At 72.3% G+C, this 100,455-nt stretch carries 80 protein-coding genes, 1 tRNA gene and 1 other RNA gene (1 of these 82 cut by a window edge); 30 read left to right on the forward strand and 52 right to left on the reverse strand.

The genetic code is table 11. From position 1 onward, the window contains the following. On the forward strand, window positions 1–144 hold the end of the coding sequence (locus tag ACZ68P_RS23160) for a GlxA family transcriptional regulator (protein WP_471009092.1). It extends 852 nt beyond the left edge of the window; 144 of the gene's 996 nt are visible here — the last part of the coding sequence; its start codon lies off the left edge, out of view; the stop codon is at window positions 142–144. Here the strand turns inward: ACZ68P_RS23160 and ACZ68P_RS23165 are convergent. From ACZ68P_RS23165 to clpS, 4 genes are all read right to left on the reverse strand, one after another. Next, a complete protein-coding gene (locus tag ACZ68P_RS23165; RefSeq protein ID WP_471009095.1) occupies window positions 129–560 on the reverse strand; it encodes a M67 family metallopeptidase in 432 nt (143 codons plus the stop codon). The genes ACZ68P_RS23160 and ACZ68P_RS23165 overlap by 16 nt on opposite strands. A 76-nt stretch (window positions 561–636) precedes the next feature. After that, entirely contained in the window at window positions 637–2,064 is a 1,428-nt protein-coding gene (locus ACZ68P_RS23170) for an amino acid permease (RefSeq protein WP_471009097.1), read from the reverse strand. A 368-nt stretch (window positions 2,065–2,432) separates the two neighbouring features. After that, window positions 2,433–3,011 carry a DUF2017 domain-containing protein gene (locus ACZ68P_RS23175; protein WP_471009099.1) on the reverse strand — a complete coding sequence of 193 codons (579 nt, stop codon included), beginning with the start codon at window positions 3,009–3,011 and terminating at the stop codon, window positions 2,433–2,435. Further along, entirely contained in the window at window positions 3,011–3,316 is a 306-nt protein-coding gene (clpS, locus tag ACZ68P_RS23180) for an ATP-dependent Clp protease adapter ClpS (RefSeq protein WP_365715354.1), read from the reverse strand. Before clpS ends, ACZ68P_RS23175 begins: the two co-directional genes overlap by 1 nt. A 103-nt stretch (window positions 3,317–3,419) precedes the next feature. On the opposite strand from clpS, the gene ACZ68P_RS23185 reads away from it, so the two are divergent. Together ACZ68P_RS23185 and ACZ68P_RS23190 are read left to right on the forward strand one after the other, a co-directional pair. Beyond that, the gene (locus ACZ68P_RS23185; protein ID WP_471009101.1) at window positions 3,420–4,748 is read left to right on the forward strand and encodes a nicotinate phosphoribosyltransferase; all 1,329 of its coding nucleotides are present in this window, start codon (window positions 3,420–3,422) and stop codon (window positions 4,746–4,748) included. A 98-nt stretch (window positions 4,749–4,846) separates the two neighbouring features. Beyond that, entirely contained in the window at window positions 4,847–5,446 is a 600-nt protein-coding gene (locus ACZ68P_RS23190; protein ID WP_471009104.1) for an isochorismatase family protein, read from the forward strand. A 58-nt stretch (window positions 5,447–5,504) separates the two neighbouring features. Here ACZ68P_RS23190 and ACZ68P_RS23195 read toward each other — a convergent pair whose 3' ends face one another. Together ACZ68P_RS23195 and ACZ68P_RS23200 are read right to left on the reverse strand one after the other, a co-directional pair. Further along, window positions 5,505–5,798 carry a hypothetical protein gene (locus ACZ68P_RS23195; RefSeq protein ID WP_365715357.1) on the reverse strand — a complete coding sequence of 98 codons (294 nt, stop codon included), beginning with the start codon at window positions 5,796–5,798 and terminating at the stop codon, window positions 5,505–5,507. A gap of 123 nt (window positions 5,799–5,921) precedes the next feature. Further along, window positions 5,922–8,366 (reverse strand): immune inhibitor A domain-containing protein, encoded by a 2,445-nt coding sequence (locus tag ACZ68P_RS23200; protein WP_471009106.1) that lies wholly within the window; start codon window positions 8,364–8,366, stop codon window positions 5,922–5,924. A 371-nt stretch (window positions 8,367–8,737) separates the two neighbouring features. On the opposite strand from ACZ68P_RS23200, the gene ACZ68P_RS23205 reads away from it, so the two are divergent. After that, a complete protein-coding gene (locus tag ACZ68P_RS23205; protein WP_471009108.1) occupies window positions 8,738–9,007 on the forward strand; it encodes a hypothetical protein in 270 nt (89 codons plus the stop codon). A gap of 17 nt (window positions 9,008–9,024) precedes the next feature. Here the strand turns inward: ACZ68P_RS23205 and ACZ68P_RS23210 are convergent, their stop codons facing one another. After that, on the reverse strand, window positions 9,025–9,756 hold the full coding sequence (locus ACZ68P_RS23210; protein WP_471009109.1) for an RDD family protein: 732 nt from the start codon (window positions 9,754–9,756) through the stop codon (window positions 9,025–9,027). A gap of 185 nt (window positions 9,757–9,941) precedes the next feature. After that, the gene (locus ACZ68P_RS23215; protein WP_471009112.1) at window positions 9,942–11,525 is read right to left on the reverse strand and encodes an RDD family protein; all 1,584 of its coding nucleotides are present in this window, start codon (window positions 11,523–11,525) and stop codon (window positions 9,942–9,944) included. 334 nt (window positions 11,526–11,859) lie between these two features. Here ACZ68P_RS23215 and ACZ68P_RS23220 point away from each other — a divergent pair, with 334 nt between their 5' ends. Next, complete coding sequence (locus tag ACZ68P_RS23220) at window positions 11,860–12,378, forward strand: SsgA family sporulation/cell division regulator (protein WP_471009115.1); 519 nt, start codon at window positions 11,860–11,862, stop codon at window positions 12,376–12,378. 23 nt (window positions 12,379–12,401) lie between these two features. On the opposite strand, the gene ACZ68P_RS23225 is transcribed toward ACZ68P_RS23220, so the two are convergent. Continuing rightward, window positions 12,402–13,781 carry an FAD-binding oxidoreductase gene (locus tag ACZ68P_RS23225; RefSeq protein WP_471009116.1) on the reverse strand — a complete coding sequence of 460 codons (1,380 nt, stop codon included), beginning with the start codon at window positions 13,779–13,781 and terminating at the stop codon, window positions 12,402–12,404. Window positions 13,782–13,890: 109 nt separating this feature from the next. Here ACZ68P_RS23225 and ACZ68P_RS23230 point away from each other — a divergent pair, with 109 nt between their 5' ends. Then, window positions 13,891–15,414, forward strand: a complete 1,524-nt coding sequence (locus tag ACZ68P_RS23230; protein WP_471009118.1) for a tetratricopeptide repeat protein — start codon at window positions 13,891–13,893, stop codon at window positions 15,412–15,414. Between the two features lie 104 nt (window positions 15,415–15,518). Here ACZ68P_RS23230 and hppD read toward each other — a convergent pair whose 3' ends face one another. Next, entirely contained in the window at window positions 15,519–16,664 is a 1,146-nt protein-coding gene (hppD, locus tag ACZ68P_RS23235) for a 4-hydroxyphenylpyruvate dioxygenase (protein ID WP_471009120.1), read from the reverse strand. A 121-nt stretch (window positions 16,665–16,785) separates the two neighbouring features. Here hppD and ACZ68P_RS23240 point away from each other — a divergent pair, with 121 nt between their 5' ends. The 4 genes from ACZ68P_RS23240 to ACZ68P_RS23255 all read left to right on the forward strand — a co-directional run bounded on the left by ACZ68P_RS23240 (window position 16,786) and on the right by ACZ68P_RS23255 (window position 19,433). After that, complete coding sequence (locus ACZ68P_RS23240; protein ID WP_471009123.1) at window positions 16,786–17,259, forward strand: Lrp/AsnC family transcriptional regulator; 474 nt, start codon at window positions 16,786–16,788, stop codon at window positions 17,257–17,259. An 89-nt stretch (window positions 17,260–17,348) separates the two neighbouring features. Then, window positions 17,349–17,930 carry an ArsR/SmtB family transcription factor gene (locus ACZ68P_RS23245; protein WP_471009125.1) on the forward strand — a complete coding sequence of 194 codons (582 nt, stop codon included), beginning with the start codon at window positions 17,349–17,351 and terminating at the stop codon, window positions 17,928–17,930. 22 nt (window positions 17,931–17,952) lie between these two features. After that, window positions 17,953–18,129, forward strand: coding sequence for a hypothetical protein (locus ACZ68P_RS23250; protein WP_471009126.1), 177 nt, complete (start codon window positions 17,953–17,955; stop codon window positions 18,127–18,129). Continuing rightward, a complete protein-coding gene (locus ACZ68P_RS23255; RefSeq protein WP_471009128.1) occupies window positions 18,126–19,433 on the forward strand; it encodes an MFS transporter in 1,308 nt (435 codons plus the stop codon). Before ACZ68P_RS23250 ends, ACZ68P_RS23255 begins: the two co-directional genes overlap by 4 nt. Here the strand turns inward: ACZ68P_RS23255 and ACZ68P_RS23260 are convergent. The 4 genes from ACZ68P_RS23260 to ACZ68P_RS23275 all read right to left on the reverse strand — a co-directional run bounded on the left by ACZ68P_RS23260 (window position 19,366) and on the right by ACZ68P_RS23275 (window position 25,089). Then, window positions 19,366–20,160: a S16 family serine protease gene (locus ACZ68P_RS23260; RefSeq protein ID WP_471009129.1), complete on the reverse strand. Its 795-nt coding sequence runs from the start codon at window positions 20,158–20,160 to the stop codon at window positions 19,366–19,368. The two genes, ACZ68P_RS23255 and ACZ68P_RS23260, sit on opposite strands and share 68 nt — an antisense overlap. 241 nt (window positions 20,161–20,401) lie before the next feature. Next, window positions 20,402–21,043, reverse strand: coding sequence for an IclR family transcriptional regulator (locus ACZ68P_RS23265; protein ID WP_189975433.1), 642 nt, complete (start codon window positions 21,041–21,043; stop codon window positions 20,402–20,404). 501 nt (window positions 21,044–21,544) lie between these two features. Next, window positions 21,545–23,335, reverse strand: coding sequence for a DEAD/DEAH box helicase (locus ACZ68P_RS23270; RefSeq protein WP_365715371.1), 1,791 nt, complete (start codon window positions 23,333–23,335; stop codon window positions 21,545–21,547). A gap of 269 nt (window positions 23,336–23,604) precedes the next feature. Next, entirely contained in the window at window positions 23,605–25,089 is a 1,485-nt protein-coding gene (locus ACZ68P_RS23275) for an MFS transporter (RefSeq protein WP_471009131.1), read from the reverse strand. Between the two features lie 170 nt (window positions 25,090–25,259). Here ACZ68P_RS23275 and ACZ68P_RS23280 point away from each other — a divergent pair. Beyond that, window positions 25,260–25,334: transfer RNA gene (locus ACZ68P_RS23280), tRNA-Cys, on the forward strand. A 129-nt stretch (window positions 25,335–25,463) separates the two neighbouring features. Here ACZ68P_RS23280 and ACZ68P_RS23285 read toward each other — a convergent pair. The 9 genes from ACZ68P_RS23285 to ACZ68P_RS23325 form a co-directional block, all read right to left on the reverse strand. Continuing rightward, window positions 25,464–27,776 (reverse strand): xanthine dehydrogenase family protein molybdopterin-binding subunit, encoded by a 2,313-nt coding sequence (locus ACZ68P_RS23285; protein ID WP_471009133.1) that lies wholly within the window; start codon window positions 27,774–27,776, stop codon window positions 25,464–25,466. Then, window positions 27,773–29,122: a (2Fe-2S)-binding protein gene (locus ACZ68P_RS23290; protein WP_471009134.1), complete on the reverse strand. Its 1,350-nt coding sequence runs from the start codon at window positions 29,120–29,122 to the stop codon at window positions 27,773–27,775. The genes ACZ68P_RS23285 and ACZ68P_RS23290 overlap by 4 nt, the downstream gene beginning before the upstream one ends. Beyond that, window positions 29,119–29,994: an FAD binding domain-containing protein gene (locus ACZ68P_RS23295; protein ID WP_365715375.1), complete on the reverse strand. Its 876-nt coding sequence runs from the start codon at window positions 29,992–29,994 to the stop codon at window positions 29,119–29,121. The genes ACZ68P_RS23290 and ACZ68P_RS23295 overlap by 4 nt, the downstream gene beginning before the upstream one ends. Window positions 29,995–30,219: 225 nt before the next feature. Beyond that, on the reverse strand, window positions 30,220–31,944 hold the full coding sequence (locus ACZ68P_RS23300; RefSeq protein WP_471009138.1) for a beta-N-acetylhexosaminidase: 1,725 nt from the start codon (window positions 31,942–31,944) through the stop codon (window positions 30,220–30,222). A 79-nt stretch (window positions 31,945–32,023) separates the two neighbouring features. Next, window positions 32,024–32,863, reverse strand: a complete 840-nt coding sequence (locus ACZ68P_RS23305) for a carbohydrate ABC transporter permease (protein ID WP_471009139.1) — start codon at window positions 32,861–32,863, stop codon at window positions 32,024–32,026. Further along, window positions 32,860–33,885 (reverse strand): carbohydrate ABC transporter permease, encoded by a 1,026-nt coding sequence (locus tag ACZ68P_RS23310; protein WP_471009140.1) that lies wholly within the window; start codon window positions 33,883–33,885, stop codon window positions 32,860–32,862. The genes ACZ68P_RS23305 and ACZ68P_RS23310 overlap by 4 nt, the downstream gene beginning before the upstream one ends. A 2-nt stretch (window positions 33,886–33,887) precedes the next feature. Next, the gene (locus tag ACZ68P_RS23315) at window positions 33,888–35,195 is read right to left on the reverse strand and encodes an extracellular solute-binding protein (RefSeq protein ID WP_471009141.1); all 1,308 of its coding nucleotides are present in this window, start codon (window positions 35,193–35,195) and stop codon (window positions 33,888–33,890) included. Between the two features lie 208 nt (window positions 35,196–35,403). Then, window positions 35,404–35,700 (reverse strand): DUF3039 domain-containing protein, encoded by a 297-nt coding sequence (locus ACZ68P_RS23320; protein ID WP_365715380.1) that lies wholly within the window; start codon window positions 35,698–35,700, stop codon window positions 35,404–35,406. A gap of 29 nt (window positions 35,701–35,729) precedes the next feature. Continuing rightward, window positions 35,730–36,290 (reverse strand): YqgE/AlgH family protein, encoded by a 561-nt coding sequence (locus tag ACZ68P_RS23325; protein WP_471009143.1) that lies wholly within the window; start codon window positions 36,288–36,290, stop codon window positions 35,730–35,732. A gap of 253 nt (window positions 36,291–36,543) precedes the next feature. Between ACZ68P_RS23325 and murA the strand changes: the two genes are divergently transcribed. Further along, window positions 36,544–37,884 (forward strand): UDP-N-acetylglucosamine 1-carboxyvinyltransferase, encoded by a 1,341-nt coding sequence (gene murA / locus ACZ68P_RS23330; protein WP_356889831.1) that lies wholly within the window; start codon window positions 36,544–36,546, stop codon window positions 37,882–37,884. 125 nt (window positions 37,885–38,009) lie between these two features. Here the strand turns inward: murA and ACZ68P_RS23335 are convergent, their stop codons facing one another. The 9 genes from ACZ68P_RS23335 to ACZ68P_RS23375 form a co-directional block, all read right to left on the reverse strand. Next, window positions 38,010–38,291, reverse strand: a complete 282-nt coding sequence (locus ACZ68P_RS23335; RefSeq protein WP_017237029.1) for an HU family DNA-binding protein — start codon at window positions 38,289–38,291, stop codon at window positions 38,010–38,012. A 448-nt stretch (window positions 38,292–38,739) separates the two neighbouring features. Continuing rightward, entirely contained in the window at window positions 38,740–40,167 is a 1,428-nt protein-coding gene (locus tag ACZ68P_RS23340) for an NAD-dependent malic enzyme (RefSeq protein ID WP_471009145.1), read from the reverse strand. A 412-nt stretch (window positions 40,168–40,579) separates the two neighbouring features. Then, the gene (locus ACZ68P_RS23345) at window positions 40,580–42,961 is read right to left on the reverse strand and encodes a HelD family protein (protein ID WP_471009149.1); all 2,382 of its coding nucleotides are present in this window, start codon (window positions 42,959–42,961) and stop codon (window positions 40,580–40,582) included. 74 nt (window positions 42,962–43,035) lie between these two features. Continuing rightward, window positions 43,036–43,929, reverse strand: coding sequence for an RNA polymerase subunit sigma (locus ACZ68P_RS23350; RefSeq protein ID WP_471009152.1), 894 nt, complete (start codon window positions 43,927–43,929; stop codon window positions 43,036–43,038). Next, on the reverse strand, window positions 43,926–44,513 hold the full coding sequence (locus tag ACZ68P_RS23355) for a sigma-70 family RNA polymerase sigma factor (RefSeq protein WP_365715385.1): 588 nt from the start codon (window positions 44,511–44,513) through the stop codon (window positions 43,926–43,928). Before ACZ68P_RS23355 ends, ACZ68P_RS23350 begins: the two co-directional genes overlap by 4 nt. A 120-nt stretch (window positions 44,514–44,633) precedes the next feature. Then, a complete protein-coding gene (locus ACZ68P_RS23360; protein ID WP_471009153.1) occupies window positions 44,634–45,194 on the reverse strand; it encodes a CGNR zinc finger domain-containing protein in 561 nt (186 codons plus the stop codon). Between the two features lie 286 nt (window positions 45,195–45,480). Beyond that, on the reverse strand, window positions 45,481–46,620 hold the full coding sequence (locus tag ACZ68P_RS23365; RefSeq protein ID WP_471009154.1) for a uroporphyrinogen-III synthase: 1,140 nt from the start codon (window positions 46,618–46,620) through the stop codon (window positions 45,481–45,483). Between the two features lie 75 nt (window positions 46,621–46,695). Next, a complete protein-coding gene (locus tag ACZ68P_RS23370) occupies window positions 46,696–48,051 on the reverse strand; it encodes a nitrate/nitrite transporter (protein WP_471009155.1) in 1,356 nt (451 codons plus the stop codon). 209 nt (window positions 48,052–48,260) lie between these two features. Further along, window positions 48,261–49,208 (reverse strand): LysR family transcriptional regulator, encoded by a 948-nt coding sequence (locus ACZ68P_RS23375; protein WP_471009236.1) that lies wholly within the window; start codon window positions 49,206–49,208, stop codon window positions 48,261–48,263. A 181-nt stretch (window positions 49,209–49,389) separates the two neighbouring features. Here ACZ68P_RS23375 and ACZ68P_RS23380 point away from each other — a divergent pair, with 181 nt between their 5' ends. Next, on the forward strand, window positions 49,390–50,646 hold the full coding sequence (locus tag ACZ68P_RS23380) for an MFS transporter (RefSeq protein ID WP_471009158.1): 1,257 nt from the start codon (window positions 49,390–49,392) through the stop codon (window positions 50,644–50,646). Window positions 50,647–50,708: 62 nt separating this feature from the next. Here the strand turns inward: ACZ68P_RS23380 and ssrA are convergent. The 5 genes from ssrA to ftsE all read right to left on the reverse strand — a co-directional run bounded on the left by ssrA (window position 50,709) and on the right by ftsE (window position 54,639). Then, window positions 50,709–51,101, reverse strand: a transfer-messenger RNA (tmRNA) gene (gene ssrA, locus ACZ68P_RS23385). A 100-nt stretch (window positions 51,102–51,201) separates the two neighbouring features. Further along, window positions 51,202–51,741 carry an SsrA-binding protein SmpB gene (gene smpB, locus ACZ68P_RS23390; protein ID WP_471009160.1) on the reverse strand — a complete coding sequence of 180 codons (540 nt, stop codon included), beginning with the start codon at window positions 51,739–51,741 and terminating at the stop codon, window positions 51,202–51,204. An 18-nt stretch (window positions 51,742–51,759) separates the two neighbouring features. Next, window positions 51,760–52,929: a S41 family peptidase gene (locus ACZ68P_RS23395; protein WP_471009163.1), complete on the reverse strand. Its 1,170-nt coding sequence runs from the start codon at window positions 52,927–52,929 to the stop codon at window positions 51,760–51,762. A gap of 78 nt (window positions 52,930–53,007) precedes the next feature. Beyond that, window positions 53,008–53,928, reverse strand: a complete 921-nt coding sequence (gene ftsX / locus ACZ68P_RS23400; RefSeq protein WP_471009164.1) for a permease-like cell division protein FtsX — start codon at window positions 53,926–53,928, stop codon at window positions 53,008–53,010. A 21-nt stretch (window positions 53,929–53,949) separates the two neighbouring features. Then, the gene (ftsE, locus tag ACZ68P_RS23405; RefSeq protein ID WP_215071052.1) at window positions 53,950–54,639 is read right to left on the reverse strand and encodes a cell division ATP-binding protein FtsE; all 690 of its coding nucleotides are present in this window, start codon (window positions 54,637–54,639) and stop codon (window positions 53,950–53,952) included. Between the two features lie 246 nt (window positions 54,640–54,885). Between ftsE and ACZ68P_RS23410 the strand changes: the two genes are divergently transcribed. Next, on the forward strand, window positions 54,886–55,071 hold the full coding sequence (locus ACZ68P_RS23410) for a hypothetical protein (protein ID WP_365715394.1): 186 nt from the start codon (window positions 54,886–54,888) through the stop codon (window positions 55,069–55,071). Window positions 55,072–55,173: 102 nt separating this feature from the next. Here ACZ68P_RS23410 and ACZ68P_RS23415 read toward each other — a convergent pair whose 3' ends face one another. The 4 genes from ACZ68P_RS23415 to ACZ68P_RS23430 form a co-directional block, all read right to left on the reverse strand. Continuing rightward, window positions 55,174–56,031, reverse strand: a complete 858-nt coding sequence (locus ACZ68P_RS23415; protein WP_471009167.1) for a hypothetical protein — start codon at window positions 56,029–56,031, stop codon at window positions 55,174–55,176. Between the two features lie 427 nt (window positions 56,032–56,458). Then, window positions 56,459–57,565: a peptide chain release factor 2 gene (gene prfB, locus ACZ68P_RS23420; protein WP_365715396.1), complete on the reverse strand. Its 1,107-nt coding sequence runs from the start codon at window positions 57,563–57,565 to the stop codon at window positions 56,459–56,461. Window positions 57,566–57,763: 198 nt separating this feature from the next. Beyond that, window positions 57,764–59,008, reverse strand: a complete 1,245-nt coding sequence (locus ACZ68P_RS23425; RefSeq protein WP_471009169.1) for a serine/threonine-protein kinase — start codon at window positions 59,006–59,008, stop codon at window positions 57,764–57,766. Window positions 59,009–59,147: 139 nt separating this feature from the next. After that, on the reverse strand, window positions 59,148–60,827 hold the full coding sequence (locus tag ACZ68P_RS23430) for a serine/threonine-protein kinase (RefSeq protein ID WP_471009172.1): 1,680 nt from the start codon (window positions 60,825–60,827) through the stop codon (window positions 59,148–59,150). A 430-nt stretch (window positions 60,828–61,257) separates the two neighbouring features. Here ACZ68P_RS23430 and ACZ68P_RS23435 point away from each other — a divergent pair, with 430 nt between their 5' ends. From ACZ68P_RS23435 to ACZ68P_RS23450, 4 genes are all read left to right on the forward strand, one after another. Then, entirely contained in the window at window positions 61,258–64,998 is a 3,741-nt protein-coding gene (locus tag ACZ68P_RS23435; RefSeq protein ID WP_471009174.1) for an FHA domain-containing protein, read from the forward strand. A gap of 323 nt (window positions 64,999–65,321) precedes the next feature. After that, the gene (locus ACZ68P_RS23440) at window positions 65,322–66,695 is read left to right on the forward strand and encodes an ABC transporter substrate-binding protein (RefSeq protein WP_471009177.1); all 1,374 of its coding nucleotides are present in this window, start codon (window positions 65,322–65,324) and stop codon (window positions 66,693–66,695) included. A 9-nt stretch (window positions 66,696–66,704) separates the two neighbouring features. Then, window positions 66,705–68,051, forward strand: coding sequence for a carbohydrate ABC transporter permease (locus tag ACZ68P_RS23445; protein ID WP_471009179.1), 1,347 nt, complete (start codon window positions 66,705–66,707; stop codon window positions 68,049–68,051). A gap of 62 nt (window positions 68,052–68,113) precedes the next feature. Next, window positions 68,114–68,917 carry a carbohydrate ABC transporter permease gene (locus ACZ68P_RS23450; protein ID WP_471009238.1) on the forward strand — a complete coding sequence of 268 codons (804 nt, stop codon included), beginning with the start codon at window positions 68,114–68,116 and terminating at the stop codon, window positions 68,915–68,917. A 153-nt stretch (window positions 68,918–69,070) separates the two neighbouring features. Here the strand turns inward: ACZ68P_RS23450 and ACZ68P_RS23455 are convergent, their stop codons facing one another. Next, entirely contained in the window at window positions 69,071–69,676 is a 606-nt protein-coding gene (locus ACZ68P_RS23455; RefSeq protein ID WP_471009182.1) for a TetR/AcrR family transcriptional regulator, read from the reverse strand. Window positions 69,677–69,822: 146 nt separating this feature from the next. Here ACZ68P_RS23455 and ACZ68P_RS23460 point away from each other — a divergent pair, with 146 nt between their 5' ends. Genes ACZ68P_RS23460 through ACZ68P_RS23470 form a run of 3 tightly spaced genes read left to right on the forward strand, consistent with a single transcriptional unit; the run spans window position 69,823 to window position 73,144 of the window. After that, window positions 69,823–70,806, forward strand: coding sequence for an ABC transporter permease (locus ACZ68P_RS23460; RefSeq protein ID WP_471009184.1), 984 nt, complete (start codon window positions 69,823–69,825; stop codon window positions 70,804–70,806). Next, window positions 70,799–71,596 (forward strand): ABC transporter ATP-binding protein, encoded by a 798-nt coding sequence (locus ACZ68P_RS23465; RefSeq protein ID WP_471009186.1) that lies wholly within the window; start codon window positions 70,799–70,801, stop codon window positions 71,594–71,596. The genes ACZ68P_RS23460 and ACZ68P_RS23465 overlap by 8 nt, the downstream gene beginning before the upstream one ends. A 30-nt stretch (window positions 71,597–71,626) precedes the next feature. Beyond that, window positions 71,627–73,144, forward strand: coding sequence for a glycosyltransferase family 87 protein (locus tag ACZ68P_RS23470; RefSeq protein ID WP_471009187.1), 1,518 nt, complete (start codon window positions 71,627–71,629; stop codon window positions 73,142–73,144). A gap of 106 nt (window positions 73,145–73,250) precedes the next feature. Here ACZ68P_RS23470 and ACZ68P_RS23475 read toward each other — a convergent pair whose 3' ends face one another. Continuing rightward, entirely contained in the window at window positions 73,251–78,215 is a 4,965-nt protein-coding gene (locus ACZ68P_RS23475) for an NAD-glutamate dehydrogenase (protein WP_471009189.1), read from the reverse strand. A 431-nt stretch (window positions 78,216–78,646) separates the two neighbouring features. Here ACZ68P_RS23475 and ACZ68P_RS23480 point away from each other — a divergent pair, with 431 nt between their 5' ends. After that, a complete protein-coding gene (locus tag ACZ68P_RS23480; protein ID WP_471009190.1) occupies window positions 78,647–79,201 on the forward strand; it encodes a DJ-1/PfpI family protein in 555 nt (184 codons plus the stop codon). Between the two features lie 282 nt (window positions 79,202–79,483). Here ACZ68P_RS23480 and ACZ68P_RS23485 read toward each other — a convergent pair whose 3' ends face one another. Next, window positions 79,484–80,158 carry an HAD family hydrolase gene (locus ACZ68P_RS23485; RefSeq protein ID WP_471009191.1) on the reverse strand — a complete coding sequence of 225 codons (675 nt, stop codon included), beginning with the start codon at window positions 80,156–80,158 and terminating at the stop codon, window positions 79,484–79,486. Window positions 80,159–80,323: 165 nt separating this feature from the next. Then, complete coding sequence (locus ACZ68P_RS23490; RefSeq protein ID WP_471009193.1) at window positions 80,324–80,830, reverse strand: DUF6912 family protein; 507 nt, start codon at window positions 80,828–80,830, stop codon at window positions 80,324–80,326. Between the two features lie 276 nt (window positions 80,831–81,106). Between ACZ68P_RS23490 and ACZ68P_RS23495 the strand changes: the two genes are divergently transcribed. Beyond that, on the forward strand, window positions 81,107–81,826 hold the full coding sequence (locus ACZ68P_RS23495; protein WP_471009194.1) for an Rv3235 family protein: 720 nt from the start codon (window positions 81,107–81,109) through the stop codon (window positions 81,824–81,826). 80 nt (window positions 81,827–81,906) lie between these two features. Here the strand turns inward: ACZ68P_RS23495 and secA are convergent, their stop codons facing one another. Continuing rightward, window positions 81,907–84,720: a preprotein translocase subunit SecA gene (gene secA / locus ACZ68P_RS23500; protein ID WP_471009197.1), complete on the reverse strand. Its 2,814-nt coding sequence runs from the start codon at window positions 84,718–84,720 to the stop codon at window positions 81,907–81,909. A gap of 239 nt (window positions 84,721–84,959) precedes the next feature. On the opposite strand from secA, the gene ACZ68P_RS23505 reads away from it, so the two are divergent. Further along, window positions 84,960–85,541, forward strand: coding sequence for a GNAT family N-acetyltransferase (locus ACZ68P_RS23505; protein ID WP_471009199.1), 582 nt, complete (start codon window positions 84,960–84,962; stop codon window positions 85,539–85,541). 174 nt (window positions 85,542–85,715) lie between these two features. After that, window positions 85,716–86,909 (forward strand): winged helix-turn-helix domain-containing protein, encoded by a 1,194-nt coding sequence (locus ACZ68P_RS23510; RefSeq protein WP_471009201.1) that lies wholly within the window; start codon window positions 85,716–85,718, stop codon window positions 86,907–86,909. A 36-nt stretch (window positions 86,910–86,945) separates the two neighbouring features. Here the strand turns inward: ACZ68P_RS23510 and ACZ68P_RS23515 are convergent, their stop codons facing one another. The 6 genes from ACZ68P_RS23515 to mtrA form a co-directional block, all read right to left on the reverse strand. Further along, the gene (locus ACZ68P_RS23515) at window positions 86,946–87,701 is read right to left on the reverse strand and encodes a response regulator (RefSeq protein WP_471009202.1); all 756 of its coding nucleotides are present in this window, start codon (window positions 87,699–87,701) and stop codon (window positions 86,946–86,948) included. Window positions 87,702–87,905: 204 nt separating this feature from the next. After that, a complete protein-coding gene (gene hpf, locus ACZ68P_RS23520; RefSeq protein WP_365715412.1) occupies window positions 87,906–88,586 on the reverse strand; it encodes a ribosome hibernation-promoting factor, HPF/YfiA family in 681 nt (226 codons plus the stop codon). A 330-nt stretch (window positions 88,587–88,916) separates the two neighbouring features. After that, window positions 88,917–89,672 carry a ComF family protein gene (locus ACZ68P_RS23525; RefSeq protein WP_471009204.1) on the reverse strand — a complete coding sequence of 252 codons (756 nt, stop codon included), beginning with the start codon at window positions 89,670–89,672 and terminating at the stop codon, window positions 88,917–88,919. A 79-nt stretch (window positions 89,673–89,751) separates the two neighbouring features. After that, window positions 89,752–91,623 carry an LpqB family beta-propeller domain-containing protein gene (locus tag ACZ68P_RS23530; protein WP_471009206.1) on the reverse strand — a complete coding sequence of 624 codons (1,872 nt, stop codon included), beginning with the start codon at window positions 91,621–91,623 and terminating at the stop codon, window positions 89,752–89,754. Then, entirely contained in the window at window positions 91,613–93,604 is a 1,992-nt protein-coding gene (gene mtrB, locus ACZ68P_RS23535) for an MtrAB system histidine kinase MtrB (RefSeq protein WP_471009207.1), read from the reverse strand. Before mtrB ends, ACZ68P_RS23530 begins: the two co-directional genes overlap by 11 nt. A 1-nt stretch (window position 93,605) precedes the next feature. Further along, window positions 93,606–94,283: a two-component system response regulator MtrA gene (gene mtrA, locus ACZ68P_RS23540; protein ID WP_009333493.1), complete on the reverse strand. Its 678-nt coding sequence runs from the start codon at window positions 94,281–94,283 to the stop codon at window positions 93,606–93,608. Window positions 94,284–94,890: 607 nt separating this feature from the next. Here mtrA and ACZ68P_RS23545 point away from each other — a divergent pair. From ACZ68P_RS23545 to ACZ68P_RS23565, 5 genes are read left to right on the forward strand one after another with little or no spacing between them, the layout of a single operon-like run. Continuing rightward, window positions 94,891–96,114, forward strand: a complete 1,224-nt coding sequence (locus ACZ68P_RS23545) for a DUF7847 domain-containing protein (RefSeq protein WP_471009210.1) — start codon at window positions 94,891–94,893, stop codon at window positions 96,112–96,114. Between the two features lie 4 nt (window positions 96,115–96,118). Beyond that, on the forward strand, window positions 96,119–96,802 hold the full coding sequence (locus tag ACZ68P_RS23550) for a DUF4129 domain-containing protein (protein ID WP_471009213.1): 684 nt from the start codon (window positions 96,119–96,121) through the stop codon (window positions 96,800–96,802). Further along, window positions 96,799–98,010 (forward strand): DUF4350 domain-containing protein, encoded by a 1,212-nt coding sequence (locus ACZ68P_RS23555; protein WP_471009216.1) that lies wholly within the window; start codon window positions 96,799–96,801, stop codon window positions 98,008–98,010. Before ACZ68P_RS23550 ends, ACZ68P_RS23555 begins: the two co-directional genes overlap by 4 nt. Continuing rightward, window positions 98,007–98,990, forward strand: a complete 984-nt coding sequence (locus ACZ68P_RS23560) for an AAA family ATPase (protein ID WP_471009220.1) — start codon at window positions 98,007–98,009, stop codon at window positions 98,988–98,990. The genes ACZ68P_RS23555 and ACZ68P_RS23560 overlap by 4 nt, the downstream gene beginning before the upstream one ends. Before the next feature lie 12 nt (window positions 98,991–99,002). Then, window positions 99,003–100,313 (forward strand): DUF58 domain-containing protein, encoded by a 1,311-nt coding sequence (locus tag ACZ68P_RS23565; protein WP_471009222.1) that lies wholly within the window; start codon window positions 99,003–99,005, stop codon window positions 100,311–100,313. Window positions 100,314–100,455 lie beyond the last annotated feature (142 nt).

A 100,455-nucleotide genomic window follows, 5' to 3' on the forward strand; every position in this document is an offset into this window, starting at 1 on the left:
GGCAGTGACGAGAGCCTGCGCAGGGCGTTCGCCCGGCACTTCGGGGTGACGCCCTCCGCCTACCTCGCCCGCTTCCGCACGGCCGGGACGGGCGCGGGGGCCGGCGCCGGTTCCGGGCCGGAGGGGGCTCAGGCCTCGACGTAGGCCTCGACGACCTGGACGTCCTCCTCGGTGACGACACCCTCGACGATGGTGAAGGAGCGGAACTGGAAGGGCCCCGCGCCGTCGGTGTCGGCCGTGGAGACCAGGACGTAGTGGGCGGCCGGCTCGTTCGCGTAGGAGATGTCCGTACGGGACGGGTAGGCCTCGGTCGCCGTGTGCGAGTGGTAGATGACCACGGGCTCCTCGTCCCGGTCGTCCATGTCGCGGTAGAGCTTGAGCAGGTCGGCCGAGTCGAACTCGTAGAACGTGGGCGAGCGCGCGGCGTTCAGCATCGGGATGAACCGCTCGGGGCGGCCGGTGCCGGCCGGGCCCGCGACCACGCCGCAGGCCTCGTCGGGGTGGTCCGCGCGGGAGTGTTCCACGATCTGGTCGTACAGGGCCCGGGTGATGGTCAGCATGTCGGACAGGATAGACAGACGGGCCGCCCCGTACCGAGGAGTGGTACGGGGCGGCCCGAATGCCGAGACGAGTGCGTCAGGAACGCTTGGCGAAGGCCGCGCCCTCGGGGTTGCGGGACTTCAGGACCAGGTAGGAGACGCCCAGGATCAGGCCCCAGACGGGCGCGCAGTAGAGGGAGACGCGGGCCCCCTCGTCGATGCCCATCATCACGATGACCATGAGGATGAAGGCGAGCGCGAACCAGCTGGTGTAGGGGGCTCCGGGGGCCTTGAAGGTGGACTCGGGGAGTTCACCGCGGTTCGCCTTGGCCCGGTAGCGGATCTGGCAGACCAGGATCATGATCCAGGCCCACATGCCGGAGATGGTGGCGAAGGAGACGACGTACTCGAAGGCCTTGCCCGGGGCGACGTAGTTGATCCAGACGCCGACCAGCATCAGCGAGGCCGAGAAGGTCAGGCCGAGCAGCGGGGTGCCGTTCTTGGTGAGCCGCGTGAAGACCTTCGGGCCCTGGCCGTTGAGCGCGAGGTCGCGCAGCATGCGGCCGGTGGAGTACATGCCCGAGTTGCAGGAGGACAGGGCCGCGGTCAGCACCACGAAGTTGACGATGGCGGCGCCGACGCCGAGGCCCATCTTCTCGAAGGCGGCGACGAACGGGGAGACGCCCGGCTGGAACTCGGTCCACGGCACGACCGACAGGATCATGATGAGCGCGCCGACGTAGAAGACGGCGATGCGCCACGGCACGGTGTTGATCGCCTTGGGCAGGACCGTCTTCGGGTCCTTGGACTCGCCGGCGGTGACGCCGACCAGCTCGACCGCGAGGAAGGCGAACATGACGATCTGCAGGGTCATCAGCGTGTTGCCGACGCCGGTGGGGAAGAAGCCGCCCTGGTCCCACAGGTGGGTCACGGAGGCGGTGTCGCCCGCGTCGGAGAAGCCGACGGTGAGGATGCCGGCGCAGATCAGGATCATGCCGATGATCGCGGTGACCTTGACCATCGAGAACCAGAACTCCAGCTCACCGAAGAGCTTCACCGAGATCAGGTTGGCGCCGTAGAGGATGACCGTGAAGACCAGTGCGGAGATCCACTGGGGGATGTCCCACCAGTACGTCATGTAGGTGGCCGCGGCGGTGACCTCGGTGATGCCGGTGACGACCCAGAAGAGCCAGTACGTCCATCCGGTCACGAAGCCCCAGAACGGGCCGACGAACTCACGGGCGTACTCCGCGAAGGAGCCCGACACCGGGCGGTACATGAGCAGCTCGCCCAGGGCCCGCATGATGAAGAAGATGACCAGGCCCGCGACGGCGTAGGCGAGGATCAGGCTGGGGCCGGCCTTGGCGATGGCCTTGCCCGCGCCGAGGAAGAGGCCGGTGCCGATGGCGCCGCCGATCGCGATCATCTGGATCTGCCGGGCGCCGAGGCCACGCTGGTAGCCCTCGCCGCCGCCCACGGCCCCGTCGGTGCCGTCGTTCTGCTTGTCGACCTGCACTGAGGTCATGGTGGTGCGCCTTTCTCCATGCTGATCCGCGCCGACTGCGTCTGGCCGCGGATCAGGTCCTGATCCCCCCGGATGTGGATGGAGTGCTACCGGCGATCAGCCGGCCGAAGCGCCCCCGGGAACAGGGGTGGCGTCCCCGGGCGGTCGTGAAGATTTATCACGGCGGAAACAGTGATCGGCCGGGGCGATTGTGGCGCACGCCACAGGAAGAAGAGGACAGAAAGGACTCAAGACGGCAAGCCAGAACACTTTGGTGACGGATTCGTTATGCGGATTTGAGCGTCCGCTGAGCGAACGGCGCGTGACGTTCGGGAGGTGCGGGGCCGCCGGTCCGTACGGGGACGGGCCAGGGAGGGGCCGGACACGACCTACGGCATCAGCGTCTCGACGAGGGTCTCCTGGAGCGCCCCGAGCCAGAGGTACGCCATCACCATCGGCTTGCGCGGATCGGAGTCCGGCAGCCGGTACAGGTCACCACTCTCGTCCTCGTCGGTGACCTCCAGCCGGGTCCCGATCGTCAGCCGCAGGTCGTTGAGCGCGCCGAGCCAGGCCCGCGACTCGTCGGCGGTGAGCTTGAGGACGGCCCCGGCCTCGCCGGTCGGGGCCAGCGCGTCGAGACTGCGGACGACGCAGAGGGCGTCGGCGCGCTTGCGGGACCGCAGGTCCTTCTCGGTGAACCGGCGGAAGTCGGCCGCGGCGGCCCGCAGCTCCTCGTCCTCGTCGCCGTACGCGTCGGGGAAGAGGCGCTTGAGCGCGGGGTCGCTGGGGGCCTCGCTCGGCCCCTCGGCGAAGAGCGCGGCGAGCGGGTCCTCGCCCTCGACGGGCTCGTCGCCCGGTCCGAGCAGCTCCATGAGCTGGACGGCGAGGGAGCGGAGGATGGAGATCTCGACCTCGTCGAGCGCGACGGCCGCGCCGCCGCCCGGCAGCGCCTCGAAGTGCCGGGCCATCAGCCGCGGTCCTGCGACAGCGTCGCCCACAGGCCGTAGCCGTGCATCGCCTGCACGTCCCGTTCCATCTCCTCACGCGTGCCGGCGGAGACCACCGCGCGGCCCTTGTGGTGCACGTCGAGCATCAGCTTGTGCGCCTTGTCCTTGGAGTAACCGAAGTACGCCTGGAAGACGTAGGTCACATAGCTCATCAGATTGACCGGGTCGTTGTGCACGATCGTCACCCACGGCACGTCCGGCTCGACGACCGCGAAGGTCTCCTCGGACGATTCCGTACGTTCGATCTCGATAGGCGCGACGCTCACTCACCCCATGCTGCCACCCGAAGTGGCGTGTCGCACAAACGGGTCACACGGCCGGACGTAGAAATCGTCACTCTGACGAGTATTCGGGGGTAGCATCGCTGACATGAACGCTGCGGACCTTGGGCTCCCGGTGGACGTGCCGTCGACCGCGCTCTTCACCGACCAGTACGAGCTGACCATGCTCCAGGCGGCCCTCCGGGGCGGCACCGCCGACCGGCGCTCCGTCTTCGAGGTCTTCACCCGGCGCCTGCCCGAGGGGCGGCGCTACGGCGTGGTGGCCGGCACGGGACGGGTCCTGGACGCCGTCGAGAACTTCCGTTTCGACCCGGCCGTGATCGGCTTCCTGCGCGAGCAGGGCATCGTTGACGAGCCGACCCTCCAGTGGCTCGCGGGCTACCGCTTCTCCGGGGACATCTGGGGCTACCCCGAGGGCGAGGTGTACTTCCCCGGCTCGCCCCTCCTGCGGGTCGAGGGCTCCTTCGCCGAGTGCGTGCTCCTGGAGACGGTGATCCTCTCGATCCTCAACCACGACTCGGCCATCGCGGCGGCCGCCTCCCGGATGTCGGCCGCGGCCGGCGGCCGGCGGCTGATCGAGATGGGCGCCCGGCGCACCCACGAGCTCGCCGCGGTCGCCTCGTCGCGGGCCGCGTACGTCGGCGGCTTCGACTCCACCTCGGACCTCGCGGCCGGCTTCCGCTACGGCATCCCGACCGTCGGCACCTCCGCCCACGCCTTCACCCTGCTGCACGACACCGAGCGGGACGCGTTCCGGGCGCAGGTCGACTCGCTGGGCAGGGGTACGACCCTGCTCGTCGACACCTATGACGTGGCCGAGGCCGTCCGCGCCGCCGTGGAGGTGGCCGGCCCGGAGCTCGGCGCCGTGCGGATCGACTCCGGCGACCTGCTCCTCGTGGCGCACCGGGTGCGCGCGCAGCTCGACGAGCTGGGCGCGACGAACACCAGGATCGTGGTCACCTCGGACCTCGACGAGTACGCCATCGCGTCCCTGGCGGCGGCCCCGGTGGACGCCTACGGGGTGGGGACGCAGCTGGTCACCGGCAGCGGGCACCCGACCTGCTCGATGGTCTACAAGCTGGTCGCCCGCGCCCGGTCGGCGGACCCGAAGGCGCCGCTGACGGCGGTGGCGAAGAAGTCGCTGGGCGGGAAGGCGTCGGTCGGCGGCCGCAAGTGGGCGGCGCGGCGGACCGACGCGGACGGCGTGGCCGAGGCGGAGGTGATCGGCACGGGCCAGGTCCCGCCGGAGCTGGCCGACCGCACGCTGCTCGTCGAGCTGGTCAAGGGCGGCGACGTGGTGGCCCGCGAACCGCTGGAGGCGGCCCGGGCGCGGCACATCGCGGCGCGGGCCGGGCTGCCGATGTCGGCGATGCAGCTGTCCCGGGGCGAGCCGGTGCTGCCGACCGAGTACGTGTAGGACGCAGTCGTAACGCCCTGAAATGCCCCCTCCCGAAGGGAGGGGGAAGTCTCTAGGCTCGAAGTCGTTCCCCCTCCGACCCGCTAAGGACTCCCCCCATGCACCGCGCATTGATCGTCGTGGACGTTCAGAACGACTTCTGCGAGGGCGGCAGCCTCGCGGTGGCGGGAGGAGCGGACGTCGCCGCCGCCATCACCGACCTGGTCGGCGATGCCGCGGGCGCCGCGTACCGGCACGTGGTGGCCACCCGCGACCACCACGTCGATCCGGGTGACCACTTCGCCGCGGAGGGCCAGGAGCCGAACTACGTCACCTCGTGGCCGGTGCACTGCGTCGCCGGCACGGAAGGCGTCGGCTTCCACCCCAACTTCGCTCCGGCGGTCGCCAGCGGGGCGATCGAGGCCGTCTTCGACAAGGGCGCCTACGAGGCGGCGTACAGCGGCTTCGAGGGGCGAGACGAGAACGGCATGACGCTCGCCGAGTGGCTGCGCGAGCGTCAGGTCGAGGAGGTCGACGTGGTGGGCATCGCGACGGACCACTGCGTGCGGGCGACCGCGCTGGACGCGGCACGGGAGGGCTTCCGCACGCATGTGCTGCTCGACCTCACGGCCGGTGTCGCGAAGGAGACGACGGACCGCGCTCTGGAGGAGCTGCGGAGCGCGGGGGTCGAGCTGACCGGGAAGCCGGTCGTGGCCTGAGTCCCGCCGTGACCGGCCCTTCGCGGGGCACCCGGGCGCCCCGCGAAGGCGGCGGCCGTCAGCCGGTCGGCAGGGAACGTATGGGGTGCCACAGCTCCTGGGCCGTGGACCGCCACAGGAGACCGTCCGGGTGGTGGAGCACCGCCGTGATCTCGTCGGGCGTCGGGGGCTCCGCGTTGCCCCGGAGGTAGACCGCCCGCAGCCCGTGGTTCCGCAGCCTGGTCAGGGCGCGGGCACGGTTCGCCGCGTGGACGAGGAAGCGGACGGTGGCACCGTCGCCGGCCGGGCTGGGCAGCCCGATCGCGACGACCACGCTCCCCCCGGGCAACTTGCAAAAACCTCCACCAGGCATGCCGAAACCACTCCCCCGTACGTTCGCTGTCAATAAGGAATCCGTCAGACGCACCTAAACACGATCGGCCGCCGCCCGCTAGAGGGCGACGGCCGATCATGCTTTGACCTGCGGTTTTACTCTTTACTTCTGGGACGGACCGACCTGGACCGTGATCGTCTGGCCATCCTTCGGCTCCTTGACGACCTGGATCTTGGTGTTGGTGTCAGTTATCTTGACGCCGGCCCGCTCGGTCTCCTGGTACCAGTACGTACCCCGCCGGTCGTCGAAGACCGGGTTGCCGAGCTGCGAGCCCACCCACGCCGGCACGCCGGCCTTGTGCAGCCGGATCGCGTCGGTGCGGTAGGTGCCGAAGGTCGAGTCGTACGCCTGGACGCGGTTGCGCATCAGGGTGCCGTCGGCGTTCTTCAGCGGCGTCGGGTGCGCGTCGACCGGCAGGATCAGGCCCTGGCCCGGGTGGACGGCCGTGTTGTTGTCCTTCTGCGAGGTGTCCCACAGCCAGACGAGCAGACCGTTCTGGTACGGGTAGTGCTCGACCCAGCTCGCCTTGTCGCCGGTGAACCCGAAGTTGTACGGGCCGACCTTCAGGGTCGCGTCGTACGAGACGTACTGGCGGTTCTCCGCGAGGTAGTACTGCTCGTACTCCTTGGTGAAGCCCTTGCCGATCCGCGAGAAGCCCTTGGCCGTCCAGCCGTTGTCGCCGTTCTCGACGTTGTCCGAGAAGACGGCGGCACCGTCGGCGGTCAGCGTGATGGCGTCGGCCGCGAAGCCCTTGCCGCCCGCGCCGCCGTCCGTCTGGTAACGGAAGCGGAGATCGAACTTCTTGCCGGCGTAGGCGTCCAGGCCGTACACCAGGTTCTTGTACGCGCCGGAGACGTCGGTCAGCGCCGGGGCGCCGCTCGCGTCACGCGGCAGCGGCTTGCCGTCGGCGGTGCCGTCCAGCGCCGTCCAGTTGGCGCCGCCGTCCGTCGACACCTCGGTGTAGAGGTAGTCGTAGTCCAGCTCGATGTCGTACCAGCCCTTGAGCTCCAGGGTGGCCTTCGACTTGCCGGTGAGGTCGACCGAGCGGGTCAGGGTGTTCTTGAGGTCGTCACCCATGTCGCTCCACCACTGCGTGGCACCCTCGGCGGGCGCGACGACCTCGGTGGTGACCTGCTTCTTCGGCAGCTCGACGACGAGCGCCTGCGGGTTCTTGGTGTTGTACGCGGCCACGCCCAGCTTGTGGGTGGACTTCGTGGCGCGCTGCTCGTTGCTCACCTTGGTGTAGTCGAGCCAGCCGAGCTGCAGCTTGTCCCACGAGTTCATGTCGCCGGGCAGGTCGCCGATCGAGTCCTTGCCCCGGCCGAGCCAGGAGCCGGAGGACATGAGGGACCAGAAGCCGGTCGAGTTCTCGGCGCCGGCCTTGCCGGAGGTGTCGTACAGGTCGGGAAGACCGAGGTCGTGACCGTACTCGTGGGCGAAGACTCCGAGGCCGCCGTTCTCGGGCTGCATCGTGTAGTCGCCGACCCAGATGCCCGAGGTGCCGATCTGGGTGCCGCCGGACTTGTTGTTCGCCGGTCCGGTCTTGCCCGCGTCCGTGCCGTACGCGTACCAGCGGTGGGCCCACAGGGCGTCGCCGCCCTGGGCGCCGCCGCCCGCCGACTCGTCCTCGCCCGCGTGGACGATCTGGAAGTGGTCGATGTAGCCGTCGGCCTCGTTGAAGTTGCCGTCGGCGTCGAAGTCGTAGCGGTCCCACTGGTCGTACTGCGCCAGGTCGGCCTTGATCTGGGCGTCGGTGCGGCCCTTGGCCTTCTGGTCGGCGGTCCACGCGGTGACACCGTCGCGGACGGCGTCCCAGACGTTGGCGCAGTTGCTGTTGCCGCAGTAGTTCGAGCCGTAGCGGGCCTCGTTGTACTCGACCTTGACCCAGTCGGAGACGCCGCCCTCGACCGAGTACCGGCCGGAGGAGGTCTTCTCGTAGTAGGTCTTCAGGCTCTCCTTGGGCTGGCCGGTCTTCTTGTCCTTGCCGGTGCCGAAGTAGAGGTCCTGGAAGTGCTGCTGGTTGTAGTCCTTCTGCCAGGCCGTCGAGTTGTCCTTCGTACGGTCCGGCTCGGCTATCTGGTTGTGCAGCGGGCCGGGCGTGCCGCCGAACTTCGGCTTCGGCTCGGCCGTGTCGTCGTCGGCGCGGTCGACCAGCGTCGTGCTGTCCACCTTGTCGCCGAACTCGACCAGGATCGTGAAGATCTTGTCGGTCTTCTCCCGGCCCAGCTCGACGTACTTCTTGCTGTCGAGCTTGACGACCTGGGAACCCCCGCGGCGCTCCACCTTGGCGTCGCCGCTCAGCACCTGCTCGAGCGCGGCCTCGCGCTGCTGGGCCTGCTGCTTGCTGAACGGACCGTCGAGGTCGTGGTCGACCGCGGTCTTCTCCACGTGGGAACCGGGGGCCGGGTCCTGGCGCTCGATGCCGGCCGGCGCGCCCGGACCCTTGTTGTCGGCCCATGCGGTGGTGAAGGTCGAGGCGGTGGCGGCGGTGGCCGCGAGCACCACGACGACTGCGGACGCCTTGAGCGCCCGTCGTCTGTTGGTCACTTGATGTAGTCCTCCCCGGCGCCCCGATGCCACGGACCGGAGGTGGGGTGATGTCCGCGGGCGGGGTGCGCGTCACAAGTGACGACATTCGACCGGAGTTACGCGAGAAAAGACAGACCTTGACTTGCACATACCAACTGCACTATGCAGGAGCGGTCTTCCGGTATGCGGACATCCAGCAGGCGCATCGCGACGGGAGGTTGGCGAATCGATGACTCCATGCGCCCCTTGTGCACCCGCACCGTGGGTGAGGTCACGCTTACCACCGGTTCCGCTCGGGCATGGACCCTCGTAGAGTCGCTCGGGTGTGTGCCCACCCGGCGCCAGTCAGGGAGTGCGACCCGCCGATGCCTCGAGGGACGGTACCCGTCATGCCGCGTCCGAACGCCGCACAGCTCGCCTACGGTTCGGCGACCGTCGTCTTCTCCACCGTCGCCCTGCTGCTGCTCTCCCGTACGACCAGCACCCTGGGGATCGTGGTCATCTGCGCTGCCGGGCTCCTCCTCGGACTGGTCGTGGCGATGACGCTTCCGGCGCACCGGGGGTCCCGACCGGCCGCGGCGCCGCTGCCCCGGAACGACGAGATCCGGGTACCGCCCGTCCGCGTGGGTGCGGGGGCCGATACCCGGATCGGTTCGTGAGCCGCTGACTCCTCGGTCTACCGGCCCACGGAGACCTCCACGGTCTTGGCGGCCTTGTCGTGAAGGCCCTGCTTGTAGGGCTTGTCCACGAGGATCAGGATCAGGATCAGCAGCGGCCACAGGCACGCGCAGCAGATCAGCGCGGGCAGCCACAGCACGACGGCGCGGATGAGCGAGGCGTTCATCGGCGGTGTGGAGCCGTCGTTGAGCATCGCGACCCGCAGCTTCAGCCACTTCTTGCCGAGGGTCTGGCCGTTCCTGGCGGTCATCACGGTGTCGTAGGCGACGTACGCGACGATGGTGATGAGCTGGAAGACCAGCTGCGCCCCTCCGTTGAAGCTGTTGACGGTGTCGCCGAAGTCGGCGTCGTTGTCCGTCGCGCGCTGGTAGACGTCGAACGGGATGCCGATGAGCGCGAGCGGCACGGCGATGATCAGCCAGTCGATCAGGCGGGCGAGGATGCGCCGGCCGGAATCGGCGAGCGGCGGCATCCCGGCGAGGGGATCCGCACCGCCGTAGCCCCCGCCGAACCCGCCGCCGTAGGGCGGAGGCGGCGTACTGCCGTACGGCGATCCCGGGGGCGGACCACCGGGCGGCGGGCTGCCGGGGGGCGGCCCTCCGGGCGGCGGACCGTCCGGGGGCTGACCGCCGTAGGGGGACCCCGCAGACGGCGGCGGGGGGTCCTGCGGCTTCTTGCGGAACGGATCGTCCTCGGGCGGCTGTCCGGGCGTCGGCTGGTCGTTGCTCATGGGGGCAGTGCACCCCGCGCGAGGGCGCCCCGCAACGCTTCGCCGCCCGTACGGGGGACCGCCGTACGGGTCCTGATCGGCCGTCCGGCCGGGCCGCGCCGCCGGGCCGCGCCGGTTCGGTTCCGGTCGGTCCGGCTCGGCCCGCCGCCGGTTCGGTCCCGGCCGGTCCACCGGAGGCCCGCCGGTCAGCCGGCGACGAAGGTGTGGGCCGTCTTGTCGTGCCAGCACTGCCGCCACGGACGGTCGAAGAGGCACCAGATCACGTTGAGGACACCGACCGCGAGCAGCCCGAGGAGGCTGTACACGAGCCAGCGGCGCAGGGACGCGCCGAAGGTCGGCGGCTCGTGCGCCTCGATGTCCCGTACCTGGAGCCCGCACATCTTCTTGCCGAGCGTGCGGCCCCACTTGGCGGTGGGCACCGCCTCGTACAGCAGGCCGAGGACGAGCAGGACGGCCAGCGCGATCCCGAAGTAGAGGGAGGTGGTGCCGTCGAGGAGCCACACCTGGACGGTGACTCCGGACTGCTTGGCCGCCTCGATCTTGGCGTCGATGTGGTCGAGCGCCTTGACGACGAAGGGGAACGACGCCGCACCGGTGAGCGCGCCGAGCACGACGGTGTCGACGAGCCGGGCGGCGAGCCGCTTGCCGAGTCCGGCCGGGCGGGCGGCGGCCTGGGCGCGGGCGGCCTTCAGGAAGGGGTCCTCGACGGGCGGCTTCCAGGGCACGACGGGCTGTCCGGCCTCGGCCGTCCCCCCGGCCGCCGGCTGGGCCAGCTGGTGGACCTGCTGCGGCCAGGAAGGGGCGCCACCGCCGGGGCCGGTCGTGACCGGGGCGGGGGCGGGAGCGGCAGCCGCCGGGGCGGAGCCGGCCGCCGGAGCCGGCCCGGACCGGCCGGGCTGGCCGCCCTGGGCGGGGGCCTGCGGATCCGCGGCCGCGTGGGAGGCGTTCAGCCCCTGGGGGCCCTGCTGGGCGGGCGCCGTCCGCGGCCCCTGCTGGACCGGTGCTCCCGTCCCGCTCCGCGGACCCTGCGGGGCGGCCGGATGTCCCGGCCCGCCCTGCGGCGCCTGGGCGCCGCCTCGCTGCTCCTCCCGCGCGGACGCGTCGGTCCGGTCGGTCGCCGGGGCCTGCGCCGTCGGCCGGGGCTGTGCCTGGGGCTGTACGGGGGACTGTGCCGAGGGCTGCGCCTGCGGCGGGAACGCGCGGATCGTCATCGTGCCCTCGGCGCCCGGCCGCTGCCGGTCCGTCGACTGCTGGGGCCTGCGGACGCCCGGCAGGGCGCCCCCCGTCGGGTCGGCTGACGCCGCCGGAGTGACGGGCATGCCGCCGAGCCTGGCCGGGGACGCGGACACGCGGGGGTCCTGGACGGCGGCCGTAGGCGTGGACTCCGCGTCCGGCGCGCCCCACGACACCTTCTGGTCGCGGTCGCCGCCGAAGCCCGTCTGCCGGGAGACGTCCGCGTGCCACGCCGACGCCGGCTCGGGGTCGGGCCGGGTCTCGACGACCGGGTCCTCGTCGAGGAAGACCGGTCCGGTCTCCTCCACGGCGGGCACGGGCACCGGAGCGGGCGCCGGGTTCGGGGCGAGGGCCGGGCCCGGGGGCATCGTCCCGGCGGGCGGCCCGGGCAGGGCCTCGCCCTCCCGAGGTGCGGGACGGCTCGTCCCGGGCACCCAGGCGCCCCCGTTCCAGTACCGGATGTATCCGGGGATGGACGGGTCCGGGTAGTACCCGGCCTGCGGTACCTCCCCGCCGGCTCCAGGAGGAGTAGCCACTGCCCCGACTCCGTTCCGTCACAACGCTTTCCACGACCATCGGGCGCGCGGCCCAAGGAGGACAGTAACGAAGAACGCGGCCCCGGGAAGACGGAGGCCGGGAGAAAACCCGCCTTCGAGCGACATCCCCACAAACTCGCCACTCACCGTCACCCTCAGGCCGAGGCTCGCCCCTCGGACGGATGTTCTCCCCTGTCCTGTCACCGATCGTGACGACGGGCCGTTTCCCGCCTTCCCGAAAAAACCTCGCCGAAGTCGCGTCATACCTCGTCACGGCCGCGCTCTCTCCCGGTGCGGGCCCGTCCGGGCCGTGTACACGAGAGGGAGCAAGCCCATGCGGAACACCGAGAACACCGTCGTCGAGCGCGAGCTGGAGCTGAAGCTGGTGCTCTCCCCCGAGCGCGCCGTCCCCGTCCCCGCCCGGCTCGTCTACCGCACCGACGACCCGTACGCCGTCCACGTCACCTTCCACATCGGGTCGGACCACCCGGTCGACTGGACGTTCGCCCGGGAGCTTCTCGTCGAGGGCGTCTTCCGGCCGTGCGGCCACGGGGACGTCCGTGTCTGGCCCACGAAGGTGGAGGGGCGCGAGGTCGTGCTGATGGCGCTCTCCTCCCCCGACGGCGACGCGCTCCTCGAAGCGCCCTCCGGGCAGGTGTGCGCCTGGCTGGAGCGGACCCTGCGCACCGTCCCGTCCGGCACCGAGGCCGAGCGGCTGGGGATCGACGACGGCATCGACGCGCTCCTCGCGACGACCGCCGTCTGTGACGAGGTGTGGCCGCGCGACCCCTCGCCGTCCCTCGGCGGGGAGACCACCCGGCCGAGCGACGAGCCGCAGGACGGTGAGGGGTGAGGACGGTGGCCCGGGGGCGGAGCTCAGAACAGCTTGCCGGGGTTGAGCAGGTTCAGCGGGTCGAAGGTGCGCTTGATGCCCCGCTGGAGTTCGAGGCCGACCGGCCCCAGCTCCCGGGCCAGCCACTCCTTCTTCAGGACGCCCACGCCGTGTTCGCCGGTGATCGTGCCGCCCAGCTCCAGACCGAGGGCCATGATCTCGTCGAAGGACTCCCGCGCCCGCCGCGACTCGTCCTCGTCGGCGTGGTCGAAGCAGACCACCGGGTGCGTGTTGCCGTCGCCCGCGTGGGCGCAGACGCCGATGGTGAGGTCGTGCTTCGCGGCGATGGCGGCGGTGCCGTCGAGCATCGCGGCGAGCTTCGTCCTCGGTACGCACACGTCGTCGATCATCGTCGCCGGCTTGACCGTCTCCAGGGCGGTCAGCGACAGCCGGCGTGCCTGCAGCAGCAGTTCGGACTCGGCGTCGTCCTCGGCGGGGACGACCTCGGTCGCCCCCGCGGCCGTGCACAGCTCGCCGACGGCGGCGAGGTCGGCGGCCGGGTCGGGGGTGTCGAAGGCGCACAGGAGCAGCGCCTCGGTCGTGTCGGGGAGCCCCATCTGCGCCAGCCGGTTGACCGCCTGGACGGTGGTGCGGTCCATGAGTTCCAGCAGTGAGGGCGTGTGGCCGCGCTCCATGATCGCGCAGACGGCCTCGCAGGCGGCGGCCGCGGAGGGGAACTCGGCGGCGAGGGCGAGCTGGCGCGGCGGCTGCGGCCGGAGCGAGAGCACCGCCTTGACGACGATGCCGAGGCTGCCTTCCGAGCCGACGAAGAGCCTGGTCAGGTCGTATCCCGCGACGCCCTTGGCGGTGCGGCGGCCGGTGGTCAGGAGCCGGCCGTCGGCGAGGACGACGTCGAGACCGAGGACGTACTCCGCCGTCACCCCGTACTTCACACAGCACAGGCCGCCGGACGCGGTGCCGATGTTCCCTCCGATGGTGCACATCTCCCAGCTGGAGGGGTCCGGCGGGTAGTACAGGCCGTGTTCGTTGACGGCCCGGGACAGCACGGCGTTGATCACCCCCGGTTCGACCACGGCGACCCGGTCGACGGGGTTGATCTCCAGGATGCGGTCCATCCTGACCAGGGAGAGCACGATGCAGCCCTCGGAGGCGTTGGCGGCGCCGGACAGGCCACTGCGCGCGCCCTGGGGGACGACAGGGACGCGGAGTTCGGTCGCGGTGCGCATCACGTACTGCACCTCCTCGACCGTGCGGGGCAGCACGACGGCGGCCGGGGTGCCGGCCGCGCAGAAGCTCGCCATGTCGTGGGCGTAGGAGGCGGTGATGTCCCGGTCGGTGATCAGCGCCTCGGCGGGCAGGCCCGCCCGCAGTCGTTCCTGGAGCCGCGTCAGAAGATCGTCCATACGTCCAGCGTGGCACCCGGGGCCATCGGTGTGAACCCGCCGGACGTTCGCCTTCCCAGAGCGGAGTGGGCGCTTCGTGTGCTCTTCGTACTGGCGCACAGTGGGCGTCATGAAGACGGAGAACGTGTCGCGGACGGTCCTCGCGGCCGGGGTGGCCGCGGTGATCGCGGCGACGGCGCTGCTGTACGCCCCCCAGTTCGCGCCCGGCCTGTTCGACGACCGGCCGCCGGCCCCCGGCCCGGCCGCGCGGGCGAGGCTCGCGGCGGACGCGGGCGCCCCCGCGTCGCTGCCGGATCTCGCCGCGCTGATCGGTGACCGGGAGAAGTGGCTGGTGAAGCATCCCGGTGACGAGGTCTCGTGGGCGGTGCTGGGAGCGGCGTACACGGAGCGGGGTGTGCGCCGGGGCGACGCCTCGTCCTACGCTCCGGCGGAGCGGGCGCTGCGGCGCTCGCTCGCGGTGGTGCCGGCCGAGCGCGGCAACGTCGACGCCCAGTTGGGGCTCGGGGCCCTGGCCAACGCGCGCGGTGACTGGAAGTCGGCGCGGACGTGGGCGGAGCGGGTCCGTACGGCGAACCCGAAGCGGTGGTCGACGTACCCGGTGCTGATCGACGCGTACAACGGGCTCGGGGACTACGCGTCCGCGCGGAAGGCGATGAGCACGCTGGAGGAGCTGCACACGGGCGCGGCGGTCAGCGCGCGGGCGGCGCTGACGTACCGCGACCGCGGCTGGCGCGAGGACGCCTCGGCGGCGGCGCTCGACGCGGTGGGGCTCGCGGAGACCGCCACGGAGAAGGCGGTCGGGCTCGCGCGCCTCGGGGACCTGGCCTGGGAGCGGGGCGAGCGGGAGGAGGCGGTGGCGCAGTACGGGGCGGCGCTGGGCCTCGTACCGGACCACGGTCCGTCGCTGGCCGGCCGGGCGCGGGCGCTGGCGGCGCTGGGCCGTATCGACGAGGCGGCCCGTGACTACCGTGCGGCGCTGGCGCACCGGCCGGCGCCGGAGTACGCCCTGGAGGCGGGCGAGTTCTTCGAGTCGCTGGGGCTGCACGAGGACGCGCGGGCGCGGTACGACCTGCTGCGGACCCGGGTGTGGGCGAACCGGTCGGACGCGGAGGTGGCCCTCGGGCTGTTGGAGGCGGACCACGGCGACCCGGTCACGGCGGTACGGCGGCTGAAGGCGGAGTGGGCCCGCGGACACCGGTCGGTGCGGGTGGCCGACGCGCTGGGGTGGGCGCTGTACCGGGCCGGGGAGCCCAAGGAGGCGCTGGAGTACGCGAAACGGGCGACGGACGAGGGGCTGCGGAGCGCGCTGTTCTCGTACCACCGGGGCGAGATCGAGCGGGCGGTGGCGGAGGACGGCCCGGCCAGGCGCCACCTGGCGGAGGCGCTGCGGATCAATCCGTGGTTCTCGCCGCTGCTCGCGGTGAAGGCGCAGGAGGCGGTGGCGAAGCTGGGCGAGCCGTCGGACGGACCGCCCGGGGAGCTGCGCCCGGTGCCTCCGCGGACGGAGGAACCCGCGCGGGAGCAGGCCGCTGGGCGGGAGCCCGCCGGGCAGGGGCAGGCGACGGCGCGGGGCCGGGCCACCGCGCAGGGGCAGGGCGCCGCGCAGGCGCCGGCGCCCGCTCCGGGGGCGTAGCCCAGGGCGTGTGATCGGGCGGACAGAGGTGTGGCCCCACGGCTCGGTGCCGTGGGGCCACACATACGCGCGGGGGCGTACCGGCGCGACGTTCCGGAGACGTGCTACAGGTTGCCGCGCTTCTCCTGCTCGCGCTCGATCGCCTCGAAGAGGGCCTTGAAGTTGCCCTTGCCGAAGCCCATGGAGCCGTGGCGCTCGATCATCTCGAAGAAGACGGTCGGGCGGTCCTGGACCGGCTTGGTGAAGATCTGCAGCAGGTAGCCGTCCTCGTCACGGTCGACGAGGATCTTCAGCTCGCGCAGGGTCTCGACGGGCACCCGGGTCTCGCCCGCCCACTCGCCGAGGGTGTCGTAGTAGGAGTCCGGGGTGTCCAGGAACTGCACACCGGCCGCCCGCATGGAGCGGACGGTGGCGACGATGTCGTTGGTGGCGAGGGCGATGTGCTGCACGCCGGCGCCGCCGTAGAACTCCAGGTACTCGTCGATCTGCGACTTCTTCTTCGCGATCGCCGGCTCGTTGATCGGGAACTTCACCTTGAGGGTGCCGTCCGCGACGACCTTGGACATCAGCGCCGAGTACTCGGTCGCGATGTCGTCGCCCACGAACTCCTTCATGTTCGTGAAGCCCATGACCTTGTTGTAGAAGCCGACCCACTCGTTCATCTTGCCGAGTTCGACGTTGCCGACGCAGTGGTCGATGGCCTGGAAGGTGCGCTTGGCCGGCGGCTCGACGATCGGGTCGGCGGTCACGTAGCCGGGCAGGTACGGGCCGTCGTAGCCGCCGCGCTCGACGAGCGTGTGGCGGGTCTTGCCGTACGTGGCGATGGCGGCGAGGACGACAACCCCGTGGTCGTCCTTGACCTCGTACGGCTCGGTGATGCCGGTGGCGCCGTGCTCGACGGCGTAGGCGTACGCGGCGCGCGCGTCGGGCACCTCGATCGCCAGGTCGACGACGCCGTCGCCGTGGGCGGCGACGTGGTCGGCGAGGAAGCGGCCCCAGTCGGTGGAGGCCTTGATGACGGAGGTGAACACGAAGCGGGCGGCGCCGTTCGTCAGGACGTAGCTGGCGGTCTCGCGGCTGCCGTTCTCCGGTCCGGAGTAGGCGACCAGCTTCATGCCGAAGGCCGTGGAGTAGTAGTGCGCGGCCTGCTTGGCGTTGCCGACGGCGAAGACGACCGCGTCCATTCCCTTCACGGGGAAGGGGTCGGCCTGCCGCGCCGTGGAGGGGGTGTGCTGGATGGTCTCAGTCATGTGGGCAGAGTCCCGCCGATCGGCAAGCTGCGCAATAGTTCGCCTCGGGACTGGGCAACCTGACCAGTGAGACGCCAGTATGGGCGGACTACTTGTACAGGATGACCATCGGGAGGCCGCCGTGGCGATCGATCATCTGGACGGGCGTCTGATCGTGCTTCTGGCGCGGGAGCCGCGCATCGGGGTCCTGGAGGCCTCCCGGCGGCTGGGCGTCGCGCGCGGCACGGTCCAGGCGCGGCTCGACCGCCTGCAGTCGAACGGGGTCATCCGCGGGTTCGGGCCGCAGGTCGAGCCGGCCGCCCTCGGCTATCCCGTGACGGCGTTCGCGACGCTGGAGATCAAGCAGGGCCAGGGAAGCGACGTCCGCGCGCATCTGGCGACCGTCCCCGAGGTGCTCGAACTCCACACGACCACCGGGCACGGCGACATGCTGTGCCGCCTGGTCGCCCGCTCCAACGCGGATCTCCAGCGCGTGATCGACCGGGTCGTCGGCTTCGAGGGCATCGTGCGGGCCTCCACGGCGATCGTGATGGAGAACCCCGTACCGCTGCGGATCATCCCGCTGGTGGAGCAGGCGGCGGAGGACGCCGGCTGAGCGGCGGAGCAGTGGCGACCGGATGACGGCGACGAAGTACTTGCAAAGAAACCCTTGCACACACTTCTTTGCAACTCTAGGCTCGCCCCATGTCCGCACCCGAGGAACGCGTCAGCCGTACGCTCGACCCGCGCTCACTGCGCGGGCTCGCCCACCCCCTCCGCATCCAGCTGCTGCGCGCCCTGCGCCACAACGGGCCCGCCACCGCCTCCCAACTGGCCGAGCGGCTCGGCGAGTCCAGCGGCGCGACCAGCTACCACCTGCGCCAGCTCGCCGCGCACGGCTTCGTGGAGGACGACCCGTCCCGGGGCAAAGGACGGGAGCGGTGGTGGAAGGCGGCCCAGCAGGGCACCTCCGTCGACGCGTCTCTGTACCGGGACGCGGACCCCGAGGTCCGGGGCGCCATGGAGGTCTACCTCCATGAGATCGCGACCATCCACACCCAGGAGCTGAACACCTGGCTCGGCACCCGCCACGACTGGGACGCGGCCTGGGCCGGCGCCAGCGACATGAGCGACTTCACCCTGTGCCTGCCGCCCGAGCGACTCCAGGAGCTCAACGCCAGGATCCACGCGCTGATCGACGAGTACCACCGGAACTCCGACACCGACGCGCCGGGCGCCGCCCGCGTACGCATGCACCTGCACGCGTTCCCCCAGCACGAGCACTGACGGAAGGGACCCCGAGGACGCCATGCACACCGACATCCACCTGAAGCTCCACCGCCTGCGCTCCGCCGAACTCCGCCGGGCCGTCGCCGACTTCGTGCCGCGCACCCCGCTCCGTACCCGACTGGGCTTGAGCCTCGTCGCGTTAGGGCTGCGCCTGGCCGTCCCCGCCGCCGCCCGACCGCACCCGCGCGCCGTATGAGCGCGCCGGGAGGACGCGCTCCCCTGGCCACCGTCCTGGCCGCCAACGCCATCTCGATCACCGGCAACGCGCTCACCCTCATCGGCGTCCCGTGGTTCGCGCTGGACACCACGGGCAGCCCCGGAAAGGCCGGCCTCGTCGCCTTCTGCGCGGCCGCCCCCGTCGTCGTCTCCGCGATCGTCGGCGGCCCGGTCATCGACCGCATCGGGCGCCGCCGGATCAGCGTCGTCTCCGACCTCGTCTGCGCGCTCGCGCTGGCCGCGATCCCGCTCCTGCACCGCGCCGGCCTGCTGGAGTTCTGGATGCTGTGCGCGCTGATGGCCGTGACCGGCCTCTTCCACGCGCCCGGCGAGACCGCCCGCCACGTCCTCGTCCCCGACCTGGCCCGCCGCGCGGGAACCCCCCTCCCCCGCGCCGCGAGCCTCTACGACGCCGTCTCGCGGGGCGCCCGGATGTCCGGCGCCGCACTCGCCGGTGTCCTCGTCGCCGTCATCGGCGCGGATGCCGTCCTCCTCCTCGACGCCGCCACCTTCGGGCTCTCCGCCCTGCTCGTGCTCGCCGGCCTGCGGAAGGTGCCCTCCGCCGCGCCCCGGCCCGACCCGGCCCCCTTCTCCCTGCCCGGCTACCGCGCCGAACTGCGCGAGGGGTACACCTTCGTGCTCCGCTCCCGGCTGCTGCTCGGCGTCGTCCTGATGGTGATGGTGACCAACGGCCTCAACCAGGGCTGGAGTGCGATCCTGCTGCCCGTCCACGCCCGGGAGAACCTCGGCGGCTCCGCCGCCCTCGGTCTGCTCGTCGCAGTCTTCGGCGGCTGCGCGCTCCTCGCGGCACTCCTGTACGGGGCGGTCGGCCACCGCTTCCCGCGCCGCGCCCTCTTCACGGCCGGGTTCCTGCTGTGCGGGGCCCCGCCCTACGTGACGGCCGCGCTCACCGACACCACGCTTCCGCTGCTCGTCACCATGGCGGCGGGCGGCCTGGGCGCCGGCCTGCTCAACCCGATCCTGACCACCGTCGCGTACGAACGCGTCCCCGACGAGCTGCGCAGCCGGGTCTCCGGCGTGACGACGGCCGGGGTGCTCCTGACGACCCCGCTGGGCGGCCTCGCCGCCGGGCAGCTGATCGAAGGAGCCGGTCTGACGGCGGCGCTGCTCGCGTTCGGCGGCGTCTACTTCCTGGCGACGCTCGCCCCGGCGGTCTTTCCCCGCTGGCGCGAGATGGACTCCGTCCCCCCGCGCGTCAGCAGCTCGGAACCTTCGCCTCCCGCCCCTGCTCCAGCGCCCGGAGCGAGGACACCGCGTCGCTGAGCGTGGAGACCGGGATCAGCCGCATCCCCTCGGGCAGCTCCGCCTCCGCGTCGGAGCACTCGGCCTTCGGCACGAGGAAGACGCTCGCCCCGTCCCGGCCGGCCGCCTGGGTCTTCAGCGAGACGCCGCCGACCGCGCCCACGGTGCCGTCCGGCTGGATCGTTCCCGTACCGGCGATGGTCCGGCCGCCGGTGAGGTCGCTCCCGGCCCCGTCGCCGTCGAGCTTGTCGACGATCCCGAGCGAGAAGAGGAACCCGGCGCTCGGCCCGCCGATGTCGGCGAGGTGGAGGGTGACCTTGACGTCCTCGGGGTTCAGTTCGAGATGGTCGAGCGCGGCGAGGACGGCGGCGTCCTGGGACTGCTTCATCTCCCCCAGGTTGTGCTTCGCGACCTCGGCATCGGACTTGCCCGGAGGGTAGACCGAGGCGCGCGGCAGGACGGCCCGGTCGGTACGGAACCAGGCGTCGGCGACGGTCGCGAAGTCGTTGTCCACGCTCGGGCCGGTGGCCACGATGGTGGTCATCAGCAGCTTCCCCTCCGTCTCGCGGACGGGAGCGCCGGTGATGGTGATGACCTCACGCCCCTTGTCCCGGCCCAGCACGTCGGCGGTGGAGCCGGGCTGCGCGATGGCGAACGGCAGCGGCGCGAGTCCGGCGACGGCGAAGAGCGCGGCGACGGGCAGCGCGCTGAGCGCGAGGGCACGGTTGCGGGTGAGACGGGAGAGCACGGACCCAATCTACTGGGCGGCCGGCTCCCCGGCCGGAGCGGAGGCTGCCGCACGGGCGTTCCGGCAGCAGGACGTACGCACCCGGTGGCGGGCGCCCCTCCCGGACCACGGCGGCGCCGGTCCCCCGGCCGACGCCGAGCGTCCGGACGGCGACGATGCCGCCGACCGGACGCCGATACGTCCGGAGACCCCTAGGGGGTGTCTTGCCGCCGCGACCCCGGCAAGATCGGCAGGACACCCCCTAGCGCAGCGCGTCGGCGACCTCGCGGGCCGCGTCCACCACCCGGGGGCCCACCCGCTCCGGTACCGCGTCGGCGAGCATCACGACGCCGACGCTGCCCTCTATCCCGGTGATCCCGACCAGCGGGGCCGCCGCGCCGCTGGCGCCGGCCTCCAGTTCGCCGTGGGTGAGGGTGAAGCCGGGCTCGATGAGGCTGCCCTGCCGGGCCGCCAGGATCGCGCGGCCGGCCGCCCCGCGGTCCAGCGGGTGGCGGAAGCCGGCCCGGTAGGCCACGTGGTAGTCGGTCCAGGTCGGTTCGACGACGGCGACCGCCAGCGCCTCCGCCCCGTCGACCAGGGTGAGATGGGCCGTCGCCCCTATGTCCTCGGCGAGCGAGCGCAGCGCGGGCAGCGCCGCCTCGCGCACCAGCGGATGGACCTGGCGGCCCAGCCGGAGCACACCGAGCCCGACCCGGGCGCGGCCGCCCAGGTCACGGCGGACGAGGGCGTGCTGTTCGAGTGTGGCGAGCAGACGGTAGACGACGGTCCTGTTGACACCGAGTTTGTTGGACAACTCGGTGACCGTCAGACCGTGATCGGTGTCGGCGAGCAGTTTGAGGACTCGAAGTCCCCGGTCGAGCGTCTGGGAGGTCTCCGCGGTCACGACGCCCTCTCCTTCGGAGTGATCGGAGTGAGTGACGGCGGACCCTCTACGGAAGCTGCGACACCGGTCCCGTCGGCGACGCACGTCAGAGGCCGCCGGCAGGCCATGCGCACCGGCTGCGCTCCGCGGCGGCGCTGCCACGGGGCGTTCATTGCGGGGACAGTAGCGAGCCACTCCGCTCAGCGGAAGACCTCGTCCAGAATCCGGGCGCGAGCGACCGGATACAGACGGTTCGAGGCGTAAGTCGGCCGGTCACAGTACTTCGACGGACAAGATCGGCTTTGTCGGCCCGCTCGCGCGAGGGGCGGGACACCCCTGGCGCGAAGAGCGCGTACGCCGTTCGAGCCGAGGGGCGAGACACCCCTGAGCCCGAAGGGCCCGTACGCGGTTCGCGTACGGGCCCTTCGTCGGGTCCGGCCGGCGGCTTCCGGTGCCCGGTCGCCGCGTAGGGCGGACCGGGCGCCTTCGGCAGGCGTCCGGGGCCCGCCGGTCACGCCGGTGTCAGCGCATCCGGGTGGCCCACTCCTGCACCTTCTTGATCCGTTCCCGGATCTGCCCGGCGGTCGCCTCGGCGCTCGGCGGCCCGCCGCACACCCGCCGCAGCTCGGTGTGGATGACGCCGTGGGGCTTGCCGCTCTGATGGACGTACGCCCCGACCATCGTGTTGAGCTGCTTGCGCAGCTCGAGCAGCTCCTTGTGGGAAACGACGGGGCGCCGCTCCGCCGGGAGCTCCAGCAGGTCCGCCTCGGAGTCCGGCCTCTTGCGGCTGTGGGCGATCTGCCGCGCCTGGCGCTTCTGGAGGAGGAGCTGCACCTGGTCGGGTTCGAGGAGGCCCGGAATTCCGAGGTAGTCCTGCTCCTCCTCGCTGCCGGGGTGGGCCTGCATGCCGAATTCGGCACCGTCGTAGAGCACGCGGTCGAAGACGGCGTCGGACTCCAGCGCCTCGAACGGCAGCATGTCCTGCTCGCCGGTGTCCTCGTCCTGCTGCCTCTCGGCCTCCGCCATCTCCTTCTCGGACTCGGCGTACGGGTCCTCCTCGCCGTTCTTCTTCGGCTTGTCGAGGACGTGGTCGCGCTCGACCTCCATCTCGTTGGCGAAGCCGAGGAGGTTGGGGATGGTGGGAAGGAACACGGAGGCGGTCTCGCCGCGCCTGCGCGAACGTACGAAACGTCCCACGGCCTGCGCGAAGAAGAGTGGGGTCGAGATCGTCGTCGCGTACACGCCTACGGCGAGGCGGGGCACGTCGACGCCTTCGGACACCATGCGGACGGCGACCATCCAGCGGTCGTCGTTCTCGCTGAACTCGTCGATGCGCTTGGAGGCGGCGGCCTCGTCGGAGAGGACGACGGTCGCCTTGGTGCCGGTGATCTCGCGGATCAGCTTGGCGTAGGCGCGGGCGGAGTCCTGGTCGGAGGCGATGACGAGCCCGCCGGCGTCCGGGATGCCCTTCCTGACCTCGGTGAGCCGCTGGTCGGCGGCGCGCAGGACGTTCGGCATCCAGTCGCCGCGCGGGTCCAGGGCGGTGCGCCAGGCCTGCGAGATGGCGTCCTTCGTCATGGGCTCGCCGAGGCGTGCGGCGATCTCGTCGCCGGCCTTGGTGCGCCAGCGCATGTTGCCGCTGTAGCTGAGGAAGATGACGGGACGCACGACGCCGTCGCCGAGGGCGTTGCCGTAGCCGTACGTGTAGTCCGCCGACGAACGGCGGATGCCGTCGTTCCCCTCCTCGTACGTGACGAAGGGGATCGGGTTCGTGTCGGAGCGGAAGGGCGTACCGGTCAGCGCGAGCCGGCGGGTGGCCGGGTCGAACGCCTCCAGGCACGCCTCGCCCCAGGACTTGGAGTCACCGGCGTGGTGGATCTCGTCGAGGATGACCAGGGTCTTGCGCTGCTCGCACCGGTTGCGGTGGAGCATCGGCCGGACGCCGACACCGGCGTACGTGATGGCGACGCCCTGGTACTCCTTGCTGAGCGGCCCGGCGCTGTAGTCGGGATCGAGCTTGATCCCTATGCGCGCGGCGGCGGCGGCCCACTGCTTCTTCAGGTGCTCGGTGGGCGCGACGACCGTCACCTGCTGGACGACATGGTGGTGCAGCAGCCAGGAGGCGAGGGTCAGCGCGAAGGTGGTCTTGCCGGCGCCGGGCGTCGCGACCGCGAGGAAGTCGCGGGGCTGGTCCTGGATGTACTTCTCCATGGCCCCCTGCTGCCAGGCGCGCAGCTTGTTGGCGGTGCCCCAGGGGGCGCGGCCGGGAAAGGCGGGAGAGAGGTGATGGGAGGAGGTGGCGGTGGTAGTCACGGTCTCCGGTTCGACGCTCGTCCAGATATGACAACCGGGCCACCCTACCGGCGGCCCGCCCGGAACCACGTACGAACGCCCCCGGGTCGCGCCGGGTGCGACTCAGCTCACGTCGCCTCGCGGAGGGCGCGCAGACGGCTCGCGATCAGGGTCACGTCCTCGCGATCGCCGGTGGCCACGTCGATGACCAGCTTGTACGTCTCGTCCCGGTCCAGATCACGGACGGCGATCCGCCGCCCGGTGCAGGCGAGCTCCGCCAGGTGTACCGCTCATGGGGCCACCGTGGTACCGGATCCCGCTCCGAGTCGTGTGGCGACCCACGCCCCCACCAGCGCCACCCCCGCCATCGGCAGGAACACCGCCGCGAAGGCCGTCGGGTGGGCCGTCGAGGCCGAGGTGGTCGCGTGGCCCACCGCTCCCCCGCCCAGGGCCGCGAAGGCCGCGCCGCCCGCCGCCAGGAGGAGGACGTTCGACAGGGCGTCCGAGATCTGCAGGGCCGCCGAGTTCGCCCCGGCCTCCTCCGGGGCGGAGAGCTTCAGGAGCAGCACGCTCGTCGAGGCGATCACCAGGCCCATGCCCAGGCAGCCGAACCCCCACGCCACCGCGACCACCCACACCGGGACCGAGGCGATCAGGACGCTCGGCGCGGTCGCGATGGCCGCCGCGACCAGCAGCATGCCGACGACGACGAGCCGCTGCCGGTACGGCTCCGTCCACGGCCGGGACTGGAGGTAGGAGCCGAACGCCCAGGTCGCGCCGCCGACCGCGAGCGAGAGGCCGGCCAGCGTGGGGCTGAGGCCGCGCTGGGTGACCAGCATCAGGGGGACGAAGGACTCCGCCGCGATGAAGGACCCGGCCGCGACGCCCCGGAGCAGGACGACGGAGGGGAGGCCCCGCGCGGCCCGGTACGTACCGCGCGGCAGGAGACCGCGCGCGGACGGCACCAGGAGCGCGGCCCCGGCCGCCGCGGGCAGCAGGGAGAGCCAGCGCAGGTCCTGCCCGGCGTACTGCAGGAGCCCCGCGCCGACCGAGATGCCCAGCGCGAGCCGGATGCGCCGCCGGTCGTACGGCGGGAGCGGCGCGGCGGGGTCGGCGGGCCCGGAGGCGGTGCGGCGGATCGCCGGGAGCGCGAGGGCGAGCGGGAAGACGACGAGGGCGGGGATCCCGAGGAAGACCCAGCGCCAGCCGAGGTGCTCGGTGACGGTTCCGGAGGCCAGCGGCCCGACGACCGATGGCACCACCCAGCCGGCCGCGAAGGCGGCCATGATCGCGGGCCGCAGCTGTTCCGTGTACGCCCGGCTGACGACGACGTACAGCGCCACGATCACCAGCCCGCCGCCGAGGCCCTGGACGGCCCGGCCGAGGACGAACAGCCACATCGTGCCCGCGGTGCCGGAGAGCAGGAGCCCGGTGGCGAAGGACGCGATGCCGGCGGTCAGCGGGGCGAGCGGCCCGGCCCGGTCTGACCACTGCCCGGACAGGACCATGGCGAAGAGGCTGGTCGTGAAGTAGGCGGAGAAGGCGAAGGCGTAGAGGGGGATGCCGTGCAGCTCGCGCGCCGCGACGGGCATGGCGGTGCCGACGGCGGTCGCCTCGAAGGCGATGAGGACGACGACGGAGACGATGCCGACGCTGAGCGCCCGGTGGGCCCGGTCGAGGACGGAGGGCTCAGGACCTCCGGTGGGACGGTGACCCGCGGCATCGACGGCTGAGGCGACGCCGGGGTCGGCGTCTCGGGGTTCCAAGGCACTCATGCCCCTCAGAGTAAGGGGCATGGGTACGGATGGACCCTGTCCCAAGGACGGGGAGGACTCGGCACTTGGTCCTACGACCATGAACGGCGTATGGCAGTCGTGTTGCGGGGCGCCCGGATCCCTTGAGCCCGCCCCCGCGCCCTCCGTACGGTCGTACTCGTGCACAACACGACCGTGTGCCCGAGTGGTTGAGGGACTCGCCTGCAAAGCGAGGTACGTGGGTTCAATTCCCGCCACGGTCTCCAGCCGACGACGCCGGTGCGGCCCCGCTCACAGAGGGGGCGGCACCGGCGTCCGTCGTCGTCCGGGTCCCTCGGCGTCCCCGGCGTTTCCCGGCCCCCCTCGGCTCGCGAGGGGCGCCGAGACGCGCCGGGTCAGGTCAGGGGTACGGCCACCGCGGCCTGCGGCCTGATCGGCAGGCGGTTGACGGGGCGGCCGGTCGCCGCGCGGACCGCCGAGGCCACGGCTGCCGGGGAGGTGACCACGGGGACCGCGCTCGCCGCCTTCGCGCCGAAGGGGGCCACCACGTCGCGCTCCTCGACGAGCTTCACGATGCGCACGTCCGGGGCGTCCAGCGAGGTCGGCAGGGCGTACCCGGTCAGGTCGGGGTGCCGGACCAGGCCGCGGGCCGTGCGGAGGTTCTCCGTGAGGGCCGCGCCGACGCCCTGGGTGACGCCGGCCTCGATACGGGTCGCCAGCTGGGCGGGGTTGAGGACACGGCCGACGTCCTGGGCCACCGCCATCTCCACCACGCGGATCGAGCCGAGCTCGATGTCGACGTCCACCACCGCCCGGATCGCGCAGAACGCGAGGCCGACGAACGCGTCGCCCTGGCCCGACTCGTCCAGGGGCTCCGTCGGATGCGGGCGGCACTGGGCCGTCGCCCAGAGCTCCTTGCCGTCCATCGCCTCGGTGACCGTCGTCGAGAGCACACCGTCGTACGAGGTGATCTTGCCGTCCGTGATCTGGAGCAGCTCCGTGGACATGCCGAACTTGTGGGCCAGCGGCTGGAGCAGCTGCGTCCGGACCATCTTCGCCGCGCGCTCGACCGCGCCGCCCGAGACCCAGGTGTGCCGGCCGTGGGTGGCCGGGCCCGCCGGGGGCTGGTCGGTGTCGACGCCGGCGACGTGGACCTCGTCGATGCCGAGCGTCTCCTGGACGATCTGACGGGCCAGGGTGGTGAAGCCGGAACCGGTGTCCACGGCCGAGCAGATCACCGTCGCGACCCCGTCGTGCACCTTCACCGTCGCCGTGGACACCTCGTCCGCGCCTTCCGCTCCGAGCATGTGCACCATGCCCAGGGCGTAGCCGACGCCCCGCCGGACGGCCCCCGGTTCGCCCGCGCCCTCCGGGCCGCCCGGGAGCAGCCAGTCGTCCTCGGGGGCGTCCAGGGGCAGGGCGGGCAGCGGGAAGTCGCGTACCGCGGAGAGGAGTTCGGCCACCGGGGCCGGGCAGGTCACCGTCTGGCCGGTCGGCAGGATGTCCCCGGTCGCCAGGACGTTCCGCAGGCGGACGTCGACCGGGTCGATGACCAGCTTCGCCGCCAGCTTGTCCATCTGCGCCTCGTACGCCGCGCACACCTGCAGGGCGCCCTCGCCCCGCACGTGGCCCGACGGCGGGTTGTTCGTACGGACGGCCCAGCCCTCGATGAAGGCGTGCGGGACGACGTACGGGCCGCAGGCGAAGGAGACGGCGGCGGCCAGGGACTCGGCCGAGGCGTCGGCGTACGCGCCCGCGTCGAGCAGGATCTGCGCCTCCACCTTCACCAGCCGGCCCTCGGCGTCGGCGTGGTGGCGGTAACGCAGCAGCGTCGGGTGGCGGTGGGCGTGGCCGAGGAAGGACTCCTCGCGGGTGGCGGTCAGCTTGACCGGGCAGCCGGTGCGCAGAGCCAGCAGTCCCAGCGGGATCTGGAAGCCGGGGTCCTCGCGGTCGCCGGTGGCGCCCGGGACGCCGGTGACGACGACCTTCACCTGGTCGGGGGCGAGCCCGAAGCAGGCGGCGGCCAGGTCGCGGTCGGTGTGCGGGTCGGTGGAGGCGGTGTAGATCTCCACGCCGCCGTCGGGGCGGGGCACGGCGAGTCCCGCCTCCGCGCCGATCGGCGCCGGGTCCTGACGTCCGATGCGGTAGAGCCCTTCGACCACCACCTCGCCGGCCGCCTCCGCGTCGCCGAAGCGCAGCGGGATGTGGCGGATCAGGTTGCCGTCGGGGTGCAGGGCGGGCGCGGCGAAGGCCTTCTCCGGGTCGGTGACCGGTTCGAGGATCTCGTACTGGACGGCGATGGCCGCCGCGGCGAGCCGGGCGGTGTCCGGGTGGTCGGCGGCCACGGCGGCGATCGCCTCGCCGTGGTGGCGGACCAGTTCGGAGGCGAAGACGGGGCGGTCGGCGACGGTGCGGCCGTAGGTCGCCTCCCCTGGCACGTCGGCGTGCGTCACCACGGCCCGGACGCCGGGCATCTCGGCGGCGGCCGTCGTGTCGATGGAGACGATCCGGGCGTGCGGGTGCGGCGAGCGGAGCAGCGCGGCCCACAGCAGGCCCTCGGCCCACAGGTCCGCGGCGTACGGGAAGGTGCCCTCGGTCTTGGCCCGCGCGTCGGCCGGCGGGAGCGAGACGCCCAGGCCGTGCGGCGGCAGTTCCTGCTGGGCGCCGTCGAGCGCGGTGGGGGTGGCGGTGGTCGCGTCGCTGCTCACGCCATGCCTCCGTCGTGCGGGTGGGGGATCTGGTGCGGGATACGCGCTTCGTCGGCGTGGTCGGCGGCCGCGGCCGCACGCCCGGAGACGACGTCCTGGACGGCGTCCAGGACGCCCCGGTAGCCGGAGCAGCGGCAGAGGTTGCCGCAGAGGGCCTGGCGGGTCTCCAGCTCGGTGGGGGCGTGGTTGCCCTCGAGGAGGTCGTGGACGGTCATCGCCATGCCCGGGATGCAGAAGCCGCACTGGACGGCTCCGCACGCCGCGAGGGCGCGCTGCACGTCGGACGGTTCGCCGTCGGTGGCGAGTCCCTCGACCGTGCGCACCTCGCTCCCGGCGGCCGTCGCCGCGGGCACCAGGCAGGAGGCGACGAGCCGGCCGTCGACCTGGACGTTGCACGCGCCGCACTCGCCCTGCGAGCAGCCGTCCTTGGCGCCGGCCAGGCCGAGCCGCTCGCGCAGGACGTAGAGCAGGGACTCGCCGATCCAGGAGTCGGTGACGGGGCGGTCTGCGCCGTTCACCCGCAGGACGTACGAGGTGTGCGGGTGCTCGTCGCTGTCCGCGCTGCTGCCGGTGGAGACGGCGGGCGCGGACGCCTCGACGGCGGGCGGCGGGCCGGGCGGTGCGGGGGTCTCGTTCGGTGCGGGTGCCTCGCCCGGGGCGGGCACGGCGTCCTGCGCCGGCGGGTACGGCGCCTCGGCTTTCGGTTCCGGTCCGGAAGCCGGAGCGGGTTCCGGCGCGCCTGCCGCCTCGGTCCCGGGCGCGGCGTCGGGTACGGCCCCGGATTCCGCTTCCGGTACGTAGCCGGCCTCTGCTTCCGGTACGTAGCCGGGCTCCGGTTCCGGCGTATGGCCGGCCTCCGGTTCCTGGACGAAGCCGGCCTCGGCCCAGGGCGCCGGCGCGCCGCCCGGCAGGGTCGCCGGGGCGCTGCTCGTGTACTGGGCGAGCATGGAGGCCGTGTACTCGCCGGACTCGTCCGCCGTGTCCGGGCCGTCCGGCACGACCGGGATCCGCCACTGGCCCGTCGCCGCCGACTCCGCCTCGGCCGGTGGCTGGTGCGCCGGTCCGGACGCCTCGGAGAAGGTCCACTGGCCCGTCGCGTGCGGATCGGCCGGCTGCGCGGGCTGCTGCACCACCCAGGAGCCGGTCGCCGCCGGGTCGGTGGCCGCCAGGGGCGTCAGCGGCGTGATCATCGGCGGGACGTAGCCGTGCCCGGGAGCCTCCAGCGGGACTCCGTCCAGCATGAAGTCGGGCGGCAGCTGGACGAAGGCGGTGGCGTCGCCGTCGTACCCCTCGCTCTGCGGGATCGGCTGCCAGCCACCCGTCCGGTCCTCGTGTTCATCGCTCACGACAGCGCCCTCCCCAGTGCCCGTCGGGCCAGCGCGGCGACGGTGCGCCGCAGGTGCAGTACGGCCGGGGGCAGCTGTTCGTCACCCTCCGGGTCCGGGATGCAGGCGGCGGCCACGTACTCGCCGAACGCCGCCAACGCCTCCGGCGCGAGCCCCCGCGCCCCGTCCCAGTCCACCAGCGAGGCGATCCAGTGCTCCGCCTCCAGCGGCCGCAGCGGCATCGGCGCGATGGCGCCCACCGCGCAGCGCACGCCGCGTCGGGCCGGGTCGAGGACGACGGCGACGGACGCCGTGGCGCGGGCCGGGCCGGTGCGGCCGGTCGCTTTGACGAAGACCTGAGGGGCGTGCAGCAGCGGTACGCGGACGAAGGCGACCAGTTCGCCGGGGGCCAGCAGGTCGCGGCCCGCCAGGAGGTGGGAGACGGGGATCTCGCGGGTGCCGAGCGGGCCCATGACGACGAGGTCGGCCTCCAGGGCCGCCAGGACGGGCAGGGAGTCACCCGTGGGCGCGGCGGTGACGATGTTGCCGCCGAGGGTGCCCGCGTTGCGGATCTGGGGCGGCCCCGCGGCGCGGGCGGCCGCGGCCAGGGCGGGGATCAGCGCGGCGAAGTCGGGGCGGCCCATCCGGGCGTGGGTGAGACCGGCCCCGAGCAGGGCGTGGCCGTCCTGGTACTGCCAGCCGCGGATCTCGTTGATCCGGCCGAGACCGACGAGGCCGGCGGGCCGCAGCTGGCCCTTGTTCACGGCGGCCATGAGGTCGGTGCCGCCCGCGACGGGCACGGCGGCCGGCATGGCGGTGAGCGCCGCCACGGCCTCGTCGAGCGAGGCGGGCAGCGTCACGGACTGCGCCGTCTGTGGTGCGTGCGTGGTCAACCCGCTGCCCCTTCCCGGTGTCCCCGGCGGTCCCCGACTCATCCCCGGCTGTCACGCCTGTGTGGCCGTACCGTACGTGCTCACAGCCTGGACGTGGCAACTCTGGCACATCTTCCGGGCCGTCCGGCGCGAGGGTCCGCGAAGGCTGGTTCCGTCCAGGAGATCCCACGAGCGGCGGTAACTTCCGTTTTGCCGCTCTTGGGTGACGTCGGGGAGCGAGGTGTCTCACACGATCGGGGGCGCTCCGTCGAGGGGGCGGCCCGCCACTCCCGGGCGACGCTGCCAGGGCGCGGGGCCTGCGGGCGGGCGGTAGCCGACGCCGAGGGCGTCGAGGCGCCGGTAGTGCGCGGTCATCCGCCGCTCGAATCCGGCGAAGTCCCGTTCGGCGGGTGCGGGGAGCGCCGACCAGACGACCTCGGCGAAGGCGGCGAGGCGCGGGAAGACCTGGTAGTCGACGCGGGCCCGGTTCTCCATGACCTCGGTCCAGGCGTTGGCCTGGGCGCCGATGACCCGGTGGGCCGCCTCGGGCGACAGGGCGGGCGGTACGGGCTCGAAGCGGTAGACGTCCTCCAGGGTCCGTACGTAGCCGATGGGCATCGGCTCGTCCTCGCCGGGCGCCTGCCGGTGGTCCAGGTACACCTGCTGCTCGGGGCACATGACGACGTCGTGCCCGGCCTCGGCGGCCGTGATCCCGCCGGCGTAGCCACGCCAGGAGGAGACGGCGGCGCCGGGCGCGAGGCCGAGCCCCGTCGCCTCGTCCGCGGGCGCTCCCGCCGTCTGTCGTCCTCCGGCCCGGTTCCCTCCTTCGAGGATCTCGTCCCAGCCGATGAGGCGGCGGCCCCGGTCGGCGAGCCAGCGGCCGAAGTGGCGGATGAACCAGGACTGCAGCGCGTCCTCGTCGGCCAGGCCGAGCTCCTCGATGCGGGCTTGGGCGGTCGCCGACTCCTTCCACTGCTCCTTGGGGCACTCGTCGCCTCCCACGTGGATGAACGTCGAGGGGAAGAGGTCGAGGACCTCCTCGAAGACGTCCTCGTAGAAGCGCAGGACGGTGTCGGTGGGGGCGAGGACGTTCGGGTTGACGCCCCAGGTGTCCCAGACGGTGAGGGCGGCGGTGTCGACGACGTCGGTGTTACCCAGTTCGGGGTAGGCGGCAATGGCGGCCTGCGAGTGGCCGGGGATGTCGATCTCCGGGACGACGGTGATGTGCCGCTCGGCGGCGTAGGCGACGATCTCGCGGATGTCGTCGTGGGTGTAGAACCCGCCGTGCGGCGTCTCGTTCCACAGCGGGGACGCGCGGTGCCCCCACTTCGTCCGCGCCCGCCAGGCGCCGACCTCGGTGAGCCGGGGGTGTCGCTTGACCTCCAGGCGCCATCCCTGGTCGTCGGTGAGGTGGAGATGGAAGACGTTGAGCTTGTGGGCGGCGAGGAGGTCGAGCTGGCGCAGGACGTCGTCCTTGGGCATGAAGTGCCGTGCCACGTCGAGCATGAACCCGCGCCACGCGAAGCGGGGGGCGTCGGTGACGGTGAGGGCGGGCAGGTACCGGCCCCCTCCGCCGGGCCCGACGGGCGCCTTGCGGTACGCGTCGGGGCCGAGCAGTTGACGGAGCGTCTGGACGCCCCAGAACACGCCGGCGGGGCCGCCGCCCTCGACGAGGACGGCGACGTCCTCGACGGAGCCGTCGGTGGACAGCCGGTAGCCCTCCGGGCCGGCGGTCCGCTCGATCTCGGCGCTGACCCGCAGCCGTACGGAGCGCGGCCCGTCGCCGGCGGCGAACGGCATGCCGGTGGCCGCGCCGAGGGAGGACCGCAGCCACCGGGCCACGCCCTCGGTCCCCGGTCCGGCGTCCAGCGTGGTGGCCGCGTCGAGGACGGGACGGCCGGAGGCGTCCCCCCGGGTCTCCACCGCCCTGGGCGCGGGGATGAGCGGGAGGTGGCGGTCGTCGTCACGCATGGCATCGGCCTTTCGGAACGGGTCGCGAGGGGCGGGCGGCGTGGGCCCCGGGAAGCGGGGATGCGGGAGGCGAGGCTCTTCAGTCCTTCACCGCGCCGCCGAGGCCCGAGACCAGCCGGCGCTGGACGAGGACGAAGAAGACGAGGACGGGGACGGTCATCACGGTCGAGCCGGCCATGATCCCTCCCCAGTCGTTCTCGTCGGGCTTGAAGAAGACCAGCAGCGCCATGGGCAGGGTCGACTGCGAGGTGTCGCTGATGAGGAACGACTTGGCGAAGAGGAAGTCGTTCCAGGTCGAGATGAACGAGAAGACGCTCGTCGCCACGAGGCCCGGGAAGACCAGCGGGAAGAGGATCTGCCACAGGAAGCGGGTGCGGCTCGCCCCGTCGATCTGGGCCTGTTCCTCCAGCGCCTCGGGGACCGCCTTGACGAAGCCGCGCAGCATCCAGATCGCGAAGGGCAGCGAGAAGGCGATGTGCGGCAGGATCAGCGAGCCCAGCGTGTTGAGCTGGCCGACGTCCCGCATCAGGAAGAAGAGCGGGATCGTCAGCGCTTCGATCGGGACCATCTGGGCGACCAGGAACATGATCAGAAGGGTCGTCCGGAACCGGAAGCGGAAGCGGGTGACGGCGGTCGCCGCCAGGAAGGCGATCAGGGCGGAGGCGAGGACGACCGTGCCCGCGACGATCAGCGAGTTGAGGAAGTAGCGGCCGAACTCCTGCTGCTCGAACACCCGACGGAAGGAGTCGAGGGACGGGGAGAGGGTCCACGGCCGGGGCTCGGCCGACTGGATCTCGCCGGCCGGCTTGAAGGCGGAGAGGACCATCCAGTACAGCGGGAAGGCGACGACGGCCGCGACGAGGAGGGCGGACGCCTCGGCGGCGAGCCGCCCCGGCCGCCGGATACGGAACGCGCTCACAGTTCTTCTCCCTGACGGCGCAGCAGTCGGAGGTACACCAGCGTCACGGCGAGCAGGATCAGCAGCATGACGACGCCGATCGCCGAGCCCAGGCTGTACTGGGACGAGGCGAACGCCTTCTGGTAGGCGTACACGTTGAGGACGAGGTTCTGCCCGGCGATGCCGCCACCGCCCGTCATCACGTAGATCTGGGTGAAGACCTTGAAGTCCCAGATGATCGACTGGATCGTGACGACGACCAGGATGGGCCTGAGCATGGGGGCGGTGACCGAGCGCCAGATCCGCCACTGCGAGGCGCCGTCCAGGGCGGCGGCCTCCAGGACCTCGGACGGGATGGCCTTGATGCCCGCGTACACCGTCACCATCACGAACGGGAACGAGCACCAGACGACCTCGAAGAGGACGAGCGCGAAGGCGCTGTAGCGCCCGTACGTCCAGGAGAAGTCGCCGAGTCCCAGGACGCGGTTGACGGGCCCGAAGTCGGGGTCGAAGAGGAAGACCCAGACGGTGGAACCGGTGACGGCGGGGGTGGCCCAGGCGCCGAGCGCGGCCAGCATGAGGACGAGCCGGGGCAGGGCCCGTACGCGGGTGAGGAGCACCGCGAGCGCGCAGCCGACGGCGAGCGTGGTGAGGACGCAGGCGGCGGCGAACAGGACGGTGGCGAGGAGGACCTGCCAGAACTGGGGGTCGGAGAAGAGGGCGGTGTAGTTGCCGAACCCCTGGAACGAGGTCGGTTCGCCGCCGCTCACCTGGGCCTGGGTGTACTCCAGGAAGGAGATGAGCCCGAGCTGGTAGATGGGGTAGACCAGCAGCCCGCCGAGGACGACGAGCGCGGGCAGGAGGTAGAGCCAGGGGGTCCAGGCGGAGCCGTGCCGGCCCCGGGAGCGCGCGGCCGGCCCGGTCCCCCTCCCGGTCGTCTTCCCGGCCGGGCCGTGGGCGGCCCCGCGGGGGCCGGGGACCGTGCCGGTGGCCGCGGCGGGTCCGTCCGCCGCGCCCGTCGTCGTACCGTTCGCAGCCGTCATCGTCATCGGCCCGCGGCGGCGAAGGCCGCGTCCATCTTCTTCGCGGCGTCGTCCGAGGCGGTCTTCACGTCCTTGCGCCCGCTGACGACCTCCTGGAACATCGTCGGCAGCACCAGCGAGGCGTCGATCTGGCCCCATCCCGGGGACGCCGGGACGAACTTGGCGCCCGCGCCGAGGGAGTCGATGAAGGGCTTCACGAAGGGCTGCTTGCGCGCCGCCTCGGCGCGGACGTCGGTGTACGTCGGCAGGAAGCCCATCGCGTCGAAGAGCCTGCCCTGGGTCTCCTTGCCTGCGAGGGACTTCATCAGCTCCACGGCGAGCGTGCGGTGCGCACTGCTCTTCATCACGCCCAGGTTGTTGCCGCCCGCGAAGGCGGGGGCGATCGAGCCGGGCGTGACACCGGGCAGCGGCACGACGGCGTACTTGCCCTTCACCGCTCCGGCCTCGACGGCCGCGTGGCTGAAGTCGCCGCCGATCGCCATGGCGGCCTTGCCGGAGGCGAAGGCGGTGACGGTCGCGTTGCCGCCCATCTGCGCGCACTTGGCGGCCGGGCAGTTGTCGTCGCCGAAGAGCGAGGTGTAGGCGGAGATGCCCTTGCGCGCGGCCTCGCTGTTGACGGCGGAGGTGTACGTCCCGCCGCTCTGCGTGGCGAGTTCGCCTCCGTTCGCCCACAGGAAGGGCATCGCGCCGTAGGTGTAGGCGCCGCCGACGGCGATGCCGTACAGCCCCGGCTTGGCCTTGCGGATCTTCTTGGCGGTCGAGATCAGTTCGGCCTGCGACTTCGGGGCGGTGAGGCCGAGCTCCGCGAAGACGTCGGTGCGGTAGTACAGCGCGCGGACGCCGACGAAGAGCGGGGCGCCGTACACCTTGCCGTCGACGGTGACGGAGGAGGCGGCCGTGGGGTCGGTGTCCTTGGCGTCGGGCCAGGCGCCGAACTCGGCGCTGATGTCGGCCAGCCCGCCGTCCTTCACGTAGCCGGCGGTGTCGGTGTTGCCGTACTCGATCAGGTCGGGGGCGGATTCGGGGTCGTTGAAGGCGGCCTTGATGCGCTGGGCGCGGGTGTCGACGGGGATGTACTCCACCTCGACCTCGGCGCCCTCGTGCTGCTGCTCGAAGGCGGTGACCGCCGCCTCGACGACCTGCTCCTTCGGCTTGTTGTTGACCTCCTGGAAGAGCCAGACGCGCAGGGTCCCGCTCTTCTCGTCCGTCGCGGCCTTGCCGTCGGAGGTCTGCGGGGCGCAGGCGGTGGCGGTGAGGCCGGCCAGGACGAGGGCGGCGACCGGGGCGGCGATACGGGCAGAAAGCTTCATACGGGGGCTCCCACCAATCGACGTTGCAGCATGCGCAACGGGCGTTTCGTGCTGCACAACACGCGAGAGGTTAGGGCGGGGCACGCGCGTCGACAAGTGGTCTCAACCACTCTGTGACCGGCGGAAGCACCCCGTGCAACGCGAGACGGCCCCCGGCGCGCGCACCGAAGTGCGCGCACCGGGGGCCGTCTCCACGGCAGGGGGCGTCCTACTTGTCGCCGCCCTTGCCGCCCTTGCCCTTGTCCTTGTCCCCGCCGGGACCCATGGACTCGTAGATCTCCTTGCACATCGGACAGACCGGGTACTTCTTGGGGTCGCGCCCCGGCACCCAGACCTTTCCGCACAGCGCCACCACGGGAGTGCCGTCGAGGGCGCTCGCCATGATCTTGTCCTTCTGGACGTAATGGGCGTAGCGCTCGTGGTCGCCGTCACCGTGGGACACCTGCGGCGTCGGCTCGACGAGGGTTCCCGTACCTGCCCCGCGCTCGGGCTCGAGAGTGCTCATGGTCCCCAGGGTACTGAAAACCGGACGGCTCAGTTGAGGGAGGGATCGTCCGGGTACGTCGCCACCATCGCGAGGTCGCCCCGCTGGCGGCGCAGGACCTCGCGCCACAGGCTCTCGGGCCGCGGCGAGGAGACGTCGCCCGGCTCGGACTCGACGACGTACCACGCGCCGTCGCCCAGTTCGGACTCCAGCTGGCCCGGGCCCCAGCCGGCGTACCCCGCGAAGATCCGCAGGGAGCCCAGGGCGGGTCCCAGCAGCTCGGGAGGGGTCTCCAGGTCGACCAGGCCGATCGCCCCGTGCACCCGGCGCCAGCCGAGGGGGCCCTCGTCGCCGGGGATCACCGCGAGGCCGAGGGCCGCGTCGAGGGAGACGGGCCCGCCCTGGAAGACGACTCCCGGCTCCCCGGCGAGATCGGCCCAGGGCAGGAGGATGTCACCGACCGTGACGGGCGTCGGTCTGTTCAGGACCACGCCGAGGGAGCCCTCGTCGTCGTGGTCGAGGAGGAGCACCACCGCGCGGTCGAAATTCGGGTCCGCCAGGGCGGGGGTGGCGACGAGCAGCCGCCCTGTGAGCGAGGACACCTCGGTCATGCGACACATGATCCCGCATCTTCGGCGTTCGCGGGGGCACTCGGAACCGATGGACACCGACGCGGTTCAGGACGGATGAGCCCGGCGCCCGGAAACACAAACGGACGGTGACACTCCGCAAGATCATATGAACAGAGGGTGTTGTGCCGAATTCATTACATCTGCCGGGCCCCTCCGGACTGCCGTCAAGACGCCTCCGCCCCCTTACCCTTTTCCCTGGCCCCCTGCCCGACGACTCCGGAACGCGAGATTCATGACCGGCACAGACGATGTACTGCTTGTCCACGGCGGAACCCCGCTGGAGGGCGAGATCCGCGTCCGCGGCGCGAAGAACCTCGTGCCCAAGGCGATGGTCGCCGCCCTTCTCGGCAGCGGGCCGAGCCGGCTGCGCAACGTGCCCGACATCCGTGACGTCCGCGTGGTGCGCGGGCTCCTCCAGTTGCACGGTGTGACGGTCCGCCCCGGCGACGAGCCGGGCGAGCTGGTCCTCGACCCGACGCACGTCGAGTCGGCCAACGTGGCCGACATCGACGCCCACGCCGGCTCGTCGCGCATCCCGATCCTCTTCTGCGGCCCGCTGCTGCACCGCCTCGGCCACGCCTTCATCCCGGGCCTGGGCGGCTGCGACATCGGCGGCCGGCCGATCGACTTCCACTTCGACGTGCTGCGCCAGTTCGGCGCGACCATCGAGAAGCGGGCGGACGGCCAGTACCTGGAGGCCCCGCAGCGGCTGCGCGGCACCAAGATCCGGCTGCCGTACCCCTCGGTCGGCTCGACGGAGCAGGTGCTGCTCACCGCCGTGCTCGCGGAGGGCGTCACGGAGCTGTCCAACGCCGCCGTGGAGCCGGAGATCGAGGACCTGATCTGCGTCCTGCAGAAGATGGGCGCCATCATCTCGATGGACACCGACCGGACCATCCGGATCACGGGTGTCGACAAGCTCGACGGCTACACCCACCGGGCGCTCCCGGACCGCCTGGAGGCGGCCTCGTGGGCGTCGGCGGCGCTGGCGACCGAGGGCAACATCTACGTGCGCGGCGCCCAGCAGCGCTCGATGATGACCTTCCTGAACACCTACCGGAAGGTGGGTGGCGCGTTCGAGATCGACGACGAGGGCATCCGCTTCTGGCACCCGGGCGGCTCGCTCAACGCGATCGCCCTGGAGACGGACGTGCACCCCGGCTTCCAGACCGACTGGCAGCAGCCGCTGGTGGTGGCCCTGACGCAGGCCGCCGGCCTCTCCATCGTCCACGAGACGGTCTACGAGTCCCGGCTCGGGTTCACGTCGGCGCTGAACCAGATGGGCGCCCACATCCAGCTGTACCGCGAGTGCCTGGGCGGCTCGGACTGCCGCTTCGGACAGCGCAACTTCCTCCATTCGGCGGTCGTGTCGGGCCCGACGAAGCTCCAGGGCGCGGACCTGGTCATCCCGGACCTGCGCGGCGGCTTCTCGTACCTGATCGCGGCCCTCGCGGCGCAGGGGACCTCGCGGGTCCACGGCATCGACCTGATCAACCGCGGCTACGAGAACTTCATGGAGAAGCTCGTGGAGCTGGGAGCCAAGGTCGAGCTGCCGGGCAGCGCGCTGGTGTAGCGCCCGCAGACGGACGAACGGAAGGGCGGCCACCCCCTGACAGGGTGACCGCCCTTCCTGCTGCCCTGAGGCCGCTGGGGCCGTTCGTCCGCCGCCGTGGGGCGGCGGACCAGGCCCACGTTGCCTTACTTGCCCTTGGCGGCTTCCTTGAGCTTCGAGCCCGCGGAGACCTTCACGCTGTAGCCGGCGGGGATGTTGATCGGGTCGCCGGTCTGCGGGTTGCGCGCGGTGCGAGCGGCACGGTGGGTGCGCTCGAAGGTCAGGAAGCCGGGGATGGTGACCTTCTCGTCGCCCTTGGCGACGACCTCGCCGACGGTCTCGGCGAGAGCGGCCAGCACGGCGTCGGCGTCCTTGCGGGTCACCTCTGCGCGGTCGGCCAGGGCGGCCACCAGCTCACTGCGGTTCATGTTGTTACTCCCGTGTTCTTCTTGCTGTTGAGGCGTGCCACGCGGCGGAGCCGCACATTGGGCACAGCGAAGCCGATGCTGCCAGGGCCCTCGGACAGTCCCCGGACCCGGGTCTGCTGACAGACCCTCGCGCCCGAATAGGCATCCTGCCCCCACCAGCGGCGGGAACGCCAATCCGGCACCCCCTGGGGTCACACGAAAAGCGCCACTGCCACCGGCATGGTGACGTTCCGTCGACTCCGCCGAAACTCTTTGGAGCCGAACGTCCACCCTAAAGGCGGGTTTACGGCGTGGCGACTCGCGACGCGCCGTTTCTCAGGCGGAGGTACCGGCCGGCGCGGGGCCCGTCAGCGCCCCGCCCCGACCCATGAGGGCCGCTCTGAGGCCGCTGCGCGGGCCTGTGACGGCCTCGCGCGGCGGCTTGGGCCGAGGGTTCCGGCGGCCGTTCTCAGGCGCCGCTGTCGGCGCCCGGGCCGGCCGACTTGGCGGCCGTGCGGACGGCGCCGGCGACCGCGCCGGCCACCTTGTCGTTGAACACCGACGGGATGATGTAGTTCGCGTTCAGCTCGTCCTCGGTGACGACGTCGGCGAGGGCCGCGGCGGCGGCGAGCATCATGTCGGTGTTGACGGTGCGGGACTGGGCGTCCAGCAGACCGCGGAACACACCGGGGAAGACCAGCACGTTGTTGATCTGGTTGGGGAAGTCCGAGCGGCCGGTGGCCACGACGGCCGCCGTCTGGCGGGCGATCGCGGGGTCGACCTCCGGATCCGGGTTCGCGAGCGCGAACACGATGGAGTCCTTCGCCATGGCGGCGACGTCGTCCGCGCCGAGGACGTTCGGGGCGGAGACGCCGATGAAGACGTCCGCTCCGACGACGGCCTGCCTGAGGGTGCCGGTGACGCCCTCGGGGTTGGTGTTGTCGGCGATCCAGCGCAGCGGCGAGTCCGGGTGGGCCTCGACGAGGTCGGGCCGGCCGGCGTGCACGACGCCGTGGATGTCGGCGACGACGGCGTGCTTGACGCCGGCCGCGATGAGCAGCTTCAGGATGGCCGTACCGGCCGCTCCCGCGCCGGACATGACGACCCGTACGTCACCGATGCTCTTGCCGACCACGCGCAGTGCGTTGGTGAGGGAGGCGAGGACGACGATCGCGGTGCCGTGCTGGTCGTCGTGGAATACGGGGATGTCCAGGGCCTCGCGCAGCCGCGCCTCGATCTCGAAGCAGCGGGGGGCGGAGATGTCCTCCAGGTTGATGCCGGCGAAGCCCGGGGCGATCGCCTTGACGATCTCGACGATGGCGTCGGTGTCCTGGGTGTCGAGGCAGATCGGCCAGGCGTCGATGCCGGCGAAGCGCTTGAAGAGGGCCGCCTTGCCCTCCATGACGGGCAGGGCCGCCATGGGGCCGATGTTGCCGAGGCCGAGGACGGCGGAGCCGTCGGTCACGACCGCGACGGAGTTGCGCTTGATGGTGAGGCGGCGGGCGTCCTCGGGGTTCTCGGCGATCGCCATGCACACCCGGGCGACGCCGGGGGTGTAGATCATGGACAGGTCGTCACGGTTGCGGATGGGGTGCTTGGACGCCATCTCGATCTTGCCGCCGAGGTGCATCAGGAACGTACGGTCGGAGACCTTGCCGAGGACGACACCCTCGATGGTGCGCAGCTGTTCGACAATCTCGTCGGCGTGCGCGGTGGAGGTGGCGGCGATGGTGACGTCGATCCGAAGCTTCTCGTGGCCTGAGGCGGTCACGTCGAGGCCGGTGACCGAGCCGCCGTGCGACTCCACGGCCGTGGTGAGCTGGGAGACCGCGGTTCCGCTCGCGGGAACCTCCAGCCGGACCGTCATCGAGTACGAGACGCTGGGCGCCGTTGCCATGGCCGAGTTCCTCTGCTTTCCCTGAGCTTCGTTGCTACGCCGCCCCGGCTGGTTGCCCGGCGGCGCCCTCCGATGGTCGCACCTACCTGCCGGTAGCAGGTAATGCGGTCATTTTGTTTTCGGAAAGTAGTTTCCACCATACGAGAAACTCTGGGCAAACAGAAGAGGCCCCCGTCACCACAGGTGACAGGGGCCTCGACTTCGTACGTACGCACGAAGCGGTGTCTGAGTGGCACCGACCCGCCATGCTCGCCTCGCGGCAAGTGGTCCCTCTAAGGGACGAAGGTTGGGCCCGGGGGCTTGGATCGAGCCGGTGCCACGACCAAGGCTAACAAACCACCCTGGTAAGTGACTCCCCCCGCGCGGGTTGACCTGAATCAGCCTCCGGCTACGCCCGGCGCGCGTCGCCTCCTCAGTCCCTCAGCAGGTCGGGAACGCCCGCCGCGTCCGGGACGTCCCGGGCTCCCGAGACCACCGTCAGCTGCTGGGTCGCCCTGGTCAGCGCCACGTAGAGCACGCGCAGCCCGGCCGGGGACTCGTCCGCGATCTCCGCGGGCGAGACGACCACCGTGGCGTCGTACTCCAGCCCCTTGGCCTCCAGGGAGCCCAGCGCCACCACCCGGTCGCCCAGACCGGACAGCCAGCGCGCCGCCTGGGCGCGCCGGTTCATGGCGACCACGACGCCGACCGTGCCGTCCACCCGCTCCAGGAGCCGGCTCGCCTCCGACTGCACGATCCCGGCCAGATCGGGCGTGCCGCCCTTGGACTCGGGCACGGCCACGAAGCGCGGCTCCACGCCGGTGGAGCGGACCGCGCGGGGCGACTCCTTGCCGGGCATGGCCAGGGCGAGGACCTTCGCGGCCAGGTCGGCGATCTCGGCGGGGTTGCGGTAGTTCACGGTCAGCTCGAAACGGCGGCGCGGCCGGCTGCCGAGCGCCTCGTCCCGGGCCTCGGCGGCCTCGTCCGGCGTCGACCAGGACGACTGCGCCGGGTCGCCGACGACCGTCCAGGTCGCGTGCCGGCCGCGCCGGCCGACCATCCGCCACTGCATCGGGGTGAGGTCCTGGGCCTCGTCGACGATGACGTGCGCGTACTCGGTGCGCTCCGCGGCGAGCCGCTCGGCCCGCTCGCGCTGCGTCTCCTCCCGTACGGGCATCAGCTCCTCCAAGCCCGTCAGCTGGTCCAGCGGGTCGTACTCCCGCTTCTTGCGGGGCCGGGCCGGGGCTCCGAGGAGGGTGTGCAGCTCGTCGAGGAGGGCCACGTCGTGCACGGACAGGCCGTCGCGGCGCAGCGAGCGGGCCACCCGCCGGACCTCGCCCTGGTTGAGGATCCGGCGGGCCCAGCGGCCCAGGCGCTTCTCGTCGGCCATCGCGTCGAGGACCCGGCGGGGGGTGAGCTCGGGCCACCAGGCGTCGAGGAAGGAGAGGAAGGAGTCCTCGGTGGAGACGTCCTCGTCGAAGGAGGAGCGCAGCTCGGCCGCCAGCTCGGGGTCGCTGTGCCGGCCGACGGCGCCGGACTTGGCGTACAGCGCGTCGAGCAGCAGCCGCCGGGCGCGCGGCCGCAACAGGTTGACGGGCGCCGTGCCGCCGAGGACGTTGTGCCGGATCCGCTGGAGTTCGTCGGCCTCGAGTTCGAGGCGGCGGCCGAAGGCGACGACGCGCAGGCGGGTGGGGGTGGCGGCGGGGGCGGGCGCGGTGTCCTCGTCCTCCTCGCCGAACGACAGCTGACCGGAGTCGTCGTCGGGTGCCGGCTTCGGCGCGGGCGTCTCCAGGGCGCCGCGGGCCGCCTTGCGCAGGACGGCGAGCATCCGGGAGGAGCCCTTGACGCGGGCGACGGCCGGTTCGTCGTAGGTGGTGGCCTCCTCCCCGTCGACGAGCGAGCCGAGCGCGCGGATCGCGACCTGCCCCTCCTCGCCGAGGGAGGGCAGCACGCCTTCGGTGTACGAGACGAGCAGCGGGGTCGGGGAGACGATGAGGATGCCGCCCGCGTACCGCCGCCGGTCCTGGTAGAGCAGGTAGGCGGCCCGGTGCAGGGCGACGGCCGTCTTCCCGGTGCCGGGGCCGCCCTCGACGTACGTCACGGAGGCGGCGGGCGCGCGGATGACCATGTCCTGTTCGGCCTGGATGCTGGAGACGATGTCGCGCATGGTGTGGCTGCGGGCCTGGCCGAGCGCGGCCATCAGGGCGCCGTCGCCGATCACGGGCAGTTCGTGCCCGTCGAGGGTCGCCTTCAGCTCGGGGCGCATCAGGTCGTCCTCGACGCCGAGGACCTTGCGGCCCTTGGAGCGGATGACCCGGCGCCGCACCACCCGGCCGGGTTCGACCGGGGTGGAGCGGTAGAACGGGGCGGCGGCGGGCGCGCGCCAGTCGATGACCAGCGGCGCGTAGTCGGCGTCGAGGACGCCGATCCGGCCGATGTGGAGCGTCTCGCCGATCTCGGCGGTGTTGTCGGGCCGGACGGCGTCGTCGGCCGGTTCGACCGAGGTGTACGCGCCGTCCGGGCCCTTCACACCGTCCTTGCCGTACAGCAGGTCGATCCGGCCGAAGAGGAAGTCCTCGAACTCGTTGTTGAGCCGGTTGAGGTGGATGCCGGCCCGGAAGACCTGGGCGTCCCGCTCGGCCAGCGCGCCGGGCGTGCCGACCTGGCCGCGCTGGGCGGCGTCCTTCATCAGGAACTCCGCCTCGTGGATCTTCTCCTCGAGGCGGCGGTAGACCTGGTCCAGATGGTGCTGCTCGACGCCGATCTCGCGGTCCCGGACCGTGTCGACCACACCGACGGCTTCCTGCGCGGCCACCGAGGCCCCCTTCTGACGTGCACTGTCCCCGCCGTGGGACAGCCGTCGAGCTTATGCCACTCGGGGGCCGAATGTCAGGCGTCCACCTCCACCAGGCGCTCGCCGTCGAAGGTCCGGACCTCGAAGCGGTCGATGTCGTCGCGGTTCATGGCCGCCCCGCCGTGGACGTAGAGCGGGTTCCTCGCGGCCTCGGTCGCGGCGCCGGGGATGCCGTATCCCCAGGTCGGCACGGCCCAGGAGGTGACGACCTCCTCCTCGCCGCTGGTGGAGACGGCGACGAGCCGGCACTTCAGCGGACCCTTGACGTTCTTGAGCTCCAGCACGGTGTGGGTGCCCCAGCCCTTCTTCTCCAGGCCGACCGTGGCGCTGACCTTGGTGGTCGGGTCGGTGGCCTGGACCTTCTCCGCCATGTGGTGGAAGAAGGCGTCCTCGGCGGGGCTGGTGGGGTGCGGTTCGACCGCCCTGTTCTCCCGTGTGCCGTCGGATGTGGCGACCACAGCGACGGCCGGGCCTCCGACGACGAGGACGGCGGCGGCCGCGACGAGGAAGAAGGCGCGGCGGCGCGAGCGGGCCCGCTTGGCGCCCACCTCGTCCATGAGCCGGTCCAGGAGCCGGGGGTCCGGGGCCGCGCCGAGGGTGACGGGGACGGTCGGGACGGCGCGCGGGCCGGGGGGTGCGGGCGGGCGGGGCGCGAAGGCGTCGAAGACCTCGTCGGCGTACGGGTCGGAGCCGGCGGGGCCTGCGTACGCGTCCTGGCCGGAGGGCCCCGCGTACGAAGCGCCGGGCGGGGCCGCGGAGGGGGCGCCGGTGTCGGCCAGCAGGGCCAGCATCGGCTCCATTCCGGCGAACTCCTGCACGTGCGAGGTGCAGAGGTCGCACTCCACCAGGTGCGCCTCGAAGGCGGCGGTGTCGACGTCGTCCAGGATGCCGAGTACGTACGCACCCGCGGCGTCATGCGGCGGTGTCATGCCGATACCCCCCTCTCCTCCAGCGCGAGCTTCATCGAACGCAGTGCGTAGAACACGCGGGAGCGGACGGTCCCCGCGGGTATGCCCAGGGTCTCGGCCGCCTCGTTGACCGTACGCCCCTTGAAATAGGTCTCGACCAACACTTCCCGGTGGGCAGGGGTCAAATCTTCGAGAGCGTCAGAGAGCGTCATCAGCCACAGCGCCTTGTCGATCTCGTCCTCCGCGGGCAGGACCTCGAGCGGTGCCGGGTCGACCTCCTGCGGCCGGGCCTGCCGGCTTCGGTGGCCGTCGATGACGATGCGCCGGGCGACCGTCACCAGCCAAGGTCGGACGGAGCCGGTCGCCCGGTTGAGCTGACCGGCGTTCTTCCAGGCACGGATGAGCGTCTCCTGTACGACGTCCTCGGCGCGCTGGCGGTCACCGGCGACGAGGCGCAGTACGAAGGCGAGCAAAGGTCCGGCATGTTCGCTGTAGAGAGCACGCATCAACTCCTCGTCGGGGACGGGGGATCGAAGACGTGACACCTCGCTGCGATGCCGGGCCCGATGCGGACGGTCATCGGCCACGGCCGCATCCTTGCGCACCTGAACCTCCCGGTCGAGACCTTGTTGTCGTCGGGAGATACGGAAGCGGAGCGGGTTCTTCTCAAGGCGGAGCGAACTTTTTCCGGGGGCGCCGTGAAACCCCTTCGTACGGCGCCGAGTTCAGCGCGGAGCGAGGTCCTGGGCACGGGCGCGGGCCGCCCGGTGCCGGGCGACCCGCTCGCGGTTGCCGCACAGTTCGCCGGAGCACCAGCGGCGGCGGTGCCCGCGGGAGGTGTCGAGGTAGCAGCGGCGGCAGTCGTCGCGCTCGCACTGGCGCAGCAGGGCGCGGGCGGCCGGGTCGGTGAGCAGGTCGACGGCGTCCCGGGCGACGGCGGCGAGCAGCCCCCGGCACTCCGGTTCGCGGCTCAGCGCGCGGACGAGCAGGCCGGTCTCGGTGCGTACGGCGCGGGGCGCGGGCGGCGCGGAGTCGGCGGCGAGGGCGTTGAGCCGCTCCAGGGCGGGCCCCGGGCGCCGTCCTTCGAGCAGGGCGTGGACCAGGTCGTCGACGCAGTCGCGCAGTTCGCGGAAGGAGTCCAGCCACTGCGGGTCCAGGGCGCGCAGCGGCGTGGCGGCCGGGACGAGCCCGGCGGCGTGGAGGAAGCGGTCGAGCGTCTCGGGGCGGTCGAGCGGCTGGGCGGCCAGGTCCAGGCACATCCGCCCGGAGTCGAACCGTACGGTCATGCCCCTGTCACCACCTTGCCCTCGAAGGCCGGCCGAGTGCGCGTCCCACCAGAGTGCCCATCCGGAGGGGGTCTGGCTAGGGGGTGTCCAGGCCGCTCGCCGGGCGCCCCGGCCGGAGCGGCGGCAACCGGCGGGTCCGGTGGCGGCCGGGCCGAATCCGGTGGCAGCCGGGCCGGGTCGCCGGGACCGCAGACGGGCCGGGCGGCGGGGCCGCCCCCGGGGCGGGCCCGGGTGCGCCCGCGGGCCCGGAGGGGATCAGGGCGGCCGGCCCTGGGGCCAAAGCCGCCTAGCCGTCCCCGTACTTCGCGTCCGCGGCCGGGTCGAGGGCCAGCCGGTAGCCGCGCTTCACCACCGTCTGGATCAGCTTCGGCGCGCCGAGGGCCGTCCGCAGCCGGGCCATCGCCGTCTCCACCGCGTGCTCGTCGCGGCCGGCGCCCGGCAGGGCGCGCAGCAGGTCGGCGCGGGAGACGACCCACCCGGGGCGCCGGGCCAGGGTGGCGAGCAGGGCCATCCCGGCGGGCGGGACCGGTCGCAGACCGCCGTCGACGAGGACCGCGTGGCCGCGGATCTCGATGCGGTGGCCGGCCACCGGCAGGGTGCGCGCCCGGGACGGCAGCTCCTGGCAGAGCAGCTGCACCAGCGGCCCCAGCCGGAAGCGCTCGGGCTGGAGGGTGCCGATGCCGTGCGCCTGGAGCGGCAGGGCCGTCACCGGCCCCACGCACACCGCGAGGACGTCGTCGCGCAGCGCCGCGAGGAACTCCGGCAGCGCCCCCCGGTCCTCCGCCCGGGTGAGCAGCGAGGCGGCGGCCGGCGCGCTGGTGAAGGTCACCGCGTCCAGGGAGCGGTTCAGCACCCCGTCCAGCAGCCGGTCCAGCGGACCGAGGTCCTCCGGGGGCATCCACCGGTAGACGGGGACGCCGACGACCTCCGCGCCGCCCGCCGTCAGCGCCTCCACGAAGCCCGGCAGCGGCTCGCCGTGCAGCTGGAGCGCGATCCGCCGCCCGGCCACGCCCTCGTCGAGCAGCCGGTCGAGGACCTCGGCCATGGACTCGGACGACGGTGACCACGACTCGGTGAGGCCCGCCGCCCGCACCGCGCCCTTGACCTTGGGGCCGCGCGCCAGGACCTCGACGCCGCGCAGGCAGTCGAGGAGCTCCTCGCCGTACCCCCAGCCGTCCGCCGCCTCCACCCACCCGCGGAAGCCGATCGCCGTCGTGGCGACGACGACGTCGGGTGCGTGGTCGATGAGTTCCTTGGTGGCGGCGAGGAGTTCGGTGTCGTCGGCGAGCGGCACGATCCTCAGTGCGGGACCGTGGACGACGGCGGCGCCACGCCGGCGGAGGAGCGCGCTCAGCTCGTCCGCGCGCCGCGCCGCCGTGACTCCGACGGTGAACCCCGCGAGGGGACCCTGCTCATGCTCGTACATGACGACCGAGCCTGACGGTGATGCGTGACAGACTCGGTTCGCCCGTATTTCTTGGCCGTTACGGACCACTCCCGATCACACCTCGGCGTAGCCGAGCCGCGGCTTCTCCTCCTCCGCCGCCTCCGCCGTGTCCGGTACGGCGGCGCGACGGCGAAGGTATACCGCCCAGGTGACGACGAGGGCCGCGGCGTAGAAGGCGAGGAAGGCGACGAAGGCCCAGGTGCCGCTGCCGGTGGTCTGGAAGGACTGCCGGAAGGCGAGGTTGATCCCGAGCCCGCCGAGCGCGCCCACGGCCCCGATCAGGCCCATGGCGGCCCCGGAGAGCCGGCGGCCGTAGGCCTCGGCCTGCTCGCCGGCCAGTCCCTTGCGGTGCCCCTGGGCGAGGAAGATCGCCGGGATCATCTTGAACGTGGAGCCGTTGCCGAGTCCGGAGAGGACGAAGAGGGCGATGAAGCCGACGAGGAAGACGGCGAGCGACTCGATGACCGAGGCGTAGATCACCACGGAGGTGGCGGCCGCCATGCCGACGAAGTTCCACAGGGTGATGCGGGCGCCGCCGTGCTTGTCGGCGAGGGAGCCGCCGATGGGCCGGATGAGCGAGCCGAGCAGCGGGCCGATGAAGGTCAGCGAGGCGGCCTGGAGCGGGGTCCGGCCGAACTGGGTCTGCAGGACCAGGCCGAAGGCGAAGCTGTAGCCGATGAAGGAGCCGAAGGTGCCGATGTAGAGGAAGGCCATGATCCAGGTGTGCCGGGCGGTCAGGGCTTCCTTGACGGCGCCGGTGTCGTTCTTCACCGGCGCGAGGTTGTCCATGAAGAGCGCGGAGCACACCGCCGCGACCAGGATGAGCGGGATGTAGACGCCGAGGACGATCCGCGGGTGCATGGCGCCGGCGGTGCCGATGACGAGCAGGCCGATGAGCTGGACGACGGGGACGCCGATGTTGCCGCCGCCCGCGTTGAGTCCGAGCGCCCAGCCCTTCTTGCGCAGCGGGAAGAAGGCGTTGATGTTGGTCATGGAGGAGGCGAAGTTGCCTCCTCCGACGCCGGTGAGCGCCGCCACCAGGACGAAGGTGCCGTACGACGTGCCCGGCTCCATCACGGCGTAGGCCAGGCCGGTCGGCAGGAGGAGCAGCAGCGCGCTGAAGACGGTCCAGTTCCGGCCGCCGAAGCGGGCGACGGCGAAGGTGTACGGGATGCGGATGAGCGCGCCGACGAACGTGGCGGTCGCGATCAGGAAGAACTTGCCGGCGGGGTCGATGCCGTACTGCGGCCCCATGAAGAGGACCATGACCGACCACAGGCTCCAGATCGAGAAGCCGATGTGCTCGGAGAAGACGGAGTAGGCGAGATTGCGCCGGGCGATCCGCTCTCCTTGGTCACGCCAGAAGGTCTCGTCCTCCGGCTCCCACCGTTCGATCCAGCGGCCGCCCATCAGGTACCTCCACGGTGTCGGGTCCCGAGTGTCCAGGTGCTCCGGACCTCTTACGGGAGACGTTAGGGAGGCCGCGTTTCAGGCCGGTGGCAGGAAGTGACGGGTACGGAACCTTGCTCTCACCCGGTGCGGGACGCGGATGTGAGTACGGCCGCCCGGGCCCCCGCCGGGACTCCGCCCCGCCCCGCGGCCTGAAGGCCCGCGGGGCCTCAGGCCGCCGGGAGTCCCGGTTCTCCGTCCGGGAGCCAGGAGCCGGCCGGCCGGTCCAGCCAGCCCTCGCGGGCGCCGATCTCCGCCGCGGCCGTGCGCAGCGCGTCAAGGCCCGGATTCCGCAGGCCCCTGCGCCACACCAGGCTCACCGGCGAGAGCGGCACCGGATCGACGAGGGGTCGCACCACGCTCCCCGGGTAGGGCGGGAAGTCGACCACCACGAGGGCGGGGACGCCGAGCTTGGCCATGATCCGGCGGAACTCTTCCTTCCCCACGGCCCTGGGCGCGCGGGGCGCCACGGCGATGCCCCGGCCCTCGAAGAGGCGGGCGGCCAGGTCGGTCCACTCGCGGGTGTGGTCGTTGCCCGCCGCCGCGTAGACGCTCTCGCCCGCCAGCGCGGCCAGCGGTACGGCCGCCAGGTGGGCGAGCCGGTGGTCCTCGGGCAGCAGCACGGCCATCGCCTCGTACCGTACGAAGTGGGAGGCGAGCCCCGCCCGGTCGGCGGGTCCGAGGCCGCCGAACCGGCCGAAGGAGACGTCGAGGCCGCCGGAGAGGATCTGTGCGGCGGCTCCGGCGAGACCGCCTTCGTAGCGGGCCATCAGCTCCTGCTCCGGGGCGAGTTCGCGCGCCCGCTCCAGGACGCGGCTGTTCGACAGGTCCGTGGCGTTGAGGTCGACGAGCAGCGGCCGGGGCTCCGCCCGGAAGGCGTCGGCGAGCGCGTCGCAGGCCGCCAGCACCGTCCGCGCGTACGGCAGGAGCCGCTCGCCGTCGGGGGTGAGCGTGACCTTCCGGGTGGTCCGCACGAACAGCTCGGCGCCCAGATCCCGTTCCAGCCGCCGGATGTCGCGGCTGAGCGCCTGCTGGGCGAGGTAGAGCCGGGCGGCGGCACGGGTGAAGTGCAGTTCGTCGGCGACGGCGGTGAAGGCGCGCAGGAGCCGCGGTTCGATGTCGTGCGCGTACGCCGAGGGCGCCGGGGACGACGCCGGGGAGGGGACGGAGGGCCGCGCCGTCGACGGGACGGGGGGCCGAGCCGGGGAAGGAGCCACCCCGCATTCAACAACAGGAGTGCGTCAATCACCACCGATCAGGTGTTGGACCGCCCGGGGCCGCTGCCGTGAGGCTTGCGTCATGCCGCACGACCTCACGCTCACGCCGTCCGGGCCCGCGTTCGCCCCCCGCTACCGCGAGCCGCGTACGCCCTCCAGGCCCGCCAGCCCCTACCTCCGCCTCTTCTCGACCCCGGGCGCCCGCGCCTTCACCCTCCCCAATCTGGTCGCCCGTCTGCCGATGGGGATGTTCGGCGTCAGCGCGGTGATCATGATCGCCGGGTCGTACGGCTCGTACGCGCTCGCCGGCGCGGTCATCGCCACGGGCCTGGCCACCACGGCCGTGGTCGGCCCGTGGACGGCTCGGCTCGTTGACCGGTACGGCCAGGCCCGGGTCGCCGTCCCGGCGGCGGCGCTGGCCGCGCTGGGCTCGCTCGCGCTGGTGCTGTGCGTACGTCACCAGGCGCCGTCCTGGACCCTCTTCGCGGCGTACGCGGCGACCGCCACGACCCCCAACACGGGAGGGATGTCCCGGGCCCGCTGGGCGCACCTCCTCCGGGGCGACGCGGCGGCCCTGCACACGGCGAACGCCTTCGAGCAGGCCGTGGACGAGCTGTGCTTCATGCTGGGCCCGGTCCTGGCCGCGTTCCTCTGCGCGGGTCTCTTCCCGGAGGCGGGGACGCTGACCGGCGCGGTCCTGCTGTTCACCGGGGTCCTCGTCTTCGCCGCCCAGCGCTCCACCGAGCCCCCGGCCACACCGCGCGCCGCCGGCTCCGGCTCCCCGCTGCGGGCGCCCGGGATGGCCCCGCTGCTCGGCGTCTTCCTGGCCACGGGCGCGGTCTTCGGCGCGATGGAGGTGGTCACACTCGCCCATGTGAACGGCCCGCTCGCCGGGCCCGTGCTGGCGCTCCAGGCCGCCGGCTCGTGCGCGGCGGGCCTGGTCTACGGCCGCGCGGGGCGCTCGGCCGGCCTGCGGACCTGCCTCGCGGCGATGACCGTCCTGATGGCGCTGCCCTTCCTGGGCGCCGCGGCGGACTCCCTCGCGGCCCTGGCGGTCGGTCTGCTCGCGGCGGGGATGGCGACCGCTCCGACGATGCTGACGGGGATGGGCCTGGTCCAGCGGCTGACCCCGGCCGGGCGGCTCAACGAGGGCATGACCCTGGCGGTGACCGCCCTCTTCGGCGGCATCGCGGCCGGTTCGGCGGCCGGCGGCTGGACCGTCGAGCACGCGCCGACGACGGCGTACGGCTTCCTGATCCCGACGGCGGCGGCCGCCCTGGCACTGGTCCTGGCCCTGCTGCTCGGGGTGGGTACGACGAAGGCCCGGCGGTCGTCGTGACGACTGCCGGGCCTTCGCCCACATGGGATGAGGTGTCCGGGCGGGCGAACCGCTCGGACGCTCGGTGGAGATGGCGGGAATCGAACCCGCGTCCAACGGTGCAGAATCAGGGCTTCTCCGTGCGCAGTCCGCTAGGAGTTTCTCAGCCCCGGAGATCACGCGGACAAGTCTCCGACGGGCTCAGTCACTGTTTGATTTCCCTCAGGCCCCCGTGACCGGGGCTAGAGGTTTAGATCCCTTAATGACGCCAGGATCCGGGTCGGGACCATCCCCGGGCTGACGCTCCTCACAGAGGCTTCTGCTCGTTACCTAAAATTAGGCAGCGAGGGCGAAGCGGGAGTTATCGCTCTTGGAGTTGGCGATTATTGGTTGCGACATATGGTTTACGAGATCATTGCCGCTTCCTCGACACGCTTCCCCTGCTTCGACATCCGCTGTCGAAACCGATCATCCCCATGTTGATTTTTCAAAGACGCACCCGCTTCGAGGTGCGAGGCCCATCGTACGTGAACAACGGGGGCCGTTGCCAGCGTATTCCCGCGGGCCCGGAGCGGGTCAGACCTGGGCGGCCCGCTGGCGCCGCTTCGCCGCCGCGATCGCGCGGTTCGTCTCCCGCGTGTCCTGCTTCTCGCGGAGCGTCTGCCGCTTGTCGTACTCCTTCTTGCCCTTGGCTAGCGCGATCTCGACCTTGACCCGGCCGTTGAGGAAGTACAGGGCGAGGGGCACGATCGTGTGACCCGTCTCCTGCGACTTCGACTCCAGCTTGTCGATCTCCTCGCGGTGCAGCAGCAGCTTGCGCTTCCGCTTCGCCGCGTGGTTGGTCCAGCTCCCCTGGAAGTACTCGGGCACGTGGATGTTGTGCAGCCACGCCTCGTGGCCGTCGATCTGGACGAAGCCGTCGACGAGCGAGGCCCGGCCCATCCGCAGCGACTTCACCTCGGTGCCCATCAGCACGACACCGCACTCGTAGGTGTCGACGATGTGGTAGTCGTGCCGCGCCTTCTTGTTCTGCGCGATGATCTTGCGCTCAGGAGCCTTGTCGGCGTCCTTCTTCTTGGCAGGCTTGCCCTGCACGTTCACGAGTCCCTTTGCCATAGTGCGGCCATTTTCGCACTACGACCCCCCTCCGAGGCCACTCAATACCGTCCTGGCCCGCTCCTCGGCCCGCTCGCTGACCGCCAGGTCCGGGGTGATGCCCCGGCCGTCGACGCCATGGCCGGCCGGGGTGCGGTAGTGGCCGACGGTCAGCTCGGCGACGGACCCGTCCGGCAGGGTGCTCGGCATCTGCACCGCGCCCTTGCCGAAGGTGCGCGAGCCGACCGTGACCGCCCGGCCGCGGTCCTTCAGGGCCCCGGTGAGCAGCTCGGCGGCGCTCATGGTGCCGCCGTCGATCAGCGCGACCACGGGCCGGGCGGTGTCCCCGCCGTTCTGCGCGTACACCGCCCGCTGCTCCCCCTCGACGTCGTAGGTGGCGACCAGACCGCCGTCGAGGAAGGCGGAGGCGGCGACGGCGGCCTCGGCGACCAGACCTCCGGCGTTGCCGCGCAGGTCCAGCAGGACTCCGGCGCCGGCGGGGGCACGCCGTACCGCGTCCCGTACCCGCTCGCCCGTGCCCTTGGTGAAGGCGGACACCTTGATCAGCACGGTCCCGTCGTCGAGGCGGCGCACGGTGACGTCCTCGGTGGCGAGCCGGGCCCTGCGGAGGGTCTCGGTCCAGGCGGAGCGGCCCCGCTCGACGCCGAGGGCGACGGGCGAGCCGGAGACGCCGTCGCCGCGCAGGAGCGAGACGACCTCGGAGACGGAGAGGGCGCCGACGGGGCGTCCGTCGACGGTGACGAGGCGGTCGCCGGCCTTCAGCCCGGCCCGGGCGGCGGGCCCGCCGGGGTGGACGCGGCTGATCTCGACCCGCCCCTCCCCCGCCTTCCGGGCGGAGATGCCGACGCCGGTGTACGAGCCGTCGAGGGCCTGCTCGAACTCCTCGTACTCCGCGGCCCCGTACACCGCGCCCCAGCGGTCTCCGCTGCGGCTGACGAACTCCTCGGCGGCCTGCTTGCCGGACTTGCCGTCGGCCATCGCCTCGGCGGCGGCGCGGTTGAGGGCTCCGCGGTCCACGGTCGCCCGCGACGGGGCGACCCCCGCGGTGTCCGGCTCCTGCCGGGGCAGCGCCCCGGTGACGGCCGCGGTGGCGAGCACGCCGGCGAATACGAACGTCAGGACGGCCCCACGGAGCACTCCGCGGGGCCGGAGACAGTGGTCGGGACGCAGCCCGGGGCCGTCCGGCATGTCGCCCACTCTAGGACAAGCGAAAGGCGCCGTACGGTGGTTGACCGTACGGCGCCCGGAGCACTCAGGCGGCTCTTCTCACACCTTGAGGTACTTGCGCAGCGCGACGAAGGCGGCAAGGGCCGGCATCAGCAGGCCGATCGCGATGACGAGCGGCAGCTTGGCGAGGACCGCGTCCCAGCCGATGAAGTTGACCAACTGCATCTTGTCCGCGAGGGCGATGCCGTGGTCGATGAGGAAGTACCGGCCGACGAGCAGCAGCACGCAGGCGACCGCGCCGCCCAGGAGTCCGGCGAACGCGGCCTCCATGATGAACGGCATCTGGATGTAGAAGCTGGAGGCGCCGACCAGCCGCATGATGCCGGTCTCGCGACGGCGGCTGAAGGCAGAGACGCGGACGGTGTTGACGATCAGCATCAGCGCGATGACCAGCATGAGACCCATGACGCCGAGGGCGGCGATGTTCATGCCGTTCATCAGGTCGAAGAGGTTCTGCAGGATGTTCCGCTGGTCCTGCACCGACTCGACGCCCTCGCGGCCCGCGAAGGCGGTCGCGACCACCTTGTACTTCTCCGGGTCCTTGAGCTTGACCCGGAACGACTCCGGCATCTGGTCCGGCGTGATGACCGAGGCGATGGCGGTGTCGCTGTACTCCTCCTTGTAGTGCTTGAACGCCTCGTCGGCCGACTCGTAGTAGACGGTCTCGACGATGTCCATCTTCTTCAGGTCGGCCTCGATCTGCTCCTTCTGCTGGGCCGTGACCGCACCCTTGGCGCACTTGCCCGTCGCGGCCGCGGCATCCGCCTTGTTGCAGAGGTAGATGGAGACGTTGACCTTGTCGTACCAGTAGTCCTTCATCGTGCTGACCTGCTCGCGCATGAGCAGCGCGCCGCCGAAGAGGGCGAGCGAGAGGGCCACGGAGACGATGACGGCGAAGGTCATCGTGAGATTGCGCCGGAGACCGACACCGATCTCGGAGAGCACGAACTGAGCGCGCATGGTGTTCTATCCCCTACCTGCTCAGTGCTGGTATCCGTAGACGCCGCGCGCCTGGTCGCGGACGAGACGGCCCTTTTCGAGCTCGATGACGCGCTTGCGCATCTGGTCGACGATGTTCTGGTCGTGGGTCGCCATGACGACGGTGGTCCCTGTCCTGTTGATGCGGTCGAGCAGCTTCATGATGCCGACGGAGGTCTGCGGGTCGAGGTTGCCGGTGGGCTCGTCCGCGATCAGCAGCATGGGCCGGTTGACGAAGGCCCGGGCGATGGCGACGCGCTGCTGCTCACCACCGGACAGCTCGCCCGGCATGCGGTCCTCCTTGCCGCCCAGACCGACGAGGTCGAGGACCTGGGGCACGGCCTTGCGGATCTCTCCGCGCGGCTTGCCGATGACCTCCTGGGCGAAGGCGACGTTCTCGGCGACGGTCTTGTTGGGCAGCAGCCGGAAGTCCTGGAAGACGGTCCCGAGCTGGCGCCGCATGTGGGGCACCTTCCAGTTGGACAGCCGGGCGAGGTCCTTGCCGAGGACGTGCACCTGGCCGTGGCTGCAGCGCTCCTCGCGCAGGATCAGCCGGAGGAAAGTCGACTTTCCGGAGCCGGAGGAACCGACGAGGAAGACGAACTCCCCCTTCTCGATCTCCAGGGATACATCCCGGAGCGCGGGGCGGTTCTGCTTCGGATAGGACTTGGAGACGTTGTCGAATCGGATCACGGATGCACCACGGTCGGCCGGGAGTAGGTGTGCGCGACCTTACGCGACACGGGATGGCCTGCGCAGTCGCGGTCCCGGCTTGCGTGCTTTATCCTTTTCGCCCCTCCAGGCAGAACGCAGGCGATCCGGGTGTAATCCGACGGGCCGCGCCGAAACGCCCGGGAGCTGGCACAGTGGTAGGGGGAACGCACGGGTACCGCTCTGCGTTGACCGTGGTGAGGATCCCTGTGCGGGAGAGGAGAGCGCATGACCTACGACCGACTGGTGTGCGCCAACTGCGCGGCCCCCGTCGCGGAGGGCCGCTGTCCCGTCTGCCGCGCGAACCGGGAGCGCATGGACCCGTCGACGGGTCTGACCCCCGGAATGCTGCTGGCACTGGTGATCGCCCTCGTGGCGATGGCGGCGCTGCTCGCGGCGCTGCAGACCGCGTAGTACTCCGCATACGAGCCGGACACGAGAGAGGGCCGGAGGTTCGCCCCCCGGCCCTCTTCGTCATGCGTGCGGCCTCACGGCCTCACCGTACGGCGGATCCGCTCAGACGGCGGCGCGCCCGCCGCCGACGAGGCGCGGGAGCATCCGGAAGCCGATGCCGCCGGCGATCATCGTCGCGGCGCCGATGATCAGGAACGAGGTCTCGGCGGCGCCGGTCTCGGCCAGCTCCTCCTTGGCCTTGCCCTGCTCGACGGGCTGCGAGCCGGCGTTGTTGGTGCCCGGGTTGTTGTCGACGCACTCGGCGCCGTCGAGGTCGACGGTGCAGGTGTTGCCGCCACCGTCGGTGGAGCCGCCGGTGGAACCACCCGTGGAGCCGCCGGTGGAGGTCGACGAGCCACCGCTGGTGCTGGTGGTGCCGCCGCTGGTGGTGGTGGTACCACCGTTGTTGCCGTTGCCACCGTTCGTGGTGGTACCGCCGTTGTTTCCGTTGCCGCCCGTGGTCGTCGGCTGCTCGCCACCACCCGTGGTCGTCGGCTGCTCGCCACCACCCGTGGTCGTCGGCTGCTCGCCACCACCGGTCGTCGTCGGCTGCTCACCGCCACCCGTGGTCGTCGGCTGCTCGCCACCACCGGTCGTCGTCGGCTGCTCACCGCCACCCGTGGTCGTCGGCTGCTCGCCACCACCGGTCGTCGTCGGCTGCTCACCGCCACCGGTCGTCGTCGGCTGCTCACCGCCACCGGTCGTCGTCGGCTGCTCACCGCCACCCGTGGTCGGGGGCTCGCAGACTCCGCCCACTTCCTCACACGGGTCGGAGGCGATCTCGACCGAGGCGCTCAGGCCGCCGATCTCGACGCCCACCCCGACCGCCTGCGCGGCACCGGCCGCGGTCAGGGACGCACCGGCGACGACTACCGTCCCGGCAGCTATCCGCGCGAGGCGAACCCGCGTCTTCTTCGTCATATGCCTGCTACCCCCAGTAGCTCAATCTCGTCATGGGGCTGCGCTCGGGGCCGCGGGCCTCGGGAGCGGCGATCACTCAACCGGTCCCCGTTCACACGCGCCCCAGAATTACGCATGCCGCGTGTCACCCTTGCGAGTTTCCGCATACGCGTCAAGGTCGTTGCGCGTGCGATGCCCGAAAGATCACCAGGTGACCGGCATGCGGGGATGCAACTGTGACGTAAACGCGGAACTTCCGCCTCCCCCGCGGCAGTTCCCTTGTCGACAAAGCGTCCCACCAGCACTGTTTCCGCTTGCGCCCGCGAACGACGCGAGGGCACCTGATCATGCGTCAGACCTCCCGCCCGCGAAGGCCGTCCGGGCACGACAGCGCCGGGCCCCTCGCAACGACGTGTGCGAGGGGCCCGGCGTGGTGAACCGAAAGTCCTTACTTCTCCTGCTGCTTGCGCCAGCGGATGCCGGCCTCCAGGAAGCCGTCGATCTCGCCGTCCAGGACCGCCTGCGGGTTGCCGACCTCGAACTCCGTACGGAGGTCCTTGACCATCTGGTACGGGTGCAGGACGTACGAACGCATCTGGTTGCCCCAGGAGCTGCCGCCGTCGCCCTTCAGGGCGTCCATCTTGGCCCGCTCCTCCTGGCGCTGGCGCTCGAGGAGTTTGGCCTGGAGGACGTTCATGGCGCTCGCCTTGTTCTGGATCTGCGAGCGCTCGTTCTGGCAGGAGACCACGATGCCGGTCGGGATGTGCGTGATGCGCACCGCCGAGTCCGTGGTGTTGACGCCCTGGCCGCCCGGACCCGACGCGCGGTAGACGTCCACGCGCAGTTCGGACTCGTCGATCTCCACGTGGTCGGACGACTCCACGACCGGGAGGATCTCGACGCCCGCGAAGGAGGTCTGGCGGCGGCCCTGGTTGTCGAAGGGCGAGATGCGCACCAGGCGGTGGGTGCCCTGCTCGACGGAGAGCGTGCCGTAGGCGTAGGGGGCCTTCACCACGAAGGTGGTCGACTTGATGCCGGCCTCTTCCGCGTACGAGGTCTCGTAGATCTCCGTGCCGTAGCCGTGGCGCTCGGCCCAGCGCAGGTACATGCGCTGGAGCTGCTCGGCGAAGTCGGCGGCGTCGACGCCGCCCGCCTCGGCCCGGATGTTGACGAGCGCCTCGCGCTCGTCGTACTCGCCGGACAGGAGGGTACGGACTTCCATCTCGTCCAGCGCCTTGCGGACGGAGACGAGCTCCGCCTCGGCCTCGGTGCGGGTATCCGGGTCGTCCATCTCCTCGGCGAGCTCGAAGAGCACCGCGAGGTCGTCGATCCGGCCGCGCAGGGCCTCGGCCTTGCGGACCTCGGCCTGGAGGTGCGAAAGCTTGCTGGTGATCTTCTGCGCCGCCTCCGGGTCGTCCCAGAGGGACGGGGCCGCGGCCTGCTCTTCGAGCACGGCGATGTCGGCCCTCAACTGTTCGAGGTCCAGGACGGCCTCGATCGACCCCATGGTCGAGGAGAGGGACTTCAGCTCTTCGGATACATCGACGACTGCCACGCGTCCAGCGTAACGGCTCCCCGCCGATCCCCGGCCCGCCGCCCGCCTCCGGGGGGCGGAGCGGACTGTGGAGGACGGGTCCGGGGCCAGGCGGCCTCGGCCGGAGGGCCGGCCGGGTGGGGGCGCTGGGCCGGGTCGAGGGGGACGGGGCCCCGGTCCGAAGTCGGAGGTCACCGGTCGGGGCGCGCCCCGGGGATCTCAGGGATGCGTGGACGTCTTGGAGTCCTGGGGCGGGGTGTCGGAGTCGCCCGCCGTCGCCAGGTAACCGCCCGCGCCCAGGGCGCCGACGACCACGACCGCGGCGATGGAGAGGGTGAGGCGGCGCTTGCGAACCGCCTCCGCCTTGTGGCGGGCGGAGCCGGGGCGCCGGGCGCCGGCCGGGCGGGGGGCGCGGGCGGTGCCCAGGGGGCCGCCGGAGAGCTCGTCGGGGGCGGGAACGCGCATGGAGGTGTGCGTGTCGCGGTTGGAGTCGGGTGAGGCACCCGGGACCAGCGGGACGGCGGCCCGGCGCGGGGCGGACCCGCCGGCCGTCGCGGCGGCGCCCGTCGGGTACGGGTCCTCGTCCTGCGGCTCCGCGGCGGGCTCGGCGTCCGGCTCGTCCACGTCGAGCGGCGGGATCCCGGCGAGCAGCGGCAGGACCTCGCGCAGCCGGACGCCCAGCTCCGAGGCGCGCAGGCGGGAGGCGGGCGCCTTCGCCAGGCACTGGACGATCAGCTGCCACAGCTCCTCGGGGATTCCCGGCAGCGGGACGACGGTCTCGGTGACGTGCCGGCGCAGCACCGCGCCGGGGTGGCCTCCGCCGAAGGGCGTGAACCCGGCCAGGAGCTCGTACAGCACCGTGGCCAGGGCGTAGATGTCGACCGCGGCGCGCGGGGGCAGGCCCTCGACGATCTCCGGGGCCAGATAGTCCGGCGTGCCGATGATCCGGGTGGCCTTGGTGCGGCCCGGGGTGTCGATGAGCTTGGCGACGCCGAAGTCGGTGAGGAGCGCGGGGTGGGAGCCGCCGGGGCCGAGCGGGCCCTCCATGTCGAGGAGGATGTTCTCCGGCTTGACGTCCCGGTGGACGACTCCGGCGGCGTGCGCCGCCGCGAGACCGTCGGCGACGTCGGCGATGATCGAGACTGCCGCCTCGGGGGCGAGCCGCCGCTCGCGGTCGAGACGGGTACGCAGGTCGGTGCCGCGGACCAGGTCCATGACGAGCGCGAGGTCGTTGCCGTCGACGACGAGGTCGCGGACGGCGACCACCCGCGGGTGGTCGAGACCGAGCAGGGCGGTGCGCTCCTGGACGAAGCGTCCGACGAGCTCCTGGTCGGAGGCCAGGTCCTCGCGCAGCAGCTTGATGGCGACGGGGCCTTCGGGGCCCTCGCCGAGCCACACCGTGCCGGCGCTGCCCCGCCCGAGGATCTGGTGGGCCGTGTAGCGGCTGCCGATATTCCGTGCCAAGACTGCTCCCTCAGCGGCTGGCGGTCGCGACAAAGTTACGCGTCCCCGGGCGCCGGTCGTCACTTCCGAGGGGAAATCACCCCTCGGAAGTCGATAAATCGGCAGTACTGCCGCCCCGTACCGCCGGTAGGGGGCGGAACTACCGCCCCGTACCGCCGGTGGTCGTACCGCTGCCCGCGCTGCTGCCGAGCTCGGAGACCCAGGTGGAGACCGACGAGATCATGTCCCCGATCGCCTCCCAGTAGCCCTTGCCCTCGGCGACCCAGCTCTGCAGCGGGGTCAGCTCCCAGATGAGCCAGCCGGCGACCACGAACAGCACGATCGTGAACAGACAGCCCTTGAGGCAGCCAAGGCCGGGGATCCGCATGGGGTTCGCGCTGCGTGCGCGCGGCGGGCGCGGCTCACGCGGGGCCGGCGCCTGGGGCGGCGGCTGCGGCGGCCGGTACTGCTGCTGGGGCTGCGGCGCGTACTGCTGCTGCGGAGGCTGCTGCGGGGCGTACTGCTGCCGCTGCGGCGGCCGCTGCTGGTGCTGCTGCGGCTGCTGGTACTGCTGCGGTTGCTGTCGCTGCGGCGGCTGCGGCTGCGGCGTGTAGGGCTGCGGCTGGCGCTGGGGTCGCCGGCGCAGCGGGTCCTGGCTCGGGTCCAGGTACTGCACCTGCGTCTGCTCGTTGCGGTCGCGCGCCGCGCGCAGCTGGCTCTGCCAGGGGTGCGGTTCGTCGCTCTGCGGAGCCTGTGGCGGCTGGGCGGGTACGGGCGGCAGGACCGCGGTCGGGTCGGCGCCCGCCCCCGGACCGCTGGTCGGCATGACGCTGGTGGCGGCGGCCGGGTCGTACTGGTGGGCCCCGGCGCCGCTGGGCAGCACCTGGGTCGGGTCGGCCGCTCCGGGCGTCTCCGGGACGGGGGCGGGCGCCGGGTCGGGGCCGAGCAGGGCGCCGACGCCGTCGGCCGCCTCGATCTGGGCGGGCGTGGCGTGCACGCCGATGCCGGACGCGACCGTGCGCAGCGCGCGGGCCAGGTTCTCGGCGCTGGGCCGGCGGTCCGGGTTCTTGCTCAGGCAGCGCTCTATCACCGTCCACAGGGGCCCCGGGACGGTCGAGGGGCGGTGCGGCTCCTCGCTGAGGTGCCGGTGGAGGACCTCCAGGGCCGTGCCGCCCGCGAACGGGGGACGCCCGGTGACCAGTTCGTAGAGCAGGATGCCGGCGCCGTAGATGTCGACGGCGGAGGTCTGCGGGCGGCCCTCGGCCGACTCCGGCGCGACGTACGCGGGCGTGCCGACGAACTCGTGCGTACGGGTCAGGCCGGGGGAGTCGGCGAGGCGCGCGATGCCGAAGTCGGTGAGCATCGGGTGCATCCGTCCGTCGCGCTCGGCGAGCAGGACGTTGGCGGGCTTCAGGTCGCGGTGGACGACGCCGTCGGCGTGGCTGGCGGCGAGGGCGTCGGCGATCTGCGCGGTGAGCAGCGCCGCGGCGACCGGGGTGAGCGGACCGTTCTCACGGATGTAGCGGTGCAGGTCCGGGCCCTCGACGAGGTCCATGACCAGGGCGAGGACGTCACCCTCGACGACCAGGTCGCGGGTCCGCACGATGTTGGGGTGGGTGAGCCGGAGCAGCACGGACCGCTCGCGCAGGAAGCGCATCACGATGTCCGCGTCGTTGGCCAGCTCCTCCTTGAGGACCTTGATCGCGACGGTCTCTCCGGGCTGGCCCGGCACGGCGGCCTCGGCGCCCGCCGTCTCCCGCTGGCGGGCTCGCCAGACGGTGCCCGTGGCGCCGCGGCCGAGCGGCTCCTCGAGCAGGTACTTGCTGCCGATTGGCCGCACGTCACGCGCTCCCTGCTGATCGTGGTCCTGGACCCCCCGCGGTCCCTGTCCTCTTTTGTGACCCGTCCGGGGGTCCAACCCACTTTAGTGCCGCCGAACGGGTCAGCGGACGATCGCGAGACGGCCGATTCCGGCGCAGGACTTGTCCGAAAACAAGACGCATTTGTCGTACCGGAGGTTGCGGGAAGCGACGCGAGCCGTACCCAACCAGGCACTTTTACGTCCACAGCCGACCATTCAAGATCACTTCGAGGCGACCCGCGGGCGGGTTGTCAGCGGCAGGTGCGAGGATGCACACAGCACGTCGCATCAGGGGTCGGGAGCCCCGCGCCGTGCCGACCTGTACCGGACGACGCGTCCGTGCGGGTGGGGGAGGTCACAGGGCGGCTCCCCTGCCGGGCACCACGCGCAGAAGGGACCGCTGACGGCGATGCAGATCCGGCTGACCGTCCTCGCGCCGCACGCCGGCCACGGCACCGGGCGCGCCTGCGACGTGCTCGTCACCGCCCCCGCGGGGACGGCGCTGGCCGCCGTGGCCTCCCAGCTCGCCGCGGCCGTCTCCGGCCCGGAGACCTCCTCCTCCGGCACCACGGTGCTCTACGCCGGCCCGGAGCGGCTCGACACCCGGCGGTGCTCCCTCGGCGAGCCCCCGCTGGTCGACGGCGCGGTCCTCACCCTCCAGGTTCCCGGCGCGGACGACCGAGTGGGCGAAGGCGCCTCGGCCCGGCTCCACGTGGTCGCGGGTCCGGACGCCGGCGGGGTGCACCTCCTGCACGGCGGCCCGATCCGGGTCGGCCGCTCCCTCGACGCGGACGTCCCGCTCGACGACCCCGACGTCTCCCGGGTGCACTGCACGGTGACGGTCGGCGACGACGGCCGGGTCACGGTCGCGGACCTCGGTTCCACGAACGGCACGACGCTGGACGGCGAGCCCGTCGGCGCCCGCCCCGTCCGCCTGTCGCCCGGCGCGCTCCTGCGTCTGGGCGAGTCCGCGGTGCGCCTGGCCGGCCCGGGCGACTGCGGTACGGACTCGCTGCCCACGACCCCGGACGGCGAAGGCCACCTGCGGGTCGGGACCGGGACCGGAGGCGACCCGGCCGGGACCGGCGCGGGCCACGACCGGGGCGCCGGCTCAGGGGCGGCCTCGGGAACGCTCTCCGGGGCCGTGCACCCCGTGGACGCGCGCGACCGGGCGGTCACGGACGCCCGCCGCACCGGCGCGGACGACGGCTCCCGCACCGGCGGTACACCCCTGGACGCGCGGCGGGACCCGGGCGCCGGTCCGCACGGTGCCGAGGCGGACCGCGCCACGGACTCCTGGCCGACCCCGGCCCCGACGCCGGGCGCGACCCCCGCGCGCGACGGGCTGCGCCCCCACCCCGCCCACTCCCGCACCGACGACGCCACCCACGGAGGCCCCCTCGGTCACGCGCGCGCCGAGGAGGCGTGGGACGGCGAGGGCGACGCCCACGGCAGGACCCGCCGTCAGGCCGCCTCGCCGGTGCGCGGCAAGCGCGGGATAGGGGCGTGGGCGCGCCGGCTGACCGGGGCCAGGGGCGAGGCGACGGTGCCCGAGGCCGGCGACGACCCCGGCGTCGGCGGCGTGTTCGCCGCGGACCGGGCGGACGGGCGGCCGCTCCCGGCCCCCGAGACCTGGCCGGACCCGGCCGCCGTGCTGCTGACCGCGCTCGGCCCGGGCCCCCGGCTCTGGGAGCGCGGACCCGGCCACCCCGAATCGCTCGTGGTCCGCCTCGGGACGACCGATCGCGCCGAGCTGTCCGGCGTGCCCGTCACCGTCGGGCTGCGGGAGGCCGGGTCGCTCGGCCTGGCCGGGCCCGGCGACCGCCTCGCCGGTCTCGCCCGCTCCGTCGTGGCCCAGCTCGCCGCCCTGCACTCCCCCTCCGAGCTGGAGATCGTGCTGATCAGCGCGGACCGCGGCCGTTCCCTGGAGGAGCGGCGCCGCGCCTGGGGCTGGCTCGGCTGGCTCCCCCACCTGCGGCCTGCGCACGGCCAGGACTGCCGCCTGCTCCTCGCCTACGACCGCGATCAGGCCGAGGCCCGTACGACCGAGCTCACCCGCCGTCTCGACGACGGACCGCTCGGCCCCGGCTGGCCGAGCGCCGACCGCGCGGCCGTCGCCGAGGCCGCCGCCCGCCACGAAGGCCCGGCCACGGTCGTGATCGTGGACGGGGACCCGGGTTCGGCGGCGCTGCGCGAGACGACCGCGCGGCTCGCCGGAGCGGGCGCGGCCGCCGGCATCCATCTGATCTGCCTCGCCGAGGCGCCCGCCGCCTCACCGGTCTCGCCGGTGGCGGCGACGTACGAAAGCGCGTGCGCGGTCTCCCTCCCCTTCCGCGAGTGCGGGGCCGTCGCGCTGCTGAGCGGCGACGTGGCGACGGCGCTGCGGCTGTTGCGTACGGCCGGGGGCCGGGCCGCGGGGCACGGCACCGTGGGCGTCGTGGACGCCGTCTCGGTCGCCTGGGCCGAGCGCTTCGGGCGGGCCCTGGCCCCGCTGCGCACAGAAGCGGCCACCGCGCCGCGCGGCCGGGCCGCGGCGTCGCTGCCCCGGTCCGCCCGGCTGCTCGACGAGCTGGGGCTCGCCCGGGCGACCCCCGCCTCGCTGCTGGCCCGTTGGGCGTCGGCGGCGGACGGGACGGCCGTGCTGGGGGCGGGGCCGCGCGGGCCGGTCTCCGTCGACCTGACCGCGGAGGGGCCCCACCTGCTCATCGAGGGACCGGCCGGCAGCGGGCGCACGGAGCTGCTGCGGTCGATCGCCGCCTCCCTCGCGGCCGGGGGCCGCCCCGACCGGCTGGGACTGCTCCTGGTGGACGGCGCGGGCGGCGAGCGGGGCGAGGGCCTGGCGGCCTGCACGGAGCTGCCCCACGTCACCGAGCACCTGGTCGCCTCCGACCCGGTCCGCATGCGCGCGTTCGCCCAGGCGCTCGGCGCGGAGCTCAAGCGCCGCGCCGAACTGCTGGGCGACGGGCACTTCGCCGACCGCCGTACGGCCCTCCGGCGTCCCGCCACGGACCGCCTGGTCGCGCAGCGGGCGGCGAGCCCGGCGGAGAGCGTGGCGCCGGGCGCGCGTTCGACGGCCCGTGTCCCGGACCCGCGCGGGTCCTCGGGCCGCACGGACCACCCGGGCCCGGACGGCACGGCGGGCGACCGCCCGCACGACCGCCTGAGCGGCCGCACGGTCAGGACCGGCCCCGAGGACCTGACCTACCTCCCCAGCAGCCGCACCCTGCGCCTGGGCCAGTCCCCGACGGGCGACCGCCCCGGTCTCCGACAGGCGGGCGGCGCCGACCCCGCGGCCTCCCCGGCCCGCCCCTCCCGCCCCGGAGGCGACGGCACGCCCGGCGAACGCTCCCTCCGCCGGACACCCGACGACCTCCCGGCCTCCCCCAGCGGCCGCACCCCCTACCCCGGCGGTGACGGCACGCTCGGCGATCGGCCCAGCGGCCGGCTGCCGTTGCGGGGCAGCGCCGATCTCGGCGACCGGTCCAGCGGCCGGATTCCGCGCCCCGCCCCGGAGTCCGAGCCCCTCGGGGACGGGACGCCGAGGGCGCGGACGGAAGCGATCCCGGTCGGCGACGCTCTCGCCGGGGCCTCCGGCGAGACGGGCACGTCCGTGGCGCTTCCCCGGCTCGTCGTCCTCGTGGACGACTTCGACGCGCTGGTGGCGCCCGCCCTCGGCGCCCCCGGACGACCCGCCGCCGGTTCCGTCGTGCGAGCCCTCGAAGCAGTCGTGCGAAGCGGCGCGCGGCTCGGGGTGCACCTCGTGGCGGCCTCGGCCCGCCCGGACCGTACGGCGGACACGGAGCTGGCCCACGGCGCCCGGCTGAGGATCGTGCTCGACGCTCCCCCCGCGACGCCCGGCCCCGACGAGCCCGCGCCCGGCAGGGGGCGGCTCGGGCACCCGGACGGCCGGGTGACCCCCTTCCAGGCGGGACGCGTCACGAGCCGGATCCCGCGGACGGCGACGCTCCGGCCGACCGTGGTCCCCCTGGAGTGGGAGCGGATGGGCGACCCGCCCACCCGCAGACCCGTGCGCGAGCTGGGCAACGGCCCCACCGATCTGGCCCTCCTCGCCAGCGCCCTCGACCGCGCGGCCCGCTCCGTCGACGCCACCCCCGTGGCGCCCCTCACCGCACCCGCCGTCCACCCGTGACGCCCTGACGCCCCGCCACCCGGGCGCACCCACGCCCTGACGCCGAGGCACCGACGCCCTGACACACCCTCGACCTGATTCCGCCGCGCGGCCCGCCCGGCCCGCCCGCGCCTGTCCACCCGCTCCCGGCTGCACCCGCCCCATCCGGTCCCACCCCGTCCCGCCCGTGCCACCCGATCCCGCCCGGCCGCGTCCGTCACGAGCCCATCACGATCCCCCGTCCGGCGCGGGAGGCGGTATTGCGGGCCCCGATCACCGGGCGTAGACCTGTCGGCACTGGCACGAGCACGGGACGAGCACGCGCACAGGGAGACGGGGCAGTCATGCGTACACCTCTTCGTACACGCAAAGCCGCGACGACGATCACCGCCATCACCGCGTTCACCGCACTCGCCCTCGCGGGCTGCGGCGGCGAGAGCAAGGAACCAGGGCCGCCGGCCGGCCCCACCAGCACCGCGGAGAACGGCGGGGGCTCGGTCTCCCTCCCCTCCCTCAAGGGCGAGAACATCCAGGTCGCCGCCGTCTGGACGGGCCCCGAGCAGGAGAACTTCACGAAGGTCCTGAAGGAGTTCGAGAAGCGCACGGGCGCGACCGTCACCTTCGTGCCGGCCCAGGACCCGATCGTGAACTTCCTCGGTACGAAGATCGCCGGCGGTGCCCCGCCGGACGTGGCGATGCTCCCCCAGGTCGGTGCGATCAAGCAGGCCGCCGCCCAGAAGTGGATCAAGCCGGTCGGTCCGGAGGCCAAGGCGCAGCTCGCCAAGAACTACTCCCAGGGCTGGCAGGACCTCGGCGCGGTCGACGGCACGCAGTACGGCGTCTACTTCAAGGCCGCCAACAAGTCCCTGATCTGGTACAACACCGCCGCCTTCGAGAACGCGGGCGCCTCCGAGCCGAAGACCTGGAAGGAGTTCCTCGCCACCGCCGAGACGATCTCGGCCTCCGGCGTCACTCCCGTCTCGGTGGGCGGCGCGGACGGCTGGACCCTCACGGACTGGTTCGAGAACATCTATCTCTCCCAGGCGGGCCCGGAGAAGTACGACCAGCTGGCCCGGCACACGATCAAGTGGACGGATCCGTCCGTCACCCAGGCCCTGACCACCCTCGCGCAGCTGTTCGGCAAGCCGGCCCTCATCGCGGGCGGCGCGGACGGCGCGTTGCAGACGGAGTTCCCCGCCTCGGTCACCCAGACGTTCACGGGCGGCGACCAGCCCAAGGGCGCGATGGTGTTCGAGGGCGACTTCGCCGCCGTCAACATCGCGCAGACGGACGCCGAGATCGGTACGGACGCGAAGGTGTTCCCCTTCCCCGCCGTGGGCGCGGAGTCCCCGGTCGTGACGGCCGGCGACGCGGCGGTGGCGCTGAAGGACACCAAGGGGGCGCAGGCGCTGCTGACCTTCCTCGCCTCCCCCGACGCGGCGAAGATCTGGGCGGGCGCCGGCGGTTTCCTCTCCCCCAACAAGAACCTGGACCCGGCCGCGTACCCGAACGACGTCCAGCGGGAGATCGCCAAGGCGCTGATCGGGGCCGGCGACGACTTCCGCTTCGACATGTCGGACCAGATGCCGCAGTCGTTCGGCGGAACGCCGGGCAAGGGCGAGTGGAAGGCGCTCCAGGACTTCCTCAAGAACCCGAAGGACATCGCGGGGACCCAGGCACGGCTGGAGGCCGACGCGGCCAAGGCGTACCGGAGCTGAGCCGCCGTCATGGCTTCGGTGCCGCGCACAGGGGGGCAAGGCACGCCCCGCACTCCGTACAAGAGCGTCACCGGCACCCGTAAGGCGGTGGCGGCGGGGTTCCTCCTCCCCGCGCTGCTGCTGCTCGGTGCGCTCGTCGTCTACCCGATCGGGTACTCCCTCCAGCGGTCTTTCTTCGACACGGCCGGGACCTCCTTCGCCGGCCTGGACAACTACCGGGAACTCTTCACCGACGACACCCTCCTCACGGCGGTCAGGAACAACGCGATCTGGGTGGTCTTCGCCCCGACCGTCGCCACCGCGCTCGGGCTGATCTTCGCGGTGCTCACCGAGCGGGTGCGCTGGGGGACGGCGTTCAAGCTCGTCGTCTTCATGCCCATGGCGATATCGATGCTCGCCGCCGGGATCATCTTCCGGCTCGTCTACGAGCAGGATCCGGACCGCGGGGTCGCCAACGCCGTCTGGGTCGGGGTGCACGACACCTTCGCCGAGTCGTCCGTCTTCCCCCGGGCCCGCCCGCTCCCGGTGCATCCGCTCGAGGCGGCGGGCGGCGGCGCGTTCGTCACGAAGGAACCCGTCCGCGCGGGCGAGGCCGCACGGCTACCGCTGATCGGGGTCCCGCCGGCGCAGATGCCTCCGGACGCCCGGCCGGCACGCACCGCCGGGACCGCCCCGGCGGGCGGCGGGATCGCCGGCACGGCCTGGCTGGACTTCACCAAGGGCGGGGGCGGGAGGCCGAACGTCGTCGATCCGAAGGAGCTCGGTCTCCAGGGGCTGCGGATCGAGGCGGTGAAGGACGGCCGGGTCGTCGCGAGCACCACGGCCGGCGCCGACGGGCGGTTCGTCCTTCCGGCGACCGCCGACGGAGCCGTCCTGCGGTTGCCGGCGAGCAACTTCCGGGAGCAGTACAACGGCGTCGAGTGGCTCGGGCCCTCGCTCGTCACCCCCGCCGTCATCGGCAGTTACGTGTGGATGTGGGCCGGGTTCGCGATGATGCTGATCGCCGCCGGCCTGGCCGGCATGCCGCGCGAACTCCTCGAAGCGGCCCGCGTCGACGGGGCGAACGAGTGGCAGGTCTTCCGCCGCATCACGGTCCCGCTCCTCGCGCCCGTCCTCGCCGTGGTCCTGGTGACCCTCATGATCAACGTCCTCAAGGTCTTCGACCTGGTGTTCATCATCGCGCCGGGCTCGGCGCAGGACGACGCGAACGTCCTCGCGCTCCAGCTGTACCGGTCGTCGTTCGGCACGGACGCGGATCTCGGGATCGGCTCCGCGATCGCCGTCCTGCTGCTCCTGCTGGTGCTCCCGGTGATGGCCTTCAACATCCGCCGCATGCGAAAGGAGGCCCGCCGGTGACCGCCTCGAAGCGTGAGGGCGGCCTGGGCGCACGGATCGCCTCCCGGGCCGCGGGGGGCGCGATGCGGGTCTTCCTCGTCCTCGTCGGGCTCTTCTGGCTGATGCCGACGATCGGCCTGCTGCTGTCGTCGCTGCGCGGCCCGTCCGACATCAGCGAGAGCGGCTGGTGGAAGGTCTTCACCGCCCCGGCGCAGCTCACCACGGAGAACTACGCCGGCCTCCTCGCCGACGAGACGATCACCGGCTCGCTGGTCTCGACCATCCTGATCACGGTCCCGGCGACCGTCCTCGTGGTCGTGATCGGCTCGCTCGCCGGGTACGCCTTCGCCTGGCTGGACTTCCCGGGCCGGGACTGGTGGTTCCTCGTGGTGGTCGGTCTCCTCGTCGTCCCGGTCCAGGTCGCGCTCGTACCCGTCTCGAAGCTCTTCGGCACGATCGGGATCTTCGAGACGACGCTCGGGGTCGTCCTGTTCCACACCGCGTTCGGCCTGCCGTTCGCGATCTTCCTGCTGAGGAACTTCTTCGCGGAGATCCCGAAGGAACTGCTGGAAGCGGCGCGCCTCGACGGGGCGGGCGAGATCCGCCTCTTCACCCGGGTCGTGATGCCACTGGGCGGACCGGCGATCGCCTCGCTGGGCATCTTCCAGTTCCTGTGGGTGTGGAACGACATGCTCGTCGCGCTGATCTTCGCGGACTCCGACTCGCCGCCGATCACGGTGGCGCTGCAACAGCAGGTCCGCCAGTTCGGCAACAACATCGACGTCCTGGCGCCGGGCGCGTTCGTCTCGATGGTGATCCCGCTGGCGGTGTTCTTCGCCTTCCAGCGGCAGTTCGTCTCGGGCGTGATGGCGGGCGCGGTGAAGTAACGGCACCGGAGCGACGCACGGCACGGCCGCCGTACGGGACCGAGGCCGGCCCCGTGTTCGTACGGCAGGCCGTGCCGCCCCCAGGGGGTGTCTTGTCGATCCCGCAAGATCGGCAAGGCGCCCCTGGGCCGCCGGCTTCCGTGCGGAAGGCTGCTACGCCTTGAGCGCGGCCACCGCCGCTCGCGCGAGGTCGTCCAGGTACCCCTGCGGCAGGTCGCCGCGCACCACCACGAGCCGCCAGTACAGCGGGCCCACGACCAGGTCGAGCGCTCGGTCCGGGTCCGTGCCGGCGGGCAGTTCGCCGCGCTCCACGGCCTCGCGCACCACACGAGCCACCACGCCCTGCCGGCCGTCGAGCAGGGCCGCCTTGATCGCGTCGGCGATCTCCGGCTGACGGGCGGCCTCCACCAGCAGGTCCGGGATGACCCGCGAGGCCACGGGGTGGCGCAGCGCGTGCGAGGCGACTTCGAGGAGCGCCCGCACGTCCCCGTTCAGGGAACCGGTGGAGGGGGCGGGCAGGCCCTGCGCGGCGAAGGCCCCGACCAGGTCGAGGACGAGCGCCAGCTTGGACTTCCAGCGCCGGTACACCGCGGTCTTCCCGACGCCCGCGCGGCGGGCGATGCCCTCGATGGACATCCGGGCGAAGCCGACGGCGGCCAGTTCCTCGAAGACGGCGGTGCGGATGGCCTCGGTCACGTCCTCCCGGAGCACGGCGGCTCCCGCGGGGGCGCGACGAGGGGTTCCGGAAGGTGTGGTCATGCCCGCGATGATATCCACCGCTCACGTCACGACGGAACGGTTGCGTTCCGACGTGACCCGCCCGTACGCTCCACGAAGCGACGATACGGACCCGTCCCGTCGTTGCCACGCTCGCCGAAGCCGTTCCAGCGAAAGCGACCCGACCCGTGACCACCACGACCGACACCGCCCCCGCCACCCCCGGGGCCGGCGCAGCCGCCGCGACCACCGCCCGCACATCGACCGACCCCCCGGCCCCCACCCCGCCGCACCACGCACCCCCGGAGGATCTGCGCGCCCTCGCCCTCCGCCACGGCCTCTCCGTCAGCGGCGCCCGGCCGCCCCTGCCCGCGTACGTCCGGCAGCTGTGGTCACGCCGGGCCTTCGTCACCGCGTTCGCGACCGCCCGCCTGACCGCCCAGTACAGCCAGGCCAGGCTCGGCCAGGTCTGGCAGGTGATGACCCCGCTCCTCAACGCGGCGGTGTACTACCTCGTCTTCGGTGTCCTGATGGATGTCAGGCGCGACATCCCGGACTACGTCCCCTTCCTCCTCACAGGCGTCTTCGTCTGGACCTTCACTTCCCAGTCGGTCCTGGCCGGTACCCGCGCCATCAGCGGCAACCTCGGACTCGTCCGCGCCCTGCACTTCCCGCGGGCGAGCCTCCCGATCGCCGTCGCGCTCCAGCAGCTCCAGCAGTTGGTCTTCTCGCTCGGCGCGCTCACCGCCATCCTGTTCTGCTTCGGCGAGTTCCCCGCCTGGAGCTGGCTGCTCGCCGCCCCCGCGCTGTTCCTCCAGGCGCTCTTCAACACGGGCGCCGCCCTCGTCATGGCCCGCCTGGCCGCCCGTACGCCGGACATCGCCCAGCTCATGCCCTTCCTGCTGCGCACCTGGATGTACGTCTCCGGAGTCATGTGGTCGATCCGGCACCTCGAAGCGAGCAGTCGGCTGCCGCAGGCGCTGATCACGGCCCTGGAGGCCAACCCGGTGGCGCTCTACATCGACCTGACGCGCTGCGCGCTGATCGGCGGCTTCACCGCCGACCAGCTCCCCCCGCACGCCTGGGCGTTCGCCACGGGCTGGGCGCTGCTGGCCTTCGCCGGCGGCTTCCTCTACTTCTGGACCGCCGAGGAGACCTACGGCCGTGGCTGACCACACGAACACGGAACGGACCCCGACCGTCGTCGTGGACGGCGCCCACGTCCACTACACCGTGCGGGGCGGGCGGCCCGGGAAGGGCGGCGCGACCGCGGCCCTGAGCCGGCTGATCCGCCGCGGGGAGACCCCCGGAGCGCACACGGTGCACGCGGTCCGAGGCGTCAGCTTCGCCGCGTACCGAGGCGAGGCGATTGGCCTGATCGGTTCGAACGGATCCGGGAAATCCACCCTCCTCAAGGCCGTGGCCGGACTGCTGCCCGTCACCGAGGGCACGATCTACACCCAGGGCCGGCCCTCGCTCCTCGGCGTCGACGCGGCACTGATGAACGATCTGACCGGCGAGCGCAACGTGATCCTCGGCGGGCTGGCGATGGGGATGAGCCGCGCGGAGATCGACGCCCGTTACGAGCGGATCGTGGAGTTCTCCGGGATCGACGAGAAGGACGACTTCACCTCGCTCCCCATGCGGACGTACTCCTCCGGCATGGGCGCCCGCCTCCGTTTCTCCATCGCGGCGGAGAAGAGCCACGACATCCTGCTCATCGACGAGGCGCTGGCGACGGGCGACGCGCGGTTCCGCCGGCGCAGCCGGCGGCGGATCGACGAACTGCGGGCCGAGGCGGGCACCGTCTTCCTGGTCAGCCACTCCCTCGGCACCATCACGGAGACCTGCGACCGGGTGCTGTGGCTGGAGGCGGGGACGCTGCGCCGGGACGGGCCGGCGGCGGAGGTGGTGGACGCGTACGAGGAGTTCACCAGGACGGCGGGACAAAAAGGGAAATAGCACCACCAAGCGCCATAGAGTGCAGTTCCGATGACGACGCATCGAGACTCCACCCCAGCGCCCCCGCCCGGCAGCGCCACCGGCACCCCGGGCCCGGCCGCCGAGCCCGAAATCGAGCCCGGGACCGGCACCGGCACCGGCTCACGGGCCGACTCACGGACCGGCACAGGCTCACGGGCCGACTCACGGACCGGCACAGGCTCACGGGCCGACTCACGGACCGGCACAGGCTCGCGGGCCGGCTCCGGTGACCGGCCTGAGTCGCCGCCCGGCTGTGCCCCTGCGCCACCCGGGCTCACCGGCTCGCCGTTCGAGTCGGAGACGTTCACGGCGGCCACGTTCGTCGCCGTCGGCCGCGGCCCCTGGATCGCCCTGGCCGTCGTCTGGCTGGTCACCCGGGCCGGCATGCTGCTGCTCCTGCTGCGCGACAGTCTGGGCGTCGGCGGCGTGGGCCGCGAGGTGCACGTCCTCTACCAGCACTGGTACCGCCAGTTCGCGCACGGCACCTTCCCGGCGGGCGACGTCACCTGGCAGTACCCGCCCGGTGCCGGACTCGTCATCATGTCCCCCGGCGCGCTGCCCTGGCTCACGTACTTCCAGGCCTTCGTCGCGCTCACCCTCCTCGCCGACGCCGCCGTGGTCCTCGCCCTCGCCCGTGCCGACAGCCACCGCCTCACCCACGGCTCCTGGGTCTGGGTCTGCGGGCTGCCCCTGCTCCTGCACCTGCCCCTCGCGCGGTACGACGTACAGGTCACCGCCCTCGCCGTCCTCGCCCTCCTCGCGATGAAGTCGCGGTTCGCCGCCGGCCGGATCCTCGGCGGAGCGCTCGCCGCCGTCGGCACGCTGGTCAAGGTGTGGCCGGTGCTCACACTGATCGGCACCCCCCGGGGCCGTACCACCCGCGACACCTGGACCGCCGCCGCCGTCACCGCCGGCGCCCTGCTCACCACCCTGGCGCTCTGCTTCTCGGACTCCCTCGGCTTCCTGCGCCAGCAGGGCAGCCGGGGCGTCCAGATCGAGTCGCTCGGCGGCACCGCGCTCGCGCTGGGCAGGACGTCGGGCGTCTGGCCGGGGACCGTGGAGTACCGCTACGGCGCCTTCGAGTACGTCGGCCCGTACGTCTCAAGCATCGGCCGGCTCGCCCTGCTCCTGACCGTCCTGGCCTTCGTCTGGCTCCTGCTGTGGCGACTGCGGGCCCGCACCTGGACCGCTGCCACCCCGCTGGACGCGGCGCTCGCCGCCGTCCTGCTCTTCACCGTCACCAGCAGGGTCATCAGCCCCCAGTACATGGTCTGGCTGCTCGGCCTCGGCGCCGTCTGCCTCACCTGCCGGGAGACCGTGATGCGCCCGGTGGTGCTGCTGCTCCTGCCGGCCGCGGCGCTCAGCTCGCTCGCGTACCCGGTCCTCTACGACGAGGTGGTGGCCGGCACCGACCGCGGCCTGGCGGTCATGGTGGTCCGCAACGGCCTGCTGCTCGCGGCGGCGCTCGTGGCCGCACGGCGCCTGTGGACGGCGTCGGTCGCCGTGCGCCAGGACGACGACGTGTGAGGGACCGAGGTCCGGGCCCCGAGGCCGGAGAGGCCGACGAGCGAAAGGCCGACGGCGCAGGGCCCCGCCGGAAACCCGGCGGGGCCCTGCGCCGTCACTCGGCCGGTCAGGAGTGCGCGCGCAGCAGCTGGCGCATCGTCCGCATCGCCACCGACAGGTTGGCCAGGTCGAACGTCTCCGAGCCCTGGATCTCCTCCAGGGTCGTCCGCGCCCGCCCCAGGATGGCCGCGTTCCTCTGCTCCCAGGCCTTGAAGCGCTCCTCCGGCGTCGAGGTGCCGTCGCCCGCCGACAGCACGTCCGCCGTGAGGGCGGCGTGCGCGGCGAAGAGGTCCTCGCGGATGGAGGCGCGGGCCATCGACTGCCAGCGGTCCTCGCGCGGCAGCTCGATGATCCGGTCCATGAGCTGGGTGATCCGCAGCCGGTCGGCCAGGTCGTAGTAGACCTCGGCGACCGCCATCGGGTCCTGGTCCGTACGGTCCGCGATCGCGACGATGTCGAGCGTCGGGAAGGCGGAGGAGAACCCGGCGACCCGCAGGGCGAGCTCCTCCGGGACGCCCTCGGCCGTCAGCTCGTCCAGGATCGACTGGTACCACTCCAGGTCCGCGCCGCGCAGCAGCTGCGGCAGCTCGCCCCAGACCCGCTCGACCCGCTCGCCGAAGAAGCCGATGGTCTCGGCGAGCTGGAGCGGCTGCGGCCGGTTGCCGAGCAGCCAGCGCGTACCGCGCTCGACCAGACGGCGGGAGTGCAGCCGCATCCGGGTCTGCACGTCGGCCTGGACCCGGTTGTCGAGCGCCTCGACGGCGTCCCAGACCTCGCCGAGCCGGAAGATGGCGCGGGCGGCGGTCTGCGCGCGGACGATCTCCTCGATCGACGCGCCGGTCTCCTCGCGGAGGCGGTGCAGGAAGGTCGAGCCACCGCTGTTGACGGTGTCGTTGACCAGGATCGTGGTGATGATCTCCCGGCGCAGCGCGTGGGTGTCGATCGCCTCCGGGAACTTCTCGCGCAGCAGCGTCGGGAAGTACTCGTGGAGCAGTCCGCGCAGGTACGGGTCGTCCGGCAGCTCGGTGTGGATCAGTTCGTCGGCCACCGTGATCTTGGTGTACGCGAGGAGGACGGCGAGCTCCGGCTGGCTCAGGCCCTTGCCGCTGTTGAGCAGCTCGCGGATCTGCCGGTCGTTGGGCAGGAACTCCAGCGCGCGGTCGAGGTGTCCGTCCCGGCCCAGTCGGCGCATGAAGCGCTGGTGGGCGTGGAGCAGCGACGGCGACTGGGCGACGGCGTTGGCCAGGGCCACGTTCTGCGCGTAGTTGTTGCGCAGGACGAGCGCGCCGACCTCGTCGGTCATCTCCGCGAGGATGATGTTGCGCTGCTTGACGGTCATGTCGCCTTCGGTGACGAGCCCGTTGAGCAGGATCTTGATGTTGACCTCGTGGTCGGAGGTGTCCACACCGGCGCTGTTGTCGATGGCGTCGGTGTTGACCTTGCCGCCCTCGCCCTCGGGGCCGCCCCTGCGGGCGAACTCGATGCGGCCGAGCTGGGTCAGACCGAGGTTGCCGCCCTCGCCGACGACCTTGACCCGGAGGTCCTCGCCGTTGACGCGGATGGCGTCGTTCGCCTTGTCGCCGACGTCGGCATGGGTCTCGGCGGCCGACTTGACGTACGTGCCGATGCCGCCGTTCCACAGCAGGTCGACGGGGGCGTGCAGAACGGCCTGCATCAGCTCGGCCGGGGTCATCTTGGTGACCCCGTCCTCGATGCCGAGGGCCGCGCGCATGGCGGCGTTGACCGGGATCGACTTGGCGGTCCGCGGGTGGATCCCGCCGCCCGCCGACAGCAGCGCGGTGTCGTAGTCGGCCCACGAGCTGCGGGGCAGCTCGAAGAGGCGGCGCCGCTCGGCGTACGAGACGGCCGCGTCCGGGTTCGGGTCGATGAAGATGTGCCGGTGGTCGAAGGCGGCGACGAGCCGGATGTGCTCGGAGAGCAGCATGCCGTTGCCGAAGACGTCGCCGGACATGTCGCCGACGCCGACGACGGTGAAGTCCTCGGTCTGGGTGTCGTGGCCCAGCTCGCGGAAGTGCCGCTTCACGGACTCCCAGGCGCCGCGGGCGGTGATGCCCATGCCCTTGTGGTCGTAGCCCGCAGAGCCGCCGGAGGCGAAGGCGTCGCCGAGCCAGAAGCCGTAGGCGACGGCCACCTCGTTGGCGATGTCGGAGAAGGTCGCGGTGCCCTTGTCCGCGGCGACGACGAGGTAGGTGTCGTCCTCGTCGTGGCGGACCACGTCGACCGGGGGCACGACCTCGCCGGCGACGAGGTTGTCGGTGATGTCGAGCAGCGCCGAGATGAAGGTCTTGTAGGAGGCGATGCCCTCGGTCAGCCAGGCGTCGCGGTCCACGGACGGGTCCGGGAGCTGCTTGGCGACGAAGCCGCCCTTGGCGCCGACGGGCACGATGACGGTGTTCTTCACCATCTGCGCCTTGACCAGGCCGAGGATCTCGGTCCGGAAGTCCTCACGCCGGTCGGACCAGCGCAGACCGCCTCGGGCGACCTTGCCGAAGCGCAGGTGCACGCCCTCGACGCGCGGCGAGTACACCCAGATCTCGAACGCCGGGCGGGGCGCGGGGAGGTCGGGGATCGCCTGCGGGTCGAACTTCATCGAGACGTACGCGTGCGGCCTGCCGTCCTCGGACTTCTGGAAGAAGTTGGTGCGCAGGGTCGCCTTGATGACGGTGAGGAAGGAGCGGAGGATCCGGTCCTCGTCGAGGGAGGCGACCTGGTCGAGGGCGCCGTCCAGCTCCTCCAGGAGCCCGTCGGTCAGCTCGGTGCCGGCGCGCTGGCGCTCCGGGGACATCCGCGCCTCGAAGAGCGAGACCAGCAGCCGGGTGGTGTGGACGTTGTCGCGGAGGGTGTCCTCCATGTAGTCCTGGCTGAAGGTCGCACCGGCCTGGCGCAGGTACTTCGCGTAGGCGCGCAGCACCATCGCCTGACGCCAGTTGAGGCCGGCGGCGAGCACCAGCGCGTTGAAGCCGTCGTTCTCGGCCTCACCGGTCCAGGTGGCGGCGAACGCCTCCTGGAACCGCTCGCGGGCGTCGTCGGCGAGGTGGTCGCCGTTCCCGGTCGGCATCCGCAGGCCGAAGTCGTAGACCCAGGCGTGCGTACGGTCGGCGCAGCGCAGCTCGTACGGGCGCTCGTCGACGACCTCGACGCCCAGCCGGTTGAGCACCGGCAGGACGGCGGAGAGGGAGACCTGGGGGCCCGTCTTGTAGATCTTGAAGCGGCGCTCGCCGGGGCCCGCGCCGACCGGCTCGTACAGCGAGAGCGCGAAGTCCTTGCCGGTGCGGCCGAGCTGTTCCAGGCGGACCAGGTCCGCGACGGCGGCGCGCGGCGAGTGGTCCGCCTTGTAGCCCTCGGGGAAGGCGTTGCCGTAGCGGCGCAGCAGTTCGGCGGCGCGCTCCTCGCCGAGTTCGGCGTTCAGCGCCTCGCCGAAGCCGTCGGCCCAGGACCGGGCGGCCTCGACGAGCCTGGCCTCGATGCGGTCGGCGTCGGCGTCGGTCAGCTTGGCGAGTTCGGTGCCTGGCTTGACGCGGACGACGAAGTGCAGGCGGGAGAGGATCGATTCGGTGTTCCAGGCGGTGAAGTCGACGCTGGTGCCGTCGAGCTCCTCCTTGAGGATGTCGATGATCCGCAGCCGGACGCCGGTGGTGTAGCGGTCGCGCGGGAGGTAGACGAGGGCGGAGTAGTAGCGCCCGTACTCGTCCTGGCGCAGGTAGAGCCGCAGGCGCCGCCGCTCCTGGAGGTACAGGACGCTGGTGACGATGGACCGGAGCTGGTCGACCGGGGTCTGGAACAGCTCGTCGCGCGGGTAGGTCTCGAGGATCTGGAGCAGGTCGCGGCCGTCGTGGCTGTTGGGCGAGAAGCCGGCGCCGTCCAGGACCTCCTGGACCTTGCGGCTGACCACGGGCACGCGGCGCACGGACTCGGTGTACGCGGCGGAGGAGAACAGGCCCAGGAAGCGGCGCTCGCCGATGACGTTGCCCTCGGCGTCGAACTTCTTCACACCGACGTAGTCGAGGTACGAGGGCCGGTGCACCGTGGAGCGGCTGTTGGCCTTGGTGAGGATGAGCAGCTTGTGCTCGCGCGCCTTGGCCCGGGCGTCGGCGGGCAGCCGGCTGAAGGAGGGCGAGACCGGGTGGGCATGGTGGTCGTCCTTGCCGCTGTGGTGCGGGTCGGAGCGCAGGATGCCGAGGCCGGTGCCGGGGACGGCGGTCAGCGCGTCCCCGTCGACCAGCTCGTACTCGCGGTAGCCGAGAAAGGTGAAGTGGTCGGCGGCGAGCCAGCGGAGCAGCTCACGTGCCTCCTCGACCTCGGTGGGGCGCAGGTCGGAGGCCATGGGCTCGTCGGGGAGCCCGTCGGCGATGCGCATCGCCGCGTCGCGCATCTTCTCCCAGTCCTCGACCGTCTCGCGGACGTCGGACAGGACGCGGAGCAGGTCGGCGGTGATCTGCTTGAGGTCGGAGCGGTCGGTCTCGCGGTCGATCTCGACGTGGATCCAGGACTCGACGAGCGCGTCGTGCGGGAGTCCGGCCTTCGCCGTCCCGCCGTTCTCGGCGGTGAGCACCTCGACGAGCTTGCCGGTGACGTCACGGCGGACGAGGACCTGCGGGTGGATCACGACGTGGATGCCGCGGCCCTGGCGGGAGAGCTCGTTGGTCACGGAGTCCACGAGGAAGGGCATGTCGTCGGTGACGACCTCCACGACGGAGTGGCTGCAGGTCCAGCCGTTCTCCTCCACCGTCGGGGTGTGGACGCGCACGTTGGCCGTGCCCTGCGGGCGGTTCTCGGCCAGCCGGTAGTGCGAGAGCGCGGCGCCGAAGACGTCCACGGGGTCGCGGTCGGTGAGGTCCTCGGGCGCGGTGTGCAGGTAGTAGCGCTGGAGGTAGTCGAGCAGGGTGTCCCGGTCGGGCCTCTCCCCGTGCTCGGGCCCCGTCGGAAGTCGCCCCCCGACCGGGCTGTTCTCAGCTACCCGAGCGGCCCTCTCGAGCAACTCGGCCTTGGCTTCGTCCAGCTTGGTCTGCATGTCCTCTGGCTCCTGTCGCGCGCCGTTGCGTGACGTCGGTGGAAGAAAGGACACAACGCCACGACGCGGGTGTACCGGTCGAAGACGACGTTATGCCGCGGTGAGAGATGTCCGGGCCGGATTCGGCCACAGTGCGCGGCGCGCCCGGACGGTGAAGGCCGGCGAACGCCCTGTCGGCCCGGCCGCTGTCGCGGACCGGGCGGAGGCCGGGGGCTTCGCTGCCCCCACGGCGTATCGCGCTGATCACGGGAAAAGCCTATCGCTCCCTCCCCCCGACCCGTCATGAGCCGTATGTGTACAAAAGCGGGGGTGGAAGTTTGACGTTATGGACAGCGACACAAGTCCTCTTGGCAAAGCGCGGCGCCGCCGGGAGTGTGACGGCGATACTACGAAGCGTGAGCCACCACCACCACCGGATGTGGGAGTCGTCAATGGCGAAGATCTTGATCGTGACCGGGGACGCGGCGGAGTCGCTGGAGGTGATGTACCCGTACCAGCGGCTGCTCGAAGAGGGGTACGAGGTCCACATCGCCGCGCCGGCGCGGAAACAGCTGCGCTTCGTCGTGCACGACTTCGAGCCGGGCTTCGACACGTACACCGAGAAGCCCGGCTACACCTGGCCCGCCGACCTGGCCTTCTCGGAGGTCGACCCGGGCGAATACGTGGCGGTGGTGATCCCGGGCGGCCGGGCGCCGGAGTACCTCCGCAACGACCCGGAGCTGCGCAAGATCCTGAAGTCCTTCTTCGACGCGGACAAGCCGGTGGCCCAGATCTGCCACGGCCCGCTCCTGACGGCCGCGATCGGCGGTCTGGAGGGCCGCAGGGTGACGGCGTATCCGGCCCTGGAGCTGGACATGCAGGCGGCGGGCGCGAGCTTCCAGGACACCGAGGCGGTCGTCGACGGCACCCTGGTCTCGTCCCGCGCCTGGCCGGACCACCCGACCTGGATGCGCGAGTTCCTGAAGGTCCTGCGCGCCAAGAGCTGAGGCAGGCCGGAGGCGGGGACGGGCCGAGGGCGGGGACGGGCCAAGGGTGCGGACGCCCGGCGGGCGGGGACGGGGCATTTCCAATGCCCTGAAACCGCACCCGGCCCGCCTCCCTCAACCGAAGGCCGGCACGCCGCCCGGCGGGCGGGGACGGGCCGCTTCCGGCGCCCGTCACCGCCCTCCGGACAGGCTTCCCGCCCACCGGACAGGCTCCCCGCCCCGCTTTCCAGGACCACTGCCCCGGCCCTGTACCGGCTCTCCAGGCCGCCCCTGCCCCCGGCCCTACACCAGCTCTTCCGCCACCGCGACCGCCTCCGTGAGGGAGTCGACGACCGGCACGCCCACGGCCTCCAGGCTGGACCGGCTGTGGGACCCGCCGGTGTAGAGCACGGCCCTGGCGCCGACGTGCGCCGCCGCCAGGGCGTCGTCCGCCGCGTCTCCGATGACCACGATCCGCTCCGGCTCGACGCCCTGGAGAGCGGCGAGGTGCCGCACCATGTGTCCGGCCTTGCCCGCCGTGGAGGTGCCGATCCGCCCGTCCACGCGGACGAACCGCTCCTCGATCCCGTGGCTCCGGACCAGCGGCACCAGCTCCGCGTGCGGGGCGAGGGAGAGCAGGGACTGGGTGAACCCCGACGCCTGGCGCGCGGCGAGCAGCTCCGCCGCTCCGGCGGTCAGACCGCAGCCGTCGGCCCGCTGCCAGTAGTGGCGGTGGAAGATGCCGTCCATCAGCGCCCACTCCGTCTCGGTGGGCAGCCGTCCCATCAGCCGTTCGTAGAACTTCGGTACCGGCACCGTGTACAGGTCCCGGTACCGGGCGAGTGTGATCGGCGCGAGGCCCAGCTCGGCGAAGGCCGCGTTCGTCGCGTCGATGACGGCCTGGATGTCGTCGAGCAGCGTGCCGTTCCAGTCCCAGACCAGGTGCTTGCCGCGCCGCTTCGTCCCGTGCTTCCCCATGCGAAGACGGTACCGGCACGCTCCGACAACCGTTCCCGGCCGGGGGGGGGAGGCGGGGTGCGGTGGGGCAGGGGGGGGTCGCGCCTGCGTGCATGGACCGAGGCGGCCCGGTGCACGCCGGCCCGCCGGTACGCGGGACCGGCACGCCCACCGGTACGCCGGACGTCAGCCCAGCAGGCCCGGGATCTCCTGCACGCCGAACCAGAGCAGCTCGTGGTCCTCCGCGCCGTCCACCGTGAACCGGGCGTCGTCGTCGCCCTGGTCGGCCGCGCCCAGCGCGTCGGCGGCCGCCGAGACGTCCGCCTCGGCGTCGTCCGCGTCGGCGTGCACGGCCGCCGCCTTGGCCAGCGGTACGGCTCCGGCGATACGGACCTCGCCGAGGGAGCCGGCGTCCAGTCCGCGGTCGGGGTCGACCACGGCGTCCTTGTCCGGCACGTCGACGGCGACGACGATCCGGCGCCGGGCCGCCGAGGGGTCCCCGGCGATCAGGCGCAGGGAGGCGGCCGCAGCCCGGTTGAGCGCGGCGTACTCCAGCTCCTCGATGTCGTCGGAGACGTACCACTCGCGCAGCACGGGGGTGACGGCATAGGCGGTCAGCGGGCCCGGGCCCAGCTCGCCCGCCTTGTGCGCCTGTGCGAGACCGGGAAGGGTCAGGGGGACGTACACGCGCATGGCTGGCCGCTTTCGTAGTCGGAGGACGCCCTCAGGATACGTGCGGAGTCCCCCTTCGGGGCTGGGGGGCCGCCCCCTCGCCGGTCATCCGCACGCATGCCCCGGCCTCGGCGCCCACAGGCTCCCGCCCCCTCCGACTCACCCGGATAGGTGAATCGCGGAGGGCCCCGCCCCGGCGACCGTGGCGCCTTGCGAGGGCTCGGCGCCTCCCCGTACAAGATCCCCAACAGAAGTTACCGCCCGGTAGACCAGCGGGCGCGAGGGACGGGGACGCCCATGGACAGCACCGCCACCACGACGGCCCGCGCAGCGCGGACCACGCCGCCCGCCACGACCGCCCCGGGCTCTTCGGCGACCGGTCGCACCGCCCCGGCGGGCGCGACCCCCCGCCCCCGGACACCCCGCCCCCGCTCCGCCCCGCGCGGCCCGGCCGGCACCGGCCCCCGAGGCTCCGCCGGGGCCCGCCCCGCCGCCCCGCAGCGCGCCCGCACGGCGCCGCTCGCCCTCCCGCCGCACACCGTCTTCGCCGAGCGTCTCCTCGCCGTCCTCACCGGCGACCGGCCCGTCCACTGGATGCTCGGCCGGACGGTCGGCGCGGCCTACGAGCAGCTGGTCCGGCTGGCCCCGGCCACACCCCTGCGGTCCTGCGGCCCCCGCCCCGTGCTCCGGCGCTGCTCCGTCCACCAGCCGCGGCCGGGGGCCGTCGAGGCGTTCGCGAGCATCGCCGTCGGCGACCGGGTCAGGGCCCTGGCGTTCCGTCTGGAGCGCGGCGCGGACGGCCGCTGGCGCTGCGCCGCCGTCGAGGTGGACGGCCTCGTGGACGGGTCAGGGAACGGACCCGCGAACGGTTACGGGCCGGGCCACGGATGCGGACCGGGCCACGGCCTCCAGCACGGCAACGCCGACGGAGCCGGGAGCGGGAGCGGCCCCCGGAATGGAAACGGCCCAGGGAGCAGCCTCCCGGCCCGCGTGCCCGCCCAGGCCACCCGGACCTGACGAAGGGGCCGGCCACCTCACCAGGTGTCCGGCCCCTTCGCTCCACCGCTGCGGCGACGGCCGTCAGGCCGCCGTCGGTGCTACTTCTTGCGGCGGCGCCCGCCGCTGCTCTTCTGCGCCTTGCGCCGCTCCGCGCGGGTCATGCCGTCACCCGAGGAGGCGCCGTCGGCGATGAAGTCGCCCTCGACGACCGAGCCGTCCCCGTCCACCTTCGGCGCGGAGAAGTGCAGCCGGTCCGGGCGCTGCGGGGCGTCGAGCCCCTTGGCGCGGATCTCCGGACGTCCGGCACCGGCCGGCACCGCGTCCTTCTTGTCCAGCGAGGTCCGGCCGGCCTCGTCCTGCACCGGGACCTCCTCGACCTGCTGCTCGACCTGGACCTCCAGGTTGAACAGGTAGCCGACGGACTCCTCCTTGATGCCCTCCATCATGGCGGTGAACATGTCGAAGCCCTCGCGCTGGTACTCGACCAGCGGGTCCTTCTGGGCCATCGCGCGCAGGCCGATGCCCTCCTGGAGGTAGTCCATCTCGTAGAGGTGCTCACGCCACTTGCGGTCGAGCACGGACAGCACCACCCGGCGCTCCAGCTCACGCATGATGTCCGAGCCGAGCGACTTCTCCCGGGCCGCGTACTGCTCGTGGATGTCGTCCTTGACGGACTCGGCGATGAACTCGGCGGTGATGCCCGCGCGGTCGCCCGCCGCCTCCTCCAGCTCCTCGACCGTGACCTTCACCGGGTACAGCTGCTTGAAGGCGTTCCACAGGCGGTCGAGGTCCCACTCCTCCGCGAAGCCCTCGGCCGTCTCCTGGCGGATGTAGTCGTCGATGGTGTCGTTCATGAAGTGCTGGATCTGCTCGTGCAGGTCCTCGCCTTCCAGGACACGGCGGCGCTCGCCGTAGATGACCTCGCGCTGCCGGTTGAGGACCTCGTCGTACTTCAGGACGTTCTTACGCGTCTCGAAGTTCTGGGTCTCCACCTGCGACTGCGCGGAGGCGATCGCGCGGGTGACCATCTTGTTCTCGATCGGCACGTCGTCCGGAACGTTGGCCATGGCCATGACGCGCTCGACCATCTGCGCCTTGAACAGACGCATCAGGTCGTCGCCGAGGGAGAGGTAGAAGCGGGACTCGCCCGGGTCTCCCTGACGGCCGGAACGGCCGCGCAGCTGGTTGTCGATACGGCGCGACTCGTGGCGCTCGGTGCCCAGGACGTAGAGCCCGCCGAGGGACTTGACCTCCTCGAACTCCGCCTTGACGGCCTTCTCGGCACGCTCCAGGGCGCCGGGAAGGGCCGCGGCCCACTCCTCGACGTGCTCGACCGGGTCCAGGCCCGCCTGGCGCAGCTCGGCCTCGGCGAGGTCGTCCGGGTTGCCGCCGAGCTTGATGTCGGTGCCTCGGCCGGCCATGTTGGTGGCGACCGTGACGGCGCCCTTGCGGCCCGCCTGGGCGACGATCGTCGCCTCACGGTCGTGCTGCTTGGCGTTGAGGACCTCGTGCTGGATGCCCCGCTTGGACAACTGCTGCGAGAGGTACTCGGACTTCTCGACCGACGTCGTGCCGACGAGGATCGGCTGGCCCTTCTCGTGCTTCTCCGCGATGTCGTCGACGACGGCGGCGAACTTGGCGACCTCGGTGCGGTAGATCAGGTCGGACTGGTCCTTGCGGACCATCGGCCTGTTCGTCGGGATCGGGACGACGCCGAGCTTGTAGATCTGGTGGAACTCCGCGGCCTCGGTCATGGCCGTACCGGTCATGCCGGAGAGCTTGTCGTAGAGGCGGAAGAAGTTCTGGAGGGTGATCGTGGCGAGGGTCTGGTTCTCGTCCTTGATGTCCACCCCTTCCTTCGCCTCGATCGCCTGGTGCATGCCCTCGTTGTAGCGGCGGCCGGCGAGGATACGGCCGGTGTGCTCGTCGACGATCATGACCTCGCCGTCGATGACGACGTAGTCCTTGTCCTTCTTGAACAGTTCCTTGGCCTTGATGGCGTTGTTCAGGTAACCGACGAGCGGGGTGTTCACCGACTCGTACAGGTTGTCGATGCCCAGCCAGTCCTCGACCTTGGCGACGCCGGACTCGTGGATGCCGACCGTGCGCTTCTTCTCGTCGACCTCGTAGTCGCCGGTCTCCTCGATGCCCTTCAGCGGGTTGCCGGCCTCGCCGCGGGTCAGGCGGGTGACCAGCTTGGCGAAGTCGCCGTACCACTTCGTGGCCTGGTCGGCCGGGCCGGAGATGATCAGCGGCGTCCGGGCCTCGTCGACCAGGATGGAGTCGACCTCGTCGACGCAGGCGAAGTTGTGGCCGCGCTGGACGAGCTCGTCCTTGGACCACGCCATGTTGTCGCGCAGGTAGTCGAAGCCGAACTCGTTGTTCGTGCCGTACGTGATGTCGCAGGCGTACTGCTCACGGCGCTGGGCCGGCGTCATGTTGGCCAGGATGCAGCCGACGTCCAGGCCGAGGAACTTGTGGACGCGGCCCATCATCTCGGAGTCGCGCTCGGCGAGGTAGTCGTTCACCGTGATCAGGTGCACGCCCTTGCCGGACAGCGCGTTCAGGTACGCCGGGAGGGTGCCGACGAGGGTCTTGCCCTCACCGGTCTTCATCTCGGCGACGTAGCCGAAGTGCAGGGCGGCACCGCCCATCAGCTGCACGTCGTAGTGGCGCTGGCCGAGGACGCGCTTGGCGGCCTCGCGGACGGTCGCGAAGGCCTCGGGGAGCAGGTCGTCGAGGCTCTCGCCGTCGGCGTACCGTTGCTTGTACTCCTCGGTGAGAGCCCGCAACTCGGCGTCGGAGAGGTTGACGAAGTCCTCTTCGATGGAGTTGACCTGGTCCGCGATGCGGTGCAGTTTGCGCAGGATCTTGCCTTCGCCTGCACGCATGAGCTTGTTGAAGACGGACACTGAGGCTGGTCTCCTTGCCGGTCGGGCCTGGCACTGGGTCTTGTCATGACTCGGGCGCGGGCACGGCAGGTGGTCCCCACCGCAACGGCCATCGTAAGCGAGACCGCCGCCGCGCCGGGAGGCCCGCAGGCCCGAAGGGTCACCGCCGCCCGGAAAGACAACGCACCAGAGGCACGGAAGGTGCCGCGGCGACCCGAAAAGTGTTCGCGTCGCGCCCGCCGGGTCACCACAATCCCGTCATGGAGCCGATCACCCTCACCACCCCCCGCCTGGAGCTGCGCGTCTTCGTCCCGGACGACGCGGACGAGGTCCACGCCGCCTGTCAGGACCCGGACATCCAGCGCTGGACGACCGTGCCGTCCCCCTATACGCGGCAGGACGCCGAGTACTTCCTCACGCGCGTGGTCCCCGACGGGTGGCGGGACGACACCGAGTACACCTTCGCCGTACGGCTCCGGGAGGGCGGCCCGGTCCTGGCCGCGGCCGGCCTCCACCACCCGCGCTCCGGCTCCTGGGAGGTCGGCTTCTGGACCGCCAAGGAACACCGCGGCCGCGGCTACATGACGGAGACGGTCCTCGCCCTGGCCCGCTGGGCCTTCACCGAGCTGGCCTGCACCCGGCTCGAGTGGCGCGCCGAGGTGGGCAACACGGGCTCCCGCGCCATCGCGGAGAAGACCGGCTTCACGATCGAGGGCGTGCTCCGCGCCGGCCTGCCGAACAAGGGCACGCTGCGCGACAGCTGGGTCGGCTCGCTCCTCCCGTCCGACCTGGGCCTGCCCGGCACCACGCCCTACCTGCCGGCCCCTCGGACCGAGGACTGACCGCACCCGACCGCTCCCCGGGCCGCAGGGCGACCGCGCCGGGTCGCGGGCCGCGGCACAAGGGCTGCGAGCCACGACCGCGGGCCGCGGGTACGGCCCGGAAGCGCGGGCCGGAAGCGCCGGTTCCCCAGGGGCCGGGGCGGACTGTCAGTGCCTGCCTCTAGGGTGCGGATCATGACGACTGTGCCGCCGCCCGCTGTCGAACTGTCCGCCGACGACGCCCGCCGGATCGCCCTGCGCGCCCAGGGCCTGCTTGGCGCCCCGGACCGCCGTGCCGGTGTGCGGGGCGTCCTGCGCCACCTCGGCCAGGTCCAGCTCGACACGATCTCCGTCCTGGCGCGCTCGCACGAGCTCATCCCGTACGCGCGCCTGGGCGCCGTGGGCCGTACGACGGTCGAGGAGGCGTACTGGAGCGGTGCGGCCGCCGACGGCGCGTCCGGACCGCGCCCCCACGCCTTCGAGTACTGGTCGCACGCCGCCTGCATCCTGCCCATCGAGGAGTGGCCGCTCTTCGCCTTCCGCCGCCGCGCCTACCGCACGCGCCCGCAGTGGTACCACGACCTGCCGGACGGGGCGTACGACGCGGTGATCGCGCAGCTGCGGGCCGAGGGCCCGCAGACCGCGACCGAACTGGGCGGCGCGAAGAACAAGGGCGAGTGGTGGGACTGGTCCGAGTCGAAGATCGCCGTCGAGCGGGCGCTGATGTACGGCGAGGTGGTCTGCACCGAGCGGCGCGGCTGGAAGAGGGTCTACGACCTCGCGGAGCGCGCGATCCCCGTCGACCTGCTCCATGACGACCTCGACGACACCGAGTGCCTGCGGCGGCTGGTACGGCAGGCGGGCGAGGCGCTGGGCGTGGGCACGCGCGCGGACATCGCCGACTACCACCGGATCAAGGGCGAGGCGTTCGACGCCGTGGTCGAGGCCTCCGGGCTCGTGCCGGTCACGGTGGCGGGCTGGGGGAAGCCGGCCTGGGCCGATCCTGCCGCCCTGACGAGCGAGCCGCGCGGGCGGCACCGCACGACGCTCCTCTCCCCCTTCGACTCGCTGATCTGGGAGCGGGCGCGGACGGAGCGGATCTTCGGGTTCACCCACCGCCTCGAGGCGTACGTGCCCAAGCAGAAGCGGGTGCACGGCTATTTCGCGATGCCGCTGCTCTCGGGCGGCCGGCTTCTGGGGCGGGTCGACCCGGCACGTGACGGCGGGACGCTGGTGGCCAAGCAGGTGTCCCTGGACTCTCCGAAGGCCGTCGGAGCGATGGCGAAGGCACTGCGCGAGGCGGCCGAGTGGGTGGGCTGCGACAGCGTGCGGATCGAGCGGGCGGAGAGCGCCGACATGGCCGCGCGCCTCACCGCCGCCCTCGCGTGACCCCGCCTTCCGCGGTCCGCCCCGTCCGGTCGCGCCTCATCTGATCTCGAGGATCTTCTCCCGCATCGCGTAGACGACCGCTTCCATCCGGGAGTGCAGCTGGAGCTTTTCCAGGATGTTGCGGACGTGGTTCTTCACCGTGTTCTCGGAGATGAACAGTTCCTTGGCGATGTCCCGGTTGTTCATTCCGGTCGCCACGAGTTTGAGGACTTCCAACTCGCGGTCGGTCAGCCGGGGCGCGGGAACGAGCCGGCGTTCGTCCGTCCGCTGGATCATCGATTTGAACTCGGTGAGGAGTTTGGAGGCCATCGAAGGGCTGATCTGCGACTGGCCGTCGGCGACCGCGCGAATGGCCGTGGCGACCTCGTCGGTGGAGATCTCCTTCAGGAGATAGCCCGTGGCGCCCGCCTTGATGGCCTCGTAGAGGTCGGCCTCCTCGTCGCTGATCGTCAGCATGATGATCTTCGCGCTGGGGGCGACCTCCTTGATGGAGGTGCAGGCCTCGATCCCACCGCGCTTGGGCATGCGGACGTCCATCAGCACGATGTCGGGCAGCAGGTCCGCCGCCTTGTCGACGGCCTCGGCCCCGTCACCCGCCTCGCCGACGACCTGGATGTCCTCCTCCTGGGCGAGGACGATCTCGAGTCCGCGCCGAAAAAGGGCGTGGTCGTCCACCACGAGAACTCGGATCGGCTCCTTCCGGCATGTCCCGCTGTCCGAATCCGATCCCTCCGTACCGGCCGCACGATCGGGCTCCCGCCCGCTGTGCACCGGCCCGAAGCTGTCCGCCATCGTTCCTCCCCCTGAGGCCGTGGCCTGAAGTCGTGTTCGGTCCTCCAACCGCTGGCCATGAGGCACCGGTTGGCGTGCACGCCATGATTTCATGCCCGGACGTCAGCGCGGTGATCCTGTGGTCGCACGGGGGTGCCCCTGGGGGCGCACGGGGCGCTCCAGGGGCACCATGAGGGACACGTGAGGGTGACGCGCCGCGGCAGATCAGCCGCCGAGGGCACCACCGGCGCCGCCGCCCTCGGCAAGCGGGTCGCTCTCCAGGTGAATGACGCCGTAGTCGTACGCGTGTCGCCGGTAGACGACACTCGGCTGCTTGTTGTCCGAGTCGACGAACAGATAGAAGTCGTGCCCGACCAGCTCCATCTCGTAGAGCGCCTGGTCGAGGGTCATCGGTGCGGCCTTGTGGGTCTTCTCGCGGACCACCAGCGGGCCGTCGCCCTGCACTTCGAGCGAGCCGATCATCTTGGTGGGAACCGCGTCGGACTCCTCGCCCACCAGCTCGCCGTTGCCGTTGAGCTGTGCGACGCCCGGCACCACGTCGCCCACCTCGGCGGCCGAGAGCCTGCCGGTGCCGCGGCGCGTGTGCCGCTTGTCGTGCTGCTTGCGCAGTCGCGCCTCGAGCTTGTCGCTGGCGAGGTCGAGAGCTGCGTACGGGTCGCCTGCCGCCGCTTCCGCCCGGATCACCGGGCCTCGGGAGTGGAGGGTGATCTCCACGCGGTCGGACCGGTCGGCCTGCCGCGGGTTGTGTTCCTTGGACACCTCGACGTCGAGGCTGATCACCTTGCCGTCGAGCTTCTGGATCCTGTCCAGCTTCAGCTTCTCGGCCACGTGCTTGCGGAACCGCTCGGGCACCTCTGTCTTGCGGCCCTTGACGACGATGTCCACGCAGAACTCCGTTCCCGGATCGCCCAGACCGGCACCCTGGCCGCTGGGCCTCTCCCTTTGCACCAGACTCCGATGTTCACCGGAGTCTCGGACTTGGCGACTTTCACCTCCTCCTCCCCAGTCGGCAAGATCCCCACCCCACCGACCTGAGGTTAATTCGCCCTGAACTCCCGTCCTCTAGGCGCACCCGTGCATTCCGTGAGGGATGGCCTGCGCCATTCCTCACAACCGAACATAGCTCGTTCGGACGGGTGTCGGCACCCGCTGCGGTCACTTACCTCCGTTCGGGTGTTTCCACCTCTTACCACCTGCAACGATGCGAGTTCCCCGTCAGTTCCTGTTTATTTCGAACGACGACGGAGAAGTGGCGACCACCGCCGCCACCGGCTGTATGGAACCCCTGTCCGCACCGGCGCCGGGTAATCCTGGAATGAACGACCGATGTACGGCACGCAGTGCCCGCGCCGCCTCGGCCAACGAGGCACCGGTGGTCATCAGATCGTCCACCAGGACCACCCGTCCCCGCTCCATGAGCCGCGCTCCGCCCGACCGGGCCTCCAGCGCCCCGGCCAGGTTGGTGAGCCGTGCGCGTGCGTCGAGCCCCGACTGGTCGGCCACCGCACCACGCTGGCGCAGCAGCGGAATCACCCGGGCGGCCCGTCCCGAACGGCGCAGCATTCCCGCCGCGGCCAGCGCGATCCGCCGGGTCGGGTCGTGACCACGCGCCCGCACGGAGCGCCGCGACGAGGGCACCGGTACGAGGAGGAGGGGATCGGCCCCCGAGGCCTCACAGGGGCCGACAGCGGCCGTGACGGCATCCGCCAGCGCCTCGCCCAGGGGCCCTGCCAGGAACAGCGCACCGCGCTCCTTGTGGGCGAGGAGCACGGACCGTACGGCCTCGGCGTACGGCGCCGCCGCGTGTACCGGCGGCAGCCCGGCGGGCTCGGGAAGGGGCCGCACCCGACGGGGACCCGCCCCCGTCAGCTCCGCGCGGCACGGCGGGCACAGCTCCGTACGGGCCCTGCCGCAGCCTCCGCAGGCGACCGGCAGCACCAGCCCGGCGATCTCACGCCACCACCCCCGCATGGCTCCACTGTCCTCCTGCCGGCCCCGGCCGGCCACCCCTGTGGACAACCGGCCGCGGCCCCGCGGAGGAGCGGGTGAACTACCCCGGATAGACGGGCGCGGAGCCCGTCACCTTGGCCAGCCGCTGCCAGTTCGCGCCCGGCACGAGCCGCACGATGCCGTCGTTGCCGGACTCGGCCACGACCGGTGCCCGGTCGTCGTTCGGCGCGGCCACCGCCGACACGCCGTTGAGCCCCGGCAGCAGCGACGAGGACGACGTGGCCCCGTCGGTCTGGATGTAGCGCACCTGCTGGACACCGCCGGCCTCCTTGCCGACCACGACCAGCCGGCTCGGGCCGGCCCACGACACGGCCGTGACGGCCTCCATGTGCGGCGCCACGGGCTGCAGCGCGTCGACCGACACCGTCTGGTTCCCGCCGCCGTCGCGCTCGACCCGCCCGATCTTCAGGGTGGTGCCGTCCTTGCCCTTCAGCAGCAGCGCGACCCGCACCCCGTCCGCCGAGACGCGCAGGGATTCGACCCTGTCCCCGTCCGCCAGCCAGGGGGCACGGACCTCCACGGGCTCACCCTCGCCGTCCGGCACCATCCACAGACGCGGCTTCACCGGATCCCGGTCCGCCACCCACAGATCGCCCCGGCCGTCCCAACTCGGCGCCGAGAGCCGGTCCTCGGGCCGGCCCGCGTTGCTCCGCACCAGCGCCGGACGCAGCTCGTGGTCCGTCAGGATCGACGCCACCCGCAGCTCACGGCCGTCCTTGCCGACCCCGGCCGCCCGGCGCTCGTCACGGTCCACCGCGACCGACCGCAGCGGCATCACGCCGTCGCCGAACGGTCCCAGCGTCCCGTCCTGCTGCTCGTTCGCCTTGTCCCCGACCGGCACGGCCATCAGCTTCCCGGTCGCGTCGACGTAGAACGGGTTCTCCGCCCGCCCCGTGTCCCGGACCGGCGCGTACTCCATCGCCGCCTGCTTGCCCAGGGAGCACAGCTTCCCGCCGTCCGAACCGCGCTGGAGCTCCACCTGCTCCACCCGCACCGACGTCAGGTCGCCGAGCGTGAACAGCAGCTGCGCCGCCATCCGCCGGCACACCACACCGCCCACGTGGTCGGCCTTGCCGTTCAGCGGCACCCTCAGCGTGGACTGGTCGTCCGTCGACAGCGAGGTGACGCCGTCCTTCAACGCCGTCCCGGAGGGGAAGCTCGAGTCGACGGCCGGCTTCAGCCAGTTCGTCGGCCCCTCCAGCAGCGCCCTGACCGTCTGGGTCACCGGGTCCATCCGGGTGACCGGGTCCTGGCGCTGCCGGATGTAGACCGGGTCGGCGACGACCCAGTCCTGTCCCGACGCGAAGTAGTAGGTGTCGACGGAGCGGTAGGTCCGCTGGAAGTCGGCCTCGCTGAGCACCAGACCCGGCGGCAGACCGTCGATCCGCCACTCCTTGCCCTTGCCGTCCGCGGTGGGCTGCTGCACCACGTGGATCGAGTCGCTGAAGTCCGCCGGTCCGACCGGCTTGTAGGCGTGCCGGGCGTCGACGGTGGCGATCTGCCGGCCCTTGATGGGGTACGAACGCCCGGAGCCTCCGGGGTCGGTGACCCGGTCGGCCTGGCCGCGGTCCGGGGCCGTGGTGAGCACGGTGATCCGCTGTTCCGGCTTCCACGCCCGCGCGGCCGGCCTCGTCAGGTACTTCCGCGCCGTGGCGAAGCCGGGGTCGTCACTGGTCATGGCCTCCAGGAAGCCGTCGACGATCTCGGCCGGGTCCGCGTTCTCCCGCGGCTGCACGGCGTACACCCGCACCTGCGAGTCGCCCGGGTCGGAGGCCTTCACGTTCCGTACGTCCCCGCTGTCGGGCATCGTCGCGCAACCGGCCAGCACCAGCGCCCCCGCGAGCGCCACGACCGCCCGCCCGGCTCTGCCACGTCCCCGCCCCGGGTGCTGCCCTCGGGAGTCAGCGCCCACGTGTCCCGTCCTCCCGCTCGGCGTTCGTCGACGCCATCGCCTCACTGCCCTCGGTCTCACCCGCCGTCCGCGGGACCACCCGGGCCCCGCTGCCCGGCAGGGCCGTCGGATCCGCCGTGGGACGCGGCGCCCCGGGCATCCGCGACGGTACGGCCAGCCCCGCACGGTCCCCGGCGGGCTGCGCCGGCACCGACGACAGCCGTGCCCCGTTCTCCCGCGCCCGCCCGGCGGCGGCCTCCTCGCGGTTGCGCCGCGAGTCCTCCGGCTCCAGCGGGATCGGGGAACCGCGCAGCGGCTCGTCCGCCGTGCGCGGCAGCGTCAGCCGGAACTGCGAGCCGCCTCCCGGCTCGCCCCACGCCTGCAGCCAGCCGCCGTGCAGCCGCGCGTCCTCCACCGCGATCGACAGGCCGAGGCCCGTACCGCCGGTGGTCCGCGCGCGTGCCGGGTCGGCCCGCCAGAACCGGTTGAAGACGCGCGTCGCCTCGCCCGGCTTCAGCCCCACGCCGTAGTCCCGCACGGCGACCGCGACGGCCCCGCCGGCGGACGCCAGCTTGACGATCACGTCCCGGCCCTCGCCGTGCTCGACGGCGTTGACCACGAGGTTGCGCAGGACCCGCTCCACGCGGCGGGCGTCCGCCTCGGCCACGACGGGCTGCTCGTCACCGACGACCACGATCCGGCCGCCCTTGCGCTCGGCGAGCGGCTCGGCGCCGCCGATCACCCGCCGCACGACCTGACGCAGGTCTATCGGCTCGGCCTCCAGCGCCGCCGCGCCCGCGTCGAAGCGGCTGATCTCCAGCAGGTCGGCGAGGAGCGACTCGAAGCGGTCCAGCTGGTCGCCGAGCAGCTCGGCCGAGCGGGCGGTGATCGGATCGAAGTCGACCCGCGCCTCGTGGATCACGTCGGCCGCCATCCGCACCGTCGTCAGCGGCGTCCGCAGCTCGTGCGAGACGTCCGAAACGAACCGCCGCTGCATCCGGGAGAGCTCCTCCAGCTGCTGGATCTTGAGCTGGAGGTTCTGCGCCATCTTGTTGAAGGCCTCACCGAGCCGGGCGATGTCGTCCTCGCCGGTGACCTTCATGCGTTCCTGGAGACGGCCCGCCGAGAGCCGCTCGGCGATCCCGGCCGCCATCCGCACGGGGGTGACGATCTGCCGCACCACCAGCCACGCGATGGCGCCGAGAAGCACCACCACGAACAGGCCGGCGGTCGCCAGCGTGCCCTTCACCAGGGTGAGGGAGTCCTCCTCCTGAGTCAGCGGGAAGAGGTAGTACAGCTCGTACTGGGTGCCCTCGGCGTCGTTGAGACGCTTGCCGACCACGAGGCCGGCCTCCGAGGCCTTGCCGTCGGTGTAGTGGATCCGGGCGTACGTCTGGAACGTCCCGGTCCCCTGCGCCACGAAGTGCCGCAGATCGCCGGGGATGCTCGTGGCGGGGTCCACCTCGCCCGAGGCGCGGGCGCCACGGCTCGCGGTGCCCTCCGAGCTCTCCTGGGACAGCGCGACCACGTTGTAGGCGCTCTGGCCACCACTGGCCAGCTGCTCGACCAGCGTGGAACGCCAGGTCAGGGAAGCACCCGCCCGGGCGCCGTCCTGGCCACCCGGCACGGACGGCGTGCTCGCCGCCTTGTCCTGCGCGGCTGAGAACCCGCCGGCGGCCTGGCTCTGGGCCGCCCGCTCCTTGGCGTCGAGCAGGCCGTTACGGACCTGACCGATGACGACCAGGCCGAGGAGCAGGACCACACCCAGCGACATCAACAGGGTGCCCGCGACCACGCGGAGCTGGATGTTCCTGCGCCACAGCCGTACGGCGGGCAACAACGGGCGGCGCACCCAGCGCGAGAACAGCCGGAGCACGGGTCCGCCCGGCGCCCCGCCCTGAAGCAGACGGCCGAATCGCGAGCCCCCCCGTCCCGGTCCGGCAGTCCGCCCCGCCCGGACTCCCGGCTCGCCGGGCTTCGGAGCAGTACTGCCTACGCTCATGTCAGCTCGGCCCCGCCTTGTAGCCGACTCCCCGGACGGTCACCACGATCTCCGGGCGCTCCGGGTCCTTCTCGACCTTCGAGCGCAGCCGCTGCACATGGACGTTCACCAGCCGGGTGTCGGCCGCGTGCCGGTATCCCCACACCTGCTCGAGGAGGACCTCACGGGTGAACACCTGCCACGGCTTACGGGCCAGCGCCACGAGCAGATCGAACTCCAGCGGCGTCAGGGCGATGGACTGCCCGTCCCGCTTCACCGAGTGACCGGCCACGTCGATGACCAGGTCACCGATGGCCAGCTGCTCCGGCGCGGGCTCCTCGGACCGCCGCAGCCGCGCCCGGATACGGGCGACGAGCTCCTTCGGCTTGAACGGCTTGACGATGTAGTCGTCCGCCCCGGACTCGAGACCCACCACCACGTCGACGGTGTCGCTCTTGGCCGTCAGCATCACGATGGGCACGCCGGACTCGGCCCTGATGAGCCGGCACACCTCGATGCCGTCCCTTCCGGGCAGCATCAGGTCCAGCAGCACCAGGTCCGGCTTGGCCTCCCGAAAAGCGGCGAGCGCCTTGTCACCGTCCGCGACGAACGACGGCTCGAACCCTTCACCCCGCAGCACAATCCCGAGCATCTCGGCCAGTGCGGTGTCGTCGTCGACGACAAGAACGCGTCCCTTCATATCGACATCATCCCATTTCCGTATCAGTCCCGAGGCGGCTGGTGAGATACCTCACTGACCTGCGGTGACGTCTGTGATTGCGCGCCGTGAGCTGCCGGTGTCTGTGGGTGTCGACGTCGGACAAGAATGTCACCCCCGTGGCCGCCCAGAACCGTACCCTGCGCGGCAGCCCCCGGCCCATGCCCGAGAAAGGGATCTCCCCACTCGGCCACACGAGTGCCCCCGAGGAGCTCCGCCCGCGTCCCGGGACTCCGGCCGTACGACCCTCCGACAGGTCACCCCGGCCCTCCCACGCCCCACCCCGGCACCCCCTCCCGCCGTCGCCCCGGGCCGCTCGCCGGACTGGGGGAACGACCCCGCTCCCGACGCGGGACATCGCCCTCGTCCCACCCGCCGCCCCCGCGGTTTGTACGCACTGATCAGGCATCCACCCAGTCTGCCCCCGGAGCTCCCGGGAAGAAGGCGGGAAGGAGACCCGGGCCCCGGCCCACGGGCGGGCCCCGCGTGGCACGATGGCTCCCGGCCCCCGCCCGAACAGGCAGGCGGCCGCCGTGCCCCAGCCGGCTCGCCGATCCGGCCCCACGACCATTCCTCGAGGTGGACGACCGTGAACGACACTCCGGGCTGGGCCTCGCCCGGATCTGCTCCCTCCGACGGCCAGGACGGCTCCGGCACGCCCCGGCCCTCCGAGCCCGGCGACGCGAACGGCTCCGCCCCCCAGTGGTCCAAGGAGCAGCCGCCCGCCGGCCAGTGGTCGCCGCCGGCCACCCCGGCACCCGGCCAGGCCCCGACGCCTCCGCCCCACTCCGGCTGGGGCGGCGTCCAGCAGGGAGGCTGGGGCAAGCCCCCGGCCGCCAAGCCCGGCGTGATCCCGCTGCGACCCCTCGGCATGGGCGAGATCCTCGACGGCTCCGTCTCGACCCTGCGCCGCTACTGGCGCACGGTCCTGACGATCTCGGTCACGGTCGCGGTGATCTCCCAGGTCGTCGACATCCTCGCCCAGCGCTATCTCGTCCCGCCGCCGGCCGACATCAACCCGGACGCCAGCCCCGCCGAGCAGCTCGACCAGGCCCTGGACTCCTTCCAGTCCAGCCTGCTCGCCCTGGGGCCGGCGCTTCTCATCGCCCTGATGGCCACCCTCGTCAGCGCCGCGCTCCTCACCATCGTCATCAGCCGCGCGGTCCTGGGCCACCCGGTCACGGTCGGCACCGCCTGGCGCGAGGCCCGCCCCCGCCTGCTCGCGATGCTCGGTCTGACGCTGCTCCTGCCTCTGATGAGCGTGGCCATCATGTCCGTCGGCCTCCTGCCCGGCCTCCTCGTCGGCGACGCCCCCGGTGTCGCGCTGGCCGTCCTCGGCGGTCTGGCCGCGTTCGTCGTCACCGTCTGGCTGATGGTCCGCTTCAGCCTCTCGTCTCCCGCCCTGATGCTGGAACGACAGGGCATCGTCCGCTCGCTGAAGCGCTCGGCCAAGCTCGTCCAGGGCGCCTGGTGGCGGATCTTCGGCATCACGCTGCTGACCCAGCTGCTGATCTTCTTCGTCTCGATGATCATCATGGTCCCGTTCGCCGTCATCGCGATCATCGCCGACGGCACGAGCATGTCCGACATGGTCTCCGACTCGACCCCCGAGTTCGGCTGGGGCTACCTCATCGTGATGGGCATCGCCGGAGTGATCACCAGCGCGATCACCTACCCCATCTCCGCGGGCGTCACCGCCCTCCTCTATGTCGACCAGCGCATCCGCCGCGAGGCGCTCGACCTCGAACTCGCCCGGGCCGCCGGCCTCCCCGGCTACGGCCCCGCCCCGGGCGCCGGCGCATCCGGGAGCTGACGGGGTGAAGGCCACGGGGGGCACGATCACGGCGCGACCGCCGATCCGCGACGATGTACCGGTGGACGTCCCACGCATCCCCGCCCGCGAGGCGGCGGAGCGGGAACTGTCCAAGCCGATGTACCACGAGAACGATCCCAACCTGCTCCAACGCGCTCTCGACCGCTTCTGGGAGTGGGTCGGCGACCTTCTCGACACGGCCTCCGGCGCCACGCCCGGAGGCCTGCTGGGCCTCCTCGCGATCGCCCTCGTCGTGATCGCCGTGATCGGCGCCCTGTGGTGGCGGCTCGGCATCCCCCAACGCACCTCCGCCACCGGCGACTCCCTGTTCGCCGAGGGCCCCCGTACGGCCCGGGAGCATCGCGCGGCCGCCGCCCGGCACGCCTCGGCCGGCCGCTGGAACCAGGCGGTCCAGGAGCGGATGCGGGCCATCGTCCGCTCACTGGAGGAGCGCACCGTCCTCGACCCCCGTCCCGGCCGCACCGCCGACGAGGCTGCCGCCGAGGCGGGCCGCTCCCTGCCCGCCCACGCGGACGAACTCCGCGCCGCCGCCCGCACCTTCGACGACGTCACGTACGGCGGCCGCACGGCCGACGAGAGCGCGTACCGCCGCGTCGAGGAGCTGGACACGTCCCTGGAACGAGCCCGGCCCGCACTCGACACCTCCGCCACGGGGGCGCCCGCATGAACCGACCGCCCACCAGCCCCACGTCGTCCTCGCTCGCCCCCCGGCAGATCTGGACGCGCGCCCGCGGGATCCTCCTCGTCCTGGGTCTGATCCTCATCGGCGGCATCATCCTCGCGACGATGCGCTCCACCGACCACCACGGCCACCTGGATCCCCGCTCCGTCGACCCGAACGGCAGCCGGGCCGTCGCCGAGCTCCTCAAGGCCCAGGGCGTCACCCTGCGCGTGGCCACCACCCTCGACGAGGCCACCGCCACGGCCGACGCGAACACCACCCTCCTGGTCACCACACCGGACCTGCTGACCGGCCATCAGCAGACCACCCTGCGAACCACCATGGGCGCCGCCTCCGGCGGCCGCACCGTCCTCCTCGGCGCCGGCGAATCCTCCCTCGGCACCCTCGCCCCGGGCGTCACCTCCGCACCCAGCATGTCCGTCGCCGCCCTCGACCCGGAGTGCTCCCTGCCGGCCGCCGCCCGCGCCGGCAGCGTCGACATCGGCGGCGAACGGTACGTCACCGGCGAACACGCCGAGACCTGCTACCCCGCCGACGGGCTGCCCACCCTGGTCCTCCTCAAGGACTCCACGGCCGGCGACACCATCCTGCTCGGCTCCCCCGACATCCTCTACAACGACCGTCTCGACAAGCAGGGCAACGCCTCGCTCGCCCTGCAGCTCCTCGGTTCCCGCCCTCATCTCGTCTGGTACCTCCCCTCCCTCACCGATGCTTCCGCCACCGAGGGCGACCCCGACGGCACGTCCGACGACGGCGCCGCCGAAGATTTCCTCTCGCTCGTCCCCTCGGGCTGGCTGTGGGGCACCCTGCAACTCGCCGTCGCCGCCCTCCTCGCCGCCCTCTGGCGCGGCCGGCGCCTCGGCCCGCTGGTGACCGAACGGCTCCCGGTCGCCATCCGCGCCTCCGAGGCCACCGAGGGCCGCGCCCGCCTCTACCGCAAGGCGAACGCCCGCGACCGCGCCGCCTCCGTGCTGCGCACCGCGACCCGCACCCGGATCGCCCCCCTCGTCGGCGTCCCCGCACAGGACGCCCACTCCCCCGAGACCCTGCTCCCCGCGTTCTCCGCCCGCGTCCCCGAGACCGCCGGAGACCCCCGGGACCTTCTCTTCGGCCCGTCTCCCGCCGACGACGCCGCTCTCATCCGCCTGGCGGACCGCCTCGACGCCCTCGAAAGAGAGGTACGCACCTCATGAGCGCCCCGACCCCCGCGACCCCTACGGACTCGGACAGCGCCCGGGCCTCCCTGGAGGCCCTGCGCACCGAGATCGCGAAGGCCGTGGTCGGCCAGGACCCCGCCGTCACCGGACTGGTCGTCGCCCTTCTCTGCCGGGGGCACGTCCTGCTCGAAGGAGTCCCCGGCGTCGCCAAGACGCTGCTGGTCCGCGCGCTCGCCGCCGCCCTCGAACTCGACACCAAGCGCGTCCAGTTCACCCCGGACCTGATGCCGAGCGACGTCACCGGCTCGCTGGTCTACGACGCCCGGACCGCCGAGTTCTCCTTCCAGCCGGGCCCGGTCTTCACCAACCTGCTGCTCGCCGACGAGATCAACCGCACGCCCCCCAAGACCCAGTCCTCCCTCCTGGAGGCCATGGAGGAGCGCCAGGTCACCGTCGACGGCACCCCTCGCCCCCTGCCCGACCCGTTCCTGGTCGCCGCGACCCAGAACCCGGTCGAGTACGAGGGCACCTACCCCCTGCCCGAGGCACAGCTCGACCGCTTCCTGCTCAAGCTCACGGTCCCGCTGCCCTCTCGCGCGGACGAGATCAGTGTCCTGACCCGGCACGCCGACGGCTTCAACCCCCGCGACCTCCAAGCGGCCGGTGTCCGCCCGGTCGCCGGTCCCGCCGAGCTGGAAGCCGCTCGCGCCGCCGTCGCCAAGACCGCCGTCTCACCCGAGATCGCCGGCTATGTCGTCGATATCTGTCGTGCCACGCGTGAATCCCCCTCACTGACCCTGGGCGCCTCTCCCCGAGGCGCCACCGCCCTGCTCTCCACCGCCCGCGCCTGGGCCTGGCTCACCGGCCGGGACTACGTCACCCCGGACGACGTGAAGGCCCTCGCTCTCCCCACCCTGCGCCATCGCGTGCAACTGCGGCCCGAGGCCGAGATGGAGGGAGTCACCGCCGACTCCGTCATCAACTCGATCCTCGCCCACGTCCCCGTACCCCGCTGAGAACGGCGCCCCATGGCCCTCACCGGACGAACCGCGCTGCTCGCCGCCCTCGGATCACTTCCCGTCGGCATCCTCGCCCCCAGCTGGACGGGGATGCTCGCCGTGAACGCGCCCCTCTCACTCGCAATTCTGTGCGACTACGCGATGGCCGCGCCAGTGCGAAGCCTGCGATTCACCCGAAGCGGTGACACAACAGTTCGACTGGGTGACGAGGTAGAGGTGCACCTGACCGTCACCAACGCCTCCCGCCGCCGCCTGCGGGCACAGCTCCGTGACGCCTGGCCGCCCAGCTCCTGGCTTCCTGGTGCCGAGCAGGGCAGGTCCCGTACGCGCCTGACGGTCCCTGCGGGAGAGCGCCGCCGTGTCACGACGACGCTGCGGCCTTCCCGCCGCGGCGATCGCCGCGCGGAGCGGGTCACAGTACGTTCCTTCGGGCCCCTGGGCCTGGCCGCCCGCCAGGGCAACCATGCGGTGCCATGGGCCGTCCGCGTCCTGCCGCCGTTCACGAGCCGGAAGCACCTGCCGTCACGGCTGGCCAGGCTCCGTGAGCTCGACGGCCGCACCAGCGTCCTCACCCGCGGGGAGGGCACCGAGTTCGACAGCCTCCGCGAATACGTCCCCGGCGACGACACGCGTTCCATCGACTGGCGTGCCACGGCCCGCCAGACCGCGGTCGCGGTACGCACCTGGCGCCCGGAGCGGGATCGTCACATCCTGATCGTCCTCGACACGGGCCGTACCTCGGCCGGCCGCGTCGGTGACGTGCCGCGTCTCGACGCCGCGATGGACGCGTCCCTACTCCTCACCGCGCTGGCGTCCCGCGCCGGTGACCGGGTCGATCTCCTCGCCTTCGACCGCCGCCTCCGCGCCCAGGTGCAGGGCCGTTCGGCAAAGGACGTCCTCCCCGCCATGGTCAACGCCTTGGCCCCGCTGGAGCCCGAACTCGTGGAATCGGACGCCCGAGCGCTCGCGGCGACGGCCCTAGCCCGTGCACCGCGCAGGTCGCTCCTCGTCCTTCTGACCAGTCTTGACGCGGCTCCGATCGAAGAGGGCCTCCTCCCGGTCCTGCCGCAGCTCACCCAGCGCCACACGGTCCTGGTGGCGTCCGTCGCCGATCCGCACACCGCCCGCATGGCCACGAGCCGCGGCACGGTCGACGGGGTCTACCAGGCCGCCGCGGCGACGCAGGCCCAGGCTCAACGTCACCGTACGGCGGACCAGCTCCGCCGCCACGGCGTCACGGTCGTGGACGCGCCGCCGGAGGACCTCGCGCCGGCCCTGGCGGACGCATATCTGGCTCTGAAGGCCGCCGGCCGTCTTTGACCGAAGCATTGTGTGGGCTCTTCCGGGAGTCCACACCGCAATGGCCCCTGAACGCAGAAAAGCCCCGCACCATAAGGTGCGGGGCTTTCCCACAATGATTGTTCGGCGGCGTCCTACTCTCCCACAGGGTCCCCCCTGCAGT

This window comes from Streptomyces sp. NPDC036822 (assembly GCF_055609145.1).

Excerpts from the sequence above, each read along its gene's own strand:
- ACZ68P_RS23165 (WP_471009095.1), bottom strand. The coding sequence starts at position 560 with ATGCTGACCATCACCCGGGCCCTGTACGACCAGATCGTGGAACACTCC.
- ACZ68P_RS23170 (WP_471009097.1), bottom strand. The coding sequence starts at position 2,064 with ATGACCTCAGTGCAGGTCGACAAGCAGAACGACGGCACCGACGGGGCC.
- ACZ68P_RS23175 (WP_471009099.1), bottom strand. The coding sequence starts at position 3,011 with ATGGCCCGGCACTTCGAGGCGCTGCCGGGCGGCGGCGCGGCCGTCGCG.
- ACZ68P_RS23185 (WP_471009101.1), top strand. The coding sequence starts at position 3,420 with ATGAACGCTGCGGACCTTGGGCTCCCGGTGGACGTGCCGTCGACCGCG.
- ACZ68P_RS23190 (WP_471009104.1), top strand. The coding sequence starts at position 4,847 with ATGCACCGCGCATTGATCGTCGTGGACGTTCAGAACGACTTCTGCGAG.
- ACZ68P_RS23195 (WP_365715357.1), bottom strand. The coding sequence starts at position 5,798 with ATGCCTGGTGGAGGTTTTTGCAAGTTGCCCGGGGGGAGCGTGGTCGTC.
- ACZ68P_RS23205 (WP_471009108.1), top strand. The coding sequence starts at position 8,738 with ATGCCGCGTCCGAACGCCGCACAGCTCGCCTACGGTTCGGCGACCGTC.
- ACZ68P_RS23210 (WP_471009109.1), bottom strand. The coding sequence starts at position 9,756 with ATGAGCAACGACCAGCCGACGCCCGGACAGCCGCCCGAGGACGATCCG.
- ACZ68P_RS23220 (WP_471009115.1), top strand. The coding sequence starts at position 11,860 with ATGCGGAACACCGAGAACACCGTCGTCGAGCGCGAGCTGGAGCTGAAG.
- ACZ68P_RS23225 (WP_471009116.1), bottom strand. The coding sequence starts at position 13,781 with ATGGACGATCTTCTGACGCGGCTCCAGGAACGACTGCGGGCGGGCCTG.
- ACZ68P_RS23230 (WP_471009118.1), top strand. The coding sequence starts at position 13,891 with ATGAAGACGGAGAACGTGTCGCGGACGGTCCTCGCGGCCGGGGTGGCC.
- hppD (WP_471009120.1), bottom strand. The coding sequence starts at position 16,664 with ATGACTGAGACCATCCAGCACACCCCCTCCACGGCGCGGCAGGCCGAC.
- ACZ68P_RS23245 (WP_471009125.1), top strand. The coding sequence starts at position 17,349 with ATGTCCGCACCCGAGGAACGCGTCAGCCGTACGCTCGACCCGCGCTCA.
- ACZ68P_RS23250 (WP_471009126.1), top strand. The coding sequence starts at position 17,953 with ATGCACACCGACATCCACCTGAAGCTCCACCGCCTGCGCTCCGCCGAA.
- ACZ68P_RS23255 (WP_471009128.1), top strand. The coding sequence starts at position 18,126 with ATGAGCGCGCCGGGAGGACGCGCTCCCCTGGCCACCGTCCTGGCCGCC.
- ACZ68P_RS23275 (WP_471009131.1), bottom strand. The coding sequence starts at position 25,089 with ATGAGTGCCTTGGAACCCCGAGACGCCGACCCCGGCGTCGCCTCAGCC.
- ACZ68P_RS23300 (WP_471009138.1), bottom strand. The coding sequence starts at position 31,944 with ATGCGTGACGACGACCGCCACCTCCCGCTCATCCCCGCGCCCAGGGCG.
- ACZ68P_RS23310 (WP_471009140.1), bottom strand. The coding sequence starts at position 33,885 with ATGACGGCTGCGAACGGTACGACGACGGGCGCGGCGGACGGACCCGCC.
- ACZ68P_RS23315 (WP_471009141.1), bottom strand. The coding sequence starts at position 35,195 with ATGAAGCTTTCTGCCCGTATCGCCGCCCCGGTCGCCGCCCTCGTCCTG.
- ACZ68P_RS23320 (WP_365715380.1), bottom strand. The coding sequence starts at position 35,700 with ATGAGCACTCTCGAGCCCGAGCGCGGGGCAGGTACGGGAACCCTCGTC.
- ACZ68P_RS23325 (WP_471009143.1), bottom strand. The coding sequence starts at position 36,290 with ATGACCGAGGTGTCCTCGCTCACAGGGCGGCTGCTCGTCGCCACCCCC.
- murA (WP_356889831.1), top strand. The coding sequence starts at position 36,544 with ATGACCGGCACAGACGATGTACTGCTTGTCCACGGCGGAACCCCGCTG.
- ACZ68P_RS23335 (WP_017237029.1), bottom strand. The coding sequence starts at position 38,291 with ATGAACCGCAGTGAGCTGGTGGCCGCCCTGGCCGACCGCGCAGAGGTG.
- ACZ68P_RS23340 (WP_471009145.1), bottom strand. The coding sequence starts at position 40,167 with ATGGCAACGGCGCCCAGCGTCTCGTACTCGATGACGGTCCGGCTGGAG.
- ACZ68P_RS23350 (WP_471009152.1), bottom strand. The coding sequence starts at position 43,929 with ATGACACCGCCGCATGACGCCGCGGGTGCGTACGTACTCGGCATCCTG.
- ACZ68P_RS23360 (WP_471009153.1), bottom strand. The coding sequence starts at position 45,194 with ATGACCGTACGGTTCGACTCCGGGCGGATGTGCCTGGACCTGGCCGCC.
- ACZ68P_RS23365 (WP_471009154.1), bottom strand. The coding sequence starts at position 46,620 with ATGTACGAGCATGAGCAGGGTCCCCTCGCGGGGTTCACCGTCGGAGTC.
- ACZ68P_RS23370 (WP_471009155.1), bottom strand. The coding sequence starts at position 48,051 with ATGGGCGGCCGCTGGATCGAACGGTGGGAGCCGGAGGACGAGACCTTC.
- ACZ68P_RS23380 (WP_471009158.1), top strand. The coding sequence starts at position 49,390 with ATGCCGCACGACCTCACGCTCACGCCGTCCGGGCCCGCGTTCGCCCCC.
- smpB (WP_471009160.1), bottom strand. The coding sequence starts at position 51,741 with ATGGCAAAGGGACTCGTGAACGTGCAGGGCAAGCCTGCCAAGAAGAAG.
- ACZ68P_RS23395 (WP_471009163.1), bottom strand. The coding sequence starts at position 52,929 with ATGCCGGACGGCCCCGGGCTGCGTCCCGACCACTGTCTCCGGCCCCGC.
- ftsX (WP_471009164.1), bottom strand. The coding sequence starts at position 53,928 with ATGCGCGCTCAGTTCGTGCTCTCCGAGATCGGTGTCGGTCTCCGGCGC.
- ACZ68P_RS23410 (WP_365715394.1), top strand. The coding sequence starts at position 54,886 with ATGACCTACGACCGACTGGTGTGCGCCAACTGCGCGGCCCCCGTCGCG.
- ACZ68P_RS23415 (WP_471009167.1), bottom strand. The coding sequence starts at position 56,031 with ATGACGAAGAAGACGCGGGTTCGCCTCGCGCGGATAGCTGCCGGGACG.
- ACZ68P_RS23435 (WP_471009174.1), top strand. The coding sequence starts at position 61,258 with ATGCAGATCCGGCTGACCGTCCTCGCGCCGCACGCCGGCCACGGCACC.
- ACZ68P_RS23440 (WP_471009177.1), top strand. The coding sequence starts at position 65,322 with ATGCGTACACCTCTTCGTACACGCAAAGCCGCGACGACGATCACCGCC.
- ACZ68P_RS23445 (WP_471009179.1), top strand. The coding sequence starts at position 66,705 with ATGGCTTCGGTGCCGCGCACAGGGGGGCAAGGCACGCCCCGCACTCCG.
- ACZ68P_RS23450 (WP_471009238.1), top strand. The coding sequence starts at position 68,114 with ATGCGGGTCTTCCTCGTCCTCGTCGGGCTCTTCTGGCTGATGCCGACG.
- ACZ68P_RS23455 (WP_471009182.1), bottom strand. The coding sequence starts at position 69,676 with ATGACCACACCTTCCGGAACCCCTCGTCGCGCCCCCGCGGGAGCCGCC.
- ACZ68P_RS23470 (WP_471009187.1), top strand. The coding sequence starts at position 71,627 with ATGACGACGCATCGAGACTCCACCCCAGCGCCCCCGCCCGGCAGCGCC.
- ACZ68P_RS23475 (WP_471009189.1), bottom strand. The coding sequence starts at position 78,215 with ATGCAGACCAAGCTGGACGAAGCCAAGGCCGAGTTGCTCGAGAGGGCC.
- ACZ68P_RS23480 (WP_471009190.1), top strand. The coding sequence starts at position 78,647 with ATGGCGAAGATCTTGATCGTGACCGGGGACGCGGCGGAGTCGCTGGAG.
- ACZ68P_RS23485 (WP_471009191.1), bottom strand. The coding sequence starts at position 80,158 with ATGGGGAAGCACGGGACGAAGCGGCGCGGCAAGCACCTGGTCTGGGAC.
- ACZ68P_RS23490 (WP_471009193.1), bottom strand. The coding sequence starts at position 80,830 with ATGCGCGTGTACGTCCCCCTGACCCTTCCCGGTCTCGCACAGGCGCAC.
- ACZ68P_RS23495 (WP_471009194.1), top strand. The coding sequence starts at position 81,107 with ATGGACAGCACCGCCACCACGACGGCCCGCGCAGCGCGGACCACGCCG.
- ACZ68P_RS23505 (WP_471009199.1), top strand. The coding sequence starts at position 84,960 with ATGGAGCCGATCACCCTCACCACCCCCCGCCTGGAGCTGCGCGTCTTC.
- ACZ68P_RS23510 (WP_471009201.1), top strand. The coding sequence starts at position 85,716 with ATGACGACTGTGCCGCCGCCCGCTGTCGAACTGTCCGCCGACGACGCC.
- ACZ68P_RS23515 (WP_471009202.1), bottom strand. The coding sequence starts at position 87,701 with ATGGCGGACAGCTTCGGGCCGGTGCACAGCGGGCGGGAGCCCGATCGT.
- ACZ68P_RS23525 (WP_471009204.1), bottom strand. The coding sequence starts at position 89,672 with ATGCGGGGGTGGTGGCGTGAGATCGCCGGGCTGGTGCTGCCGGTCGCC.
- mtrB (WP_471009207.1), bottom strand. The coding sequence starts at position 93,604 with ATGAGCGTAGGCAGTACTGCTCCGAAGCCCGGCGAGCCGGGAGTCCGG.
- mtrA (WP_009333493.1), bottom strand. The coding sequence starts at position 94,283 with ATGAAGGGACGCGTTCTTGTCGTCGACGACGACACCGCACTGGCCGAG.
- ACZ68P_RS23555 (WP_471009216.1), top strand. The coding sequence starts at position 96,799 with ATGAACCGACCGCCCACCAGCCCCACGTCGTCCTCGCTCGCCCCCCGG.
- ACZ68P_RS23560 (WP_471009220.1), top strand. The coding sequence starts at position 98,007 with ATGAGCGCCCCGACCCCCGCGACCCCTACGGACTCGGACAGCGCCCGG.
- ACZ68P_RS23565 (WP_471009222.1), top strand. The coding sequence starts at position 99,003 with ATGGCCCTCACCGGACGAACCGCGCTGCTCGCCGCCCTCGGATCACTT.